The sequence below is a fragment of the Paraburkholderia eburnea genome (assembly GCF_002917095.1).
Classification (GTDB): Bacteria; Pseudomonadota; Gammaproteobacteria; order Burkholderiales; family Burkholderiaceae; genus Paraburkholderia; species Paraburkholderia eburnea.
Genome location: NZ_PQGA01000006.1, coordinates 57,093 through 172,435, shown reverse-complemented (window position 1 = coordinate 172,435; position 115,343 = coordinate 57,093). Strand labels below are relative to the sequence as shown.

The following is a 115,343-nucleotide window of genomic DNA, read 5'->3' as shown; positions in this document are numbered from 1 at the left end:
TCCACGCTGTGCAATCTGATCGGGTTGCTCGACGCGCCCACATCGGGCACGGTGCTCTTCGAAGGGATCGATGCGGCCACGCTCAGCGACGACGCGCGCAGCCGCGCGCGCAATCGCAAGATCGGCTTCGTCTTTCAGGGCTTCAACCTGCTGCCGGTACTCTCCGCGCTCGAAAACGTGATGTTGCCGCTGCAGGTCGGCCGGCGCGCTTCGCGCGCCTGCATCGATGCGGCCGAACGGCGTCTTGCCGACGTGGGGCTGTCGGGCTTCGCCACGCATCGCCCGTCGAAGCTCTCGGGCGGCCAGCAGCAGCGCGTGGCGATCGCGCGCGCGCTGATCGCCAATCCGCGCCTCGTGGTCGCCGACGAGCCGACGGCCAATCTCGACTCGGACAACGCGCGTCGCATCATCGACCTGATGCGCGATATCAGCGAGCGCGAGGGCACGACTTTCGTGTTCTCCACGCACGACGAACGCCTGCTGGAGCGTGTCGATCGCCGCATCATGATGCGCGACGGCGCGCTGATCGAAGACCGCGTTCACAGGCCGGTGGTCAACTACGCCATGGGGAGATACTGATGATGACCTGGTTCAAGCTCGCGCTCAGGAATCTGTGGCGCAACGGGCGTCGATCGCTCTTCACGATACTCGCGATCGGCATGGGATTTCTTGCCGTCAACACGCTCGGCGGCTTCACGCAGTACATCTTCCAGAGTCTCAAGGACAGTTATATCTACGCGGAGTCCAACGGCCATCTCACGGTATTCAAGCAGGGCTTTCTGTTGCACGGCAAGCTGGAGCCGACGCGATATCTGCTGTCCGAAAGCGACGTGAAGAAGATGCGGGCGATTCTGGCACGCCATCCGGAGGTGCTTGTCGTGACGCCGCAACTGCAAATATCCGGACTGCTGAGCAATGGAAAAGTCTCCACGATCTTCTTTGCGCCGGGCCGCGTGCCGGGCGATATCCAGGCCATCGCCAGCCACGCGGTCGGCGTGATGGGGCGCGCCAGGCTCTATGACGGCAAGCCGTTGTCAGACGGCCTGGACTATGGCATCGGCATCACTCACGGGCTTTCGCAACAACTGAACCTGAAACTGGGCACGGGCGCGGTGGCGATGTCGCCGACGATTTCCGGCCAGATCAATGCGCTCGATGCGCAGATCGTGCAGCTTATCGACGCGCCCGACGAGGCGCTGGAGAACTCCTTCGCCACGGTGCCGCTCAAGTTCGCGCAGAGTCTCTACGACACCACCGACGTGGATCGCCTCACGATTCTCCTGCGCGACGACACGCGCACGCTCGCCGTGCGGGACGAACTCGAACGCGAGTTTGGCGCTGCCGGCCTTGCCGTGGATGTGAAGACCTGGAACGAGCTTTCGCCGTTCTATACGAAGGTGAAGAAGATGTTCGACGTGATCTTCCTTATCACCTTCCTGATCGTTTTCACGATCGTCGTCATGAGCATCGTCAATACGGTGACGATGGCGATCATGGAGCGCACGCGCGAGATCGGCACGCTGCGCGCGCTGGGCGTGCGTCGGCGCGGCATCGTCGGACTATTCGCGCTGGAGAGCCTGATGCTCGGGGTTTTCGGCGCGTTGCTCGGGGCGGTGCTCAACCTCGGCGTGCTGTGGGCCGTCGCATGGTTTCAGCCCACCTGGGTGCCGCCGCAGATTAGCCGCGAGGTGCCGCTGCAGATTTACTTCGTGCCGGAGTACTGGATCTACAGCATCCTCGCGCTTCTGTGCCTGTCACTGGTGGCTTCGCTGATGCCGGCACGCAAGGCGGCGCGCATGGTGATCGTGAATGCGCTCGGCTACGCCTGAGCGCCGCGAAACCCGCTTGATTTTCGATGAGGAGGTGAATCATGAAGCGGACTATGAAGCTGGCTATAAAGCGCATCTTCGGTTTCGCCGGGCTGCTGGCCAGTCTCGCGATGGTGGCCGCGGCGCACGCGTCGCTCACGCCGCACGAAATCCTCAAGGCCGCCGACGAGGCGCGCGGGAACGTGGCGGGTGTGTCCTGGCAGGTGAGCGTCCAGTCCACGGAAAACAATGAAGTCCTCGACGATATGTCGTACGAGATCAAGGCGCGCGGTTTCGACGTGTCGGGGCTTTCGCTCGCGCCGCCCAAGTCTCGCGGCCAGAAGCTCCTCATGCTCAGCTCCAGCATGTGGTTCTACAAGCCTGGCCTGTCGAAGCCGGTGCCGATCTCGCAGCGCCAGAAGCTGCTGGGCGACGCCGCATATGGCGACATCGCCTCGACGAACTATGCCGAGGACTACGAAGCGAATCAGCTTCCCGACGAGACCGTGGACGGCGACGATTGCTATGTCTTCGACCTCAAGGCGAAAAGCGACAAGACAACGTACGACCGCATCAAGTACTGGGTATCGAAGAAGCGCCTGCTGGGCGTCATGGCCGAGTACTACACGGTATCGGGCAAGAAGTTCAAGTCATCGACGATGGATTACGGTAATCAGATTCGCGTGGATGGCCAGGTGCGCCCGTTCATTTCGCGCATCACGTTTCACAGCACGCTCATGAACAGCGATATCACCTACCTGAATCTGAGCAATCCGCAGATCTCGGCGCTGCCTGATTACGTGTTCGATCTGAATCTGTTCATGCGCTGAGCGCGCGATGCGCCGAAACTGAGCGTGGCGGCAGCTTGAACGCAGGGTCTCTTCAGGAGCCGTTCATGGACGAGTGCATGACGCGGCAAGTGCAGCAGATAGAGCATATGCAGCTCGCTGCCGAAGTCGAGCAATTGTGCGGCGCGCTCTTTGAGCGGTGGTGCGCCCGGCGCAGCGTCGTGGCGCTTGGCTGCCTGATGCGCCACTGGCCGATCGTTTCGCGGGCCGCACCGAATATCCATAGCCTTTCGTCTTCGCTGGAGCAACTCGCGGATTGCGAGCAGGACGCGCTCGATACCGACGAGCGGGAATTGATTCTGAAAATAATTGGTATTGCGAATCATATCTTCTGATTTGGCGCTGCGCTCCGAGCCTGATCGAGCGGGCCGCGACGCGCATGCAAGGTGCCTTCATGACTGAAACATCGCCCATTGTTTTCGTCGAACCCGTTGCGCGCGGCTTTCGCCTGGAGGTCATGGCGAGGTCGATCTCCGCCATTCGCGGGGCGTCGTGCCGCCCGGTGTTCGTTGCGACGCGTGCGGATTACGCCTGCGGCGAACTGGCGAGGCACGTCGCTTCGACCTGGACCGACGTTCATTTCGTGGCCTCGCCCATGGACCCGGATCGCAGGCATTCGGGCGTGCTCGATCGCGAGGCGGTCGATGCCCTGCTCGATGCCGTTGCGGACGTGGTCGCGCGGTCCGCACGCGCCGACCTCGTATTTCTGGGCGCCGACGACTACCTCGACGCGCTGGCGACACGATTGCCGGTCTATCGCAATCGGTTGGGCTCGGCGTGCCCGTTCGTGTTTCTCTACAACGCGGAAGATCGTGTCGGGCAGCCGTTCGGCGTTCACGCAACGGCGCAAGGAACGCTCGAATCGATCACGACACGCGGCGCGACGCTACTCGCATTCGATGAAACGTTACACGGTCGAACGCTTGTTGCGCGTACCGCGAAGGGCTTGCCCGATCCGTGGCACGGGCACTTTTCGCGACTGCAGCGCCAGCGCGTGCGCGGGGCCATCGGCCTCGCTCCCCATGCGGTGCTCGTCATGGCGAACCTGGATCGGCTGCTGGACGATGACGGGCCGTGGCGGCTTGCGGACGTGGAGCGGCTTGCCCAGATACCGTTCGTGCATTTCGTCCTGCACGGCAGTGTCTGGACCTTGCGCAGCCCCTGGTTCAGGCAGCTCGCAAAACGCTATGGACACCGATTGATCTACGCGGGATCGTCACGTAAGGTCCATGAGGACATTCGCCTGATCGCCGCGACGGACCTGCTGCTGGACGAGGATGCACGTCACGCGCGCACGATGGCATTGGGCGGCGGATTCGACCGTGAAGTGCGACACTTGCTGCTCGAAAACCTCGACGCGTTGCGCGAGTTTTCCCCCGCCAGCATGAAGCTGATGCGCGACGAACTCGATCGTCTCGCCGACGAAAGTCTCAATGGCGCTTTCGGCATGCAGTTGCGTTCGGCGATCCGGCTGTGAGCAGCGGGGCGCGCATCGTTTCACTGGATTGGACGACTACGACTGACCTAAAAGCTGGCGCGTGAAAGGGTATCGGCGGCGTGCTTCACGCTGGCTTGCACGCGCGCGCGCAGGCTTTCGTCGGCGGAAAAAGCGCTATTCGGGCCGGCGACGCTGAGCGCCGTGAGCACCTCGCCGCGCGCGTCGCACACGGCCGCCGCGCAGGAATCGATGCCCGCTTCTAGACCGGAAAAGCTCCACGCACAACCCTCCGCGCGCACGGCTTCGAGCGTGGCGGCCAGCGCCGCCCAGTCGGAGGGGCGCTCGCTTGCAGGCTGCTGCGCGTAGCGTGCGTGCAGCGCGTCGTCGGGCAGATGCGCGAGCATCGCGAGGCCCGGCGTCGCGCGATGCGCGGGCAGGCGGCTGCCCGTGCGGATACGTGTGACGAGCGGCGTGTCGGGCGTCTCGCAGAGCAGATAGACGATTTCCGCCCCTTCGAGCACCGCGAGAAACGCCGAAAGCCCGGTTTGCGCGACCAGCTCCGGCAGAACCTGGCGCGCGCGCGCCGTGAGATCCGAAGCGCCGAGCGCGCTCGCCGCGAGCGTGAGGAACGGCAACGCGAGCCGATGCGCGCCGCCGCCGGGTTGCGGCTCGATTAACTGCGCGGCTTCGAGCGAATCCAGCAGGCGCATCAACGTCACGCGGTTCACGCCGATCTGGCGCGCGACGTCGCTGAGGTTGGCGGTCGAGCCGCCTTCGGCCACGTAACGCAGCAGCCGGAACGCGCGCTCGACAGGCGAGGTGGCGTCGGAGGCTTTCGTTGCTGCTTGAGCAGATTGCGCGGCGGGCGCGGGGTTCGGAAGGTCGTCGATCATCGGTTCTCGTTTTCGGGCCGCGCCCGCTTCAGGCGAGCGGCACGGTCCACGCATCGTAGCCATAGACCCAGTCGGCGTTGCCGCCGCTCTTGAGCCAGTTGTTGCCGCGCGAGCCGATCTGGATGCGCGCCGTGCGCTCCTGACGCGCCCGCGCGTAGCGCGCGAGCGCAGCGTGCAGCGCCTCGGGCGCGGCGGCGTCCGGCGCGTCGGCGCCCACGTCGGCGAGCGCGCGGGCGAGCACGACCGCATCCTCGATCGCCATGCCCGCGCCCTGCGCCATGAACGGCATCATCGGGTGGCAGGCGTCGCCGAGCAGCGTCATGCGCGCGCCGCTCCATTGCGGCAGCGGATCGCGAATATACAACGCCGAGGCCAGCACCGTGTCGCAAGCGTCGAGCAGCGCGCGCGCTTCGGGGTGGAATCCGGCGTAGGCGCGGCGCAGCGCGTCGGGGTCGCCGGGCATTGTCCAGGACTCGTGGGTCCAGTCGCCTTGCGCCGTGGTCGCGAAGACGAACACGTCGCGGCCGCGATTGAGCGGGAAGGTGACGATCTGCAGATCGTCGCTCGGTCCCCACCATTTGACGAACGCGCCGGTGTCGCCGCCGCGCACGCGCTCGACCGGCACCACCGCGCGGTACGAGACGATGCCCGTGAACTGCGGATGCTCCGCGCCGAACAGATGACGCCGCACGCCCGAATGAATGCCGTCCGCGCCGATCAGCAGATCGAACGCGTGCGTGCTGCCGTCCGCGAGCGTGACGGTGGCGGCCTGCGCGTCCTGGGCGAACGATTCGGTGCGCTTGCCCAGTTGCAGCACGCCCGGCTCCAGGGCGGCTTCGAGCGCGCTCATGACGTCGGCGCGATGCATCGTCAGTTGCGGCGCGCCGTATTGGCGCTCGGCCTCGTCGGACATCGCGAGCCGCGACGTTTCCTCGCCGGTGTCCCACATGCGGCTCACGCGTGCGCTCGGGCGCGCCGCCGTCTCGCGCAGCTGCGCGCCGATGCCCAGCCCGTCGAGCGCGCGCACCGCGTTGGGCGTGAGGTTGATGTCGGCGCCTACGCGTCCGAACCGCTCCGCCTGCTCGAACACCGTCACTTCGTGGCCCACGCGGCGCAGCGCGATCGCCGCCGCCAGCCCGCCAATCCCTCCACCGATCACACCAATTTTCAGCATCGCTGTCTCGCCTCTCTTCGCCAAAGTTGCATCGCCGGTTCGTTCTATATGTTCAAATATGAACATATAGAACGAAAATGAACCGTGATTCTGAGGCCGGTTTATTTTGACGGCAAGGCCCAAGCGACCCGATCCGCATCGGTTGAAACCCGCATAGCCGATGCGCGAACGGTGTGAGCAGGCCGACGAAGCTGGGACGATCGGCGACTTCTTTGGATTTTGAGGCGGTTGTGCGGGCTGCCCGCCGTCGCCAAGAATGTGTCTCATCGACGGGCCGTGCCGCAGCCTGCGCACACCGTCGCGTTTCCAGACTGCGAGGACACACAACATGCTGAGCGAAGAAAAAAACCGGCTGCTGACCGAAGTTGGCCCCGGCACCCCGATGGGCGACTATCTGCGCCGCTACTGGCACCCGGTCGCGGGTGTCGCCGAATTCGACAATAAGGCGGTGCGGCCGATCCGCCTGTTCGGCGAGGATCTCGTGCTGTACAAGGATTTGAGCGGCAACTTCGGTCTCGTGCAGCGCCGTTGCCCGCATCGCAACGCCGATCTCGCGTTCGGTTTCGTCGAGCAATGCGGCCTGCGCTGCGCGTATCACGGCTGGCAATTCGACCAGAGCGGCCAATGCACGCATCAGCCCTTTGAAGAGATCGTCGATGTCGAGGCGCGACTGCGCCAGAAGACGAAGATCACGGCCTATCCGGTGCGCGCGAAGGCCGGCATGTTGTGGGCCTACATGGGACCCGCCCCCGCGCCGGAATTGCCCGACTGGGAACCGTTCAGTTATACGAACGGTTTTGCGCAGGTGGTGATGGCCGAGATTCCCTGCAACTGGTTCCAGTGCCAGGAGAACTCGATCGATCCGATCCACTTCGAATGGACCCACAACAACTGGACCGGGCGCCAGCAGGACAGCCACGCGGAACACGTGCCCACGCATCTGCGCACGCTCTACGAGGAGTTCGAATACGGCTTCGTCTACAAGCGCCTGCGCGCGCACGAAAGCGAAGCGAATCCGATGTGGACCACGGGCCGCGTGACGCTTTGGCCGAACGGCTTCTATCTGGGCCATCACTTCGAATGGCGCGTGCCTATCGACGATCACAACACGCTGAGCATCCTGTGGGTCCTGAACAAGGTGCCGAAGGAGCGCGAGCCTTATGTGCAGGAGCATATTCCGGCGTGGTATGGGCCGCTGCGCGACGAGCAGGGCAACTGGATCACAACCCACGTGGCCAACCAGGACTTCGCCGCATGGGTGGGGCAGGGCGCCATCACCGACCGCACGAAGGAGACGCTGGGCGCAAGCGATCGCGGCATCGTCATGATGCGCCGGCGCTTTTTCGAGGAACTCGAAGCGGTGGCCGCCGGCAAGACGCCGAAGGGCCTCATCACCGATGCCGAGGCCAATCGCAACGTATTCCTGCCGTCGGCGTGCCGCGACGAGATGATGCACGGCCTCACGCGCGATGCGCTGGCGGCGCATCCGCTGCTCGGCGCGTATCTGCGCGACTTCTTTGGCCAATACGGGCAGCCCGACGCCGTGCGCGAAGCGTACGAGGCGGCGATCGGGCAGAAGACCGAGGGCGCGCGCTTTTTCTCGGTGCACGGCGGGCGTCCCACGGGCGATGCCGGCGACGAAGCGGCGTGAGGCGCATATGAACGAGTCGATCAAGGAAGCGGGCGGCGGGGGCTTGAAACCCGGCTTGCAGGCGCGCGTGCGCACGCTGCGTCACGAGGCGCAGCGCATCGCGAGTATCGAGCTTGTGCCGCTGGACGGTGCGTCGTTTCCGGCGTTCACGCCGGGCGCGCATCTCGACGTGCATCTGCCCAACGGCCTCGTGCGCAGCTATTCGCTCGTCAATGCGCCCGAGGACGGCGCTCGCTATGTGATCGGCGTGCTGCACGATGCCCATAGCCGAGGCGGCTCGCGCTGGCTGCACGAGCAGTTGCGCTGCGGCGCTACGCTGACGATCGGCGCGCCGCGCAACAATTTCGCGCTCGACGAGACGGCGGCGACCACGCTGCTGGTGGCGGGCGGCATTGGCGTGACGCCGATGCTGTGCATGTATCGCCGCCTGCGTGAGCGCGGACGCGCTGTGCAGTTCGTGTACTGCGCGCGCAGCCGCGAGCAGGCCGCGTTTCTCGACGAGCTGAAGGCGCTGGGCGGCTATGTCGTGTTGCATTTCGATGATGAACATGGCGGGCGGCCCTTCGATCTCGCGGCCTGTCTTGCGCGTCAATCGCATGATGTGCACGCGTACTGTTGCGGGCCGGGCGCGATGCTGGCGGCGTTCGAGTCGGCGTGTGCGCACGCGGGCGTGCGTAACGTGCATATCGAGCGCTTCGCGCCAGCCGCACCCGTCGCGCCGCTCGAACATGCGGGCTACACCGTGGAGCTTGCGCGCAGCGGCCGCTTGCTGTTCGTGCCGGCCGGCAAGGCATTGCTCGACGCGCTCATCGAAGCGGACGTGGAGGTCGAATATAGCTGTCGCGAAGGCTTGTGCGGCGCGTGCCAGACACGCGTGCTGGGCGGTTGCGTGGAGCATCGCGACGCCGTGCTCACGCAGTCGGAGCGCGATGCCAACAACGCGATGATGATCTGCGTGTCGGGTGCGAAGAGCGGCACGCTGGTGCTCGATCTTGCCTGATCCGTCCGCGCGATAGCGCGAGCGCGCGCGGTTCGGCAACGCGTCGCGCAGTATAAATAAGCATAACGAAGTAATTCGGGCGAAACCCACGCCTTACCCCACAGCCTGTCTTTCGAGGACACCATGGAACTAACCCGCCTGGCGCAAGACTACGAGGCGAGCGGCGCTGCTCGCGCCGCCGACCTGCAGGAAGCCGCACGGATTTCGGCGCGTATCGAACGACTGCCGTTTACGCGCTGGCACGCGCGCGTGCTCGGCATCGTCGGCTTCGTGCACATGACCGATGCCTTCGACGCGCTCACGATCGCCTTCGTGATGCCGGTGCTGATCGGTCTCTGGCATCTCACGCCGACCGAAGCGGGGCTGCTGGTCTCGGGCGGCTACGTGGGGCAGACGCTCGGCGCATTGCTGTTCAGCGCGGCCGCCGAGCGCTTTGGCAGGCTGCGCGTGTTGCGCTGGCTGCTCGTGGTGCTCGCCGCAGGCAGCGTGGCGTCGGCGTATGCGAGCGGGTACGCGGTGTTCATCGCGCTGCGCTTCCTGCAAGGCATCGGCCTGGGCGGCGAGTCGCCGGTGTCGGCCACTTACATGAACGAAGTGTGCCCCGCGCGCATCCGCGGGCGCGTGATCTTCGTGCTGCAATCGACGTTCGCGCTCGGCAATCTGGTGGCGGCCGTCGCTGCGATGTGGCTGATTCCGCGCTTTGGCTGGCAGGCCATGTTTCTGCTCGGCGGCCTGCCGATCGTGCTGGCGGCGCTCCTGCCCCATGCCGCGCCCGAATCGCCGCGCTGGCTCGCGATCAACGGCCGTGCCGACGAAGCCCACGCGATCGTCGAGACGATGGAGCGCAGTGCAGGCGCGTCGCAGGCGGGCGAGGCGAAGGCGCCGGAACTCGCCGCTGAGGCTGCGCACGAGACACGCAAGGAATCGTTTCGCGCACTGTTTGCACGCGGTTTCGCGCTGCGCACGCTGGTTGTCTGGGTGATGGCCGCGTGCGGCAGTCTCACGACCTACGGCATTCTCGTGTGGCTGCCGTCGCTTTATCGCACGGTCTACCATCTGCCGCTCGAAACGGCGCTGCGCTACGGCACCGTGAGCATGATCGCGACGCTCATGGGCACTTTCGCGGGAACCTTCGCGATCGACTGGCTTGGCCGCCGCAAGACCTTTACGCTCGCCTTTCTCGGCGCGGCGCTGCCGATGCTCTGGCTGGCCGCAAGCGGCACGCGCGTGAGCGCGGAACACGTGCTGGTGCTCGCGTCGATCAGCGTGGCGATGATCGCGATCGTCCAGTGCGGCATCTACGTCTATGCGCCCGAGGTCTATCCCACGCGCATTCGCGCGACCGGCGCGGGCGCGGCCTCCGCGATCACGCGACTGGCCTCCGTGGTCGGGCCGGTTGTGATCGGCGCGTTGCTGACGTGGTGGCGCGTGGAGGCCGTATTCGCGTACTTCGCGATCGTCTCGCTGCTGGGCGCGGTCGTGATCGGCGCGTTCGCGCTGGAAACGCGCGGCCGTATGCTCGATGAGATCGCACGATAGAGATTAGGGGCCGCCAAGGGAAATATAGAAACGCTCTCCGTGAGGATTGCAGCCTGGAAACCCATGAGGCGCGTGGCGTAATGTTGCGGATGAGGGACATTCAAGGCATTGGGGAAACTTTTTAAATTGCGGCAGGGCGAATCCCATTAAAATTTTCCGGCACAGGGGCTGCGCGATGGTTTAAAGAGGATTGAAAGGCGGTATCAGTGGATAGAAGAACGACAAAAGAGGGCGTCGATCCGGCGAGGATCGACACAACCGTCTCACCCGTGAGGCGGCTACGCCCAATCGTCTTCGCGGCATCCCTCGTCAGCTGCCTGGAAATTTTCGACTTCTCCGTTTTCGCGCTTTTCGCTGGATGGATCGGCGGTCAATTCTTCCCGGCGGCGCAGCCGATGACGTCGCTTTTGATGGCCGTCGGCACCTTTGGGGTGGGCTTTTTGTTCCGCCCGCTCGGTGCGATTGTTATTGGCACGTACGCCGACCGCGTCGGACGCCGGGCGGCCATGACGCTTTCCATCTGGCTGATGGCGGCCGGCATGGTGATGATCGCCGCTTGTCCGCCTTATCGCGTGGCGGGCATTGCCGCGCCGATTGCGATCCTCGTCGGCCGGCTGTTGCAAGGCCTGGCCGCGGGCGGCGAGATCGGCGCCGCCGCGGCTTATGTCATGGAAGCCGCGCCCCATGCGCGGCGCGGCTACGTGGTGAGCTGGCAACTGGTCGGGGCCGCCGCGTCGCCGCTGATGGGGGCATTGCTGGGCTTGCTCCTGTCGAGCCGCTTGTCCGCCGCAAGCCTGGCCGCGTGGGGCTGGCGCATTCCCTTCCTGATCGGCTTGTTGATTCTGCCGCTCGGCTGGTACGTCCGGCAGCGGTTGCCCGAGGACCCCGTTCACCCTGCGGCGAGGAGCGGGGGGCGCGTTGCGCTCGTCGAGCTTTTCAGGAGTCACGGCAAGCTGCTCGCTTTGGCGACGCTCACGGTGGCGGGCCGCGCGGTGCCGGCCTATACCGTCAGCTATTTCATGCCGACCTACCTGACGCATGTAATGCATCTGCCGGCGATGGTTGGATTTCTTGCATCGGCGGTGTCCGCCATCGTGCTGATGCTGGCCGCGCCCTTATCCGGTCTTCTGGCCGATCGTCTGCAACGGCGCAAGCCGCTGTTGCTGGTGGCGTCCGGCGTCACGACCCTGCTGATCTACCCTGTGTTCCACTTCATTACCCGGACTCCCGACACGGCCACGGTGCTGGCGGGCGTGGCGCTGATCAGCGCGTTCGTGGCACCCTGCAGCAGCGTGGGCACCGTGCTGGTGCTGGAGGCATTGCCGGCCGAAGTGCGCGCCCGTGGCCTGGCGTTTTCGTTTGCGCTGGGTGTGGCGCTGTTCGGCGCGACGGCGCAACCGATCGTCACTTCGCTGATTCAATGGAGCGGCAATCCCATGGCGGCCGCCTGGTACGCCGCACCGGCATGCCTCGTCAGTTTTTGCGCGCTGCTGTTCTTTCCGGAGCGACGCAGGGAGCGTTGAGCATGCCCCAGAATTCCTGCGGTGATATGCCGAAGCTGCGGCGAAACGCATGGGTGAAATCGGAGGGCCTTTAAAGTCGAGACCGTGCCGGGGAGATCGCGCATTTCACCGGCATCAGCGACCCTTACGACGCGCAGCTGAATCCCGTGCTGCGGCTGGACACGGGCATTCGCCTGCTGGCCGACTGCGTGGCCGGGACGATGGCGTTGTTACTGCCCGAATCGACGCTTGACAAGCCGGGCGAGGCGGGCCGCGAGCGTTGGCCCTGTACCTCGGCCAGTGAACTTATTTCAAGGAAAACAGAGCGATGTTCATCGACGCCGCCTGGGAGGCCTGGCTGGCCACTAACGTGGAGCGTGGCTGCAGCGCGCAGTCCATGATCGACGTCATGGTGGAAGCGGGCTTCGATCGTGCCGAGGCCGGCGCCGCCGTCAGCAACGTCACTCGCGCCGAAGCCGGCACGAAGGCGAGTCCGGCGCGCGCCGCGCCCGGCGCGTACCAGTACGACCGCTGCCCGGTCGCGCAGGGCAACGTGATCCGCGCATTCGACCGCGACGTGAAGGTCACGATGCGCTGCGAGCGGCCGCAGATCGTCGTGTTCGACGACGTGCTGACGGCGGCGGAATGCGAGGAATTGATCGCACGCTCGATGCCTCGTCTCAGGCGCAGCACGACGGTCAATCCGCAAACGGGCCGCGAGGATGTGATCCAGAACCGCAGCAGCCAGGGCGCCTGGTACCCGCGCGGCGAGGACGCCTTCATCGAACGCATCGACCGGCGTTTCGCCAGCCTGATGAACTGGCCGGTGGAAAACGGCGAGGCATTGCAGGTGCTGCACTACGGCTCCGGCGCCGAGTATCGCCCGCACTTCGACTATTTCCCGCCGGAGCAGGCCGGCAGCGCCGTGCATACCGCGCGCGGCGGACAGCGCGTCGCGACCCTCATCGTCTATCTGAACGACGTGGCCGATGGCGGCGAGACCGTGTTTCCGGACGCGGGCATCGCGATAACCGGCAGGCGCGGCTCGGCGGTGTACTTCCGCTACATGAACGGCCAGCGCCAGCTCGATGCGCTGACCCTGCACGGCGGCGCGCCGGTGCGCCAGGGTGAAAAGTGGATCGCCACGCGCTGGATGCGCGAACAGGCTCATGGCTGAGACGCCGGGCCAGGCCGCATCGAGCGGGGACGAGCGGTCTATGACGCGCCGCGCTGAGCATCGGCAATCAATCGTCGCCCTCCCTGATTCCCCCTCCAGATTGCCTGCCACGCCGCTCCGCGCGGCCTCCACCTTTCGAAATCAATTCGAAAGCAAATCCACATCCCACTCAAGCGCCCCCACGCCTGCTGCACCCGAATGACATCGACGAGAACGTCATTAGCACCGGTATGGGCTTAGCCGAATCCCCTTGACATTCACCATCAGACGAATTAATTTTATTGAATGATTGAGAAGCATTCTCATTCAAAGTGCATGTGAGGTCATCCTCAACGACGCCAATCCGGCGCCAGTCGCGACGCGATCAACGTCGTCGAACATGCAGATTTGTCGATCGGAAACGGGTGGAGGACGGAAAACGTGAGCTGGGATGACGAGAACGCCGAGTTCGAGGTTGTGATCAATCAGGAAGAGCAGTACTCGATCTGGCCGAGCTACAAGCCCATTCCCGCGGGCTGGCACGCCGTGGGCAAGAAGGGGCCGAAGGCGGACGTGCTCGCGTATATCGAGGAGCACTGGACCGACATGCGCCCCGCGAGCCTGCGCAAGGCGATGGACGCAGAAGCCGCGGCGAATGGCGCCGCCGCGCCGGCCTGATGGCGTATTGCGCGCCGCGCAGTGCGGCGTCGGCAAATGAGTTGACGCTGTTCTGTTTGCCGTACGCGGGCGGCAGCGCCGCGGTGTATCGCGAGTGGCAGCAGCGCTTGCCCGCATGGATCAAGCTCGTGCCGCTGCATATGCCTGGACGCGGCGTGCGCCATGCGATGCGTGCGCTCCATGCGTGGCCCGCGTTGCTGGATCTGCTGCTCGCCGACGCCGCACCGTATCTCGGCGGGCCGTTTGCGATTTTCGGGCACAGCATGGGGGCGTTGATCGGCTTCGAGTTCGCGCACGCCATCCGCGAGCGTCATGGCGTCGATCCCGCGTGGCTCGGCGTGTCGGCATGCAAGGCGCCAGGCCGTCGCCAGCGCGAGCTGCACTGGCTGAACTGCCCGGAAAGCGAGTTTCTCGACGAAGTGCGCTCGCTCAACGGCATGCCGGAGGAACTGCTCGCGAACCGCGAATTCATGGATCTCGTGCTGCCGTTCCTGCGAGCCGATTTTCATCTATGCGGCAGCTATGCGTATCGGCAACGCCCGCCGCTCGATTGTCCGATGCTGGTGCTGGGCGGCACGCAGGACCGGGAAATCGCGCGTGAACCCGACAATCTCGCGGCGTGGTCGCGGGAAACGCGTGGTGCGTTTGAGCAACATGCCATCGACGCGGATCATTTTTTCATCAATACCCATCGCGATGCGGTCATCGGGCTGGTCATCAGCAGCCTCGCGAGGGCGTTTCAATTCAGCGGACAGTCGGGCAACGCGCTTGCGTGTTCGCGCGTCTGATATCCCGCATCTCACGTGGAGGTCTGTATGGCGGACAACTCGTCTGCGCTCTTCGATTTTTCGCCTTATGTCGCCCAGCGCGAGGAAATCCTCCCGTTGATTCGCGACTTTGCATCGCATCACGCGTTTCGCAGCGCCGCGGTCGAAGAGCTTGAACTCGATGAGGATTACTTTCGTCGCCCACTGCGCCCGGAAGACCTCGAATTCCTGCAATTCAAGAAGCCGGTGCCGGCCGATCGTGTGAGCCGTCTGCCTTCGCTGGCGACGCAGCGTTTGCTGATGTCGTTGAACGAAGTGGGCATCGCGCGCCCGCCGAAACCGAATGCCGCCGATGCAAACGTTGCCATCGGCGAATTCGCGCGTTTCGACGCGTTCTACGGCGAGCGCAATCAGGTGCTCGGCGCGCGTATCCGTCCGTTCCTGGAGCACTACGGCTTCACGTTCCTCGGCAGCGAGGGGCAACGCGGCGAAACCGCCGCGCGCTACGCGGAGCGCCTGCGCGCCGTTCTGGCGGCCGAACAGGCATTCTGGGCCGACATGTTTGCGCTGCTCGTGCGCAACGACTATCTGGTCGAAGGCCTGCGCTTCATCATGATCCAGCGCTACAGCCTGGCGCCCTCGCGCCGCACGGCGGTCGAGCGTGCGGTGGCAGCGGGCTATTTCGATTTTGTCGCGAGCGTTGATCGCCCGGAAACGAGCACGCCCGCGACGGATCCGATGCTGGCGCGCGTCGCCGGATTCGTCGGCGCGACGCAGCGCGAACACTCGTACTGGCAGTTCTATCTGCCGACGAGCATGGCGAAGGCCAATCTGCTCTATGCGCTCGGCACGCGTCCGGACCGCGCGTTCCCGCTGCTCGGCGCGACCTTCGCGGCCGAAGCGGAAGCGCTGGCGTTCTCGGCCGCGCTCGCGAAGGCCTGCCCGCATCTCGTGCAACCCGATGGTTCGGGAAGCGCGGGCGTCGATGCCGCGCACGCCACCGACGATCTCGTCGCTCGGTTCTCGCGGGCGCTCGCGCAAGTGGAGGGCGCTTACGGCGCGGAAGGCCTGTATCGCGTGGGCCAGGGTTTCGGCGCGGGCGAAAAGCTCGCGGAGCGCGGCCGCTGGGATCTGGGCGAGCAGCTCAAATGGCTCTCGGCAATCGACGACTACATCGAGTGGGCCGCGAAGATCGCCACGCGCATCGAAGCGGAATGTCCGGAGATCGATCGCGAAACCTTCATCGAACCGCGCGATCTGTGCTCGACAACGCATGTCCACAACGATCACCGCCTCGTGGTGATCCGCAGCGGCGGCGTGGGCACGCAGATGCTGTTCTGGGGCAATCTCGGCATGCGCCTGGAAATGGGCGAAGGCGACAAGGTGCTGATCCCCGATGGCCGCCTGCACGGCTCGACCGTGGTGTGTCCGGAATGCACCTACGATCAGCCGATCATTCCGGAGGAGTGGATCGCCGAACTGCTCGACGGTGCGCCCGCGTCTGATGCATCTCCCACAGCAACGGCGGTGGCCGCCTGAATCTCGATGTAAAAAACGACGCGAAGCACGCTATGAAGCACGTTATGAAGCGCGGCAGCTAACCAGGCCGCGTCCGGATGTTTTTTTGCCAGGCAAGTATTTTCCCAGCTCCGTTCTTTCGACGAACGATCCGGATGACTGATTGACCCGTCGGCTCGCCATGCGCGAACCGCGGGAGTGGTTGTCTTCGGCTGCGCGAGCCATTGGCCGCGCAGACAGCTAACCCGGACAGAAACCGTTTAGATGGAGAGGGTCATGCAGGCTGAAAATAAAAGCGCGGATGCGCTGCAGAGCCGCAAACGCGAGGTGAGCGACTGGCGAGCGCGCGTCATCCTCGAAGACGAGGTGGGTTTGACGGCGGTGCCTCACTGGCTCGACAGCTCCTATGAAACGCTGCGCTCGCAGGTGCTCGCGGATGGCTACCCGTGTTTCTTCGGCACCATCGCCGAGCGGCGCGGCGAGATGTTCTATTCGTATGTCAACGGCAGGGATCTCAGCACGCTGCCCGCGACGATGGCGACGTTCGCGCGTCTGGCGGATCAGGTCGAATTTCGTCGCTATAACATCGCGATCTTTTTCGAGCCAGACGAAGCGCCGCTTTCGCACAAGGAATATCACGATCACTTCTGGGGCGTGCTCCAGCATCTGCATAACGTGGACCAGGCTCCCGGCGCGGATTTCCAGCCCGATCCGTCCGATGAGGCGTGGGAGTTCTCGTTTGGCGGCGTGCAGATGTTTGTCGTGTGCGCATGTCCGTCGTTCACGAAACGCCATAGCCGCAATCTCGGGCCTGGCATGGTGCTGCTGTTCCAGCCGCGTGCCGTGTTCGTCGACACCATCACCAACAAAGTGATTGGACGCGAGGCGCGCAATCAGGTCCGCGAACGCTTGCGCACGTGGGACGAGGTCGAGCCGCATCCGGATCTCGGCTTTTATGGCGATCCTGGCAACCTCGAATGGAAGCAGTATTTCCTGGCCGACGACAGCGCGCGCGCGCAGGATCGCTGCCCGTTCCTGAGCCGCAAACGCAAGAACGTAAAGACGCAACCTGCCGAAGCCGGGAACGCAGAAGAAGCGGACATCGAATATTCGGTCGGAAAGTAAGTGCAAAGCCAACGCCCATTCAGGAACCCGAAGGAAACCAGCTCATGTCGATTGCCGAACCTACCTTGTTGCTGCCCGAGGGCTTTCGCGAACGCGTGATCGAAATGCACGGCACGCGCGTATTGAGCGTGGAATGCGACGGGCTGGACGCCCATGCACTCGTTGACGATCCGCAGGTTCGCGCCGCGCTGCTGCGCGAGCTGAGCCAGTTCGGCGGCGTGCTGATTCGCGGCGCGCTGCCGGTGGGCGCGGCGGGTTTCAACGCGCACGCGGCGCGCTTCGGCAAGCCTTTGTTGTCCTACGAGTTTGGATCGACGCCGCGTTCGCAGGTCGAAAAAGGCGTTTATTCATCGACCGAATATCCGGCGTCGCAATGGATCGACCAGCATAACGAGCAGTCGTATACGCTCAAGTGGCCGAGCTGGATCTGGTTCTATTGCGACATCGCCGCGCAGCAGGGCGGCGCCACGCCGGTCGCGGACAGCCGTGAAGTGTGGAAGCGCATCGACCCCGCGCTGCGCAGGCTGTTTGCCGACAAGCGCGTGATGTATGTGCGCAATTACGGCACCGGTCTCGATCTGCCGTGGCAGAAGGTCTTCAATACCGACCGGCGCGAGGTCGTCGAGGCATTTTGCGCCGATAACCAGATTCAGTACGAATGGGGCGACGACGGCGAAGCGCTGCGCACGAAGCAGGTGTGCCAGGCCGAACTCCAGCATCCGCAGACCGGCGAGAGGGTGTGGTTCAACCAGGCGCATCTGTTCCATGTGTCGAGCCTGCCTGACGATCTGCGCGAATCGTTGCTCGACGCCTTCCCGGAGGAGGAATTGCCGCGCCACGCGTTCTTTGGCGACGGCACGCCGATCGACGACGCGATGCTCGCCGAAATCCGCGATGTCTACGAGCGCACGATGCTTGCGTTCGACTGGCGCGCAGGCGATCTCATGATGCTCGATAATCTGCTGATGTCGCACGGCCGCGCGCCATTTTCCGGTGCGCGCCGCGTGCTGGTAGCCATGGCGTGACGCCGTGAGCACGTTGTTGCATACAGGACCCGGAAGACTTAAAAGGACTACAAGAAAATCATGTCGCTACTTTTGTACCTCATCCGCAACTCGCGAGGGACGCTCCTCATCGCCCTCGTCATGAGCATCGTGGGTGGGCTTGGCAACGCGGCGCTGGTCGCGTTGATCAACCAGGCGCTGAGCGCGTCGAGAGACGGGCTCGCGCGTCTGGGCGTCGAATTTCTCGCGATCTGCCTGGTCGTGCTCGTCACGCGCACGCTTTCGCAGACGATGTTCATGCAACTCGGCCAGCGCGCGAAGGCCACGCTGCGTATGCGCACGATTCGCCGCATCGGCGAGGCGTCATTTGCGGATCTGGAAAAACAGGGCTCGGCGCGCCCGCTCGGCGTGCTGACGCAGGATCTGGACAGCGTCGTCGTGTTCTTCGTCAATCTGCCGGTGCTCGCGACGCAAGGCGCGGTGATCGTCGGCTGTCTCGCCTATCTCGGCTATCTGTCGTGGCCCATTTTGCTGTGCGCGATCGCGACAATCGCACTGGGCATCGCGGGCTCGCACCTCATCAGCGCGAAGGCGCTGTTTCATCTGCGCAGCTCGCGCAAGCGCGAAGACGAACTGGTCAAGGATTTCCGCGCGCTGTTCGACGGCGCGAAGGAGTTGAAGCTGCACAAGGCGCGCAAGCAGGCCTTCATCGACGACATCATCGCGCCGAACGTGGAGGCGGTGCGGGTGCAGCGCAGCCGCGGCTACGTGCTGAATTCGGCGGCCGCTAGCTGGGGCAACATGATCCTGTTCGTGTTCATCGGCTGCACGCTGTTCATTCTCGCGCGGCTGTTCCCGGTGTCGCCGGCGGTGATGTCGGGTTACGCGATGACCTTCCTCTACATGATCATGCCGATCGAAGGGCTGCTTTCGGCGATCCCGACGGTGAGCATGGCGCGCGTCGCGCTCGAACGCATCGAGCAGGTCAACGCCGATCTCCCCGAGGAAAAGATGCATCCCGCCACGCACGCGAGCGGGTTCGACACCATCGCGCTCGAAGGCGCGACGCATCGTTATTTCCGCGAAAAGGAGAACGAAGTATTCACGCTTGGGCCGATCAACCTGACGTTCAAGCCGGGCGAGCTTGTATATCTGATCGGCGGCAACGGCAGCGGCAAGACCACGCTCGCGAAGATGCTGGTCGGGCTGTATCCGCCCGAAAGCGGCCGCATCCTGCTCAACGGCGCGCCGGTCGACGAGGCGCATCGCGAGATCTATCGCCAGCATTTTTCGGTGGTGTTCAGCGATTTCTTCCTGTTCGACAGTCTGCTCGGTATGCGTGTGAACGGGCTGGATGCGAAGGCGCGCACGCTGCTCGAAGAGCTTCAGCTCGATCACAAGGTCAACATCAGCGACGGCACGTTCTCCACCACCCAGCTTTCGCAGGGCCAGCGCAAGCGGCTTGCGCTGCTGGTGGCCTATCTGGAGGACCGGCCGTTCTATCTGTTCGATGAATGGGCCGCCGACCAGGACCCCGTATTCAAGGACGTTTTCTACAAGCATCTGCTCCCGCAACTCAAGGCGAAGGGCAAGACCGTGTTCGTCATCACGCACGACGACCGCTTCTTCCATCTCGCCGACCGCTATATCAAGCTCGATTACGGCCAGGTCGTGGCGACGGGCAAGGGCAGCGATCTGGTGGCGGACACGCATCAGGAAAACGCCCGCCCGCAGATGTCGGCATGACGGCGCGGCATAGTGAACAACCAGCAGGCAAAGGTTTTAAGGGTTTCAAGCATGAATGATCGGGCAGCGGCATCCGGCATGACGCCGGGCGACGACGTAGCGGCGCTGGAGCGCCATTCGGGCGGCAATCCTGGGGCGCACGGCTGCGCCACGCCGATGTACGAACTGGACGGCGCGTCGTTCGTCGTGGGCGAGCGCACCTTGCTCGCGCCCCTGACGCTGAATTTGCGGGCCGAACGCGTGTCGGGCCTGATCGGCCACAACGGCTCGGGCAAGTCCACGCTGCTCAAGCTGCTGGCGCGGCAGATGGCGGCGACGGCGGGTGCGGTGCGCTTCGGCGGCCGCGCGTTGCCGCAGTGGCGCAGCCGCGAATTCGCGCGCAAGGTCGCCTACCTGCCGCAGCAGCCGCCCGCCGCGGACGCCATGACGGTGCGCGAACTCGTCGCGTTGGGCCGCTATCCGTGGCACGGCGCGCTCGGCCGCTTTACCGACGCCGATCACGAGAAAGTCGACGAAGCGATCCGCCTCACCGATCTCACCGCCTTCGCGGATCGTGCCGTGGACAACCTTTCGGGCGGCGAGCGCCAGCGTGCCTGGCTCGCCATGCTGGTCGCGCAGGACAGCGAATGTCTGCTGCTCGACGAGCCGATCTCGGCGCTCGACATCGCGCATCAGCTCGAAGTGCTCGAACTCGTGCGCTCGCTGAGCCGCGAGCGCGGGCTTGGCGTGGTCGTCGTGCTGCACGACATCAACATGGCCGCGCGCTTTTGCGACGACCTCATTGCGCTCAAGGGCGGCCGTCTGCTCGCGAGCGGGCCGGTGGACGAGATCGTGCAGGCCGACAAGCTCGGCGAGATTTATGGCGTGCGGATGGGCACGATCGCGCATCCGCACGGCGGCTTGCCGATCTGCTTCCCGCACTGACGCAGTATCCCCGGAGACCCTGACCGACCGTGCCGCCTGCAGGACGCGCGCGGCGGGCAGGGTATCCGGCGACGGTCCTCATCGACCCGCACACGGCGCTCCCACGAGTGCGCCGGGCTTTCCCCCGCAGTGACTTCTATGACCCGTGCCCGCGATGCGGCGCATGGGGACTCACGGATCGTTTCCGGGCCGCTGCCTGCGCGCGCGCCCGTCAACGTGAAACGGCGGATATCAGGAGAGCAAGATGCCTTTGAGTAACCATTTTGGCAGCCGCGCCGACGCGAGCGCCGATGCCGTTTGTGCCCCCGCGCGCGATCTGGTGACCGCGCTGCAGGTGCATCTCGCGCAACGCCCGCAACAGACCGCCGTGCGTTTTCTGGCCGATGGCGAGAGCACCGTTCACGAACTCAGTTACGTGCAACTGGACGCCCGGGCCCGCTCGCTCGCGCAGACGCTGCGCGCCGCCGCGCCCGCCGGCGAGCGCGTGCTGATCCTGCTGCCGACGAGCCTTGACTACGTGATCGCTTTTCTCGCCTGCCAGTACGCCGGGCAGATCGCCGTGCCCGCCTATCCGCCCGAGGCGGGACAGGGCGCGCATGTGGCGCGTCTGCGCGCGATGGCCGCCGACTGCAACCCCGCCATCGCCATCGTGGAGGAAGCGGGCCGCGCGCTGATCGACGCGGCGGGCTTGCGCGACGCGCTCGCCAGTACGCGTCTGGTGGATCCGCGCGCGCTTCATGAAGGCGCCTTTTGTGTCGAGAAAGGCGATCCACAGGCGCTTGCTTTCCTGCAATACACCTCGGGTTCGACGTCCGCGCCCAAGGGCGTCATGGTCTCGCACGGCAATCTGTGCGCGAACATCGACGCGATTGCCGGGTCGATGGCCTATACCGCCGCCGACCGCATGCTGAGCTGGCTGCCGCTCTATCACGACATGGGTTTGATCGGCGGCTTGCTGTCGCCGCTCGTATGCGGCTTCCCGGTCACGCTGATGACGCCGCAGCATTTCCTCGAACGCCCCGCGCGCTGGCTCGCGGCGATCGCGCGCGAACGCGCGAGCGTGAGCGGCGGCCCCGATTTCGCGTACCGGCTGTGCCTCGACCGCGTGCGCGACGCGCAACTCGGCGCGCTCGATCTGCGTAGCTGGCGCGTCGCGTTCTGCGGCGCGGAGCCGATCCGCCAGGCGACGCTCGACGGCTTCGCCGCGCGTTTCGCGCCATGCGGCTTCGACGCCGCCGCGCTCTATCCGTGCTACGGCCTGGCCGAAGCGACGCTGCTCGTGACGGGCGTGCGCGCGGGCGGCGGTGCGCCGCCGCGCCGCTTTCTCGCGGCTGCGCTGGCGGAAGGTCAGGCACGCGCGGTCGAGCACGACCGCGAGCGCGACCACGATGACGCGGACCACCAGGCAATCGTCGACTGCGGCGTGACCGCGTCGCAACACGCGCTGGCGATTGTCGATCCGCGCACGCTCGAACTGCGCACAGACGGCGAAATCGGCGAAATCTGGGTGCAAGGCCCGAGCATCGCGCAAGGCTACTGGCGTAATCCGGAAGCGACCGACGCGGCCTTCGTCGCGCATCCGCTCGCGGGCGGGCGCTGGCTGCGCACGGGCGATCTCGGCTTTCTGGTCGAGGGACGTTTGCATGTGTGCGGGCGCGCGAAGGATCTGATCGTCATTCACGGGCAGAATCTCTATCCGCAGGATATCGAGGCGGCGGTTGGCGATGCGCTCGACTGGGTGCGGCGCGGCCGCGTGAGCGCGTTTCCGGTGGTGCGTCCCGACGGCGGCGAAGGCATCGGTCTGGCCGCCGAAGTCGCGCGCGGCAAGCGCCGCGAAGCCGGAGAACAGGCGCTGTTCGCGCAGCTTCAGCGGGCTGTCGGTGAGTGTTTCCAGCAGGACGTGGCGCTTGCGCTGCTGCTCGAACCGGGCGAATTGCCGCGCACGTCGAGCGGCAAGCTGCAGCGCAGCGCCTGTCTGCCGATGTGGAACGCGGGCACGCTGACGCCGTTTGCCGTTCTGGATGCGCGTTCGACCAATTCTGGCGAGCCGTCAAGCGATCAGGCATCCGAACAAAATGTCGAGATTCAGGCGCGTGTCGCGCAATGCTGGCGTGACGCGCTGCCCGCCATGGACGACGCCGAAATTCACTTCGACGCCGATACGGACTTCTTCGCGGCGGGCGGTCAGTCGATTGCGGCGGTGCGGCTGGCGGCGGCGCTGGGCGCGGCGTTCGGCGTGACGGTTCCGGTCGGCGCGTTGTTCGTGCGGCGCACCGTGCGCGCGCAGGCAGCGATGCTTGTGGACGAGTTCGGGGTGCTGGGCGTGAGCGGCGCCAGGCCTGTCATTGCCGATGAGGCGCCGCAGCCCGCCGACGCGCGCATCTCGGCGGGCCAGCGCGCCTTGTGGTTTCTGTGGCGCGTCGATCCGCGCGATCCCGCGTATCACGTGAGCGCGACGCTCGAACTGAGCGGCGCACTGCGCATCGACGCGCTGCGCCATGCGCTCGCGGTGACGCTCGCGCGCCACCCGGAACTGCGCGCGCGCTTCGACGAGCGCGATGGCGTGCCGGTGCGCAGCGTTGTCGAGGACGCCTCGTTCGAGTGGCAAGCATTCGATAACGTCGATAGCGCCGATGCTACGGACGTAAGCAACACGCTCGCGGAAGCCGCCGCGCGCCCCTTCGACCTCACGCACGGCCCACTGCTGCGCGCCACGCTGGCGCGCATCGATGCGCAGCGACATCGGCTCGGGCTGGTCACGCATCACATCGTTTGCGACGCGGCCTCGTGGCATGTCGTGTGCCGCGATCTGGTCGCGGCCTATGACGCCGCGTGCGCGGACGCCGCCGCGCTCGACGCGCCCATTGAATTCGCTGCGGATTGTGCGGCTTCGGCGGCGCGCGTCGATCTCGACGCACAACGCGCGTACTGGCGCGAACGGCTCGGCACCGCGCATCCGCGCACGGTGTTGCCCGAAGAAGCGGGCGACGCGCCGCTGCCGCAAAAGCAACCGGCGGCGTCACCCGCAGCACCCGCCGCCCACGGCCACGGCGCGCGTGTCGCCCGCAGCCTGAGCGCCGCGCTGACCGCGCAACTCGCGGCCTGGTCGCGCGCGCAAGGCGCGAGCGCCTTCGCGGGCCTTCTCACCGGGTTCGCGGCGCTGCTGTACCGCCTGAACGAGCAGGCGGACCTGCGTATCGGCATGCCGGTGAGCCTGCGCGATGCGGCCACCGAACGGCGCGTCGGCTATCTCGTCAACAGCGCCGTGGTGCGCGTGGAGGCCGAACCGCGCATGAGCGTCGATGCGCTGCTCGCGCAGGTCGGCGCGCGCGTGATCGAGGCGCTCGGCCATCGCGAACTGCCGTTCGCCGAAGTCGTCGATCTGCTCGCGCCCGCGCGTGATCCCGCCGCGACGCCGCTTTTCAACGTCATGTTCAACGAGCAGATCGTGCCCGCAGGCGTGTGGCGGGCGGGGACGCTGGCGGTCGAGACCGTCGAGGAGCCGTGGGGCAGCGCGCAGTTCGACTTGACGCTCAACGTGGTGCGCAGCGGCGAGTCGGTGCGCGTGGTCCTCGACTATCGCGCGCAGCGTCTCACTGCGCCCGCCGCGCAGCGCCTGCTCGATCAATATGTCACGGTGCTCGAAGCCATCGCCGCGACGCATGGGTCCGCCACGCTCACGCTCGCCGATCTGTTACCTGACGATGGCGCGCACACGAACTCCGACGCCGCATTGCGCGAGCCGCGCTTCGAGCCGATGCATCGACGCTTCGCGCGCATGGCGCGGCAAACGCCCGACGCGCGCGCCGTGACCTGTGACGGCGACGCGCTGAGCTACGCCGAACTTGCGCGCTGGTCGCGCCGCATCGCGCGCGGCCTGCAACGCGGCGGCGTGCGCGCCGACGAATGCGTGGGCGTGTGCGTGGGCCGCTCGGCTGCGCTGATCGCCTCGGGCGTCGGCGTGTTCGCGGCGGGCGCCGCGTATCTGCCGCTCGACCCCGACTATCCGGCGCAGCGCATCGGCGCGATGTTGCGCGATGCGCGCGTGCGCCACTGCATCGTCGATGCCGAGGGCGCTGCGCGGCTGCGCGAAATCGGCGCGGATCTGCATCTGCTCGACGCTGCCGCGCTGCGTGCCGAAGCCGGCAACGATAACGATAGCGATCCGTTCGAACATGACGCCATCGACCCGGCGCACACGGCCTATGTGATCTACACGTCCGGCTCGACGGGCACGCCCAAGGGTGTCGCGCTGCCGCACGGCGCGTTTGACGGCCTGATGCAGGCGATGCGCGAGGCGCTCGGCCTCACGCCCGCCGATGTCTGGCTCGCGGCCACCTCGGCGTCGTTCGATATTTCGTTGCTCGAACTGTTCTTGCCGCTGACGGTGGGCGCGTGCATCGAACTCGCCAGTCGCGAGACGCAGCGCGACGGCGAACGCCTCGCGGCGTTGCTCGATGCGAGCGGCGCGACGGTGTTCCAGGCGACGCCGTCGGGCTGGAAACTGCTGCTCGCGGGTGGCTGGCAGGGCGTCAGGCCGGGCGCATGCCTGCAAGGATTGAGCGGCGGCGAGGCGCTGGCGCCCGATCTCGCGGGCGCGCTGATCGAGCGCGGCGTCGACCTCTGGAATCTCTACGGCCCGACCGAAACGACGATCTATTCGCTCGGCGCGCGCGTGGCGGCAGATCGGCCCGTGACGATTGGCCGGGGCTTGCCGCGCAACCGGCTGCGCGTGCTCGGCCGCACGGGCGAGGCGGTGGCGGCGGGCGGCATCGGCGAGCTGTGCATCGGCGGGGACAATCTCGCGCGCGGCTACCTGGGACGCGCCGCGCAGACGGCGGAGCGCTTCGTGCCCGATCCCGCCGGCCACGGCGCGCGCCTCTATCGCACCGGCGACCTGTGCCGCGTGCACAGCGACGGACGCATTGCCTATCTGGGCCGGCTCGACCAGCAGATCAAGCTGCGCGGCCACCGGATCGAACCCGCGGAAATCGAAACGGTGCTGCGCCGCTGCGCGGGCGTGCGCGACGCCGTCGTGGTGCTGCGCGAAGACGGTGCGCCCGCGCGGCTCGTCGGCTATGTCGCCGGGGACGCCGAAATCGATGCTTCGGACCTGAACGCCGAACTCCAGCGCCGCCTGCCCGCGTACATGGTGCCCGCCGCGCTGGTCGTGCTGCCGGCGCTGCCGCTCACGCCTTCGGGCAAGATCGACCGCCGCGCGCTGCCCGCGCCCGACACCCAGACACACGCTGCCGCAGGGGGCGATCATGCTGCGTGTGCCGATATCGTGCCTGGCTCGGCGCTGGCGCGGCTGCTCGACATTTGGGCGAGTGTGCTGGGCCGCGCGTCGGTGTCGCCGACGGACGACTTTTTCCAGCTCGGCGGCGACTCGATCCTCACCTTGCAGATCGTGTCGCGTGCGCGCGAAGCCGGTTTGCGCGTGACGCCGCGCCAGGTCTTCGAGCACCCGACGCCGGCCACGCTCGCCGCCGTCGCGAGCGCGGCCGCCGCCATGCCGGGCGCGGGTGCGGTGGGCGGCGCGTTGCCGCTCACGCCGATCCAGCACGCCTTCTTCGAAACCTTCCCGCACGGCGAGCCGCACTGGAATCAGGCCGTGCTGCTCGAACCGGGCCGCGCGCTGACAGCCGCGCGCCTCGACACCGCGTTGCGAGCGCTGCGCGCGCGGCACGAAGCGCTGCGCCTGCGCTTTACCCGCCAGGCGGACGGCGCATGGCAGCAGCAAGTCGTGCCGGCCGCCGATCTCGATGCGCATGCCGTGCTGACGCATGTGCAGGTCGCGCACGCGCACGAATGGGACGCGCGTCTTGCCGAAGTCTGCGACGCCGTGCAGCGCGGCTTCGACCTCGGCAGCGCACGGCTGTTCGCCGCCGCGCTCGTCGAAGAGCCGCAGGGCGGGCGGCGTCGGCTGCTGCTCGCCGCGCATCACCTCGCTGTCGATGGCGTGTCGTGGCGCGTGATCGCCGCCGATCTGGAACGGCTGTGCGCATCCGATGCGGACGCTGCCGCGCACGCGGTTCAACTGCCGTGGAGCGCGTGGGTCCAGGCGCAGCAGCGCTACGCCGATGCGCTCGACCTCGCGCACGAAGCGACGCTGTGGCAGGACGTGGCAAGCGCGCTCGCCGACGCTCCGGTGCTGCCGCTCGCCCAGCCGCAGGGTGCGAATGAAGCGCCGCGCACGCTCGCCTGGTCGTGGGATGCGCACTCGACGCAGCGCCTGATCGACGCCGCGCCGCGCGCGCTGCGGTTGCGCGCCGACGAAGTCCTGCTCGCGGCGCTCGTGCGCACGCTGCACGGCTGGAGCGGCGCGCCGCGTCACGCGATCGAACTCGAAGGCCATGGCCGCGCGCCGCTCGACGCCGATCTCGATACGAGCGAGACCGTGGGCTGGTTCACGACGCGCTATCCCGTCGTGCTGAGCGCGCACGAGGATGCGCTCGCCACGCTGCGCGCCGTGAAGTCGAGCCTGCGCGCGGTCCACGAAGGCGGTCTGCACTACGGCATGTTGCGGCGCGCGCAAGCCAGCGGCGATCGACGCCCGCCCCATCCCGCCGTCGCGTTCAACTACCTGGGCCGCTTCGAGCGCGAAAGCGCTGCCGATCCCGCGCACCGCCTCGCCTTCACCAGCGAAACGCCCGGCGCGATGCGCGCGGCTGCGCCCGCGCACTACGCGCTCGACGTCAACGCGATGATCGTCAACGGCGTGCTGTCGCTGACGTGGGACTACGATCCCGCGCGCGTGCCGGACGCGACGGCGGCGGCCTTGCTCGACAGGTTCGGCGCGCAACTCGACGCGCTGGTGCGGCGCTGCGAAGGCGCGCAAGCGCTCGATGCCGAATGCGCATTCACGCCCGCCGATTTCCCCGATGCCGATCTCGACGCCGCCCAGCTTGCGCAACTCGCGCTCGATCCGGCGGCGACCGAGGACGTGTACGCCGCGACGGAGCTTCAGCAAGGCTTGTTGATCCACTCGCTGTCGCGTCGCGACGAAAGCCTCTATGTGAACCAGATGCGTCTCACGCTGGCGGGCGGCGTCGCGCAGCAAACGCTGCGCGACGCGTGGCTGGCGGCCGTCGCGCGTCATCCGGTGCTGCGCACGGGTTTCCGCTGGCTCGGCACCCATGCCGCGTTGCAGGTCGTGGCCCGCGCGGCGGCGCTGCCGTGGCAGGCGCACGACTGGTCCGCGCTCGACGCCGATGCCTACGAGGCCCGCCTCGCCGCATGGCGCGACGCCGACGAGCGCACGCCCTTCGACATGGCGCAGGCGCCGCTGATGCGCGTCGCGCTGTTCGCGCGGCCCGATGGCCGCCATGACCTCGTGTGGACGCATCATCACGCGATTCTCGACGGCTGGAGCGCCTCGACGCTGCTTGCCGAAGTGCTGCAGGCGTGCCGTGCCCAAACGGTCAACGAAAGCGCGCCCGACACGGCCTGGCGCGGCTATATCGCGTGGCTGCGCCGTCGCGGCGCGCAACCTTCCTCGCAACAGCACGCCGAGACCTGGTGGCGCACCCAACTGGCGCGCGCCGACGAACCCGCGCGTCTGGTCGAAAGCCTGGGCGCGCCGCTCGCGCCGTGCGACGGCATTGGCCGTCACACGCTTTCGCTCGACGCCGCTACGCACACGCGGGTTCTGGAAGGCGCGCAGCGCCAGCGCGTGACGCCGGGCACGCTCGCTCATGCGGCGTGGGCGTGCGTGCTGGCGCGCGCGGGCTACCGTCGCCAGGCCGTGTTCGGCACGGCGGTGGCGGGGCGTCCGGCGACGCTGCGCGGTGCGCAGCAGGCCGTCGGCCTCTTCATCAACAGTCTGCCGCTGTGGATCGACGTGCCGGGCCGCATGCGCGCCGCGCAGTGGCTCCAGGCGCTCCAGCAACAGGTCGCCGAGCTGCGCGAGCACGAAACGACGTCGCTTGCGCAGGTGCAGCGCTGGGCGGCGCAGGGCAACGAGGCGCTGTTCGACACGCTGCTCGCCGTCGAAAACTATCCCGTCGATGCCGCGTTGCGCGACGCCCATGCAGCGGCCCCGTGGGTCGCCGGGGTGGACGTGCGCGAGCGCCCGCATTTCCCGTTGACCGTGAGCTTCGTCATGGGCGCGGCCATCGAGATCCAGTGCACATGGGACGAACGCCTGTTCGACCGCGTGACGGTCGAGCGTCTGATCGGCGATTTCGCGGCGCTCACCGCGCGTCTGGCGCAGGCGCGCGACGAGCCGCTCGCGCAACTCGTGGCCGACGCCTCGCCGCAGGCGCATGAACTGGCCGCACCCGTCGTCCCGGCGACGCCGTTCGAATCCGTCACGCAGCGCATCGCCGCGCAGGCGCAGCGCCGCCCGCACGCCGAAGCCGTCGCCGACGCGCAGCGCCGCATCGACTACCGCACGCTCGCGGCCTGGTCCGACCGTATCGCGGCGCGGCTGGCGGCGCTCGGCATTGGCCGCGAGGATCGTGTGGGCGTGTGCATGGAGCGCTCGGTCGGACTCGTCGCGGCTTTGCTTGGCGTGCTCAAGGCGGGCGCGGCCTACGTGCCGCTCGACCCGGCGTACCCGCAGGAGCGCCTGCTCGATGTGGCCGCCGATGCGCGCCTCGCCGCGCTGGTCGGCGACGACGCCAGCCGCGCGCAACTGCCCGCCGTGTTCGAGGGCCGCGCGTGCGTGATGGCCGACGCCTGCGATCCGCAGCGCGCCGATCCCGGCGATGCGCAAGCGCCGTTCGCCGCGCCGCCCGTCCATCCCGAACAGCTCGCCTACGTGATCTACACGTCCGGCTCGACGGGGCGGCCGAAGGGCGTGGCGGTCACGCATCGCAACGTCGCGCGCCTGTTCGACGCCACGCGCCACTGGTACGCCTTCGACGAGCACGACGTCTGGCCGCTGTTCCACGCCTATGCGTTCGACGTGTCGGTATGGGAGCTGTTCGGCGCGCTCACGCACGGCGGGCGGCTCGTGGTCGTGCCCGCGCAGGTGGCGCGCGACGCTGCCGCATTCCACGCGCTCCTGTGCCGCGAGGGCGTGACGGTGCTGAACCAGACGCCGTCGGCGTTCATGCCGCTGATGCAGGTCGATGCCGACGCCAGCACGCCGTTCACCCGCGTGCGCGCCATCGTGTTCGCGGGCGAGAAGCTCGAACCGGGCGCGCTTGCGCGCTGGTACGTGGGCCGCGCGCGCGCCGGTCTGCCGCAGCCGCGCATCGTCAATATGTACGGCATCACCGAAACCACGGTGCACGTGACCTACCGCGTGCTGGGCGAAGCGGAAATCACCGCCGAGGTGCCGCGCAGCCTGATCGGCGAGCCGATGCGCGACCTCCAGTTGCGCCTGCTCGACCGCGACGTCAACGCCGCGCCGCTGGGCGGCGTGGGCTCGCTGTACGTGGGCGGGCCGGGCGTCGCGCGCGGCTATCTCGGGCGGCCCGGTCTCACCGCCGAGCGCTTCGTGCCGGACCCGCACGGCGCGCCCGGCAGCCGTCTCTACGCGTCGGGCGATCTGGCGCGCGGCCTGCCGACGGGCGAGCCCGAATACATCGGCCGCAGCGACTTCCAGGTGAAGATTCGCGGTTATCGGATCGAGCCCGGCGAAGTCCAGGCCGTGCTGTATGGCCATCCGGCGGTGCGCGAGGCGGCCGTGCTCGCGGTGCCGGACAACGCGGGCGTGGGCCTGCGCCTCGTCGCGTGGGTCGTGCCCGCCGATGCCGAAGTTCAAACCACCGCACTGAGCACCGCGCTGCGCGACTGGGTCGCGGCGCGCATGCCCGCGTACATGGTGCCGTCGGCGTTTGTCCTGCTCGACGTCCTGCCGCTCACGGTCAACGGCAAGCTCGATCGCCGCGCGCTGCCCCCGCCCGAATCGGTGGAGGCGGCGCAGACCACGGGCGCGGCGCCGCGCAGCGACACCGAGCGAACGATCTCGACCGTCTGGGCGGACGTGCTGCGCATCGACGCGCCGGGCGTCGGCGGCGACTTTTTCGCGCTCGGCGGCCATTCGCTGCTGGCGTTGCGCACGATGTCGCGCCTGCGCGACGCGTTTGGCCGCGAGGTGCCGCTCGAACTGCTGTTCAGCCATCCGGTGCTGGCCGATCTGGCCGCCGCGCTCGACGCGCATTGGCAAGACGGCGGCGCGCGCGATGACGCGTCACCCACGCTGGTGGCGCGATCGGTGCAATCGGCGCAATCGGTGCAATCCGCACCGCTTTCGCTCGCGCAGGAGCGCCTGTGGTTCCTCTGGCAACTCGATCCCGATAGCGCCGCCTACAACGTCTCGGGCGCGCTGCAATGCGAAGGTGCGCTGGACGCGCAAGCCGTGCGCGCGGCGTTTGACGCGCTGGTCGCGCGCCATGCGGTGCTGCGCACGCGCTTTTCGGGCCGCGAGGACACGCCGCGTCAGCACGCGCTGCCCGCAGCCGAGGCGCATGCCGCCTGGCAATGGGACACGCTCGACGCATCGGCGCTCGATGCCGATGCGTTGCGCGCGCAACTGATCCGCAATGCCCGCGCGCCGTTCGATCTCGAAAACGGACCGCTGCTGCGCGTCACGCTCGCGCGCCTGGCGCCCCAGCGTCATGTGCTGCATCTCGTGCTCCATCACATCGTCTCGGACGGCTGGTCGATCGAGGTGCTGCTGCGCGAATTCGCGGCGCTCTATCGCGCGGCGCGTGCGGGCACGCAGGCGGATCTGCCCGCGCTGCCGGTCCAGTATCTCGACTATGCAAGCTGGCAGCGCGACTGGGTCGAGCAGGGCGGAGCCGCCGTGCTCGAACGGCAGATGGGCTACTGGCGCGAGCGGCTCGCGGGCCTGCGCACGCTCATGGACCTGCCGGGCCTGCACGACCGCAGCCAGGCGTTCCGGCCCGACGGGGCGCGCCATCTGATCCGCGTGCCGCAGCGCGTGTGCGCGCAGGCCGAAGCGCTCGCGCTCGACGAAGGCGCCACGCTCTTCATGGTGCTGCTGGCCGCGTTCGACGTGCTGCTCTATCAGTACAGCGGCGCCGCTGACGTGCCGGTCGCGATTCCGGTGGCCGGTCGCAATCGTGTGGAGACCGAAGGATTGATCGGCTTCTTCGTCAACACGCTGGTGATGCGTGCGCGCATCTCGGGCGCGGACTCGTTCGTCGATCTGCTGCATCAGGTGCGCGCCGACAGCATCGGCGCGCAGGCGAACAGCGACGTGCCGTTCGACCGCCTGGTCGCCGAACTGCAGCCGCAGCGCCACACGGCGGGCAATCCGCTCACGCAGGTGAAGTTCCTCTATCAGGATGCCTTCGCCGCCGAGCAGGATCTGGACGGCGTGCGCTGCGAACTGCTCGATGCGGATCCCGGCGTCGTGCGCTTCGAGCTGGCGCTCGATGTGCTGCGCGATGCGCGCGGGCTGGAGTGCGTGTTTGCGTATGCGCTCGACGTCTACGACGCGGAATTCGTCGAACAACTGGCGCGCCATTACGTGTCGCTGCTGCGACGCATGGTGAGCGAGCCGACGCGCGCGATCGGCAGTTTCGAACCCGGCGATGAGTCCGACGACGAGTCCGGCTTCGACGCAACCGAAATCGCCACCGAGACCTGAAACCGCCAGGGCGCAGACATCCGCGCCCGCAACGTACCGGTGCCCGCACGGCTGGGCATCGTTTGAATTTTTCCGCGCCGATGTCGGAGCGACATCGGCAGTAGTGAACCGGACGAGGCAACATGGAATCGAACAAGCTGAAAACCGAAGCTCTTCTCATTCGCGTTCAGGAAGCGGTCCGCGCGACGCCGCAGGCAAGCGCCGTGGCCGATGCGCACGAAACGCTCGACTGGGCCACGCTGTGGGCGTGGTCGGGGCGTCTCGCCTCGGCGCTGCGCGAAGAGGGCGTGGGCGCGGGCACTCGGGTGGCGCTGGCGCTGCCGCGCGAGACCGCGCTGGTCGCGGGCATTCTCGCCATCTGGCGTTTGCGCGCGTGCTACGTGCCGCTCGATCCCGCTTTGCCCGCCGCGCGCCTGCGCTGGCAGGCCGAAGACTGCGGCGCGCGCGTGTTGCTGGCCGATACGCCGCCCGCCTGGCTGCCCGACGGCGTGCGCACGCTCGCGCCGCAAGCGTGGCGCGAAGGCGCGCAGAGCGACGAAGCCCTGGCCGATGCTGAGAATCTCGTTCAATGGCCCGCGTATGTGATCTACACGTCCGGCTCCACGGGGCGTCCGAAGGGCGTGGAAATCGGCCACGCCGCGCTCAGCGCGTACCTGGGCAGCGTGAGCGCGCGCGTGCCCGCCGACGTGCGCAGCGCGGCGTATCTGTCGACGCCCGCGGCCGACCTCGGCCACACCGCGCTGTTCGGCGCGCTGTGGAACGGCTGGACGCTGCACCTCGTCGATGCGCAGATCGCCGCCGACCCCGACGCCTTCGCCGCCTTCATGGAAACGCGTCAGGTCGATCTGCTCAAGATCGTGCCGAGCCACCTGGACGCGCTGATGCAGGCCGCGCGCCCCGAGGCCGTGCTGCCGCGCCGCTGCGTCGTCGTGGGCGGCGAGCCTGCGGCGACGCGGCTCGCCGCGCGCATTGCCGCGCTGCGCCCCGAATGCGTCGTGATGAATCACTACGGCCCGACCGAAACGACCGTCGGCGTGCTGACGCGCCATGGCGGCGAGAGCCGGAGCGCGACGCTGCCGCTTGGCACGCCGCTCGCGCATGTGCGCGCAGCGGTGCTCAACAAGGACGGCAATCCGGTGCCGCGCGGCGTCGCGGGCGAACTGTGCATCGGCGGCGACAGTCTCGCGAGCGGCTATCTGAACCGCGCCGCGCTCACCGCCGAACGCTTCGTGCCCGATCCGCGCGGCGGCGGCGCACGCCTCTACCGCACGGGCGACAAGGTCAAGCAATTGCCAGGCGGCGAATTCGCGTTTCTTGGCCGACTCGACGATCAGGTGAAGATTCGCGGCTACCGCGTCGAACCGGAGGAAGTGGCCGCGCGCCTGCGCCTGCTCGACGGCGTGCGCGACGCGGTCGTGGTCGCGCGCCGGGACGGTGAGGATCGAGGCGACGATCAAAACGAAGAAGCGGGCGCGCTGCGTCTGATCGGCTATGTGACCGCGCAAACGCCGCTCGACAGCGAGGCGCTGCGCGCCCAGCTCGCCGCCGAATTGCCCGACTACATGGTGCCGACGGCCATCGGCGTGCTGGCCGCGCTGCCGCTCACCGCGAACGGCAAGGTCGATCGCGCGGCGCTGCCCTGGCCGCTCGAACGTGCCGAAGACACGGGCCGCGCGGCGGCGCCTGCCATCGTGCAAGCGCGCAACGACAACGAGCGCACGCTGCTCGCGGTGTGGCGCGAGGTGTTGAAGCGCGAGACGATCGGCGTGACGGATAACTTCTTCGAAGTCGGCGGGGACTCGATCCTGAGCCTCCAGGTGATCGCGAAGGCCCGCCGTGCCGGTCTGCGCCTGACGCCACGCCAGATGTTCGACAACCCGACCGTGGAAGGCGCGGCGCGCGTGGCGCAGAGCGCGGCCCCCGCTGCGCCGCGCGCTGCGGCCGCCGTGGCGACGGTTGAGACGGCTGCGGCGAACACAACGAACGAGACGGCCACGCCCGATGCCTCGCTGCTCGCGCGCGCCGGTCTTGCCGCCGACGCGGCGCGGACGGTGGAGGCCATCTACCCGGCCACGCCGATGCAGCAAGGCCTGCTGTTCCACGGCATGCTGGAAGGCCAGCCGGGCCTTTACGTCGGGCAGATGCGTCTCACGCTCGTCGCGCGCGCGCCCGGCACGCTCGATGTCGCGGCGATGCGCGCCGCGTGGCAGCACGTGGCCGCGCGTCATGCCGTGCTGCGCACGCGCTTCGTCTGGCCCGCCGAGGGCGAGCCGCTGCAAATCGTCGAACGCACGGCGGATGTGCCGTTTGCGGTTCACACACTGGATGCGGCGAATGCCGATAGCGTCAACGCCGCGTGCCGCACGTTCGTCGAAACCGGCTTCGACGCCGCGCGCGCGCCGCTCATGCGCGTCGATCTGTTCGCGCGTCCCGATGGCGCGCACGAGCTGGTCTGGACGCATCACCACGCGCTCACCGACGGCTGGTCGAGCGCGCAGGTGCTGGCCGAAGTCGCGCGCGCCTATGAAGCGCTCTCGCGCGGCGAGACGCCCGCGCAGACCGCCGCCGCGCCGTACTCGCGCTATGTGCAATGGCTGGCCGGTCAGCGAGACACGCAGGCGTTCTGGACCCAGCGGCTCGCCACGCGCGACGATCCCGCGCGTCTGGCCGATGCGCTCGGTCCGGATCTGCGCGCAGCCGATGCGTCGTCGGTCCCGAGCGCCGGGCCGATGCTGATCGAATCGCTCGCGCCCGCACTCCAGGCGCACCTCGCACGCGCCGCGCAGGACGCGCGCGTGACGCTCAACACGGTGGTGCAAGCCGCATGGGCAATGGTGCTCGCGCGCTTCGCGGGACGTACGCAGGTGGTGTTCGGCGCAACGGTATCGGGCCGTCCCGCCGATCTCGCCGATGCCGAATCGATCGTCGGCCTTTTCATCAACAGCCTGCCGCTGTGGGTCGATGTCGAACCCGGTGCCGCGCCCGCCGCCTGGCTACGCACGATCCACGCGCAGACCGTGGCGCTGCAGGACGCCGCGCACACGCCGCTTGCGAAACTCCAGCAATGGGCGGGCGTCGCGGGCGAAGGGCTGTTCGACAGCCTGATCGTGTTCGAGAACTATCCGCTCGACGACGCGCTGCAAGCCGGTCAGAGCGCCTTCGACGTGCGCGCGGTCGAGACCGTGGACAGCACGCATTACCCGCTGACGCTGATCGTGACGCCGGGCCGCGCCGCTGGCGATGGCCTGGCGCTCAAATGGCGTCACGACGCGCGGCGCATGTCGCGCGCAACGGTCGAACGGCTCGCGCGCCAGTTCCACGCGATGCTCGAACAGCTCGCCGATGGCGTTGGCGCAACACAGGCGCAACCGCAGCCCCAGCCATTGCGTCTCGCCGATATCGCGCTGCGCACGGACACGCCGCCCACGCCGCCACACACGGCCTACGCATTCGAGCCGGTGAGCGCGCGCCTGGCCGCCATCACGCGCGCGCAGCCTGACGCGATCGCGCTGCTGTACCCCGCCGATAACGGCGACATGACGGCGCTCAGCTACGCAGCGCTCGATGCCTGGTCCGCGCGGATCGCCAACCTGTGCGTGCGCTCCTGCGCGGGCCGCACGCGCGAAGCGCGCATCGGCGTGGCGATGGGGCGCTCGCCCGCGCTGGTGGCGACGTTGCTCGGCGTGCTGCGCGCGGGTGCGGCCTACGTGCCGCTCGATCCCGCCTATCCCGACGAACGCCTGCGTTACATCGCCGACGATGCGGGCATCTCGCTCGTGCTCTGCGACGCCGCACAAACCGCGCGGTTCTCGACGATGTTGCCCAATGTCAGGCATCTGGCCGTGCCGTGCGTCGATGAAACGTTCGACGCCGCCGACGCTTCGTTCGATTCTCCTGCCGTCGATCCCCGGCAACTCGCCTACGTGATCTACACGTCCGGCTCGACCGGACAGCCGAAGGGTGTCGGCGTCACGCAGGAGAATCTGGCGCGCCTGTTCGACGCGACGGCACCGGATTTTGCTTTCTCCGCGCAGGACGTCTGGACGCTGTTCCATTCCTACGCGTTCGACTTTTCGGTATGGGAGTTGTTTGGCGCGCTGGTGCACGGCGGCAGGCTCGTGATCGTGCCGCAGGACGTGGCGCGCGACCCCGCGCGGCTGCATCGCCTGATGCGCGACACGCGCGTGACGGTGCTGAACCAGACGCCGTCGGCGTTCGACGCGCTGAGCGACTACGACGCGACGCAAATCGCCGGCGGCCGCGCGCTCGATGCGCTCGATTCGCTGCGCTACGTGATCTTCGGCGGCGAAAAGCTCGAACCGTCGGCGCTGGCGCGCTGGCTTTCGGCACGCGAGGCGCAGTCGCTGGACGCGCCCGCGCTCGTCAACATGTACGGCATCACCGAAACCACGGTCCACGTGACGCTGCGCAAGCTGCGGCGCGAGGACATCTTCGCGGGCGCGGCGCCGAGCGTGATCGGCGCGCCGCTCGCCGATCTCTCGCTGCAGGTGCTCGACGGCGCGGGGCGGCCGGTGCCTGCGGGTGCGGTCGGTGAACTCTATGTGGGCGGAGCGGGCCTGGCGCGCGGCTATCTGGGCCGCCCGGCGCTGACCGCCGAGCGCTTCGTGCCCGATCCCTATGGCGAGCCGGGCGCGCGCCGCTATCGCTCGGGCGACGTCGCACGGCGTCTGGCCGACGGCGACATCGACTATCTGGGCCGCAACGACAGCCAGTTGAAGGTGCGCGGCTTCCGCATCGAAGCGGGCGAAGTCGAGGCGGCGCTGCGCGCGCAGGCCGGCGTGCGCGCGGCGGTGGTGGAGGTGCGCGATCAGCAACTGGTCGCGTGGGTCGTGGCGGCGGCGGGCGCGCCGCTTACCGTCGAAGCGGTGCGCGCGTATGCGCGTGCTGCGCTGCCTGCACATATGGTGCCGTCGCGCCTGCTGGTGCTCGACAGCCTGCCGATGACGACCAACGGCAAGCTCGATCGCCGCGCATTGCCTGCTCCGACTGCGCCCACCGAAGCCGACGCCGCGCAAAGCGCTTTCGTCGAACCGCGTGACGCCGTCGAGCGCACGCTCGCGGCCATCTGGCAGCAGGTGCTGGAAGTGCCGCGCGTGGGCGCGGACGATGACTTCTTTGCGCTCGGCGGACATTCGCTGCTCGCGGTGCGCGTGCTCGCGGCCGTGCGCGCGAAATTCGGCGCGGCGCCCGATCTGCGCGCGTTGTTCGATTACCCGGTGCTCGGCGATTTCGCCGCAGCGGTGAAGGCTGCGAATGTGGCCGATATTGCCGATGTGACCGATATTGCCGATCTCCAGGACGGGAGCGAAGCAGACACGCTCCCGCTCAGCGCGGGTCAGCAGCGTCTGTGGTTCCTCTGGAAGCTCGACCCGCAAAGCGCGGCGTATCACGTCAACGGCGCGCTCGATCTGGAGGGCACGCTGGACCGCGCGGCGCTGCAGGCGGCGCTCGACGCGCTGGTGGCGCGTCATGCCGCGCTGCGTATGCGCTTCGCCGAAACGGGCGGCGTGCCGCATCTCACGATCCAAAGCGCGGCGCGCTGCGATCTGCATGACGTGGACGCCGCCGCGCACGACGGTCCGCTCGACGCGCTGCTCGACAAGTTGCTTGCGCAACCGTTCGATCTGCTGAACGCCGCGCCGCTGCGCGTCGCGCTGATCCGCGTGCGGGCGGACCTGCACGTCCTGCAGTTCGTGATGCACCACCTGATCGCCGATGACTGGTCGATCGGCGTGCTGCTCGCCGATTTCGTCAGCGCCTATCGCGCGCACGCCGAGGCGCCAACCACCGCGCTGGCCGACAGCAACGACGCGGCCTGGCACGCAGTCGTGCGCGCGCAGGCCGACAAGCTCGCGAACGGCGGCGCGCAGCGCCAGCTCGACTACTGGAAGACGCGCCTCGCGGGCGCGAGCGCGCCGCTCGCGCTGCCGGTGGACCGCGTGCGCACGGGAGCGCGCAACAGTGCGGGCGCGCGCGTGAGCGTGACGTTGGCGGCACCGGTGGTCGGCGCGCTGAAAACCCAGGCGCAGGCGCGCCGCGCGACACTCTTCATGACCGCGATCGCGGCCTTCAATGCGCTGCTGCATCGCCACACGGGCGAGGCCGATATCCGCATCGGCGTGCCGGTCGCGCATCGCGATCTGCCGGGTGCGATGCGTCTCGTCGGCTTCTTCGTCAATACGGTCGTGCTGCGCACCCAGGTCAGCGGCATGACGCGCGCGGCGGAACTCGTCGAGCAGGTGCGCGAACGCCTGCTCGAAGCGTACGCGCATCAGGATGTTGCGTTCGCCAATGTCGTCGATGCCTTGCAGCCCGAGCGCGATCTCTCGCAGACGCCGCTGTTCCAGGTCATGGTCAACCAGCAGCAATCGCATGTCTTCGACGCCGATCTCGGCCCCGATCTGCAACTGCGCGCGCGTGGCGAAGAGGGCGCGGAAGCGCAGTTCGATCTGGTGCTGAACCTGGTCGAGCAGGCCGATGGGGCGCTGCGCATGACGCTCACCTACGCGCGCGATGTGTTCGACGCGGCGACGGCCGGGCGCATGACGCAGCAGCTTGCCGCACTGCTCGAACAATGGAGCCGGGCCGAGGACACGCGTGTCGCGTCGTTCGTGTTCGACGACAGCGCGTCGGTGGCGGGGCCGCTGCCCGCGCATCGCTATGAAGCGGTGCATGCGCGCTTTGCGCGCGTCGCGCGGCAGCAGCCCGGCGCGCTCGCGCTCGTCTGCGACGGCGACGCGGTGCGCTACGGCGAACTCGCGGCGTGGGCCGCGCGCATCGGCACGTCGCTGCGACGCGCCGGGGTGGGCGCCGAAGCCCGCGTGGGCGTGTGCGTGGGCCGCTCGCCCGCCTTGCTCGCAGCCTGCCTTGGCGTGTTGCGTTCGGGGGCGGCGTTCGTGCCGCTCGATCCCGACTATCCGGCCGAACGCCTCGTGGCGATGCTCGACGACGCGAAGATCGACTACGTGATCGCCGATGATGACGGCCGCGCGACACTCGGCGGCGCGCTCGCGCAGCGCACGGTGCTGGACGCGAACGCGCTGCGCGCAGGCGCCGACGACGCCATCGAGTCCCTCGACACGATTGAGGAAACGCGCCTCGCCTATGTGATCTACACGTCCGGCTCGACCGGCAAGCCGAAGGGCGTGGCGATTACGCACGGCGCGTTCGACCGCCTACTCGCGGGCGTCGGCGACTTCGTCGGGCTGCGTGGCGATGACGTCTGGCTCGCGGCGACTTCGGCATCGTTCGATATTTCCCTGCTCGAACTGTATCTGCCGCTGACCGTCGGCGCGCGCGTCGAACTGGCGAGCCGCGAAACCCAGCGCGACGGCGTGCGCCTTGCCGCCTTGCTCGATCAGAGCGGCGCGACCGTGTTCCAAGCGACGCCGTCGGGCTGGAAGCTGCTGCTCGCGGGCGGCTGGCGTGGCCGCGCGCTCAAGGGCCTGTGCGGCGGCGAGGCGCTGCCGCCCGATCTGGCGGCGACGCTGCTCGACGCGGGCGTGGATCTGCGCAACATGTACGGCCCGACCGAAACGACCATCTGGTCCGCCGCCGATACCGTCACGCGCGCCGCGCCCGTGGCGCTTGGCCACGCGCTCGCCGACAACGCGCTGCGCGTCGTCGGCCGCGCGGGCGAGCCGGTTCCGGCTGGCGGTGTGGGCGAGCTGTGCATCGGCGGGGCGAATCTCGCGCGCGGCTATCTGGGCCGCGCGGCGCAGACCGCCGAGCGCTTCGTGCCGGACCCGACCGGCGTGGGCGCGCGCATGTATCGCACGGGCGATTTGTGCCGTGTCGGCAGCGACGCACGATTGAGCTATCTGGGCCGGCTCGACCAGCAGATCAAGCTGCGCGGCCATCGCATCGAGCCCGGCGAAATCGAAGCCGTGCTGCGCCGCTGCGCGGGCGTGCGCGACGCCGTCGTGGTGCTGAATGCGGATGGCGGCGCGGCCCGTCTTGTCGGTTATGTGACGGGCGAGGCTGGACTCGATTGCGCGCAGATCAACGCGTATCTGCTCAGCCAACTGCCCGAATACATGGTGCCCGCCGCGCTGGTCGTGCTGGACGCGCTGCCGCTCACGCCGTCGGGCAAGATCGACCGCCGCGCGCTGCCCGCGCCGACGGCGGGCGCGGCGGCGCACACGCATCGCGAACCGCAGACGCCCGCCGAAGCGGCGTTGCTCGCGATCTGGCGCACGGTGCTGCGCAGCGACGCGATTGGCGTGACGGACAACTTCTTCGTGGCGGGCGGCGACTCGATCCTCAGCCTGCAGATCGTCGCGAAGGCGGCCGAGGCCGGGTTGCGCATCACGCCGCGCCAACTCTTCGAAGCGCCGAGCGTCGAGCGTCTGGCCCGCGTCGCGGTGGCGCTTGAGGTCGCGCCGTCGGCGGCGCGGGATGCTGCGGGGCCGGTCGAGGCCGATTCCATGTCGCTGTGGCGCTCGCTCGGCCTCACGCCCGAGCATGTCGAGGACGTCTATGCGGCGACGCCTTTGCAGACGGGCCTGCTGTATCACGTGCTGGCGGAACCGGAGCGGCACGCGTATCTCAATCAGCTACGTCTGACGTTGCGCGGTCCACTCGACCGTGCGGCGCTGGCGGCGGCGTGGCAGGCCGCGCTCGCGCGTCATGCCGTGCTGCGCACGCGCTTCGAGTGGCGACAGGGCGGCACGGTGATGCAGATCGTCCAGCGCCGCGTCGAACTGCCGTATGTCGAACTCGACTTTTCGCATGAAGGCGATTACGAAGCCGCGCTGGCGGCGTGGCGCGAGCGCGATCTAGCGGCAGGCTGCGCGCCCGATGCCGCGCCGCTGATGCGCGTCGCGCTGGTCGCGCGCGAAGACGGTGTGGCCGATCTCGTGTGGACGTACCACCATCTGCTGCTCGACGGCTGGAGCACGGTGCGCCTGCTCGACGAGATCCTGCGCGACTATCGCGCGCGCAAGGACGGTGCGACGGCGACGCTCGCGCCCGCGCAACCGTACCGGCGCTACGTGGAATGGCTGGAGCGTCATGCCAGCGCCGATCAGGGCGAAGCATGGTGGCGCGCCCGCGCGCAGGCCGCGGGCGAACCCGCGACGCTGCTCGCGGCGCTGCCGCCGTGCGTGGGCGGCGAGCCGGGCACGCACGTTCGCCGCGTTGAACTGAGCGGCGATCTGGGCGCGCGGCTGAGCGACGCCGCGCGCGCGCACGGCGTCACGCTCAACACGCTGATGCAGGGCGCGTGGGCGCTGTTGATCGCGCGCCATGTGAACCATCGCAGCGTTGCGTTCGGCACCACGCTGGGCGGGCGGCCCGCGCAACTGCCGGGCGTCGCGGACATGCTGGGGCTGTTCGTCAACAGCCTGCCCGTGTGGGTCGAGGTGGCGCCGCAGGCGCGTGTCGCCGACTGGCTCGGTGACCTGCAGCGCCAGTTCGGCGAATTGCGTGAGCACGAGCACACGCCGCTTGCGCGCGTGCAGCAGTGGACGGGACGCAGCGCCGATGCGCTGTTCGACAGCCTGTTCGTGTTCGAAAACTATCCCGTCGATGAGATTGGCCGCGACGACGCGGCCGGAGCGGCGGCGCTCACGATCGAGCGCGCCGATTCGGTCGACCCGACGCACTATCCGCTGGCGGTTTCGGTGATTCCGCGCGGGCGGCTGGCGGTCGAATGGGCGTGGGATGGCGCGCGCATCGACCGGGCGACGGTCGATCGGCTTGCTGCGCAGTACGAGGCGTTGCTGGCTCGCATCATCGAGGATGGCGCGCAGCGGGTGGGTGAGTTGACGCTGCCGGAAGCGGCACGGGTGCAGGAGGCGCGGGTTTATGGGTTTGCTTCGCTGGCGGATTCGCTGGTGGCGCAGGCGCGGCGTTCACCCGATGCGGTGGCGCTGCGGTGCGAGCAGCAATCGCTGACGTACGCGGAACTGGAGCGCTGGTCTGGGGCGCTGGCTTCCCTGCTTGTTGCGCGTGGCGTGCGCGCGGAAACACGCGTTGGGCTGTGTGTCGAGCGTGGCGTCGGGATGATCGCAGCGCTAATCGGCGTGATCCGTTCGGGCGGCGCGTTTGTGCCGCTTGACCCGGAGTATCCGCAGGCACGGCTGGAGCAGATGATCGAAGACGCGGGCATCACGCGCGTGGTCGCCGATGCGCGCAGCGCCGCGCGTCTGGCTGACGTGCTGCACGGTTGCGAAGTGGTGGATGTGGATGCTGCGCGCGATGTTTCCGGTGATGCGCCTGCTGTGACGTTCCATCCCGAACAGCTTGCCTATGTGCTCTACACCTCCGGTTCGACGGGCCGCCCGAAGGGCGTCGCCGTGAGCCACGATTCGTTGTGGACGCACCTGGAAGATTTCCAGAGCACTTACCAGATCAGCGCGCAGGACACGGTGCTGCATTCGTCGACGATCAATTTCGACGTTGCGTTGCACGAAATCCTGCCCGCGCTGCGCGTCGGCGCGACGGTCGAAATGCGCGGCATCCAGCCGTGGGATCTGCAAAGCCTGAGCGAGCGTCTGAGCGAGCGCCGCGTGACCTTCGCGCGTATTCCGACTGCGCTGTGGCAGCAGTGGCAACGCCACGCACCGGCGCGCGGGTCGCTTTCGCTGCGTCAGGTGACGGTCGGCGGCGAGGCGCTGCCGGGCGATGCCCTGCGGCACTGGAAGGAAAGTGCGCTCGCGGATATCCGCCTGGACAACCTCTACGGCCCGACCGAAACCACAGTTGCGGCGCTGTACCGCGAAACGACCATCGACGACACGAAGCAGGTCACCGTGCCTATCGGCAAGCCGTATCCGGGGCGCAGCGCGCGCGTGATCGACGCATTCGGCGATGAAGCGCCCGCAGGCGGTCTCGGCGAATTGTGCATTGGCGGGCCGACGGTCTCGCGCGGCTATCTGGGTCGCGCGGCGCTGACCGCCGAGCGCTTCGTGCCCGATCCGTCCGGCGTGCCGGGATCGCGTCAATATCGCAGCGGCGATCTGTGCCGTATGCGCGCGGACGGCACGGTGGAATTCCTGGGCCGTCTCGACCAGCAGGTGAAGCTGCGCGGCCAGCGCATCGAACTCGGCGAAATCGAGGCGGTGCTGCGTCACTGCGCGGGCGTGCGCGAAGCGGCGGTCATCGTCCATGGCGCGGGCGAAAAGCAGCGCCTGGCGGGTTACGTGGCGGGCAAGGTCGATATCGCGACGCTGCAACGCGAACTCGAAAGCCGCCTGCCGGGTTACATGGTGCCGTCGAGCCTGACGGTGCTCGACAAACTGCCGGTGATGCCGAACGGCAAGCTCGACCGCAAGGCGCTGCCGCAGCCGCAGGAGCCGACGGGCGAGCGCATCGCGGCGACGAACGCCACCGAAGCGGCGCTGCTGTCGATCTGGCAAATGGTGCTGGGCCGCGACGACATTGGCGTCACGGACAACTTCTTCGAAGTGGGCGGGGATTCGATCCAGAGCTTGCAGATCATCGCGCGCGCGCGTGAAGCGGGCCTCGTGCTCACGCCGCGCCAGGTGTTCGAGCATCCGACGGTATCGGCGCTTGCCCAACGCGCCCAGCGCGTCGGCGACGAACAAACGGCAACGGTCGATCACGCCGAATCATTCGACCTCACGCCGATCCAGCGGCGCTTCTTCGAGCACTATCCGCACGGCGAAGCGCACTGGAACCAGTCGGTGCTGCTCGACGTGCATGGCCGTCTGAGCGTGGCCGCGCTTGAGCAGGCCGTCGCCGCGCTGCGCGAGCGTCATGACGCGCTGCGGCTGCGCTTCTCGCAGGAAGGCGGCCACTGGCGCCAACGCACGCTGAGCGCCGCCGATGCCCGCGCGCAGGAAACCGGCCTGATCCACCAGCAGACCCTGGCGTCGCCCGACGCGCTGAGCGCCGCAGGCGACGCGCTCCAGGCGAGCCTCGACCTTACGCGCGGCCCGATCTGGCGCGTCGGTTGTTTCGAGGCAGGCGAACAAAGCTGGCTCCTGATCGCGATCCATCACCTCGCGGTCGATGGCGTTTCGTGGCGCATCCTGCTCGAAGAACTGCAAAGCGCCTATGAGCAGGCCGAACGCGGCGAGACGATCGCGCTCGGTGCATCTTCGACCGCGTGGGGCGCGTGGGCGCACGCGCTGCATCGATACGGCGCCGCGCCCGCCATCCAGGCCGAAGCGGCGTGGTGGCGTGACGCGCTCGGCGCGCCCGAAGGCCCGGACGCCGCAACGCCCGAAGAGGCCGCGTTCGGCGTCCCGTCGGGCACGCGCATGGCCGACAGCGTCGTCGTCGAATGGAAGCTGGACCCGCAGCGCACGCGCGAACTCATCCAGCTTGCGCCGCGCGCCTGGCGCACGCGCGTCGATGAATTGCTGCTCGCCGCGCTCGCCCAGGCGGTCGGCGAGTGGAGCGGCGCACGCACGCTCGCGGTGGAACTCGAAGGTCACGGCCGCGAGGACCTGATCGACGGCATCGATCTGAGCCGCACGGTGGGCTGGTTCACGACGCGCTTCCCGGTGGTGCTGCCCGCGCACGCGGCCATGCCGGCCGACGCGCTCATCGGCGTCAAGGAGCGCATGCGCGCGGTGCCGCACAAGGGCTTCCACTGGGGGCTGCTGGAAGCGGAGCGCACGCGCCGCCGCCCGGCCGTGAGCTTCAACTATCTGGGCCGCTTCGATCAGGCGATCGACGCCGATTCGCGCTTTGGCTTCAGTACGCAAAGCGCGGGGCGCAATCTCAGCGACGACGCGCGCGTCGATTACGCGCTCGATCTGAACGGCCTGATCGCCGGGGAGAGCCTCGTGCTGCGCTGGCGTTTCGATCCCGCGCGCCTCGATCGCGCCACGGTCGATCGGCTGATCGAGGCTTTCGAGCGTCATGTGCATGCGCTGCTCGCGCATTGCGTCGCGGCGCCGCCGGGCGCGACGGCCGCCGATTTCCCGCTCTCGGGGCTGAACCAGGCGCAGTTGAGTGCGCTCGATCTCAAGCTCGGCAATGTCGCCGATATTTATCCGGCGACGCCATTGCAGCAAGGCTTGCTCTATCACAGCGAGCGTCAGCAGGGCCAGGGCGTGTATGTGAACCAGTTGCAGCTCACGTTGCGCGGCGAGCTGGATGCGGACAGGCTGCGCGCGGTCTGGCAGGCGGCGCTCGCGCGTCACGACGTGCTGCGCACGCGCTTCGAGTGGCGTCATGGCGGCACGGCGCTGCAAATCGTCGAGCGCGATGCGGTGCTGCCGTTCGCGGTCCACGACTGGCGCGATGTCGTCGATTACGACGCGCGCCTCGCGACCTGGCGCGCCGCCGATCTTGCCGAGGGTGTCGATCCGTCGCGTGCGCCGCTCATGCGCGTGAACGTATTCCGCCGTCCGGACGGCGCGTTCGATCTGGTGCGCACGCATCATCACGTGCTCACCGACGGCTGGAGCGGCGCTCGTCTGTTGTCCGAAGTGTTCGACGACTACGCGCGCGCCGATGTCGAGGTCAGGGCGCCGGCGCAACCGTATCGACGCTATATCGAATGGCTTGCGAAGCAGCCCGATGCGCGCGACTGGTGGCTCGAACGTCTGGCCGAAGGCGCCGACGCGGGCACGCTCACCGGCAGCCTGGCCGCGCCGCGCGAGGCGGGGGCGCTCGTGCCGCAAAAGATCGCGTACACACTGGACGTTGCGCTCGATGCGCGCCTGCGCCGCGCCGCGCAGCACTACCGCGTGACGCTCAATACGCTGATGCAGGGGGCGTGGGCCGTCGTGCTCGCGCGCCTGAGCGGCAAGCGCTCGGTCGCGTTCGGCGTGACGGTGTCGGGGCGTCCGGCCTCGCTGCCGGGCGCGGACAACATGATCGGCCTGTTCATCAACAGCCTGCCGGTCGTGACCGGCGTGCCGGGCGCGGCGCGCGTGGACGACTGGCTCGGCGGCTTGCAGGCTTACAACGTCGCGCTGCGCGACGTCGAGCACACGCCGCTCACGTCGCTGCAGCAATGGTCGGGCCGCAGCGGCGACGCGCTGTTCGACAGCCTGATCGTGTTCGAGAACTATCCGCTGGCGTCGGGTTCGGGCCGCGAACCGGCGGCGCTGCGCGTCGAGCGCATCGAAACGGTCGAGCGTACGCACTATCCGCTCACGCTGACCGTGTTGCCGACGAAGCAGATCGAGCTGCAATGGGGCTGGGACAGCCGCCGTCTCGAACGCGCGCAGGTGCAGGCGCTGCATGCGCAGTACCGCACGGTGCTCGAACAACTCGCCGATACCGCGCAGACGGCGCGCTACGTTGGCGAATTGAGCGTGCGCACGGCTGCGCCGCTGCCGGGACCGTCGCATGACGCCGGCTTCCAGCCCTTGTACGCGCGCTTCGAGCAGCAGGCCGCGCGCACCCCGGCGCGCGTCGCGCTGCGCCACAACGGCACGTCGATCGATTTCGCGACGCTTGCGCGCTGGAGCGCCGCCATCGACGCCAGATTGCGCGCGAGCGGCGTGGCGCGCGAGGAGCGCGTCGCCGTGTGCCTCACGCGTGCGCCCGCGCTGATCGCCAGCATGCTCGGCGTGATGCGCAGCGGCGCGGCCTATGTGCCGCTCGATCCCGAGTTCCCGGTCGAGCGTCTGCGCTACATGCTCGACGACGCGGGCATCACGCGCATCGTCACCGACGCGCAGGGCATCGCCCGGCTGGGCGGGGGCCTCGACGCGCGCACGGTGATCGACGCGGGTTCGCCCGACGACGTGCGCGCCGCCCCGGCGCTTGTAGAACCGCTTCCCGAAGCGCGGGCCGTCCATGACGTGCAGCTCGCCTACGTGATCTACACGTCCGGTTCGACCGGGCGGCCGAAGGGCGTGGCCGTTTCGCACGGCGCGCTCGACCGCTTCCTGTGCAGCGTGCGCGAGGCCCCCGGCATCGGCGCCGACGACGTGCTGCTGTCGGTCACGACGGCATCGTTCGATATCTCGCTGCTGGAGTTTTGCCTGCCGCTGATGACGGGCGCGACGCTCGAGCTTGCCGATGCGCGCGTCGCCGCCGATGGCGAGGCGCTCGCGCATCTGATCGACACGAGCGGCGCGACGCTGCTGCAGGCCACGCCCAGCGGCTGGCGTTTGCTGCTCGAAGCGGGCTGGCGCGGTGTCGCTGCGGGACGCCGACTCACCGGCATCGCGGGCGGCGAGGCGCTGCCGCCGGATCTGTGCGCGCAACTGCTGGGCTTGGGCGTCGATCTGTGGAATCTCTACGGCCCGACCGAAACGACGATCTGGTCGAGCCGCGCCCATATGACGGCGCAGGGCGCGCTCACCATCGGCCACGCGCTTCATGCGAACGCGCTGCGCGTGATCGATGCGAGCGGGCAATGGACGCCGACGGGCGGCATCGGCGAGCTGTGCATCGGCGGGGACAATCTCGCGCGCGGTTATCTGGGCCGGCCGGGTCTGAGCGCCGAGCGCTTCGTGCCCGATCCCGACGGCGCGCCGGGCGCCCGCATGTACCGAACCGGCGACCTCGCGCGCGAACGGGCCGATGGCGCGTTCGAGTGCCTGGGCCGGATCGACCAGCAGGTGAAACTGCGCGGCTACCGGATCGAGCTGGGCGAGATCGAGGAAGCGCTGCGTGCCTGCGAAGGCGTGCTCGACGCGGCGGTCGCGCTGCTGCCCGGCGCACCGGGCAGCGCCGATGCGCGGCTCGTGGGCTATGTGGTCGGCGAGATGCCGCCGGGCTGGCGTCAGGCGCTGGGCGCGCGGCTGCCCGCGTACATGATCCCGGCGTCGCTGCATGGCGTGGAAGCGCTGCCGCGCACCGCGAACGGCAAGCTCGACCGTCAGAAGCTGGCGCAGATCGAGGTCGGACAGGCACGGGAGAGCGCGTGGACCGAGCCGGCTGCGGGACTCGAAGCGACGATCGCGCAGGTGTTCGGCGAGGTGCTGGGCGTGGAGCGCGTCGGCGCGCACGACGACTTCTTCGCGCTGGGCGGTCACTCGCTGGTGGCGGTGCGCGTCAACACGCGTCTGGCGCAGCAGCTTGGCCGCAAGCTCGAACTCGCGCTGTTGTTCGAGTATGCGACGCCCTCGGCACTCGCGGCGGCGCTCGACGCGCCCACGCGCAATGACGTGACCGCAGCGAGCGCAACCGACAGCGATCTGCAGGCACTTGACGATCTTTTCAACGCGCTTGACTGAAGCGCGGCCGTCCGGATGCCTTGTGCTCCGGACGGCCGTTTTCACGCGATAGGCCGAATCTGGTTTCGAACGAAATATGCTGAATACGACTGAAGATCGCCCCATCCCCGCCACGGCGCAGCAGAGCGGCGTCGATGCGGCGCGCGCGATGGCGCTCAAATACGCGGCTTTGCCGCCCGAGCGCCGCAGCGTGTTGCGTGCGAAGGTGCGCGAGCAGGGCATCGACCCCACGCGCTTGCCGATCGTGCCGCTCACGCCTGAAGCGCAGGAACACGCCGACCGCTATCCGCTTTCGGCGGCGCAGGCGCGCCTGTGGTTTCTCTGGAAACTCGATCCGCTCAATCCGGCGTACAACCTTGCGCGCGCCGTGCGCTTGACGGGCCAACTCGACGTGAGCGCGTTGCGCGCGGCATTCGCCGCCTTGATCGCGCGGCACGGTGCGCTGCGCGCGCGCTTTGTCGAGGAACGCGGCGTGGCCGTGCAGCGGATCGCGCACGCTGTTCCGCATGGCCTGGACGACGGCTACGGCTGGCGCGAGCACACACTCGACGATCCTGCCGCGCTGCCGGAACTGCTGCGCCGCGCCGCGCGCGAGCCGTTCGATCTGGGCGCCGGACCGCTGCTGCGCGCGGACCTCGTGCGCCTGGCCGCCGACCGCTGGACGCTGTTGATCTCGACGCATCACATCGTCTCCGACGGCTGGTCGCAGGCGCTGATCGTGCGCGAACTCGTTGCGCTGTATCGCGCGGCGCTCGATGGCGGTGAAACCGCGCGCGCGTTGCCGCCGCTCGCGCTCCATTTCGGCGATGTGAGCGCGTGGCAGGCCGAATGGCAGGACGCGACGCAGGCTGCCGATCTCGCGTTCTGGCTCGACCGGCTCGGCACCGCGCAGCCGGAACTCGAATTGCCGCTCGACCGTCCGCGCACGCCCGCGCGCAGCATCGAGGGCGGACGCCGCCGCGTCGAGATCGGCGAAGCGCTGGCCGCGCGGCTGCGCCAACTCGCGCGCGCGCGCCGCACGACGCTGTTCACGGTGCTGCTGGGCGCGTGGGCGGCGCTGCTCCATCGCTACGGCGGGCAGACGGCGATCCGCATCGGCGTGCCGTCGGCGGGGCGCGGGCGGCGCGAGACGGAGGCGCTCGTCGGCTACTTCGTCAACACGCTCGTGATCGAAGCGGAAGTGGACGGCGCGATGCCGTTCGACCGGCTGCTCGCGGCGCTGCACGTGCGCGTGCTGGAGGCGCAGGCGCATCGGGACGTGCCGTTCGGCAAGATTCTCGACGCGCTGAAGATCGAGCGCGATCTGGGGCGCTCGCCGCTGTTTCAGGTGATGTTCAATCTGGAGCAGGGCAGCGGCGAAACGGCGGTGGCGCTGCCGGGACTCGTCGTGGAACCGGAGACGGGCAGCACGGAGACGGCGCGTTTTGACCTCGTGCTCAACGTTGTCGATGAAGGGCGCGCGCTCAAGCTGTCGTTCAATTTCGCGGCGGATGTGTTCGATGAGGCGACAGTTGCGAGGGTCGCCGCGCAGTATGAGGCGATCCTCGCGCAGCTTGCGGACGATGAGACGCGGCGGGTGGGCGAGCTGACGCTGCCGGAAGCGGCGCGGGTGCAGGAGGCGCGGGTTTATGGGTTTGCTTCGCTCGCGGATTCGCTGGTGGCGCAGGCGCGGCGTTCGCCCGATGCGGTGGCGCTGCGGTGCGAGCAGCAATCGCTGACGTATGCGGAGCTTGAACGTTGGTCTGGGGCGCTCGCCGCTCAACTTGTCGCGCGTGGCGTGCGCGCGGAAACACGCGTTGGGTTGTGTGTCGAGCGTGGCGTCGGGATGATCGCGGCGCTGATCGGCGTGATCCGCTCGGGTGGCGCGTTTGTGCCGCTTGACCCGGAGTATCCGCAGGCACGGCTGGAGCAGATGATCGAAGACGCGGGCATCACGCGCGTGGTCGCCGATGCTCGCAGCGCCGCGCGTCTGGCTGACGTGCTGCACGGTTGCGAAGTCGTGGATGTGGACGCGGCGCGCGATGTTTCCGGTGATGCGCCTACCGTGACGTTCCATCCCGAACAGCTTGCCTACGTGCTCTACACGTCCGGTTCCACGGGCCGACCGAAGGGCGTCGCCGTGAGCCACGATTCGTTGTGGACGCACCTGGAAGACTTCCAGAGCACTTACCAGATCAGCGCGCAGGACACGGTGCTGCATTCGTCGACGATCAACTTTGATGTCGCGTTGCACGAAATCCTGCCCGCGCTGCGCGTCGGCGCGACGGTCGAAATGCGCGGCATCCAGCCGTGGGATCTGCAAAGCCTGAGCGAGCGTGTGAGCGAACGTCGCGTGACCTTCGCGCGTATTCCGACTGCGCTCTGGCAGCAGTGGCAACGCCATGCACCGGCGCGCGAGTCGCTTTCTCTGCGTCAGGTGACGGTCGGCGGCGAGGCGCTGCCGGGCGATGCCCTGCGGCACTGGAAGGAAAGTGCGCTCGCGGATATCCGTCTGGACAACCTCTACGGCCCGACCGAAACCACAGTCGCGGCGCTGTACCGCGAAACGACCGTCGATGACACGAAGCCGGTCACGGTGCCCATCGGCAAGCCGTATCCGGGGCGCAGTGCGCGCGTGATCGACGCATTCGGCGATGAAGCGCCCGCAGGCGGTCTCGGCGAGTTGTGCATCGGCGGCCCGACGGTCTCGCGCGGGTATCTGGGCCGCGCGGCGCTGACCGCCGAGCGCTTCGTGCCCGATCCGTCCGGCGTGCCGGGATCGCGTCAATATCGCAGCGGCGATCTGTGCCGTATGCGCGCGGACGGCACGGTGGAATTCCTGGGCCGTCTCGACCAGCAGGTGAAACTGCGCGGCCAGCGCATCGAACTGGGTGAAATCGAGGCGGTGCTGCGTCACTGCGCGGGCGTGCGCGAAGCGGCGGTGATCGTACACGGCGCGGGCGAAAAGCAGCGCCTGGCGGGTTATGTCGCGGGCGAAGTCGATATCGCGACGCTGCAACGCGAACTCGAAAGCCGCCTGCCCGGCTACATGGTGCCGTCGAGCCTGACGGTGCTCGACAAACTGCCGGTGATGCCGAACGGCAAGCTCGACCGCAAGGCATTGCCGCAGCCGCAAGAGCCGACGGGCGAGCGCATCGCGGCGACGAACGCAACCGAAGCCACGCTGCTGTCGATCTGGCAAACGGTGCTGGGCCGCGACGACATTGGCGTCACGGACAACTTCTTCGAAGTGGGCGGCGATTCGATCCAGAGCTTGCAGATCATCGCGCGCGCGCGTGAAACGGGCCTTGTGCTCACGCCGCGTCAGGTGTTCGAGCATCCGACGGTGGCGCGCCTCGCCGCCTGCGCGACGACCGCGGATGACGCCGCCGATACAGGCGAACGAAATGGCCCGCTGCCGCTCACGCCGATCCAGCGCTGGTTCTTCGAGCGCTATCCGCACGGCGAATCGCACTGGAACCAGTCGGTTTTGCTGACGGTCGAGGGCGCACTCGATGTGGCCGCGCTCGAACGCGCGGTGCGGGCGCTGGCCGTGCGCCACGACGCGCTGCGACTGCGCTTCACGCGCTCGGCGCGGGGCTGGACGCAGCACGTAGCGGCGATGAATGAAACGGCCGGCGAGCCGGTGCTGCAACGCATAGCGGTCAAGTCGCTCGACGACATGGAAGCGGCGTGCGACGCCTTGCAGGCGAGTCTCGACTTGCAGGCGGGGCCGCTCTGGCGCGTCGGCGTGATCGAGGCAGGGGAGGCGCGGCGCGTGCTCATCGTGATTCACCATCTCGCGGTCGATGGCGTGTCGTGGCGCGTGCTGCTGGCCGATCTCCAGCTCGCCTACGAGCAGGCCGAAAGGGGCGAGACACCCGCGCTGGCGGTGCGCTCGACGCCGTGGAGCGCGTGGGCGGCCAGACTCGACGAGTATGCGAGCCGGCCCGAGCGGCTGGCCGAGTTGTCCTGGTGGCAAACCGCGCTTGACGTGCGCGCCGCAACGCCGCTTCGCAACCTGCGCGCCGAGCCCACGGAAACCACGTCGCGCGGCAAGCGCGTCTGGACGCTGGACGCCGCGCGCACGGCGGCGCTGCTCGAACACGCGCCGCGCGCCTGGCGTATGCGTGTTGACGAGGTGCTGCTCAGCGCGCTGTCTTCGGCGCACGGGCGCCTGACGAAGGCGCGCGAGATGCTCGTCGAACTCGAAGGTCACGGCCGCGAGGACGTGATCGACGGCGTGGATCTGAGCGCGACGCTCGGCTGGTTCACGACGCAGTATCCGGTCGTGCTGCCCGCAATCGATGATCCGGCGCAGGCGCTGCGAGCGGTGCGCGAGCGGTTGCGCGCAGTCCCGGCGAAAGGGCTGCACTTCGGCCTCCTGTCGCGCAACGCGGATGAGGCGAGCCGCGCCGCGCTCGCCGCACTGCCGCAGCCCGAAATCAGCTTCAACTATCTTGGCCGCTTCGATCAGACCTTCGGCGCGCACAGCCGTTTTGGCTTCGCGAAGGAATCGGCGGGCCGCTCGACGCGGGCGAGCGACAGCGATCCGGATCGCATCCTCGACATCAACGGCCTGATCGCGGGCGACCGGCTGACGCTCACATGGACATGGAGCGAGCGCCAGCTCGACAGCGCCATCGCGAGCCAACTGGTCGATGCCTTCGACCAGACGATGGCGGCGCTGATCGACCATCTGGTCAATGCGCAGCGCGATGACGCTCACGAGGACGGCGCACGCGACATCGCGCCGATCCGTGAGACCGCCGCTGTGCAGAGCGACGCCGGTGTGGTGGATACGTGGCGCGAACGCGCGACGCTCGAATTGGCCGTTGTCTCGGCTGCGCGATTGCCCGCTGCCGCGCCCGAGAGCGAGGACGAGATTCGCTTTGCCGCGCTGCCGCTCAATGCGCTCGGCGCGCCGCGCACCGTGTTCTGCTTTCATCCGGGACACGGGATGATCGGCGATTATCGGACGCTCGCGCAATCGCTCAATGGCACGGCTTCGCTCATTGCGATTCAGTCGCCATTCATTCAGCGCGCGGGAGTTGATGCCGACTGGAACGCCGATTCAATCGAATCGATGGCACTGAAATATGCAAGTTGCATTAAATCGATTCAGCCGCACGGACCGTATTCGCTATTGGGCTGGTCGTTTGGCGGCCGTGTCGCGGCGGCGGTGGCGCACGTGCTTGCGCAGGCTGGCGAACGCTGCGACTTCATCGGCGTGGTCGATACGGCCACGCACTGGCTTGCCGACGAAGCCAACGGCGCGCGGGAGGAGGCGAACGAGGTGGCGGACGTGCCATTCGACGCCTTGCCCGCAGACTCCGCGCAAGCGCTGCTGATCCGCGCCGCATTGCGCGCGGACACGCTGCATACGGCCTGGATGGCGCAACACACGATACCGGTGCTGGACACGCCGCTCCATGTCTGGCGCGCCACGCGTAACGATGCGGACCCGCTTCGCCGCATGGAGTGGGCGCGTCACACGAGCGCCGACGTGCACGAGTACGCCATCGACGCGACCCATGCGGGGATCGTTCATCACCCGTCGTTGCAGAAAGCGCTCGCGCAATGCTTTTCATGAAGGTGACAGCACCGGAGCCATGGAACTTTCATGCTCCCTACAACAGAAAATTCTCTTTGAATAGAAATGCGAGTCATTACCATTTAGAGTATCATTTGCTGCACTGCGAAGGCATATACAAAAAGCAAAGTTTGGCAGTTGGACATTCTGGAGAGTTGAATAAATGAAGGTAAAAGGCTACGGGAAGCGGGCAGTGGCGCGCGGGCGAGCAGGGGCGCCGCGTTTCCGTCAGGGTTACGTGATGATCATGATGGGCGTGATGGGGACAATCGCGCATGCGCAGCAGACGGCGCAAACCTCGGATGCGACCGCGCAGACGAAGGACGGCAGCACGCTGCCCGCCGTCCAGGTCAAGGGCGCCGCGATTCAGGATCCGCAAGGTCCGGGCGTGGGTTATGTCGCGACGCGTTCGAAGACGGGCTCGAAGACCGATTCGGCGGTGATCGACAATCCCCAGTCCATTTCGACCGTGACCCGTCAGCAGATGGACGATCAGGGCGTCCAGACCGTCGACCAGGCGCTGCGCTACACCACGGGCGTCTACACCCAGGACGGCACCGACGTGCGCTTCGACCAGTTGCGCGCGCGCGGTTTCGATATGGACTCCTATATGGACGGCCTCGCGCTGTTCCAGTCGCCGCGCTTCGCGACGCCGCGTATCGATACGTACCTGATGGACCGCATCGACGTGCTGTTCGGGCCGTCCTCGGTGCTATACGGCCAGGGCAGTCCCGGCGGCATGGTCAACTATGTGAGCAAGCTGCCGACCGAAACGCCGTACCACGAGATCGAAGCGCTCATCGGCAACCACGACAACTACCAGCTTGGCTTTGACTTCAGCGGCCCGCTCGACAAGGACGGCACGGTGCTGTATCGCATCACCGGCATCGGCCGCGACGCGCAAACCCAGGTCAGCGACATCAAGGATCAACGCATTGCGATTGCGCCGTCGATCACGATCAAGCCCGATCACAATACCAGCCTGACGCTGCAAGCCGGCTATCAGCGCGACCCGAACGGCGGCCTGTTCAATCCGATCACCGCGAGCGGCACGATCTGGAGCAATCCGAACGGCGAACTCGGTCCGGACAAGTACTTCGGCGATCCGAACACCGATGGCATGCACCGCACGCAGTACTGGTTCGGCTACCAGTTCCAGCACGCGTTCAACGATACGTGGAGCGTGTCGCAGAACCTGCGTTACCTGCATATCGACGAACGCTATTACCAGACTTCGGTGACGAGCAATCTCACCAATAACGACACGGCCTACATGTGGGGCAATGTCGATAACGAGCACTGGAGCCAGTTCCAGGTCGATACGCACGCGCAGGCCAAATTCGCGACTGGTCCGGTCGACCATACCGTGCTGTTCGGCGTCGATTATCGCCGTGTGCTGGGCGGCGACGACATGGGCAACGGCCTCGCGGGCACGCTCAATCTGTACAACCCGGACTATTCGTCGCTCACGACGATCCTGCCGACCGACCGCGTCGATTATTCGCTGAGCCAGATCGGCGTCTATGCGCAGGACGAGATGCGCTACAAGCGCTGGGTCTTCACGGTCGGCGTGCGCGAGGACTATGCCAGCACGAACCAGCAGGACGATGCGGCGGTCAGCCACGCCAACGACCACGCCTTCACCTGGCGAGCAGGTCTGGCCTATGAGTTTGACAACGGCATCGTGCCTTACGTCAGCTATGCCCGTTCGTTCGAGCCGGTGCTCGGTTCGACGGAAAGCGGCTCGCCGTTCGTGCCGACAACCGGCAAGCAGGTCGAAGTGGGCGTGCGTTATCAGCCCAAGGGCTATGCGGGCTACTTCCGCGTGTCGGCTTACGATCTGCGCCAGAGCAACGTGGCGACGACCAATCCGGACAATGCAAACTACCAGGTGCAGACCGGCCAGATCCGTTCGCGCGGCATCGAAACCGAAGCTCACGTGAACGTCACCGAAGATCTCAAGCTGATCGCCTCGTACACGTACCTGAACCAGATCGTGACCGAGGACACGAGCTTCGAGGGCAAGCGTCCGACCATCTCGCCGCGTCACAATGCGGCGTTGTGGGCCGACTATACGTTCCATCGCGGTCCGCTGCGTAACTTCGGCGTCGGTGGCGGTCTGCGTTACATGAGCAGTTCGGAAGGCAATAGCCCGAACACCTTCCAGGTGCCCGCTCGCACGCTGGTGGACCTCGCGTTCCACTACGACTGGCAGAACTGGAGACTGGGCCTGAACATCAACAACCTGTTCAACCACGAATACATCTCCTACTGCACGAACACGTTCCTCTGCTATTGGGGCGCGACGCGTTCCATCGTGGGTTCGGCACGTTATACCTGGTGAGCGTAGTCAGTGGTAAAGATCGCCGATACGCTTGTTGAGGCAATGCAGGCGCGCTCCGACGACATCGGGCGCGCCTGCGATAGCGGGCGCCGCCGTGCACTGGCCAGACTGGCCGCGTGCGTGGCGGCGCCCGCTTGCCTGTTGCCGCCGTCGCGTGCGGCGTTCGCCGACGACGTTGCGCGCGCAACTTTTGGTGCCGCGCGCCGTGTCGTCGTACTCGACTGGGACCTCACGGAAATCGTGCTGTCGCTTGGCCTCGTGCCGGTGGGCGTTGCGCGGCCGCTGTGGTACAGGAAGCTCAACAGCGTGCCGCCGCTGCCCGCACAGGTCGTGGACACGGGGCTGCTGTTTCAACCCAATTTCGAAGTCCTGCACGCGCTGCGACCGGACCTCATCATCGTCACCAACTGGCACGAAATGTTGCGCCCGCAACTGGAAAAAATCGCGCCGACGCTCAGCGTGACCCTTTACCAGTCCGGCGTGGATGTGTTCACGAGTGTGCGCGAACAGACGCTGCGCCTTGGCGTGGCGCTCGGCCGGAAGGCTCAGGCCGACGCGCTGCTCGCGCGTCTGGACGGCACGCTCGCGCATTGCGCGCGGCGGCTGGCCAATGCACCCGCAACACGCCGCGCGCCGGTTTTTCTGCTGCGGCCGCTCGATGGCCGCCACGTCACCGTGTACGGGGCGCGCAGCCTGTTCGGCAGCGTCGCGGGCAAGCTCGGCTTGCGCAATGCGTGGCGGGGCAGCACCGATATCCAGGGCATGGCGCAAACCGATCTCGCCGAACTCGCGAGCGCGCCGGACGCGCGCGCGATTCTCAATGGCGCGCCGCTGCCCGGTGTCGCGGGCGATCTCGCGGACAGTCCGCTATGGCGCGGCTTGCCGTTCGTCGCCGGAGGGAAGCTCGCAACGACCACGGCGATCGCGCCGACAGGCGGCCCCATGTCCGCGATGCGCTTTGCCGATGCGTTGACCGATGTTCTGATGGAGGCGCAATCGTGACTCGCGTGTCCGAACCGCGTTTCGATATGCCGGCGCAGGCGGCGGCCCGGCGGGCGCGCCACGCCGGCTGGCTGCCGTTTACGCTTGCCGTGCTGACCGCGCTCCTCGCCGTGCACACGCTATCGGCCTGGCTGCCGCCGGGCGAATGGTTTGCTGCTTCGCTTTCCTCTCACGCCGATACGACATTCCAGCTCAAGCGGCTGGTCGTCTGGTACGCGTGGCTGCCGCGGTTTGCGGTGTCCCTGCTCGCGGGCGCGGCGCTCGCCTACGCGGGCGTGCTGTTCCAGCAGGTGCTGCGCAATCCGCTTGCCGAGCCGCTGACGCTAGGCGTCGCTGCAGGCGGTCACCTCGCGTTGACGGCAGCGGCGATCTGGGTGCCCGCGTGGCTCGCGGGCATGCGCTTCACGGTGACACTGTGCGGCGCGGTCGGGGCGATGCTGGTGACGCTCGCGCTCACGCGCAAAAAGCGTTTCGCGCCCGTGGCCGTGATTCTCGCCGGGATGGTCGTGAACCTGTATTGTGGCGCCGTGGGCGTGATCCTGACGGTCGCCTATGAGCGCCAACTGATTTCGGTCTTCATCTGGGGCGGCGGGTCGCTGAGCCAGAACGGCTGGGGCAGCTTCGTGTGGCTGCTGCCGCGCGTCGTCGGCGCGGTGCTTGTGTCGGCGTTGCTGGTGCGCCCGCTGACGCTGCTCTCGCTCGGCGACGAAGGCGCGAGTCAGCTCGGCCTGCCGCTCGCGTGGACGCGCGGTGCGGCCTTGGGCGCCGCGGTGCTGCTCAGCGCGTTCGTCGTGAGTTCGGTTGGCGTGATCGGCTTCGTGGGGCTGGCCGGTCCCGCGCTGGTGCGCCTCGCGGGCGCGCGAACGTTGCGCTCGCAACTGATAGCAGGGCCGTTGACCGGTGCACTGTTGCTCGCGTTGACCGATCAGCTTGTGCAATGCCTGCCAGGCGTCGCCGGTGATCTGCTGCCGACGGGCGCGGCCACGGCGCTGCTCGGCGGCCCGCTGCTGCTGTTTCTGCTGCGCAAGATGCCGACGGACGGCACGCTGTCCGCGCGCGACGATGCCGCGCTCGTGCCGCGCCGCGATGCGCGCCGCGTGGCCGTGGCGTTGTTCGTCGCGCTCGTGCTGGCGGTGTTCGTTTCACTACATCTGTCGCAGAGCGTGCAGGGCTGGACCTGGAATACGGGCGCACAATGGAGCGAACTGGTTGGCTGGCGTTGGGCGCGTATGCTCGCGTCCGGCGCGGCGGGCGTGATGCTCGCGCTCGCGGGCGTGCTTTTGCAGCGCACCAGCGGCAATCCGATGGCGAGTCCGGAACTGCTCGGCGTAAGCGGCGGGGCGATGCTCGGCGTGATGGGCGTGGCGCTGTTTGCGGCTGCGCCTACGACCGCGCAACTGCTGGGCGCTTCGGGGCTTGGCGCACTGGCGGCGCTCGCGCTGATGCTCGTGCTCAGTCGCAAACGCGGCTTCGCCCCCGGCTATCTGCTGCTCGTGGGTGTCGCGATCAGCGGCTTTTCGCAGTCGGTGGTGGCGCTCGCGACCGCGAGCGGCGGTGCGTATTCGTTCCTGCTGCGCAGCGTGACGATGGGCTCGACTTATCTGATGACGCCTTCGATCGCGTTGACGGCCGCGCTCTGGGCCGTGGCCGGTTACGCCGCCGCGTCGCTCTGCGGACGCTGGCTCGATATCCTGCCGCTTGGCGGCGCGGTGACCGATGCGCTTGGCGTCGATAGCCGGCGTGCGCGGCTCGTGGTGCTGCTGCTTTCGGCCCTGCTGACTGCGGGCGCGACTGTCGTGATCGGGCCGCTTTCGTTCGTTGGCTTGATGGCGCCGCATCTCGCGCGCCTGCTCGGCTTTCCGCGCGCCCGTGCGCAGATGATCGTCGCGGCGCTGATTGGCGCGCTGGTGATGGTGATCGCCGACTGGTTCGGCCGCAACCTGATCTTTCCGCAGCAGATGCCCGCCGGAATTCTGGCGATGCTGATTGGCGGCCCGTATCTGTTGTGGCTGCTGCGCCGTTAAGCGAGCGTCTTTCGATCTTCATTCTTACCCAGTCTCCAGAACAGGAACCGATGACCCGAACCCTCCGATTCGCCATGCTGATCCCGGCAAGCGCGCTGCTGTTGGCCGCTTGCGCAACTCAACAGATCGCCGGCGCGGAGGACGAGGGGGCCGGCGCGCAGGATCATCGCGTGCAGATCGTTCGCACCGCGGAAGGCACGCCGCATATCCGCGCGTCGAACTGGCAGGATCTGGGCTTCGGCTACGGCTATGTGCAGGCCCAGGACGAGCTGTGCACGATGGGCGAGGCATTCGTTACCTACCGTGGCGAGCGCTCCAGGTATTTTGGCGCGGAAGGCCGCGCGGATGCCACCTCGTCGTTCGGCATGCCGCGCAATCTCGACGCCGACTTCTTCTTTCGCTTCATGCTGGACGACGCGGCGGTGGCACGCTATCGCGCGGCGCAGCCCGCGCATATGCAGAAGCTCGTGAGCGGATTCGCCGAAGGCTACGACCGCTATGTCGGCGAGCTGGCGCACGGCGAGCATGCGCTCGCGCAGGCGCAATGCCGTGGCAAGCCCTGGGTTACGCCGATTTCAGCCGACGATGTGTATCGGCGGCTGATGGCGGCGATGCTCGCGGGCGGCGCCACGCGCTTTATCGACGCTATCGTGCGGGCGCATCCGCCCGAGGACACGGTTCCGCCCGCAGCGGCAGCCGATACGCCGCGCCGTGACGATACGACCATCGCCGCGCAATCGCAATCGCAATCGTCCTCGCAATTCGAAGTCGGCGGCGGTCATGGCATCGGCAGCAACGCGCTGGCGTTCGGCGCGGGCAGGGCGCAAGACGGTCACAGTCTCCTGTTCGGCAACCCGCACTGGTTCTGGCGCGGACCCGATCGGTTCTACCAGGCACAACTGACGATTCCGGGTCAGCTCGATGTGGCGGGCGTGTCGTTTCTCGGCGTGCCGGTGATCGTGATCGGTTTCAATCGCAATGTCGCGTGGACGCATACGGTGTCCACGGCGCGACGCTTCGGCATCTTCGAATTGAAACTCGTGCCGGGCCACCCGACCGAATATCTCTACGACGGCCGCGTGCAGAAACTCGACGCCGTGCCCGTCACGGTGCAGGTGCGCAACGCGGACGGCACGCTTGCGCCGGTGACGCGCACGCTGTATCGCTCGCGCTTTGGTCCGCTGGTCGATCTGTCGTCGATGGCGAGGCCGCTGCAATGGAGCGACGCGCGCGCGTTCGCGCTGCGGGATGTGAACGCCGATAACACCGAAGCGTTCGAAAACTTCCTGGAGTGGGGCCGTGCCGATTCGCTCGACACGTTCATCGCGACGCAAAAGCGCTTTGCGGCGATGCCGTGGGTCAATACCGTGGCGATCGGCCGTAACGATCCGCGCGTCTGGTATGCCGATATCGGCGCGGTGCCCAACGTACCCGACACGCTGGCCGCGCGCTGCACGACGGCGCTGGGCCATGCGTTCGACGCGAAAGTGCCGGGCGTGCCGTTCTTCGACGGCAGCGATCCGGCCTGTGCATGGAGCGGCGCCAACGGCGCTTCGTCCGAACGGCTCCCGGTGCAGGCGATGCCGGGTCTGCTGCGCGACGATTATGTGGGCAATTTCAACGGCAGCTTCTGGCTCAGCAATCCGGCCGCGCCACTGACGGGCTACGCGCGCATCATGGGCGAAACCGGCACGCCGCAATCGCTGCGCACGCGGCTGGGCCATACGATTGCCGCGCAACTGCTCGCGCAGCCCGGCGGCGTGACGCGTGATGCGCTGGAGCGCCGCGTGCTCGACAGCGAGTCGATGTCCGCCACACTGATGCGCAAGCCCGTGCTAGACGCCTTGTGCGCGACGCAGCAGCGTGCGCCGCTGGTGCCGCTGATGTCACCGACGGATACGCCGGATAAGAAGGCGAACGTCGTCAACCTCACCGAGGCCTGCCAGGTGCTGCGCGCCTGGGACGGCAGCGGCAGTGCCGACTCACGCGGTGCGAATCTGTGGGACGCGTTCTGGCGCGAGGCAAGCAAGATTCCGGCGCAACAGTTGTACGCGACGCCGTTCGATCCCGTTCGACCGCTCGATACGCCCGCCGGACTCAAGGCCGACGATCCGGCGTTGGCGCAGGCGCTCGCAAAAGCGGTCGTGGCGATGTCGAAGGCCGGGCTCGCGCTCGATTCCACGCGCTCGCAGCAGCTTTACTCGCAACGCGGCGACGTGCGCTATCCGCTATATGGGGGCTGCGATTTCGCGGGCTACTTCACATCCGCCTGCCTCGACGGCATGATCGCGCGCAGTGCGGCCGCGCCCGACGGCGACTTGCATGGCAACAGCTATGTTCAGGTCGTTACTTTCGACGAGCATGGTCCGCAGGCGGATACGATGCTCGCGCCGTCCGAAGCCGATGACCCGGCCTCGCCTCATTACGCCGAAGGGACGGCGCGTTACGCGCATAAGATGTGGACGCGGTTTTTGTTCGATCAGGCGGCGGCCGAAGCGGCGCAGGGAAGTCATACCGAAGTGCTCGATAGCGGCCATTGAGGTGTGTGCCCGCGCGCAAGCCGCGGGCGGCCCACTACAGGATCTGCTCGTAACTGCGCCACCCGACCGCATCGATTGCGCGCAGCGGTTCATGGGTGGCAATGGCCGCGCAGATCTGCCCCGGCATCGGGACTTCGACGATGTGGGCGCGGCTTGCGTCGCAACCGGCCTCGGCCAGCAGCGCGGTATTGCCCATCAGCTTGAAATCGATTGCCGACGACGTGAAGGCGTCCGCGCCCGTGAGCGACATCATGCTGTCCCGACGCGATTGCTCGCGCGTCCTGCTCTGCATTGATTCGTTATCCGAATCGGTCGGGCGCACACCAGGCAGCGCGACACTCATGCCAAAATCCTGGCCGCTCATGCCGAGCAAAACCCAGATGCCGGCGTAGGCCATCCTGATGCACAATTTCTGATGCGGCGCAGGGGCAATGAGTTGCGGTTGCGCGTGCGCGTCGTCGTCGAGGGCGATTTGCGCGGGTGGGCAATCGAGCATGACCGACAGGATATTGCGCAGCACCGCGCGGGAAACGAGGTAGCGCTTCGCGATGGCCGAACTGGGGCTGCGTGCGGCGCGATTCTGTTCATCCCGCGAGATATGGAAGGGAAACGACGCCCGGGTGGCCGAACCCCACTCCGCGCGGAATCGCCAAAGCGTTAGCTCGTTGGGCGTGGGCAGGCACTGATGACGGAATTCGGTGTCGTCGAACTTCCAGGGGATGAAACGCAAATCGGGAGTGTGATGCACAGCGTAAATATCGGATTGCGCCATGGCGTCTCTTGATGGTTAGATCGGAATGCGTCCTCATTTGCATTCCTTACCAGATTGTGCTGATTGCCGCGACAACGTTTGCCGGTCAATGAACGAGAGTGGAAGAGCGCGCCGCGGCGCGCGGCGTTCGAATTAAATGGAAGAACTGCCCAGCCATTCGCGGACATGATTCGCGCGCGGCGGGCGAAACGCCGTGCGTTCCCGGGATTTCGGCGTGCCGATGAACAGGAAGCCGAGCAATTTGTCGCCGGGTTCGAAGTCCAGCGCGGTTTTGAGTTTTTCGTCATAGGTGTCGATGCCGGTGGCCCAGAAGCCGCCGTAACCCAGCGCGTGAATCGCATTGAGCATGTTCATCGTGGCCGCGCCCACGCTGAGCATTTGCTCGAGTTCGGGAATCGGGCCGCTGGGGGCGATCGAAGCGCCGAGAGCCACGATGACCGGTGCGGCGAAGGCTTTCTCGCGCCGATGTTCGTGCGAGGCGCGCGGCGTGCCCGGTTCGCGGGCGGCGGCGATATCGACGAGAATCTCGCCAAGTTCCGCGCGCGCCTCGCCGCGAATGAAGGCAAATCGCCAGGGACGCAGGCGTCCGTGGTCGGGCGCGCGTAGCGCCGCGTCGAAAATCAGTTCGAGTTCGGCGTCGCCCGGACCCGGTTCGACGAGTGGCCAGGACGACTGTCTCGCAAGCAACGTGTCGAAAAAGGCCTCACGAGCGGGCGATGCGAGGTTCGCGGCATGATTTTCCGTCGCTGGGGTAACGGGCATATCCATAGCTTGATCCGGTTGAAGAAACGAATCTTATGATGATCAAAAATCAACGTATTTGCAAATGATTCTCATTCAATTGCATTTTGCATAGGATTGATTTATGCTGGCGCGATGGCAGATCCATTCAGCGACGCAGCGCGAGAGCGGGGCATCGACGCATCGCGCGCGGTGCCGTTGATGGCGCGCGGACGCTGGCCGCAAGAGATCGACGTTTGGCATTTGCGCTTTGATTTCGCGGGCGCGCAGCCCGGGGAAGTGCCGTTCCTCAGCGCCGCCGAGCGAGCAAAGGCCGCGCGATTTCTCCAGTTGCCGGATCAGATTCGTTCTGCAGCGACGCGTTCGGTGTTACGTGAACTGCTGGGCCATTATTTGAAAATGAATCCGGCCGATGTCCCGCTGGTCGTCGCCAGTCGCGGCAAGCCGATGCTGGCCGATTCGCTCGACGTTGCGTTGTCGTTCAACGTGTCGCATTCGGGCGATCACGCGTTGATCGCCATTTCGCGGCGACATGCCGTGGGTATCGATATCGAGCGTATCGATACGACGATCGACTGGCGCGGACTCGCCAGGCTCGTTTGCACGCCGGTCGAAAAGCAGGCTATCGAAACCGCGCCACCGCAGCTTCAGGCTGCGCAATTCTTCCGCTGCTGGACGGCCAAAGAGGCGTTGCTGAAGGCGCTGGGCTTGGGCATCACGGATGGATTGCTGGCGCTGCGCGTGGACCCGCGCACAGAAGCGCCGCCGCAAGTGGCAGACGGCGCGTACGCGTTCGACGGCGCGCGCGCGATGAACTATCGATGGATAGAAGACATCGACGGCTATCTCGGCTGTCTCGCCTTCGATATCGCCTGATTGGCGAATATCGCGTCGGGCAAATTCAGGCAAATTTGCCGGAGCGAATCGAGCGGATAAATCGGCTCGCGAGCAACCAGACAGGATTTTCCTTCTGCATGAAGCCGAAGAGAAAGATCAGGCAGCCGATCAGCGCGGTCGCGCCTTTGTCGAACAAGGGCGCGCCGGCCAGCATACCCGTCACGCCGATTGCGGCAATGCACGATGAAATCGAATCCGCACAGGTATGCCGTGCGCTCGCGCGCAGGACGCCTGCATAGCTCGCGTGGCCGTGCTTTTCGGCCTGCGCGGCTGCCCACTTCAGATAGCCGTACAGACATGCCTTGACGAGGAAACTCGCCAGAGCGATCGCGAGCGAGTACAGCGTGACGTGACGATAGGCATCGTCGCCTTGAGTGGCCGGGGCAAAAAAACTGATTAGAAGAAACTCGGCGCCAATGGCCATCACCATGAGGCTGGCAAAGGCGGCAACGACGGGAAGCAGGTGTTTCCTGTGGCCGTCGGGATTGTTGTGCACCCAGAAAATCGCTGCCGCCACCAGTCCGTCGGTGACGACATCCATCAGGCTGTGCGCCCCGTCCGCCACCATCGCGTTGGATCCCGATGTCCAGCCGGCCCACACCTGGAAAATCATCAGCACGAGATTGATGAGCAGGGTGACGAGGGACGCTCTTTTGAGCGTTTTCATAGTGTGCACGCGCAACGAATATTCGTGGGGTCGCAAGAGCGAAGAGTCGCTAGCGTATCGAGGCCAGATTGCAGGCCGGTGACAACGCGCGCGTGATGGCTTCGCGCGGCCAGACGGTATCGGACAAGCCCGCACGCTTTACGACCCGGCAAAAGATGCAAGCGATAAATGATTCTGTGAGATAAACATATAAAAATAGAATAATTCACAGTGCCGGAGTTCGCCGCTAGTCTTGCCTCCATACCGCTCGCGAGGACTTATGGCAGGCTCCAATATCACATCGTTTCATCTGCGCAGGCGTCTGCTCGGTGCGTTGGCCGCAGCGCCTGCCGCTGTGTTTGGCTTGCCGGGCGTGGCGTTTGCGGCCGGCTCGCCCGATCTTTCCGGCGTCACGCTCGTGCTGGGCGACCAGGCGGGCGGTCTGCGCGCGCTCGCCGAAGCGTCGCGCGTGCTGGAAGGCGCGCCCTACGCGTACCGCTGGGCCAACTTCCAGGGCGCTGCGCCGCTGTTCGAGGCGCAACGCGCCAACGCCGTCGATATCGCGCCCGCGGGCGACCTGCCCGTGCTCGCCGCGGCCACGGGCGATCCGTCGCTGCGCATCGTCGCCACGCGGGTCGGTTCGCCAGCCCAGCTAGGCATACTCGTGCCTCAACACTCGACTATCGACAGCGTCGCGAAGCTCAAGGGACGTACGGTATTCGTGTCGTCGGCGCGCGGGAGTATTTCGGAGTACCAACTCGATGGCGCGCTCGCCGAAGCGGGCATCGCACGCTCCGATATCCAGATCCGCTACATCCTGCCGGTTGACGCGTTCGCCGCCTTTGCGTCGGGTTCCATCGAAGCGTGGGCCACGTTCGATCCCTACTACGGCATCGCGATTTCGCGCGGTGCGCGCGTGTTGCGCGATGGCACGGGCATCAATAGCGGACTCGGTTTCATTACCGCGTCGGGCGCGGCCCACGCCAATACGCTCAAGCGCGCGGCCATCGCCGACGTGCTGCTGCGCCTGCAACGCGCGGGCGACTGGGCACTGGCCCATCCGCAGGCTTACGCCCAGGTCTACGGCAAGCTCACGCGTACCACGCCCGACGCGGCGCTGACCATCACGCAGCGTTCGGCGCTCCGGCAACGCTTCGTCACGGCGGCGGATATCGCCACGCTGCAAAAAGTCGCCGATGCCGCCGTGCGAGACGGCATCCTGCCACGCGCGCTCGACGTGGCGGCGCTGGCCGATACGCACATCGGCGTCGCCTGATCGATCATTCGGAGTCCGTATTCATGTCAATTCAAGCAGAAGCGTCTGCCCAGGCGCTGCCAAACGTCGAGCGGCAAGCGCCGCCCAGTGGCGACGTCGCGCGCGGTCTGGTGAGCGGGCTGGCCGCGCTCGCCTGGCTGGGTGCAGCGGCGCTCACGCGCGGCTGGCCGAGTCTCGATGACTGGCCGCATGCCGATGCGTTGTTCGCGCTCGAACTCCTGCTCGCGGCCCTGGCGTTTTTCATCGCGCTTGCGTTGCGCGTGAAGCGGCCTGTAGCGGCGGAAGAGGGCGCGCAATCCGGAACTCCACGCGGCTGGCGCGCGGCGGGACCGTGGCTGCTCGCGCTCGCGTTGGGCGTGAGCGCGTGGGAGATCGCCACCGCCAAGCTCGAATGGCTGCCGCGCCCGTTTTTCGCGCCGCCTGAGGCGCTGATCGCGGTGTTCTTCGACGATTACGCGCGCCTGGCCTCCAGCGTCGCCCATTCGTTCGGCCTGCTGGCCTATGGCTATGCGATTGGCGCGGCGACGGGCTTCGTGGTGGGCGTGAGCATCGGCTGGTCGCGCGCGATCGGCTACTGGCTGCATCCGTTGCTGCGTCTCGTCGGCCCGCTGCCCGCTACCGCGTGGCTGCCGCTGGCGTTCTTCTTTTTCCCGTCGAGCTTCAGTGCGAGCGTCTTTCTGATCGCGCTGGCGTCGGCGTTTCCGGTGGCGGTGCTCACGTGGTCGGGCGTCGCGGGCGTGAATCCGGCGTTCTACGACGTCGCGCGCACGCTGGGCGCGCGTCCCGGCTTCCTGATCCTGCGCGTGGCGATTCCGGCCGCGCTGCCTTCGGTCTTCGTCGGGCTGTTCATGGGGCTGGGCGCGTCGTTCTCCGTGCTCATCGTCGCCGAGATGATGGGCGTGAAAGCGGGCCTCGGCTGGTATCTGCAATGGGCCCAGGGCTGGGCCGCCTATTCGAACATGTACGCGGGCCTGCTGGTGATGGCGCTGATGTGCTCGGGGCTGATTACGTTGCTGTTCCGCGTGCGCGATCGCGTGCTCGGCTGGCAAAAGGGGCTGCTCAAATGGTGATCGCACAGGCAACGCTGAATAAAGCGCCGAATCAAGTCTCGAAAGCCGCGCCACGCACCGGCGCGCGCGTCGATATCCGCCACGTGAGCCACGGCTTTGCGCTGCGTGGCGCCACGCTGCCCGTGCTGGAGGACGTGAGCCTCACCGTGCAGCCCGGCGAATTCGTCGCGCTGCTGGGGCCAAGCGGCTGCGGCAAATCCACCTTGCTGCGGCTCGTGGCCGGGCTGGAAACGCCGCGCACGGGCAGTGTCGAAGCCGACGGCAAGCCGGTCGCGGCGCCCGATCCGTCGCGCGTGCTGGTGTTCCAGGACCCGACGTTGTTCCCCTGGCGCACGGTGCGCGAGAACGTCGCGCTCGGACCGCAAGCGCAAGGTGCGCGGCGCGGCGCGCGTGCAGCCGACGTCGAGGCGCGCATCGATGCTGCGCTCGAACGCGTCGGCCTTACGCAGTTCGCTCAGGCGTGGCCGCATCAATTGTCCGGCGGCATGGCGCAACGCGCGGCGCTCGCGCGCGGCCTCGTCAACGATCCCGCGCTGCTGGCGCTCGACGAGCCGTTCGGCAAGCTCGATTCGCTTACCCGTATGCGTATGCAGGCCGAACTCGTGGCGCTCTGGCAACGCGAGCGCTTCTCCGTGCTGTTCGTCACGCACGACGTCGAGGAGGCGCTCGTGATGGCCAACCGCGTCGTGGTGTTCAGCGCACGGCCCGCGCGCATCGTCAGCGAGGTCCGCAACGACGCGCCGTATCCGCGCCATCGCGACGATCCCGCCCTGGTCGAGTCGCGCAAAGCGGTGCTCGCGCAGCTCGGACTCGAAGCCTAGACACGCCCCCTTTCTTCTCCAACGGAACCGCCACACCGATGACTGCATTCGACGCTAACGTACCGGCCGCGCCATCTTCCCCGCAACGCCGCGACTGGTTGCGCAAAGCCGCGCTCGCCACGGGCGCCGCCGCATTCGGCGGCCTTTCCTTCGGCCTGCCGGCGACCCGCGCCCTGGCCGACGAAGGCGCCAAAGCGCTCAAACTCTCATGGAATGCGGGGGCGATCTGCACGGCCCCGGTTCCGGTCGCGCTCACCCAGGGCTTCTTTCGCAAGCGTGGGCTGGACGTCGAACTCGTCAACTTCGCAGGCTCGACCGATCAGCTGCTGGAGGCCATCGCCACCGGCAAATCGGATGCGGGCGTCGGCATGGCGCTGCGCTGGATCAAGCCGCTGGAGCAGGGTTTCGACGTCAAGCTCACGGCGGGCATCCACGGCGGCTGCATGCGCCTGCTGGCCACGAAAAGCTCGGGCATCGTCGATCTGGCGGGACTCAAGGGCCGCACGGTGGGCGTGAGCGATATGGCCAGCCCGGCGAAGAACTTCTTCGCGATCACACTCAAAAAGCTCGGCATCGATCCGGATGCGGACGTGCGTTGGCGGCAATATCCGGCCAATCTGCTAGGCGAGGCGCTCAAGAAAGGCGAAGTGCAGGCGATTGCGGACGGCGACCCGACCATCTGGACGCTGCGCGAATCGGACCATCTCTACGAGGTGTCGAACAATCTGTGCGGCGATTACGCGAACCGCGTGTGCTGCGTGCTGGGCGTGCGCGGCACGCTGGTGCGCAAGGATCGCGCGACGGCGCAGGCGCTCACGGCCGCGCTGCTCGAAGCGACCGAATGGACCGCCGACCATCCGGACGCCGCCGCCAGGATTTTCTCGGCCTATGCCCCGAACGCGGACGTGGGCCAGCTCACGGCGATGCTCAAGAGCCACACGGATCGCCATCATCCGGTGGGCGATGCGTTCCGCAAGGAGATCGCCCTGTACGCCGACGATCTCAAGACGGTCGGCGTGGTCAACGCAAGCACCGACTCGAATCGCTTTGCGTCGCGCGTGTTCGCCGACGTGCTGGCCTGAGATGCTGCCGCGCCTTCACGGGCGCGGCAGTGCGCGTCACGCCTGAAACCTCGGGCGCAACCTCAAGCGGCCCGCCGCGCGGCCTCTTCTTTTGCGACGGCGGCGCGCACGAGCGGCAGCAGATCGCGGCCATAGGCGAGCGCATCTTCCAGCGGATCGAAGCCGCGAATCAGGAACGTCGAGACGCCAAGCTTGCGATATTCGAGCAGCGCATCGGCCACTTGTTGCGGCGTGCCGACGAGTGCCGTGGAATTGCCAGCCGCCCGCGTGAGCGCCGTGATGCCGGTCCACAGCCGCGTATCGACGACATTGCCTTTGGCGGCCTCCGCCAGCAGGCGCTGCGAGCCGATGTTCTGCGGCTCCTTCGGGCGGCGCGTGAAATTGGGCGAGCGCGCAACCACATCCTGCGCTTTGGCGAGAATGGACTCGGCGCGCGCCCACGCGGCATCTTCGCTGGCGGCGAGAATCGGCCGCAGCGACAGGCTGAAGCGGATGTGTTCCGCGCGTCCATGCAGGGCCGCGGCGGCACGCACGCGCGCGATGGTCTCGCGCACGGCGTCAAGCGACTCGCCCCACAGCGCGAACACATCGGCGTGCTTGGCCGCCACGGCGATGGCCGCCTCCGACGAGCCGCCGAAATACACCGGCAGATGCGGCTGCTGCAACGGCCTGACCTGCGAGCGATGACCGGCGACGCAATAGAACGCGCCTTCGTGATCGAACGGCGTATCGCTGGTCCAGGCACGCTTGACAATGTCGAGGTATTCATCGGTGCGGCGATAGCGTTCGTCGTGGCTGAGCCAGTCGCCGTCGCGCTGCTGCTCGATATCGTCGCCGCCGGAAATGATGTGCACGGCCGCGCGGCCCGCGCTGAAATGATCGAGCGTCGCCAGTTGACGTGCGGCCAGTGTCGGCGCGGTGAAGCCGGGCCGGTGCGCGAGCAGGATGCCCAGATTGCGCGTCTGCTGCGCGACGAACGAGGCGATCTGCAGGCCGTCGGGCGAGGCGCTCGAATGGGCGATCAGGACACGGTCGAAGCCGCCGTATTCGTGCGCCTGCGCGACGGCGGCGATCCACGGCGGATTGACCGCCGCGCCTTCGGGCAGATGGATTTCACTGGACTCCTGATGACTGACGTAGCCGATGAATTCGACGCTCATGGCGAGACTCCTTTATCGATCGCGGGAAGGGTTGTCGCTGGCGGTGACGAACGACGCAAAGGCCGCGCGCCCCAGGTTGCCGAGCACGATGTCGTTCTGCGGCGTATGGATGCGCGCGCACAGCACGTCGCGGTAGTGCCGCTCCAGTGCGTTGTCGCGGCTCAGGCCGGGATTGCTGCTGGCTTCAAGCGCGATTTCGACCGCGTCGATCGCGTGACGGCTGACCAGATACTTGAGCGTCTGCGCCTCGCCGGCCGCGACGCTGCCGCTTGCGCCCGCGTCGAGCAGCACGCGATTGGCGAGCAGCAGCGCGTCAATGCGGCCCACGGTCTGCTGAAAGCTGTCGAGGCTGGCAAGCGGCGCGTTCAGGCCCGAGGGCACGCGGTTCGCGGCCCATTGCACGAACCAGTCGCGCGCGGCGCGCGCCACGCCGTCGTAGATGGCGGGCAGCAGCACGTTCATCCAGACGGCGGTTTCCGGGTCCATGCCGTTGGCGGGGCCGGGCGCCTGCAGATCGACGGCCTGTTCGAAGGGAACTTCGACGTTCTCGAAGATCACCTCATGGCTGCCCGTCGCGCGCATGCCCAGATGATTCCAGGGCTTGCCGAAGCGGATGCCGGGCGAGTCGCGATGCACGAGCCAGGTGCCGACGCGCGGCTCGGCTTCATCGGTGCGGCCCCAGACCGCGAACCAGGTGAGTCCGGGACTGCCGGTCGAATAGAGCTTGCGGCCGTTGAGGATCCAGCGCGCGCCGTCCTGGCGGCCCACCGTCGCCGGCAGTCCGCCGCGCGAGGGCGAGCCGAGTTCCGGCTCGACGCGCAGGGAGTTGATGAGCGCGCCATGTTCGACGGCGTCGCGCGCCACGCGCTCCTTGAGCGCGGCGCTCCAGTGCGGATTGGCCTGCAGGCGCAGATGGTAGAGGCACTGCATGACGAAGATGAGCGCCGTGGACGGCTCGCCGCGTGCAATGGCTCGCACCACGCGCAGCGTTTGCGCGAGCGTGGCTTCGTGGCCGCCGAGTGCGCGCGGCACCGTCAGCGCGAGCAGCCCCGCGCGGCGCAAACGCGCGAGATTGTCGTGCGGAAAATGCGGGCCCGCGTCGAGTGCGGCGGCGCCGCGCGCGAAATCGGCGCTCAATTGTGCTAGCCATGCGTGAGCCGCGGGCGAGTCGAGATCGGCGAGTGCGTTTAAGGCTTCGGTATCGCGCTGCGCATCGGTTTGTGCGTCGGCGAGGACGTTATCGGGCAGTCGGTGTGTCATGGGCGTCGTTCGGAGCGATTCGGAAAGAGACGGAAACCTTTACGGCGCGGCGCTTGAGAACTGTTTGTCGAAGCTCGGCGCGACGTCCAGACGGGTGCGGATCACCTCCGCGCGGTGATAGAGATCGGCGGTGCGCTGCTGCTCGGCGATCACGCCGTCGTCGATCGGCACCGGATGCCACTGCCCGCGTTGATAAACGGTGGTGAGCACGTCGGCGGGCAGGCCCGTGACCTTCGACTGGATCGCCGCGACTTCGGCCGGATGGGAGAGCGCCCAACGCTGTGCGGCCGCGACGCGGCGCAGGAAGTCGGCCAGTTCGGCGTGCTTGTCGCGGATCGCGGTATCGGTGGCCGCCTCGAAGCTCAGCCCCGACGACAGGCCCACGCCGTTGGCGATGCTGCGCGTATGGTCGCGCGCCTCGGCGAGCGCAACGTAGGGGTCCCAGGTGGCCCACGCGTCGACGCTGCCCGAGGCGAGCGCGGCGCGGGCATCGGCGGGCTGCATGAAGGACCAGGTCACGTCGGTGAGCTTGAGGTTCGCGCGTTCCAGCGTGGCGACCGCGAGGTAATGGCCGATCGAGCCGCGCGTCGTGGCGATGCGGCGGCCCTTGAGATCGGCGGCGTTGTGGATCGGCGAGTTGCCCGGCACGACGATGGCGAGATCGACTGGCGTGTATCGCACCGCCGACACCGCGCGGATTTTCGCGCCCGCCGCGTAGGCGAAGATGAGCGGCGCGTCGCCCAGACCGCCTACGTCGATGGCGCCCGCATTGAGCGCTTCGCCCAGCGGCTGCGCCGCCGGGAAGTTGAACCACTGGATCTCGTAGGGCACGTCCTTGAGCTGCCCTGACGCTTCGAGAATGCCGCGCGTCTGCAATTGCTGATCGCCGACCTTGAGCGTGGCCGCGCTCACGCACAGCGGCAGCGCGGCGGCAAACGCGAGCAGCGCGCGCGACAGAGATTGCAGCCTGGGTTGCGGCCTGGTCGGACGTGAAGCAGTGCGGGCGGCGGGACGACGCATTGAAAGATCCTCAATCGAAGGCAAATGCACACGATACGGAGCGCGTCACCATAAGGCAAACGCATTGTTCTTCCATGCAAATATGCAAATGTGAAATAGCAAGGCTTGAACGCAGGACCGTAATGGCGCTAAGCTGGGCGACCGTTCGCGGTGCACGGCATGTCGCGACGATCGAATCCATCCCGGTTTGTAGCCAGAAAAACTCATGAAACTCGACGAAATCGAAGCCTTTGTCGCGGTCGTGCGCAGCGCGTCGCTGAGCCAGGCGGCTGCGGGGCTCGACCTCACGCAGCCCGCCGTCACGCGGCGCATCCAGAACTTCGAGGAAGCGCTGGGCGTCGAATTGCTCGACCGCAACACCAAGCCCCTGCGCACCACGCCGATGGGCCGCGCCGTATACGACCAGTGCCGCGCGATCCTCTCCGAAATGGAGGCGCTGCGCCAGCTCGTCAACGACGGCGCGCCGCTGGCGGGCGTGCTGCGCCTGGGCGTCGCGCAGACGGTCGCCGATATCGCCATGCTCGACGCGCTCCAGATGCTGCGCCAGGCGCATCCGGAACTCCAGGCGCGCGTGACGACGGGCTGGGGCGCGCCGCTGCTGCAGAAGGTGGAAGACGGCGAACTCGACGCCGCCGTTGCGCTGCTGCCCGCCAATCGCACGCTGCCGGAGGCGCTGGCGGGCGAATCGCTCGGCTCGCTCAAGCTGGCTATCGTGGCGAAGAAGGGGCTGCTCAAGCGGCGCGCGCATACGCTGGCGGAATGCCAGGCGCACGGCTGGGTGCTCAATCCCGATGGCTGCGGTTTTCGTGCGGGGCTTCAGCACGCGCTCGCCGCGCAGGGACATTCGCTCAAGCTCAACCTCGAAACGCTGGGCACCGAACTGCAACTGGGGCTGGTCGCCGATGGCGTGGGGCTGGGTCTCGTGCCGCAGCCGCTGGTGGCGGCGAGCGCCTGGGCCGACGCGCTCGATATCGTGCAGGTGAGCGATTTCAAGCCGGAAATCGCCGTGTGGGTCGTGCGCTCGCGCGCGATCGGCAAGATGGAATCGGCGCTCGCCGTGCTCGCGCAGAGCGTGGCGAGCAGCTTCAAGGCGGTGCGTGTCGCGCGCGCGGCTTAAGCGAACCGATGTTGGCCGATGTACCGCGCGCCCGACGCCGTGGCGTTCAGACCGTGAAGAAGCCGTGCGTGCCGTCGCGGCCGAGTTGCTCGACGAGGCCATATTCCCATTCGAGGTAGGCATTCATCGCTTCGCGTGCGTTGTCGGTGCCCTCGTAGGGACGGCGGTAGCGGTCGATGCGCGGCGAGGCGAGTCGCGCGTCGCCGCTCTCGACGGGCAAGCCCGCGCGCTGCCACGCCGCCGTGCCGCCTTCGAGCACTTCCACCGGCTTGCCGGTGAGCGCCGCGATCTCGGGTGCGGCGAACGGCGCGAGTGCGTTCGTCATGCAGACCGCCACGTAGCGCTTCGCGTCGGGCAGGGCGCGAAGATCGTCGAAACCTGGCGCCAGGTGCGAGCGCAAAGTCCACCACGCGCCGGGGATATGGGCCTTGACGTGATTCGCGCTCGACGTGAAATCGAGTATGACCGTGCCGTGGTCGGGTTGCGCGAGGCGTGCGGCGAGCGCTTCGGGCGTGATCGCCGCGTTGGTTTCAGGCGCGGGTTTGGGCGCGCGCCACGGGCCGGTTTCGCTTAGCGCGTCCGCGCTCGCTTCCTCCACGACATAAACCTCGACATTCATCTGCGCGAGCCACGAAGCCGTCATGTTGGCGCGCACGCCGTCATCGTCGAACAGCACCACGCGCGCGCCGCGCACCGGCGCGAACATCTCCGTTTCCTGCACGAGCTGGCCGCCAGGCGCCCCCTGGAAACCCGGCGCATGCGCGCGTTCGTATTCGGCGGGCGTGCGCACGTCGAAACGATAGGTCGTCCGTGCGGGATCGGCGGCCCAGCGCGCGGCTTCGTCGAGCGTCGTGCGGCGCACGCCCGCGCGATCGGCCAGCGCGCGCGCCGCCTCGCGCGACTGCGCGAGCGTGGCCGGATCGCGTCCGGCCTCGGCGTCGAACTGGCGCGCCGCGCCATGCTCCAGTGTCTGCCCCGCGAGCGTCCAGCCGATCGTGCCGTTGCGTAGCGCGGCGACCGGGTTCGGCAGCCCCGCATTGACGAGCGACTGCGTGCCGATGATGCTGCGCGTGCGGCCGGCGCAATTGACGATCACGCGCGTGGCCGGGTCCGGCGCAAGCGCGCGGGCACGCAATGCCAGCTCCGCGCCCGGCACGCTGATGCTGCCGGGAATGTTCATGGTCTGATACTCGTCGAAGCGGCGCGCGTCGAGCACGACGACGCCCGCACCGCCAGAATTTCCCGCGAGCAGCGCCTCGACCTCTTCGGCGGTGAGCGAAGGCGTGTGCCGCTCGGCCTCGACGAATTCGCCGAAGGCCTTGCTCGGCACGTTGACGTCGCGAAACACCTCGCCGCCCGCGAGAATCCAGCCTGCCAGGCCGCCTTCGAGCAGCGCGACATCGGTATAGCCCAGCGCGTCGAGCGTGGCCGCCGCGCGCGCGGCAAAGCCCTCGCCGTCGTCGAGCAGCACGATGGGCACGTCACGGCGAGGCAGCTTCGTCCACGCATCGAGTTCGAGTTTCGCGAGCGGCAGATTGGCGGCGAACAGCGGATGGCTTTGCGCGTGCGGATCTTCTTCGCGCACATCGAGCAGCGCGATTTCGCGGCGGGCGAGCAGGGCGTCGCGCACGTCCTGATACGAGCGCGTGGGGAATGACTTCATGAGGCGATGGATTCCTTGCTGAGATCCCAGAGGTTCGGGAGGACATCGTTCGAATAGCCGGAAATAAAGGGCTTTGGCGCGCCATCGGCGGGATAGGTCGAGCGCCGGATCGCGCCGATGTTGCCGCCATACACGTGGATGCTGATCGACACGCGGTCGTCGTAGGCGTTGCGCACGCGATGAATGTCGCCGAGCGTGGGCGACACCGCTTCCACCGCGCCGCGTTCGAGGCGCGTTTCGGGGCCGTGCGCGCGCAGCGTGCCATCGGCATGGCGCGCGTACGGCTGCGCGTATTCCGCACCGCGCAGCACGCCGATGAGGCCCCAGACCGTGTGATCGTGTACCGGCGTCTGCTGTCCCGGCCCCCAGACGAAGCTGACGACGCTAAAGCGCTGGCGCGCGTCGGCGTGCAACAGATATTGCTGATAGCGCTCGGGCGAGGGCACGGCGTAAGCGTCGGGTAGCCAGTCGTCTTCGCTCACGAGTTCGCGCAGCGCATCCAGACCTTGATCGATCAGTTCGGATTCCTGCGAAATCCCTTGCGCATGACGATCGGCCAGATCCGCGATCGAACCGACAAAGCGGCGTAATTTGTGGATCGCCATCAGTCGAGCAGCTCCGGCTCGCGTTCGACCAGCCCCGCATAGAGGCTTTCGAACGCGTGGCGCGCACCTGCGGGGCGGCCCACCTGGCCATGCGTGAGCGTGGCGATATCGTGGGCAATGGGCTGCGGCTGGCCTGCGGCTTCGGCCAGCAACTGGGCGTGGCACGCGTTGTCGAGCGCGATGTACCACCACGCCGCGGCTTCGACGCTCGGCCCAGCCGTGAGGATGCCGTGATTCTTCAGGATCACGGCCTTGCGCTTGCCGAGCGCCTGCGCGATGCGCGCGCCTTCGTCGGTGTCGAGCACCACGCCGCGAAAGTCGTCGAAGAGCGCATGGTCTTCGTAGAACGCGCACGAATCCTGCGTAAGCGGGTCGAGCGTGCGGCCCAGCGTGGACCACGCCTTGCCGTAAAGCGAGTGCGTATGCGCGGCGGCGATGATCTCGGGGTGCGCTTCGTGAATCGCCGCGTGGATCGCGAAAGCAGCCTGATTCACGGGGCCGTCGCCGACGACGATTTCGCCGTGCCGGTTCACCAGCAGCAGATCGGACACGCGAATGCGCCCGAAATGCAGGCCCAGCGGATTGACCCAGAAGTGATCGTACCATTCGGGGTCGCGCGCCGTTATGTGACCGGCGAGGCCCTGATCGAAGCCATAGCGCGCAAACAGCCGGAACGCACCGGCGAGGCGCGCCTGGCGATGACGCCGTTCCTCGGCCACGGTGCGCGCGGGTGCGCTTTCGTCGTCGAACCAGAACTTGCGCAGGGGGGCGTGCCGGAAGTCGGTATGCGGGGTATCGCGCGGGTTATCAGTGAGGATCGCGCTCATGTCGCTCCTTGTTTTCGTGGACGTTTCGTGGACGTTTCGTGGGCGTTGGCGGGTTCAGGCGGCGGCGCGCACGCGGCTGGTCAGTTCCCGCGTGGCCGGAATCAGCACGCGGCCATAGTCCGCGGCGTCTTCAAGCGGGTCGAAGCCGCGAATCAGGAAGGTCGAAACGCCGATCTCGTGGTACTCCGCGAGCGTCTGCGCGACCTGCTCGGGCGTGCCCACCAGCGCCGTGGAATTCGAACGCCCGCCGATTTCCTTCGCAACGGCCGTCCACAGGCGATCGTCGGCGCGCACGCCGTCACCGGCCGCGCCCAGCAGCCGCCGCGCGCCTTCGCTTTCGAGCGGGCCGCCCTTGTCCAGACCCTGGGCGGCGCGCAGGCGCCGCGTCTCGTCGAGGATATGTTCTGCGCGTTCCCACGCGGCTTTTTCCGTATCGGCGAGGATCGGCCGGAACGACACGGAAAAGCGCACGTTGCGGCCATGCTTCGCGGCTTCGGCGCGCACGCGGGCGATCAGGTCGGCGACGCCCTGTTTCGATTCGCCCCACAAGGCGTAGACGTCGGCGTGCTTGCCCGCAACGGTCAGCGCCGCCTCCGATGCGCCGCCGAAGTAGATCGGCACGTGTGGCTGCTGGCGCGGCTTGACCTCGGAAAACGCCTGTTCGAAGCGGTAATAGCGGCCCGTGTGATCGAATGGCTTGTCCTCGGTCCAGACGCGCTTGAGCACCTGGAGATATTCGTCGGTGCGCGCGTAGCGTTCGTCGTGGCTCAGGAAATCGCCGTCGCGGCGCTGGTCGGTGTCGCTGCCGCCCGAGATGAAGTGCACGGCGAGACGGCCGCCCGAAAAGTGATCGAGCGTGGCGATCTGGCGCGCGGCCAGCGTGGGCGCGACGAAGCCGGGACGATGCGCGAGCATGAAGTGCACGCGCGAGGTGACGCTCGCGGCATAGGCGATGGTCAGCGTGGCATCGGGGCTGGTCGAGCTATGCGGCACGAGAATGCGGTCGAAGCCGGCGCGCTCGTGCGCCTGGGCAAAGTCGCGGACGTAATCGACGTCGATGGCGGGGCCGCTGGCCTGGTGCGTTTCCGACACCTTGCGCTGCTGGATCATGCCGATGAATTCAACACTCATGCTGCCTCCCTGGTTTGCGGTTTCAGGAAGACTAGCATCGAGTCATGCGAAGTTTAAATATTGAATGCGTATAAATATTCCACATTGGCATCATGTGGGCTCGTGCCCGGCACGCCGTCGACGGTGCCGCCGATGGTACCGATGAAGGGGCGCTAATACGTTTTCGTGGCTTGGATATCAGGAGATATTGGAAGGACCGCGTGACGCGCGGCGTTAGCATGGATGCCCCGTTAACTTCGCCTTTCCACGCCTTCACGCAATGTCTCGTTCTTTTCCCCGTTTTGGCATCTGGGCGCTCGTGCACGGCAGCCGCGCGGCGCTGCAGGATCCCGCCGAACCCTACGATGCATCGTGGGCGCGCAACAAGGCGCTCGTGCTCGAAGCCGAGCGTCTGGGTTTCGATTCGGTGCTCGTCGCGCAGCATACGGTCAATCCGCACGATCCCACGCTCGATCAGCTGGAAGCGTGGACCGCCTCGGCGGCATTGGCGGCGCTCACCTCGCGCATCGAAATCATCGCCGCCATCAAGCCGTTTCTCTATCATCCGGTCGTGCTCGCGAAGATGGCGCAGCAGATCGAGCACATCAGCGGCGGACGCTTCGCGATCAACCTCGTGAATGCCTGGAATCGCGCGGAGCTGGAGCGCGCCGGTATTCCGTTTGCCGAGCACGACGATCGCTACGCCTACGGTCGCGAATGGATCACGGTCGTCGATGCGTTGCTGCGCGGTCAGCGCGTCAGCCATCACGGCGAGCGCTTTCATATCGATGACTATCAGTTGCTGCCCGCCGATCCGTTCCGCGCCCGCCCGCGCATCTATGTGGGCGGCGAGTCGGAGCCGGCGCGCGCGCTGGTGGCCGGGCACGGCGACGTCTGGTTCATCAACGGCCAGCCGCTCGACGATGTCGCGGGCCTGATCGCCGACGTGTCGGCGCGCGCGCGGCCCGCGGGGCAGGACGCCTTGCGCTTTGGTCTATCGGCGTTCGTGATTGCACGCGAGACCCAGGCGCAGGCCGAGGCGCATCTCGATCATCTGTTCGCGCTGGCGGAGCTGGACAAGCCGCTGCGCGAGCGGCAGCAGGTCAACATCGACCCGAACGTCGAGATGTTCAAGACCTTTGCCCGTTCCGCGCGCGTCGGCTCCAATGGAGGGACGGCGGCGGGACTCGTGGGCGATTACGATTCGGTCGCGCGGCGCATCGCCGATTTTTACCGCGCGGGAGTCGAACTCTTCATGCTCCAGTTCCAGCCTTTCGAGGATGACATGCGACGCTTCGCGCAGGAGATCGTGCCGCGCGTGCGCCGCGAACTGGCGGCCTGAATCAGAAGAACGCGCCCGTAGGCGGTAGCTGCCCGGTCAGCAGGTTCTGGCCGAGCAGCCGCTCTTTATAGAGACGCGGATTGTGCGAGGCGATCACCTTGATATTGCGCCAGTGCCGGTCCAGCGCGGCGACGCTCGACACGGCCGAGCCGGAGCCGAGGTCGATCAGCCAACTGGCGACTTGCGGCGCAAGATCGTCGATCACGACCTTGGCTTCCGAGGCGGCCAGCGTCGCGGCGAGGGTGCTCGCATATTCGTCGCTCGTGCCGTTCTTTTGCGCGGCATGTTCCAGCGCCTGCACGGCGCGCTGCGCAGTCGCTTCGATGCTCGTGGCGTAGGCGCGTATGCGTCCGAGCAACGCCTGCAAGGCCGGTTCGTCGGCGGGCTGCGCGGCTTCGCCGTGATAGAAGTTGCGCTGCCGCGTGCGCAGCACCGCCACCGCGTCCAGCACCACGCGCCGCACGATGCCGGCGATGCAGTTGGTGAGATAGACCTGATGAAAAGTGAAGCCCCATGGTGCGGCCTCAGGCGCTTTCGGCGGGTCGCACGCATAGACATGCGCGGCTTGCACCACGACGTCGCGAAACCGCGCTGTGCCCGAGCCGGTGAGGCGCTGGCCGAAGCCTTGCCAGTCGTCTTCCGTGGCGACGCCTTCGCCGCGCTCCAGCACGTATTGCACGGTGTCGTTCGCGCGGCTTTCGACTGCCACCCCGACGAAGGCGTCGTTGTAGAGATTGCCGGTCGCATAGACCTTGTCGCCCGAGCCCACGTAGACCTGCCTGCGCGCGTCCCATTCCAGCCGGCTCAGCACGCGGCTCGAGCGCGCGCCCGCCGCCGTCGCGTCGCTGTCGGCGAAGCTGAGCCCGACGCTCTTGCGCCGGCGCGCGAGATCGAGCACGTGAGCGTGGAAAGGATGGTCGCGGCGTTGCAGGGCGGCTTCCACTTGCCAGAAGTGATTGCGAAAGGCGTGGGCGATGTTCGAATCGGCCGCGGCGAGGTCGCGCGCGAGCGCGAAAAGCTCGCTCAACGACACGCCGTGGCCACCATCGTCGGCGCTCAGACGCAATGCGCCAAAGCCGAGTGATTTGAGCGTCGCGATCTCGGCATGCGGCAGGCGCTGCTCGCGCTCGCGCCGGGCTGCCGTCGCGGCGATCTCGCCGAAGGCTTCGGCGAACCCGAGCGACGCCGCTAACGGCGAGACGAGCGCGGGCGCGCCCGCGCCCAGTGATTGCGTGGGGATTTCAGACATACATATTCCCGTTCGCGCGCGTCACACCTTGACGCTGTAATCGGCGACCTTGATGGGCGCGTTAATGATCTTGCGTTGCGCGAGCCAATCCGCCGCGCGCTGGAACTGCGCCATGAAGGCGGCGTCGTCCGGCTCGTGGAACTGATTTACGCGCTTGAGGCTTGCGAGATAGTCGCGCACCTGATCCGGATATTTCGCCTCTCGCTGCACGAGTAGTTCCGATTCGGCCGGATGCTGCGACTGCCAGGCGCCTTCCACGTAATACGCGTCGAGCACGGCGCGCACCAGCTCGGAGTTTTCTTCCGTGAACTTGCGACGCGTCACGAGCGAGCTGTAGTCGATCAGGAAGTCGAGATCGCGGCCTTCGTTGAAAATGTCCTTCGCGTCGTTCGAATAGCGCGCGATATCGACGGCGGGCGACCACATCGACCACGCGTCAACCCGGCCTTGCGCAAAGGCCGGCGCGGCATCGGGCGGATTCAGATAGACGAACTCGACCTTGCTGCGATCGACATGATGCTTCTCCAGCGCCGCGATGAGCAGGAATTCGCCCAGCCCCGAGCGGTTCACCGCGACCTTGCGGCCCGCAAGATCGGCCACCGAATTGATACCGCTTGTCTTCTTCACGATGATGGCGGTGGAGCGCGGCGAATACACGTCGAAGCCGGTGAAGACGATGGGAGAGCCGGCCAGCATGGCGGCGAGCGCGGGTGTCGTCGATCCCCAGAAGCCGAAATCCGCGCTGCCGCCCACAACGGCCTGAATCGAGGGAGCATGGTTCGGAAACGGGCCGATCCATTCGACCTTGATGTTTTTCGCCGCGAGCGTTTTCTCGAACACCCCGCGTTGTTTGGCAATGTCGGGCAGCGCGCCATAGCCCCAGCCGATGCGGACCGTGTCGGTGTTGCGGGTGAGTTTGAGCGGTTGCGCAGATTGTGCCGCTTGTGCTGCCTGTGCGGGCAGGAGGCGTGCGGCGGCCGCGCCGGCCAGCAGTCCACCCGCCGCGCGCAGAAGCCGGCGGCGAGTCAGTGACGCGTCATTCATTCGTTGTCCTTTCTTGTTTTCAGGGGAGGCGGCTCAGTGGGACTGAACGCCGAGTTCCTGGAGTAGCGTGAGCCGCAAGGCCTGCGGCGTGTGGTCTTTGGGTTCGAACGAAGCGGCGATGCGCCCCGCGCGCATGACGAGAATCCGGTCGGCGAGCGCCAGCGCCTCATCGACGTCATGCGTCACGATGAGCACACCCGGCGAGTGACGGGCGACCAGCTCCTTGACGAGTCCGTGCATCTTGATGCGCGTGAGCGCGTCAAGCGCGGCAAACGGCTCGTCGAGCAACAACAGCGCGGGGTCGCGCACGAGCGCGCGCGCCAGAGCGACGCGTTGTGCCTGACCGCCGGAAAGATTGCGCGGCCAGTCCTGCTCGCGGCCCGCCAGGCCCACTTCGGCCAGCGCGCGGGATGCGCCCGCGCGGCCGATGCTCGATTCGTGGCCGAGCGCGACGTTCTCCCACAACGTCGCCCACGGCAGCAGGCGATGCTCCTGAAACACCACGGACGGCCGATCGGGCGCGCGAATCTGCCCGGCATCCGGCTTGTCCAGACCCGCGAGCGAGCGCAGCAGCGTGGTCTTGCCGCAGCCGCTTTCGCCCAGCAGCGCGACGAATTCGCCTTGGCGGATATCGAGGTCGAGTGCATCGATCACGACGCGTGTGCCATATCGGCGTTGAAGTCCGCGTACCGATACGGCCAGCGCCGACGCAGTGATTTCGGCTTCGTTTTCGGCTTCGCGGCGAGGCATGGCGTTCGCGCGGGGCGAGAGCGTGGCAGTGGCGCTCATTATTTCTCTCCCTTCGTGTAATTCGCGTGCCACGACAGGAAGCGCGCTTCGAGCGAGCGAACCAGGGCGTCGGCGATGACGCCGATGATCGCGTAAATAATCATGGTCAACAGAATCACGTTGGTCTGCAGGAATTCGCGTGCGTCCATCGCCAGGAAGCCGATGCCTTTTGTCGTCGCAAGCGTTTCGGCGATCACGAGCGCGAGCCATGCGTGCGCCAGTGCATAGCGCACGCCGGTGAGGATGGCGGGCATCGCGCCGGGCAGAATGATCCGCCGCACCACGGCCGGCCATTTCATCCCGATCACCTTGGCGAGTTCCATCAGCTTCGGATCGATCTGACGGATGCCGAGCATGGTGTTGATGTAAACCGGAAACAGCACGGCGAGCGCAACCAGAAAAATCTTCGCGCCTTCACCCACGCCGAACCACACGATGACGAGCGGCAGCATCGCGAGAAAAGGGATGGCGCGCACCATCTGGATCGACCGGTCGATCAGTGCCTGCGCGAGCTGCGAGAAGCCGACGAGAACGCCGAGCGCAAGCCCGATTGCGCCGCCGATCAGAAAACCGCATGCCGCACGCAGCAGCGACACGCCAAGGTGAACGAACAGGTCGCCGTTGCGGGCCAGATTCCATGCCGTGACGGCGACGCTGCTGGGCGCCGGCAGCACTTGCGGCTCGATCCAGCCCACGCGCGCGGCGAGTTCCCAGATCACGACGATCAACACGGGGATGGCCCATGAAAGCCAGTAGTAAACGCGGTCTTTCGAAAGCCGCAAGCCGCCTCGTGACGACGGGATGTAGTGATTTGAAGAAGAGGTGACGTCAGCCATGTCGGTTCCGGGATTGCGATGAACAGAGACAACCGTGGGTAAAAGCCTTCCATGCGGTTGGCTGCGTGGCCTGGCTCGCAGTGCGCGGTGCGGGCGCTTCATTGAAAAAATCCGCGTTTGCGCGGCAAGAAGCTGGTTATTAAAGACGGTATGGCGCTGCGGTGACAAACGGTTTTTTGTGCTTTGCTTTTCCGGATTGCTGCGCTGGAGTTAATGCTTGCGTCATGCGCATATCGCATGATTAAATGCGGAAAAGATGCGCGCCACGAATGATCGATCGGAGCGCTTAATGCCGATTTGAGCTATGCATATACGCAAACGCGATTACGCGAGGCGGCCCTGTATGCGTTAGCAGCGGCTTTATGACTCGATTGGATAAACGTATCGGATTTGCTTCGTTGTCAGCCTTTGTAAGCGCACGTAGATTGAGCCTTTTGGCACCGATAAGGCATCCCGCGTGACTACGACCGCTTCTTTGCCCGCGCATATCGCTCAAGACGCGCAACAGCATTTCGACATCCGTGCGCTCGATGCGCCGCTGGGCGCCGAGGTCATCGGCCTCGACCTCGCGAAGCCGCTTGGCGCACAGGATTTCGCGCGCCTGCATCGCGCTCACCTCGATCATCATGTGCTGGTCTTTCGCGACCAGCACATCACGCCCGAACAGCAGATCGCTTTTTCGCGGCGCTTCGGGCCGCTGCAGATTCACGTGCTGCATCAGTTCGCGCTGCCCGATCACCCGGAAGTGCTGATCGTTTCGAATATCGTCGAGAACGGCAAACCGGTGGGGCTCGGCGATGCCGGCCACTTCTGGCACTCGGACCTTTCGTACAAGGAAAAGCCCAGCCTCGGATCGATGTTGCACGCGCAGGAATTGCCCTCGGAGGGCGGCGATACGCTGTTCGCCAACATGCATCTCGCGTGGGACACGTTGCCCGAGCGTCTGCGCCGCGCGGTCGAGGGCCGGCGCGCCGAGCATACCTATCTCGCGCGCTACGCCGAACTCCAGGAGCGCAGCCCGTGGCGGCCGAATCTTTCCGCCGAGCAGATCGCGCAGGTGAAACCGGTCGTGCATCCGGTGGTCCGCACGCATCCCGAGACGGGGCGCAAGGCGCTCTTCGTCAGCGAGCACTTCACGACGCGCATCGTCGATCTACCCGACGACGAAAGCCGCGCGCTGCTGGACGAACTCTTTGCGCACAGCGTACGCGATGAGTTTTTGTATCGGCATGTCTGGCGCGAACACGACATGGTGTTCTGGGACAACCGCTCGCTGATGCATCTCGCGGCGGGCACGCCCGACCATCTGCGCCGCAGGCTCTATCGCACGACGATCGAAGGCGACGCGCCGTTTTGAGTCGCGCGGCGCCGCATTGAATTACGCATTTCCAATACGACAATCACGGGGTATTTCCATGCCGTTCCTGCTTCGCACCGCGTTCACGCGCGGCGCGCACACCTTGCGCCGCGCCGCTGCGCCCGCACTTTGCGCCGTGCTGGCCGTGACGGCGCTGGCGACCACGCAGCCGGCGCGCGCCGAAGGCACCATCCGTATCGCCGAGCAGTTCGGCGTGGTGTATCTGATGCTCAACGTGGCGCGCGATCAACACTACATCGAGCAGGAGGGCCGCAAGGCCGGGCTCGACATCAAGGTGGACTGGATCCGGCTATCGGGTGGCGCGGCCGTCAACGATGCGCTGCTGTCGGGCGCGGTGGATATCGCGGGCGCGGGCGTCGGGCCGCTGCTGACCGTCTGGGACCGCACACACGGGCGTCAGAACGTGAGAGGCGTCGCCTCGCTCGGCAACCTGCCGTATTACCTCGTGAGCACCGATCCGAACGTGAAGACGATCGCGGACTTCACGGCAAAGGACCGCATCGCGGTGCCGGCGGTGGGGGTGTCGGTGCAGTCGCGCGTGCTGCAATACGCAGCGGCGAAGCAGTGGGGCGACAAGCAGTTCGATCGCCTCGACAAATTCACCCAGGCCATTCCGCACCCCGACGCGGCGGCGGCGCTGATTGCGAACAGCAGCGTGATCACGGCGCATTTCGGCAATCCGCCGTTCCAGCAGCAGGAACTGGCCGCCAACCCGAAGGCTCACATCGTCCTTAACTCCTACGACGTGCTGGGCGGCCCGAGTTCCGCGACCGTGCTCTACGCGACGCAGAAGTTCCGCGACGACAACCCGAAGACGTATCGCGCCTTCGTTGCCGCGCTGGCTGATGCCGCGCATCTGATTTCCACCGACCCGGAAAAAGCGGCCGATATCTATATTCGCGTGAATGATTCGAAGATCGACCGCAACCTGCTGCTGAAGATCCTGCGCGACCCGCAGGTGCAGTTCAAGACGGCGCCGCAGAACACGCTGGGACTCGCACAGTCCATGTACCGCACGGGCGCGATCCGCAACGAGCCTAAGTCCTGGCGCGATTATTTCTTCGACGATCCCGCGACTGCGGGCGGTAGCTGATTTCGCGTGCTCGCGCTGTTGGAGCGGCGTAAATGCTGTTTATACGCCGCCGTCAAATGAATATGGCGATTCATTGGTTGGGATGCGCGAGGGCCGCCCGTATGTTGACGTTTTCTCTGCTGGATTTTCGATCGTGAATGCCCAACCGTCCCGACTTGGCGCCCACGCGCCGCTGACGCGCCGTGGCCTTGCTGCCGCAACGCAGGCGCCAGGCGATGCCCAGGCGCGCTTCGCACATCCGGCAGACGCCACGCTGCGCGACGAAGCGGCGCCTGATGGCCGTCTGCTTGCCATCGACGGCGTGAGCCTCGAATACCGCAATCGCGAACGCATCGTGCGGGCGACGCACGAGGTGAGCTTCGACGTCTACGGCGGCGACCGCTTCGTGCTGCTGGGGCCTTCGGGCTGCGGCAAATCCACCTTGCTCAAGGCGATTGCGGGTTTTATCGAGCCGGTCGCCGGGACGATCACGCTGGACGGCCAGACGGTGCGCGGCCCCGGTCCCGATCGTGTGGTCGTGTTCCAGGAGTTCGACCAGTTGCCGCCCTGGAAGACGGTCGTTGAGAACATCGCGTTTCCCTTGCGCGTCGCGCGCAAGCTTTCGCGCAGCGAGGCGAAGGCGCGGGCGTTGCACTACCTCGACAAGGTTGGCCTGGCGGCCTTTGCCGATGCCTACCCGCATACGCTTTCGGGCGGCATGAAACAGCGTGTGGCGATTGCGCGCGCGCTCGCCATGCAGCCGCGCGTGCTGCTGATGGACGAACCCTTCGCCGCGCTCGATGCGCTGACACGGCGCAAGATGCAGGAGGAGCTGCTGCGGCTGTGGGACGACGAGCGCTTCACGCTGCTGTTCGTCACCCATTCGATCGAAGAGGCGCTCGTGGTGGGCAATCGTATTCTGCTGCTCTCGCCGCATCCGGGGCGCGTGCGCGCGGAACTCAACAGCCACGCCTGGTCGCACGCGAGCACCGACGACGACGCCTTCCGCGCGAGCGCCGCCCGCATTCACCACCTCTTGTTCGAGACCGGCACGGACGTGGAGGCACGCGCATGAGCACGCCCCTGAATACATCCGCGATTACGCCAGAACGCACGCTGCCTCCCGTGCGCGCCGAGTACGAGCGCGTGCTGCAACCGGTGCCGCCTGGCGGCGATTCCGTGCCGCTGCCGCTGGTGCGCCGTCTTGCGGACGCAAGCTGGGTGCGGCGCACGCTGATCGCGCTGCTGTTGATCGGGGCGTGGGAAATCACCGCCCGTATCGTCAACAACGATCTGCTCGTGCCCACGTTCGGCGCGACGCTCGAAGCCTTCGTGCAGGGCATCCTGAGCGGAGAGCTACTCGAAAAGACCGCGATTTCCCTGTCCGTGCTGCTGCGCGGCTATGCGATCGGCGTGGTGCTGGCTTTCGCGCTCACTGCGCTGGCGGTGTCCACGCGCGTGGGCCGCGATCTGCTGTCCATGCTGACCGCGATGTTCAACCCGTTGCCGTCGATTGCGTTGTTGCCGATCGCGTTGCTGTGGTTCGGGCTAGGCACCGGCAGTCTCCTGTTCGTGCTCGTGCATGCCGTGCTGTGGCCGCTCGCGCTGAACATGTACACCGGGTTTCTCGGCGTGCCGGCCACGCTGCGGATGGCGGGGCGCAACTACGGGCTGACCGGCCTGCGCCACGTCGCGCTCATTCTGGTGCCGGCGGCGCTGCCGTCGATCATCGCAGGGCTGCGTGTGGGCTGGGCGTTTGCGTGGCGCACGCTGATCGCGGCGGAACTCGTGTTCGGGGCGAGTGCGGGACAAGGCGGACTCGGCTGGTACATCTTCCAGAACCGCAACGAGCTTTATACCGATCGTGTTTTTGCGGGGCTTGCCGCTGTGATCATCATCGGGTTGCTGGTCGAGCACCTGGTCTTCGACACGCTCGAACGCTTCACCGTGAGGCGTTGGGGTGTGCAGCAGTGAGGGTTGTGCGATGACGCGCTGAAAGCCGCCTGAGCGAGAGTCGCGCGCAACATTCCCGCCTTATCGATAAGGATTCTAGAACTCGTTCGTTGTGCCCAATGAAACCGCCTCGTATAACTGCACGCTGTTCTTGCGGTTATTCAGGGGATTATCTTGAGCACTCTCGATATCGATTCGGCTGCTTCAGCGTCTATTTCAGCGCCGGGTTCGGCGCCGATCCGCTCGGCCAGTGACGTTTCGCGATTAATCAACGCCAGCACCGCGCGCGCGAGCCACGCGCGCGTGATCGTGCTGCTCGCGCTCGGCGGCGTGTTTCTCGATGCCTACGATCTGACGACGCTTTCCTATGGCATCCAGGACGTCGTGCGCGAGTTCAACCTCACGCCCACACTCACCGGCATCGTCACGTCTTCGATCATGATCGGGACGATTCTGGGCAGCCTCGTCGGCGGCTGGTTTACCGATCGTATCGGCCGCTATCAGGTCTTCATGGCCGACATGCTGTTCTTCGTGGTCGCGGCAATCGCCGCTGGTCTCGCGCCCAACGTGTGGGTGCTGATTGCCGCGCGCTTTGTCATGGGACTTGGTGTCGGCATCGATTTGCCGGTGGCGATGGCGTTTCTCTCCGAGTTCTCGAAGTTTCAGGGCAGCGGCAACAAGGCGTCGCGCCTGGCCGCGTGGTGCCCGATGTGGTACGCCGCGTCGTCGGTCTGCTTTCTGATCGTGTTCGGGCTGTATTTCCTGCTGCCGCAGGAACACGCGGGCTGGTTGTGGCGCGCTTCGCTGATTTTCGGCGCGGTGCCCGCGCTCATCATCATCGCGGTGCGCAGCCGCTTCATGAACGAGTCGCCGTTGTGGGCCGCGAATCAAGGCAAGCTCGACGACGCCGTGCGCATCCTGCGCGAGTCGTACGGGATACACGCTCACAAGGCTGAAGTTGCGCCCGCATCGAACCATGCGGCAAGTGCGCCCGGCCAGCCGCCCGTGAGTTTTCGCGTGCTGTTCCAGCGTCCTTATCTTGCCCGCACGATCGTCGCGAGCGTGATGAATCTGTGCATCCCATTCGAATACACGGCCATCGCGTTCTTCCTGCCGTCGATTCTTTCGCAGTTCCTGGGCGCAGGCGTGTTCGAAACGATTTCAGCTTCGCTCGCGCTCAACCTTCTGTTTGCATTGACGGGCGGCTTGCTCGGCATGAGGCTCGCGCACACGCGGCCTTCGCGCCATGTCGCGCTGGCAGGCTTTGCGCTGCAATTCGTGGCGCTGGTCGCGCTGGCGCTGCTGGGCCACCCGCAGACGGCGCTGGGAATCGGCATCGCGCTCGCCGGTCTCGGCGCGTGGCTGTTCGCGGAAGGCTTTGGTCCGGGCGCGCAGATGATGATTTACCCGGCGCTCTCGTACCCGACCTCGATTCGCGGCACGGGACTCGGCTTTGGGCGCGCGCTCACGGGCATCGGCAGCGCGGTCGCGCTGTTCGTGCTGCCGATCCTCAACGCGCGGCTTGGCACCGATATGTTCTGGGTCGTGGCGCTGGCGGCGATCATTCCCATCGGTTTTCTCGCGCTCGTGAAGTACGAGCCGACCGAGCACGATATCGACGACGAGGACACGCACGCGCATGATGATGTGGAGCGCGCCGTTACGTGACTTCGGCCGAATTCGACAGCCATCATGCGCGGCCCGTGCTGGGCATCTGCGTGGCGATGGGCTTTACGACCTTGCTCGACCAGACGATTTTTGGCCTTGCGCTGCCGCGCTTGCGCGACAGCCTTCATGCGTCGCCCGATGAGCTTCAACTGATCGTTTCCGTCTACTCGATTGCGTTCGGTATCGCGCTCGTGCCGGCGGGGCGGCTAGGCGATCTCATCGGGCGGCGGCTGTTGTTTCTCATCGGCCTGTCGATGTTCAGCGGCTTCAGCCTGGTCGGCGGCCTGGCGGGCAGCGCGCAGGTGGTCATCGCCGCGCGCCTGTTGCAGGGCGTGGGCGCGGGCATGATCAACACGCAGGTGCTGGGCTTGATCCAGGATCTGTTTCGCGGCGACAGTCAGGCGCGGGCGCTCGGGCGTTATGCGTCCGCCGGCGGTCTGGCGGGGCTGGCCGGTCCCGTGCTGGGCGGCCTGATCCTCGCGCTGACACCGGCTGAAGTCGGCTGGCGCTTGATGTTTCTCGTCAACGTGCCGTTCGGCGTCGTCATTTTCTATCTGGCTTTACGGCATTTGCCGCACAGCGAGTCATCCGGTACGCGATTCTCCATCGATGGCGTGGGGCTGCTGTTGCTGAGCGCCGTGACGCTGTTCTCGATGCTCGCCACGCTGCAGAACGCCAACGCGCTGCTATCCGCGCGAACCTGTCTGGTGGGTGCAATCGGCGGGGCTGTGCTGTTCGTGCTGTGGGAGCGGCGCTATCAGCGCCGGGGCGGCTCGCCGATCCTGGGCGCGGGTTTGACCGGCTCGCCGGGCTATGTGCTGGGCACGCTCGTCGCGATGTTTCAGTTCGCGGGCGGCACCACTTTCGGCATGGTCACGACGCTGTTCTTTCTCGACGGTCTGAAGACCGGGCCGCTTTTGTACGCCTTGTTGTCGATCGCACCCGCCCTGGGGATGATGGTTTCCTCAGCGCGCAGCTGGCGCTTTGCCGCACGCTATGGCCGCATGGGCGTGGTCGCGGCTATCGCCGCGTATATAGCGGCGCTCGTGTTGCTCGGCGCGGGCGTGATGCTCTTGCCGGGAATCGGGATTCTGCTGCTGTATCCGCTGCTCGGCCTGCTGCTGGGGGCGTTCGGCGGCCTGATCCACGCGCCGAATCAGGCGATGGCGCTCGCGGAAGTCGGCGCGGGCGAGGGGCGCGGGACCGCTGCGGGCTTCTTCCAGTTGTCGCAACGGCTGGCTTCGTCAGTGGGCATGTCGTGGGGGATCGGACTGTTCCTGAACGGAGCGAAGGCGAATGGCGGGCTGCTCGCGTGGCGTCAGGCCTTCGGCGAGGCGCTGATCCTGATACTGGGGCTGCTGGGCGGCGCGCTGGCTGCCGCGCTGGGGGACTGGATGCGCAGGCGTCGTATGCGCGCCGTGCGCGTCGGCGTTCTGGGCAATGCTACGGGGCTGGACTGAGCGCTTCGGCCTTCGCTTCATTCTTCGCATCGGCGTGCGGCAGCAAGGCCACGAAATTCGCCACGATCGAATCGACGCCCGTATCGTTGCCTGCACTGTTGCCCGCGCTGTTGCCTGCACTGTTGTCCCTGGCGCGCCAGGTGAGGCCGACGTCCCAGCTTGCGTCGGCATCGTGGATCGGCAAGCACACCACCTTGTCGCCCGGCGAACGCAACGCCGATTCATGCATGATCGACACCCCCAGCCCCGCGCCAACCAGCGAGAGGATGGTGAGCGACTCGTTCGCATGTTGGACGAAACGCGGCTCGAAACGGCGCGACGCGCAGAAACGCACGATGTGATCGTGCAGGCCCGGTGCACGCGCGCGTTGCAGCATCAGAAACGGCAGCGTTTGCAACGTGGCTAGCGCTTCTGTATTGAAGCCCTCGATCGTGTCCGCGAGTGCGCGCGGCATGACGAGCGCGAGCCGGTCCGACAGGATACGCCGGTGCGCCAGCCCCGCCTGCACCGGCAGGCGCACGAATCCCGCCTGAAGGCTGCCTTCGAGCAGCCGCTCCATCTGTTCCGCCGACGACAGATCATGCAGCGCGACCTCGACTTCGGGAAAGCGCTCGCGAAAGCGCGGCAGCACGCGCGACACCGTCTCCACCGTCGAAAAGCTATAGCCGATCGCCAGCCGCCCGACTTCGCCGCGCGCGGCCCGTTTTCCCTGCGAGAAAACGCGCTCAGCCTGTTCGACGAGCGGCCTCGCTTCGTCCAGAAAATAGCGGCCCAGTTCGGTCAATTCCGTGCCATGGCGGTCGCGTCGAAAGAGCGGGGCACCGAGATCGTCTTCGAGCCGCTTGATCTGCTTGGTCAGCGCGGGTTGGGAGAGATTGAGCGTCTGCGAGGCGAAGCCGAAGTGCAGCGAGTCCGCCAGCGTGACAAATGACTTGAGTAAATGGAAGTTCATATCCGCGAGTTATCACCGCCTGGAAAACATGTCATTGGACCGCGCGGCGCGGCTATGTTGGAATTCGGGTTCGCGCAGTATAGCGGGCGCTTTACGTCGGAGTGCCATGTAATTCATATATGGAATGACGTGATTTCGTTATTCGAATAGCCGTATGCGGACGCATTTAAATACGTGTCAACGCAACGGTACCGTCGCTCGTTCAAGGGCGGATTGACTTGCAGGTAATACATGAAAAGATTGTCGGGGGGAACGCGCGGCGCTTTTGCACCGCGTGTCATGGCGCGCACACTCGCGCGTCCGGTGGGACTGGGTGTAGGTCTGGGTCTGGGTTTGAGCTTCATGGCGGTTCATTCGCTTGCGATGGCGCAGGAACAGGCCGCATCTTCAACGGCGGCGAGCGACGCCCAGGTGTTGCCAACCGTCACGGTCAACGGCACCAACGGCAACGGATGGCGTGCGCGCACGGCCTCGGTCGCCGGTTACGACAACGCTTCGCTGCACGATACGCCCGCTTCGATCACCGTCGTTACGCGCGCGCAGCTCGACGACCAGCAGGCCAAACGCCTGAGCGACGTGGTGCGCAACGACGCATCGGTGAACAACGACTACGCGCCGGTCGGCTACTACGAAGGTTTTTCGATTCGCGGGTTCGCGCTCGATCCGGCCAGCGCTTATCGCCTCGACGGTCTCACCCTCACGGGCGAGCAGAACGTCGCGCTGGAAAACAAGGAGCGCGTGGAGATTCTCAAGGGTCTCGCGGGTATCGATAGCGGCGTGATCGCGCCGGGCGGCGTGGTCAATTACGTGAGCAAGCGGCCCGAGAACGTGGCGAGCGTCACGGCGGGCGTCGATAGCCGCGGCTCGACATCGGCGGCGGTCGATCTGGGGCGGCGCTTCGGTCCCGACGACCAGTTCGGGCTGCGCGTGAATGCCGCGAAAGAAAACATGCACTCGTATATCGACGGCACCAACGGCCGCCGCAGTTTCGGCTCGATTGCGGCGGACTGGAATATCGATCCGCGCGCGAGTCTGCAACTGAACGCGGAATTCCAGCAGTGGATCCAGCGTTCGGCGTCGGGCTATCAATTGCTGGGGGGCACCGTGGTGCCTGCGGCGGTGTCGTCGTCGAAGCTGCTGGGCGCGCAATCGTGGGCCAAGCCCGTGACCACGGAAGCGCTCAACATCAACGGCCGCTTCGACTACGCGTTCAACGATAACTGGCGCGCGTATGTAGCGGCCGGGCGCAGCCGCACGATGATCGACGATAACGTCGCCTTCGTGTACGGCTGCTATTACGCGGCAAGCTGCAGCGCGGGCAATACCTCGCCGTACTTCTTCGGCGCGAATGGCGACTACGACGTCTACGACTATCGCAGCCCCGGCGAATACCGCCGCAACGACGAGATGCGCGCCGCCGTCGACGGCAAGTTCACGACCGGCGCGCTGCGTCATGACGTGCTGTTCGGCACGAGCGCGCTGCATCGCGTGGTGCATCTGTCCGATGCCGTCTACGACTACGTGGGCAGCGAAAACATCTATGGCCCCGACCTCGAATTCTCGCCGTCGCCCAATTCGCCGAGCGTGTCGTATCCGCAGCTCGACGCCTGGCAGTATTCGCTGTTCGCTACCGACCGCGTGAGTCTGGGCGAGCACTGGGAGGTGCTGGCGGGTGGCCGTGCGGTGTTCCTGCGCCAGAAGTCGTGGACGAGCCAGGAGGGTCCCGAAAGCGGCACCGACAAATCGGCGCTGCTGCCGCAGATCGCGCTCGTCTACAAGCCGGTCGCGCCGTTGTCGCTCTATGCCTCGTACAGCAAGGATCTTTCGCTGGGCGATCAGGCTCCGGTGCGGGCGAGCAATGCCTATTCGTTCCTGCCGCCCGTCGAGTCGCATCAGTACGAAATCGGCGCGAAGTACGACTGGGCCAACCGGCTGAGCCTCACGGCGGCCGTGTTCTCGATCACCAAGCCGTTCGAATATGCGCAGCCGGATGCGTCGGAGTCGGGCTATACCTTCGTGCAACACGGCACGGAGCGTCACGACGGCGTCGAGCTGTCGGCATCGGGGCGCGTGAGCGAACGCGTTTCGGTGACGGCCAGCGTCGCCGCCATCCGCGCGCGCGCCTACGATTCGGGCACGCCCGCTTACGAAGGCCATCAGGTCATCAACGTGCCGGCGCTGCATGCGGCGCTCAACGCGGACTGGTCGGTGCCGGGACTGGCGGGTTTCGATCTGCTGGGCGGCCTTGAATACAGTTCGAGCCGCAACGCCAACGAGGAGGGCACCGCGCGCGTGCCGGGCTGGATCGTGGTCAACGCGGGCGCGCGCTATACGACGAAGATCGGCGGCCACCGCACCGTCGTGCGGCTGTGGGTCGACAACCTCTTTAACCGCTACTACTGGCGCGATGCGGGCGAGCAGCAGGGCGACGCCTATCTGTTCCTTGGGGCGCCGCGCACGGCGCGCCTGTCCGTGACTTACGACTTCTGAGCGCGGCGGCGCCTGACCGTGGAGAGAAACTGCATGACCCGAATCACCCTGATGCTCGAATACTTTCATCCGTGGACCAATGCCGCGGGCTTCTACGTCGCGCGCGACGAAGGCTGGTTTGCGCAAGCGGGGCTCGACGTGGAGATCGTCGTGCCCGATCCGGCGCGCGGCGACGCGCTCGCGCATCTCGCCCGGCACGAGGTGGACTTTGGCGTGTTTCCCAGCAATCGCCTGTTCGTACAGCGCGAGGCTGGCCGGCCGCTCGTCGGCATTGCGGCGGTCAACCACCGCGCGCTGGAGACGATCCAGACCGTGGCCGCAACGGGTATCGAGCGTCCGCGCGACCTGGCGGGCCGCCGCCTCGCGCTGAACCCGACGCCGCGTGGTCTCGCGATGGTGCGTCACCTGGTAGCGCATGACGGCGGCGACCCGGACGCCGTCACGATCGTCGATAGCGGCGTGCGCGAACTGCCGCCGGAGAGCTTTGTCGATGGCGAGGCCGATGCTTCGTTCGGCAGTTACTGGGCGTGGGACACACTGCTGCAAACGGGTGTGCCCGATGCGCAGCGCCGTATCTGGCCGGTCGATGAAATCGGCGCGCCCGCCTATCATAGTTACCTGCTCGGCGCGCACGAGGACACGCTGGAGACGCGCGGCGAAATCGTGCGCGGTTTTCTGGCGGCGGCGCGACGCGGTTATCTCGCGGTTGTGCAGGAGCCTGCGTGCGCCTTGCCGTCGCTCGAACGTGTGATTCCCTATTTTCCGCGTGCGCTGCTGGCGCGCTCATTGCCGCTCATCGCCACGACATGGACGCACGCGGGGGAATGGGGCGTGCAGCGCGAAGCGCTCCTGCATCCGTACGCGCAATGGCTCAAGGATCATGGCGTGCTGCGCGACGCAGCGCAGAGCGCACACGCGTTCACCAATGCGTTTTTGCCCGACGATTCGGGCCGATAAATCGCGCGACCCGGTGGCAGCCTCAAAACAACAAGGCAACAAGGAAATCTTTTACCCATCATGTCTCCACTCGAAATCGTCGGCGTTATCGTCAGCGCACTTGCGATCTGGCTCACGGCGCGTCGCAAGATGCTGTGCTGGCCGATCGGGCTGGCCTCGGTCGCGCTCTATGGCTGGATCTTCTTCGACGCCAGGCTGTATTCCGACGCGCTCCTGCAGGGTGCCTTCGCCGTGCTCCAGCTCTACGGCTGGCAGCGCTGGTACGCGCAGCGCCACGTTGCGGGGCAGCAGCGCGAGGACGCGCGGCCCGTCGTGCCGGTGGGCGGCGTGCCGTTCGCGCGGCTCGTTCCGGACCTGCTCGCCGCCGTGGTCGTGAGCGTGCTGCTCGGCGCGGCGATGGCCCATTTCACCGACGCCGCGCTGCCGTGGGTGGATGCTTCGCTGACCGCCTTCAGCCTCGTCGCGCAATACTGGACCGGGCGGCGCTATATCGCGTCGTGGGCGCTCTGGATCGTCGTCGATGTGATCTACGTCGGCATGTTCGTCTTCAAGGGGCTGTACCTCACATCTGGGCTGTACGCGCTGTTTCTGGTGCTCGCGGCGCTCGGCTGGCGCGACTGGTCGAACGCGCTGCGTGCATCCCGCGTGGATGCGCCTCATGCTGCCTCCGAGAGCCGCGTCTGATGAACCACGATACGCCACACGCCGCGCCGCAATTCACGGTCGACGGCGAGAAAGCCGAACGCGACTGGCCGCTCATCACGCGCGAGGAAGTCGAGCGCCTGCTGGCGGACTACGCGGGCCTCGCGCCGCTCGCGAAAATCGCGTGGCACAGCCCGCGGCCGTTTTCGTCGGCGGTGCTCGCGCATACGCTCGACGGGCGCGCGTGGTTCGTGAAGCGCCATCACGCCCGCCTGCGCAGCGCAGCCGGACTGGGCGAGGAACATGCGTTCATCGCCCATTTGCGCAGCCGCGGCTTGCCGGTCGCCGACGTGCTGGCGGATCGCGCGGGCCGCACCGCGATCACGCGCGACGACTGGACCTGGGAAGTTCACGCGGCGGCGCCGGGCATGGATGCCTATCGCGGCGTGATGTCGTGGAAGCCGTTCTTTCACGCGAGCCACGCGTGGTCGGCGGGCCGCACGCTGGCGCGCCTGCATCTGGCGGCGGCGGATTACGACGCGCCCGCGCGCGCGTTGCAGCCGCTCCTGTCGAGCTTTCGCGTGCTCAATTCGCCGTCGCTCGAACCCGCGCTCGAGCAGTGGGTGCAGGCGCAGCCGGGTCTTGCCCGCTCGCTGGCGCCGCACGACTGGCGCGCCGATATCGCCGAGGTCATCGCGCCCGCTCACGCGCGCCTCGTGCCCTTGTTGCCCGAACTGCGTCCGCTCTGGACGCATGGCGACTGGCACGCCTCGAACCTGCTGTGGACCGACGCGACGCCGGGCGCCCAGGTGCGCGCCGTGCTCGATTTCGGCCTGGCCGATCGTACCTGCGCGGTCTACGACGTCGCACTCGCCATCGAGCGCAATGCCATCGACTGGCTGGCCGCCCCGGCGGCCTGCACGGTGCAGTACGAGCATATCGCCGCGCTGCTCGACGGTTACGAATCGCTCGCACCCTTGAACGACGCCGAACACGAAGCGCTGATCGCACTGCTGCCGATCGTGCATACGGAATTCGCGCTGCTCGAAGTCGAGTACTTCGACGACATTCTTGGCGACGAGGCGGGCGTCGCGGCCGCCTACGACGGCTATCTTCTGGGACATGCCCGCTGGTTCGCGCAGGACGACGGGCAACGGCTGCTCGAATGGTTGCGCGCGCGCCGCCGCAAAGAGGGCAAGACATGAGCGACGAACATGACGACGATGCGGCGCGCCGCGCCCGCATCCTGATCGAGGCGGCCGAGCTTGCCGCGCGCCTTGGCGAGCCGGAACTCGTCGTGCTGGATGCCCAGGTGGAACTGCCTTCGCCTAGATTCGACGGCGATTATCGGGTCGCGAGCGGCTACGACGGCTGGCTCGCGCAGCGTGTGCCGGGCGCGCGTCATGCCGATCTGAGCGCCGCGCTGAGCGCGCCGCACGAGGCGCTCTCATTTGTGCGGCCTGCGCCGGAGCGGCTCGCGCGCGGACTCGCGGCGCTTGGCGTCGGTCCGGCTTCGCGCGTGGTGATTTACGACCGTTCCGATGGTTTCTGGGCCGCGCGGCTCTGGTGGATGCTGCGCTGGATCGGCATCGAGGCCAGGGTGCTCGACGGCGGCTGGCGCGTGTGGCGCGAGGCCGGTCTGCCTGTCGAGAGCGGGCCTCCACGCGCCATGAGCCAAGGACGCGAGGAGAAGGGCGAGGGCATCGAGGTGCGCGAGCGCCCCGGCATGTGGGCCGATCGCGCCGACGTCGAAGCGATCGTCGCGGGTAATACGCGCGCCACGCTCGTTTGCGCGCTCTCGGCGGATATGTTCACGGGCAAGGCGGCAAGCCGCTACGCCCGGCGTGGGCATATTCCCGGCAGTCTGAACGTGCCTGCGCGCAATCTGTTCGACGCGACCGGGCGCTATGCGCCGACGCCCGCGCTGCGGGAAGCGCTCGATTCGCTGGCGTCGGGCGGGCCGCTCTGCGTCTACTGCGGCGGCGGCATCTCCGCTGCGGCGGACGCGCTCGCGCTCACGCTGACGGGGCGCGATGCGGTGTCGATCTACGACGGTTCCTTGCAGGAATGGGCCGCCGATCCGGCGTTGCCGCTCGTGGTCACGCGATGATGTGCCTGCTGGAAAAGGCAGGTCGATAGACCTGCCAGGCATCGTGGAAATGCTTGTTTGGCCGCTCCGCTGACTAGATTCCCACCTCCAGCCCTGAAGCCTTCACGATGCCGTGATCGCGATCGCCATCGAGAAGCAGCGGGGTTTCTCTTGCTGCCAGCCAATATTTCGAATATATTGGAAATATGGAAGAGAAAGACGTCATTCGCGCCCTTGCGGCGCTTGCCCACGAAGTGCGCCTGCGCGTGTTTCGCATGTTCGTCGTCGCCGGGCCAGCCGGACTGACGCCCGGCGCCATCGCCACGCAGCTGGATCTGCCCAATGCAACGCTCTCTTTTCACCTGAAGGAGTTGATGCACGCCGGGCTTGTCACGCAGGAACGCGACGGGCGCAGCCTGATCTATCGAGCCGCCTACGAGCAGATGAATGCCGTCATCGGCTTTCTGACCGAGAACTGCTGCCAGGGGCAATCGTGCCTCACACCGCGGGCGGATTCCTGCCAATGCTGACGAAGATCGACGAGATCCAGCAAAGCTGAACGACTTCATGAACATTCCGCACATCGCCGCCACGCACAAGAGCGCATCCAAACCGGCCATCAGCTTCTTCGAGCGATATCTGAGCGTCTGGGTCGCGCTGTGCATTGTCGTCGGCATCGTGCTCGGCCAGGCGCTGCCCGGCGTCTTTCAGGCGATCGGGCGCATGGAGTACGCCCAGGTCAATCTTCCGGTTGGCCTGCTCATTTGGGTAATGATTATCCCGATGCTCGTGAAGGTCGATTTCCGGGCGTTGCATGAAGTGCGTCAGCACATCAAGGGCATCGGCGTCACGCTCGTGGTCAACTGGTTGGTCAAGCCTTTCACGATGGCGTTGCTCGCGTGGCTCTTCGTCAAGCACCTGTTTGCGCCGATGCTGCCCGCCGCGCAGCTCGACAGCTATGTGGCCGGGCTGATCCTGCTGGCTGCCGCGCCTTGCACGGCGATGGTGTTCGTCTGGAGCCGCCTGACGGGAGGCGATCCGCTCTTTACGCTCTCGCAGGTCGCGCTCAACGACAGCATCATGGTGGTCGCGTTCGCACCGCTTGTCGGTCTGCTGCTTGGCATCTCGGCAATCACGGTGCCGTGGGCGACGTTACTCACGTCGGTCGTGCTCTACATCGTGATTCCGGTGATCCTCGCGCAGATTCTTCGCAAGATGCTGCGCTCACGTGGCGAGCCGGCATTCGAAGTGGCAATGGCGAAGATCGGCCCCTGGTCGATCGCGGCGCTGCTCGCCACGCTGGTGCTGCTGTTCGCCTTCCAGGGCGAGGCCATCCTCAAGCAGCCGCTCGTGATCGCGCTGCTCGCCGTGCCGATCCTGATCCAGGTGTTCTTCAACTCGGCGCTGGCGTACTGGCTCAATCGCGCAGTCGGCGAGAAGCACAATATCGCGTGTCCGTCGGCTCTGATCGGCGCGTCTAACTTCTTCGAGCTGGCCGTCGCCACGGCAATCGGCCTGTTCGGTTTCAACTCCGGCGCGGCGCTCGCGACGGTCGTAGGTGTGCTGATCGAGGTGCCGGTCATGCTGCTCGTGGTGCGTATCGTCAACAGTTCGAAGAACTGGTACGAGTGCGCCTGAACGTTACGGAAACAAGGCAATGAGCGAAGTCACCATCTATCACAACCCGGACTGCGGAACATCGCGCAACACCCTCGCGATGATCCGCAACGCAGGCATCGAACCGATCGTCATCGAATACCTGAAGGCCCCGCCGTCACGCGACAGACTGGTCGAGCTTATCGCTCGAGCGGGACTGACCGTGCGCGGCGTGCTGCGCCAGAAGGGGACGCCCTACGCCGAACTGCGGCTGGACAAACCGGCACTGACCGACGATCAGTTGCTCGACGCGATGATGGCGCATCCGGTTCTCATCAACCGGCCCTTCGTGGTGACGTCGAGGGGTGTACGCCTTTGCCGCCCGTCGGAAGTGGTGCTTGAGATCCTGCCCGAACCGCAACGCGGCGCATTCACGAAGGAGGACGGCGAAGTAGTCATCGATGCGGAGGGCAAGCATGTCCGATCCGGTAACTGACCTCACGACTGAGCTGCCGCAGGTTGATCCGGTGCTGTTCCATGTTCCCGATATCGACCGCCTTCAGGCCAGCAAAGCCTCGTCGCACCCGCCGCGCATCCTGTTGCTCTACGGATCGCTGCGCGAGCGCTCGTTCAGCCGCTTGCTGAGCGAAGAGGCAGCGCGCCTGCTCACGGCGATGGGCGCCGAGGTTCGCACGTTCAACCCAAGCGGCTTGCCGCTGCCGGATGACGCGCCGGACACGCACCCCAAGGTGGCCGAGTTGCGCGATCTGGTGTTGTGGTCCGAAGGCATGGTCTGGTGCTCGCCGGAACGTCACGGCGCGATGACCGGCATCATGAAGGCGCAGATCGACTGGATTCCGCTGTCGGTCGGGGCGGTGCGGCCGACGCAGGGCAAGACGCTCGCGGTAATGCAGGTCAGTGGCGGCTCGCAGTCGTTCAACGCGGTCAACCAGATGCGTGTGCTGGGACGCTGGATGCGCATGCTGACCATCCCGAACCAGTCGTCGGTGGCCAAGGCGTTCATGGAATTCGACGAAACCGGTCGCATGAAGCCTTCGGCCTACTTCGATCGCGTCGTGGACGTGATGGAAGAACTGGTGAAGTTCACCTTGCTGACACGCGATATCGGTCCGTACCTGGTCGATCGCTACAGCGAGCGCAAGGAAAGCGCCGAGGAACTGATGAAGCGCGTGAACCAGACCCGCATCTGACCCATATCTGACCTGGTCGTGCCCGGTCTGCCTTTGTGTGGCAATCCTGAACACGACCCGGGCCTTGTCAGGACGCAGCCTTAACCATGGCCACGATGGTTGGCGTTCCCTTGATGTTCTCGACGCGCACGCGGACTTTTTCGCCTGCGTGAACGCGCTTTGCCAGCATTGTGTCCTTTGTGCGGTACGCCATCGTCATCGCCGGCATACCGATGTTCGCGAGTTCCCCGTGTTTGAGCGTGACCATGCCCGTTGCGGCGTCGACGTCTACGACCTCCGCGCGGGTCAGTGCCGCGTCCGATCCCGTCTTTGACGACGGCGGCGGATTCATCGCCATGCTCATGGTGGACATGCTGTCGCCCGCGAGGGCATAGGAAGCATAGGCGCCGGTTGCGCAGGAAAGCGCTGCGAGCATGAGGAAGCGTTTCATTGTGTTTCTCCTGGGGTGATCGAAGGCACGTTCGTGCCGGATGGGACTGCATGGGATGGGCGTGCCTGGGCGAGCTTTCGCGCGCGGCGGCGCTGCAGCAGGTACCAGGCGGCGGGAATGACGAACATGGAAAGCAGGGGCGCGGTCACCATGCCGCCGACCATCGGCGCGGCGATGCGCTGCATGACCTCCGATCCCGAGCCGTGGCCGATCATGATGGGAATGAGGCCGGCCAGCACGACCGCAACGGTCATGGCCTTGGGCCGCACGCGCAGCACGGCGCCCTCGCGGATCGCCTCGACGAGCGTTGTCTCATCGAGTGGTGCGCCTTCAGCCAGGCGACGTTCGAGCGCGCCTTTCAGGTACAGCAGCATGACCACGCCGAATTCGGCGGCCACGCCCGCGAGCGCGATGAAACCCACCGAAGTCGCAACCGAAACCGCGTGACCGAGCGCCCAGATCAGCCAAAATCCGCCGACCAGCGCGAACGGCACCGTCGACATCAGCAAGGCTGCGTCGGCCGCCGAATCGAAGGTCAGGAAAAGCAGCACGAAGATCACCACGAGCGTGACCGGAATCACCATGCGCAGCTTCGCGGCGGCGCGTTCCAGGTATTCGAACTGCCCGGACCACGCAATCGAATAGCCGGGCGGCAGCGCCACCTTCTGCGCGACCACGCGTTGCATCGCCTTGACGGCCGACTCCAGATCCACGTCGCGGATATCGACGTACACGTAACCGGACAGGCGCGCGTTCTCGCTGCGGATCATCGGCGGCCCGTCGTCGATCTGGATGCGCGCGACGTCGCCCAAGACGATCTGCGCGCCACGGTCGGTCACGATCGGCAAGCGGCGGATGTTGTCCACCGAGTCGCGAATCTCGCGCGGATAGCGCACGTTGATCGGAAACCGCTCCCGGCCCGCAATGACTTCGCCAACATCGTCGCCGCCAATCGCCGACGACACGACCGACTGGATATCCGCGATGGACAGCCCATAGCGCGCCGCCGCGAGCCGGTCGATGTCCACGTCGATGTAGTGGCCGCCGTTCAGCCGCTCGGCCAGCGCCGAGGTGACGCCTGGCACGCTCTTGACCGCGGCCTCCACCTGGGTCGCAATGCGGTCGATGCCGTCGAGATCCGGGCCGGAGATCTTCACGCCCACCGGCGTCTTGATGCCCGTCGACAGCATGTCGAGCCGGTTGCGGATCGGCGGCACCCAGACGTTCGAAAGACCGGGGATCTTCACGCGCGCGTCAAGTTCGTCGATCAGCTTTTCCGGCGTCATGCCGGGACGCCACTGGCTGCGCGGCTTGAACTGGATCGTGGTCTCGAACATTTCGAGCGGCGCGGGGTCAGTGGCGCTGTCCGCGCGGCCTGACTTACCGAATACCGTTGCCACCTCCGGGACGGTCTTGATCAGCCGGTCGGTCTGCTGCAGGAGTTCGGACGCTTTCGCGGCGGAAATGCCGGGCAGCGCCGTCGGCATGTACAGCAGGTCGCCTTCGTCGATCGCCGGCATGAACTCCTCGCCGAGCCGCGATAGGGGAAACGCCGTGAGCGCCAGCGCGACGGCGGCGAGGCCAATCACAAACCAGGGCCGCCGCAACGTCGCTTCGAGCAGCGGGCGGTACGCGCGCACGAGCACCCGGTTGATCGGATTGGACGCTTCGTGCGGGATGCGCCCGCGAATCAGATAACCCATCAGGACCGGCACCAGCGTCACTGAAAGCCCTGCTGCTGCGGCGATGGTATAGGTCTTCGTGAACGCAAGCGGCGAGAACAGCTTGCCTTCCTGCCCTTCGAGCGAGAACACCGGAATGAACGAGAGCGTGATGATCAGCAGCGAAAAGAACAGGGCCGGGCCGACCTCCGCAGCGGACTGGGCGATCAGTTCCCAGCGCTGCGCCGGGGTGATCGGCGTGCCGGGATGGGCGTGCTCGAACGCCTCCAGATGCTTGTGCGCGTTCTCGATCATGACGATGGCCGCGTCGATCATCGCGCCTATGGCGATGGCAATGCCGCCGAGCGACATCAGGTTCGCATTCACGCCCTGATAGCGCATCACGATGAAGGCCGCGAGCACGCCGAGCGGCAGCGACAGGATCGCGACGAACGCGCTGCGCAGATGAAACAGGAACACCGCGCAGACGATCCCGACGACGATGAATTCCTCGATCAGCTTGTCCTTGAGATTGCCGACGGCGCGATCGATCAGTTGCGAGCGGTCGTAGGTCGTGACGATCTCGACGCCCGGCGGCAGCGAGCGCTTCAGATCCGCGAGTTTCGCCTTGACCGCATCGATTGTCGCCAGCGCGTTCTTGCCGGAGCGCATCACGATCACGCCGCCGGCGACTTCGCCCTGGCCGTTCAGTTCGGCGATGCCGCGACGCATTTGCGGGCCGATCTGGATGCGCGCGACATCGCCGAGCAAGACCGGGGTGCCCGCCGCGTTCGTGCGCAAAACGATGTGGCGGAAGTCGTCGAGCGTTTTCAGATAGCCGGACGAGCGCACCATGTATTCCGATTCGGCCATTTCGACCACGGAGCCGCCTGACTCCTGATTCGCATTCCTGATGGCCTGCGATACGGCATCCGGCGTGATGCCGTACGCACGCAGCCGGTCCGGATCGAGCACGACCTGGTATTGCCGCACCATGCCGCCGATGCTGGCGACTTCGGACACGTTGGGGACGGCCTTTAGCTCGAACTTCAGGAACCAGTCGTTGAGCGCACGCAGTTGCCCGAGATCGTGTTGCCCGGTCCTGTCGACGAGTGCGTATTCATAGACCCAGCCCACGCCGGTCGCGTCTGGACCCAGCGACACGGTTGCGCCTGGCGGCAGGCGGCTCTGCACCTGATTCAGGTATTCGAGCACGCGCGAGCGCGCCCAGTATTGATCCGTCCGGTCGTCGAAGAGCACGTAGACGAATGCGTCGCCGAACGAAGAGTACGCGCGGATGGTAGTGGCGCCTGGCACGCTGAGCAGTGTCGTGGTGAGCGGGTACGTGACCTGATCCTCGACGACCTGCGGCGCCTTGCCCGGATACGAGGCCTTGACGATTACCTGGGTATCCGAAAGATCGGGCAGTGCGTCGAGCGGCGTCTGCGTGACCGAATATACCCCCCATGCCGCGAGCAGCACGGTTGCAAGCAGCACGAGAAAGCGGTTGTGGATCGACCATCGGATGAGACGCGCGATCATGGCTGGCCTCCCACCGGTTCGACCTTCGTGAGCTGGTAGCCGTGGTCGGTTTGCTGGAACGCGAAGCGCACCGTCTCCCCCGCATGAATATCGGCGAACGCATCCGGGGCGGCCTTGCCGAATGCCATGGTCATCGGTCCCCAGTGGAGGGCGGGCACCGGCTGATGCGAGAGCGTGATGCTGGAGTCGGTGACTTTTTCGACCTTGCCGGTCGTCTCGTAAGCGGGTGCGGCAGTCGCGGAGGCGGGCGCAGCCATGGCGGCGCTATCGTTGCCGTCCAGGCGCGGCAGAGCCGACTTCAGGCTCGCTTCCGAATCGATCAGGAATTGCCCCGACGCGACGACCTGCTGGCCTTCGGCGAGTCCCTGCGTGATTACCGTGTCGCTGCCGATGTCGTGTCCGATAGTCACCTCGACGGGCTGCATCTCTCCATCGTCATTGCGCACGATGACGAGCGAGCGCTTACCCGTTGTGATGACGGCTTCCGATGGCACGACCAGTTGCTGCGAAGGCGCCGCCGAACTCACGCGCACGCGCATCAACATGCCTGGCGTGAGCTTGCCCTGCGTGTTGTCGATCTCCAGTCGCGCCTGCAGCGTGCGGCTATCCGTGCTGATGCCAGGCAGAATCTCGCGGATGCGGCCACTGAAATGCTGCGTGGCATCTGCGGCGACGCTCGCATCGACGTTCATGCCGGGCTTTGCCTGCAGGGCCAGCGATTCGGGAATCTCGACGATCAGCCAGAGTTTCGCCAGGCCCGTGATCTTCGCGATCGTCTGGCCGGGCGTCACCATCGCGCCCTCGCGTGCGTTCAGTTCGCTCACCACGCCGGTCTCGGCGGCGGTGAGCGTGAGATGGGTCTGAGCCTGGCCAGTGCGGTCGAGTGCGGCGGCGAAACCATCGGGAATCGAGAACGCCTTCATGCGCGCACGCGCCGCCGCGAGCAGCGAGCCGTCCATACCGGAGCGCCGCAGCGCGAGATATTCCTCCTGTGGCGCGAGCCAGTCGGGGACATAGAGCGACGCGATCGGCGCGCCTTTCTCAATGCGCTGCATCGGCGCGCTTGCGTACAGGCGGTCGATATAACCGGTCACGCGCGACTGCACGACATCGGCGGTCGATTCGTCGAATTGCGTCGTGCCGATTGCGTCGAAGCCGTCGGGCGCGTTCACGCGCCGCACGGTTGCATAGCGGATGCCGAGATTCTGCTGGAGCGCCGGATCGACCTTGACTCCGTTTGAGCCGCCTTCGTCGGCGTAGACGGGCTGAAGCTGCATGTCCATGAAGGGCGACTTGCCGGGCTTGTCGAAGTGCTGGTTCGGCACCATCGGGTCGTGCCAGTACAGCACCTTGCGGCCAGTGTTCGTATCGCTGCGATCGGGAGTGGCCGGTTGTGCGGACGACGCATGATGGGTGCCCGCCAGGTAGCCGGCGCCGAGTAGCGCCACGCCGGCTGCAAGCGCCGACACGGCGCGAACGAGTGGTTGATGGTTCATGGCTTTTCTCATTGATTGGCGGCGAGCGCGGGCGGCACGACCTGGTACTCGAGCTGCGCCCAGGTGAGCGCAACCTCGCGTTGCAGGTCGAGGATCTGAAGCTGAGCTTCGAGTTGCGCCCGCCTGGCGGCGAACGTGTCGGCAAGCGATCCCGTTCCCGCGCGATACGCGGCAACGGCGAGGTTCACGCGAGCATCGGCGGCGGGAAGCAACGCGGTCTGCAGTCCCGCAAGGCGTTCGCGGCCGCTGGCCAGCGTGGCGGAGAGGGTCTGGATATCGGCTTCGACCTGGCGCTGCGTGTCCTCGTAGGCAAGACGCGCTTTCGTGGCGAGATCGGCCTTTCCCGATACGTCGCGGTCCTCGACACTCGAACGGTGGATCGGCAACGGAATGCTCACGCCCACGGAAACGAAGCGCGAGTTGCCACCGCCTTGCAGATACGAGACGTTCCAGGTCCAGTTGGGGCTGCGGCGGCTTTCGGCGACGGCCGCATCCGCATCTGCGACGTGAATGTTGGCGCTCGCAGCGATCAGCGCTGGTTCGACGCTGCGCAACTGGTCGGCGGGCAGCGTCGGGACGGCCGATTCAGGGACCGGCGGTTCGCCCGTGACATCGGCCACGGGCGCGGCCGTCCAGCGCGACAGTCCGATAAGCGCGGTCTGAAAGACCTGCCGCGCCTTGAGCCGATCGTCGACGGCCTGGGCGCGCATCAGCCGCGCCTGCGTGACGTCGGCCGCCGTCGCTTTTGCGCCGCGGTAAGAGGCTTCGGTGGCCGACAGTTCGTGAGTCATATGGTCGACCAGCGCCTCGCGCAGCGCGACGGCCTGCTTCGCGTACAAGGCGTCGAGCCACGCGATGGCCGTGCGCTCGCGCACTTCGGCAAGCTGGGCAAGATAGCCGGACTGCTCGCGCTCGACCATCCTGCCGGCAAGTTCGCTTTGGAGCGCGCGCTTGTGCGAGGACACCCATTCCTGTTCGACGCCGATACGGCGCATCGTCAGGATGTTCTGGCCAATCGTATAGGCCTGGTCGCCGTTGATGGGCAGCGTATCAATGCCTGCCCTCAGCTTCGGGTTGGGCAACTGGCCCGCGCCGACGACGGACTGCGAACTGGCATCGACGGACGCCTGGGCGGCCTGGATGGCGGTGTTGCGCGTGGCGGCGCTCTCTAGCGCGGCCTCCAGCGTATAGACGGCGTAGCTAGAGGTCTGCGCATGGGCGGCCAGGCCATGCGCAAGCGACAGCGCGAGCACGAGCGCGCGCAGCCGCAGCCCGCCTCGCCGACAGGTCGGCGCGGCACTGACTGGATGCATGTTGAACTCCGTTAGGTCGAGCCCGTGCCTGCCGCCATGTGGCCGATGTGGCCAATGGAAGCAAATGAACCGGCAAGCGGGCTCACGCCCCGCGAAGGGGCGACATCACCGCGAAGTCGCGGTGTACCGGATGGGCGGAGTCAGAGCGCGCGCGGCGGCCGCCACAACCCGTCGGGGCTGCGGGCGGGGCAAGCCTGCGCGTAGTGGAAGCGCAATGCGCTGACGCGTCCGGCGGGACGCGAGAGAACGGGGAGGGAAACAGGGTGGTAGAGGCTGCCCGACATGCATTGGGCCGTCATCTTGCAGAGCGTGCCGCCGGGTTTGCCGTGACCGGCTGCCGGGGATTTCATCCCCTCGCAGCCCGGCATGGCTTGCATACTGGTATCGGCGGACGTGGCGATCGCGGTCTGCATCGGACACGGCCCGGCCAACCCGCTGGCTGCCAGCCCGGAGAGGGGCAGCATCGCGCACAGCAGCAAAACGAGCAGAGTCCGGATGAATCTCATGGGCGACGAGTATAGCTCAGGTTCCGCGACCTTTTGTGTGCATTGGTTGATACTCGCGATGGCGCGCGGCGCCTGCGTTGCGTCGAAAGATTGCGGCGCTGCGCATACGATGAAATTGCCGCCATCGAACAGTGTGCGATTGCTGCGAAGCATGAATCGCTGCTTTGATAGCGATGTTGTTCGATATAGCGATGCCTTCGCCGCAGCGTCTGCTGCGTTCCCGCCCATGCATGCCCCTATTACCGATTCGCGCATAAGCTTCGGATTTTTCGTCGCTTGGATTCGTCCGTTCATCGCCTTTAGACTTGATTAATCAAGTTGAACATCGGAATTCGCCGGGCTTGCAAAAATCCCGCGAAAGCTCACATGGGCGATTATCTTTATGGCGGAATATTTCGACGACGATCATCGGCGATGGGTGATCGATTTGCGCTCCAGTTTCACGGCTCGATCCGAGTGGCCGACATGGCTGCTGATTGCCGTGATCTACAGCGCCTGGTTTGGCACACTCGGACTGTTGCACTGCAAGACGATTGGCCTGGTCGCGGCGGCGCCGTTGTTGATTCTTTGCGGTGCGTGGTACATGTCGCTTCAGCACGAACTGCTGCACGGGCATCCGACGCGCCACGTATGGCTGAACAAGCTGCTTGGTTACGCGCCGATTGCCGTCTGGTATCCGTACACGCTGTATCGCGATAGTCACCTCACACACCATCGCGACGAAGAGCTTACGATGCCCGGCGTCGACCCGGAGAGCAACTACGTGCGCGCCGAGGCGTGGGCGTCGATGTCGCCCGCGGTTCGTCTGCTCTGGAACCTGCGCAAAACGTTTTCTGGCCGCTTGGTGATCGGACCGCCGATGGCCGTCGCGGCTGTCGTGCTGGACACGGCGCGCGACTGGCGGCGCGGCGACTGGCGCTATCTGCGCATGTGGGGCACGCATCTCGCCGTGTTAGCGGCCATGCTGTTCTGGTTGCATCGCTGGGCGGGCGTGCCGGCCTGGTATTACCTGTTCGTGGTGGGTTGGCCTGCGCTGTCCATTGCAATGATCCGATCGTTTTACGAGCATCGCGCGGTGCCTTCGGCAAAGGCGCGCATCACGCTAAACGAAGCAGGCTGGTTCATGCGACTGCTGTTTCTGAACAACAACTACCATCTGGTGCACCACGATATCCCCGCGCTGCCGTGGTATTTGCTGCCCGCCGTCTATCGGGAGCGCCTTGAGCAATATCGCGAGAAATGCGGCGGCTTTCGTATCGCTGGCGGTTATTTCGAATTGCTGCGCCGCTACGCGTTCACACGCACCGATGCTCCTGTCCATCCATTCGACGAGCACGCCTGACGCGTGGCTCAGCGATAAGCGGCTCGACCGGAAAATTCGAAGCGCGCAGCCGGATGCCAGAAATGAACGACCGAGGCGATCTGCCCGTCGATCCATGCGCGTTGCCAGTGCACGAGGCAGGGCTCGCCGGGTTCCATCATCAACCGGCGGCGCATGGGCGCATTGGGCAATTGCGCGGAAATGCGGTATTCGATTTGTTGAAAAGGCGCGATATGCAGCATATAGCTGCCTGGCGTTTGTTGCGTGAAATTCTGCGAGAGGTACTGAGGAAAGTGCTGCGGATTGACGTATCGATCCTCGTATTGAATCGGTACGTCGTCCTCGCAATGCACGATGCGCGAATGATAGACGAAACCGGACGCGCGCTGCAGCGCGGTCAAGGCGGACTGATCCGTGGACGAGTCGAGACTCAGCACCTTGGCCGTGTAACGTCGGCCGCGTTGCGTGACGTCTTCGTCGATGCTGCGGATTTCGGCGATCGTCGATTCGTGACGCGGCGTCGAAACGAATGTCCCGGTGCCTTGCACGCGCGTGAGAACGCCCGCATTCGCGAGATCGCGAAACGCACGCGCCACCGTCATGCGCGCGACGCCGAACTGCCGGGCCAGTGCATGCTCCGACGAGATCAGGTCACCGGGCTTCCACTCGCCCGTTTTGATGCACTGGCGGACATAGGCCTTGAGTTGTTCGTGAATCGGCACGGCGCCGTTTTTTGCTTCGGCTTCTTCGCCTTGCGCCGATGCGGCCGGCTGCCGGGATTCCTTCATTCGGGTGACCATGGAGTGGATGCTGTTCCTTAAGTGAGCGATCGGTGCGAAATCGAATGGGCTTAAATCGCCGGAAATGCGCCCGGCGCCTTCGATTACGCAAAACTCAATGCGTCGCCGCAAGAAAGGTTAGTAGAAAAAGTTGATTTTTGCCAGACCGGGGCATTGCTATGATCGAGCATGATTAATCAAGTCAGTCATGCCCCACTGTACCACGTCAACCCGACGTCCTGATCCTCATCGCGTGTCCATCATGAGCCACCCTTTGCAGTCATTCGACGTGTTTATCGAGCCTTCCGCGCGCCGCGTGCGCGTGCGGTTTGCCGGTCAAATCGTCGCCGATACCCGCGCTGCGTTGCGCTTTCATGAGCGCGGACACGTGCCGGTTTACTACATTCCCGTCCAGGACGTGCGCGAAGACCTGCTTCATGCTTCGGATCTCACCACGCATTCGGCAGGAAAAGGGCAGGCACGCTATTGGGATTTGCGCTTTGGCGAATACTGGTCCGAAAACGCCGTCTGGCGCTATGGGGAATCGGACACGCCGCTCGGTCAGCGTATTCGACATTACTACGCGTTCGACTGGCGTGCCGTCGATGTCTGGTACGAAGAGCAGGAAGAACTCTACGCGCACTCGCACGTGCGCGATCCGTTCAAGCGGATCGACATTCTGCCGACCAGCCGTCACATACGTGTGATTGCGGGCAGCGAAGTGGTCGCCGATAGCCGTCACGCAGTTGCAGCATTCGAAACCGGCGTGCCGGTTCTCTATTACCTGCCGCTGCAGGACGTGCGCACCGATCTGCTGGAACCCACCGCTACCGTGTCGAATTGCCCGTACAAAGGCACCGCGCGTTACTGGACGATTCAAGCCGGCGGGCGCAGTTACGTGGACGCCGTGTGGTCGTATTCCGCGCCGTTTAGCGAGATGGGGAAGGTGGCGGGAATGCTCGCTTTCTATCCGGAGCGCGTCGATCGTTTTGAAGTGGATGGCAACGCGCTGGGCGAGGAGGAATGGAATCTCTCCGTGCTGGATTTTCTCGCGAAGGGAAATTTCTACGCGGGGCCGCGATAAGCGCGCATTTTCGCCACGCCGCCGTTTTCAAATAACGCGGCCGCTTCAATTTCGATCGATTACATAGACCATTGCGCTACGGGCCGTGCGATTCGCACGGAGCTGACTATTTAGTATAACGAAAAGAGGAAAATCGTGCGGATAACGGCAGGCAAACTCAAACCGCTCACGCTCGGGGTGATGGCGGCGCTGGCAACGCTTTCGTCGATGCAGGCTCATGCACAGGCTTCCGCTGCTAATGCCGGCCCGGATGCAGCGGCGACGGCGCAAACCGGGGCTACCCCGGCGAGCGACAACAGCAACGAGCAAGGCACAGATCAAGGTCAAAAGACGCTGGTGCAGCTTCCCGTCGTCAACGTAACCGCGAAAACGCAGCCCGGCGATCTGCCGCCGGCCTACGCGGGCGGTCAGGTGGCGAAGGGCGCACGCCTGGGCTTGTTCGGCGAAACCGATATCCACGATATTCCGTTCAATGTCACGAGCTACACCTCGAAGACCTTGCAGGATCAGCAGGCGCACTCGCTCGCGGACGTCGTGCAGAACAATCCTTCGGTCCGCATGGACGATCCGGCCGGCAGTATTTCTGACGATTTCACGATTCGCGGTTTCATCGTGCCGAGCAACGACGTCGCGCTCAACGGTGTGTACGGGATCGTTCCCAAGTGGCGCGTGCCTGCGGAAATCCTCGAACGGGTCGAAGTCATCACGGGGCCGACCGCGATGCTCACGGGCGCATCGCCGAACGGAAGCGTAGGCGGCGGAATCAACGTGGTGACGAAGCGCGCAACCGATACGCCGATCACGAGCATCACCGAGAGTTACCAGTCGGATACGCAGTTTGAAACGCATGTCGATATCGGTCGCCGTTTTGGCGACAACGATCAGTTCGGGATCCGCGTGAACGGTCTGTACAGCGACGGCAAGACCGCGGTGAACAGTCAGTCAGATCGACTGGGCGCGGGCTCGCTCGCGCTTGACTATCGAGGCAGCAAGCTGCGCGCGTCGATCGACTACATTCGCCAGGTCGACGATCTGCGCGCGCCGAATCGCTGGATGGAGTTTGCGACGTCCGTGATTCCCTCCGCGCCATCTGGCAAGACCAACTTTTCCCCCGACGGCTATGCGCTCGAACGCGACAGCTCGCTGCTCGGCCACATCGAATACGACATCGCCGATCACACCACGGTCTATGCGAGCGTAGGTGGCCAGCGACGTTCGGGCGACGAACTCGTCGCCGATCCGTACGGCGCGACACCAAACGGTGATTACACGTCGTCGTACTACTATCGCAAGGCGTCGACATCGGTGGACACCGCAGAAGTTGGCGTGCGCTCCACATTCGACACCGGCCCCGTCAATCACAATCTCGCGGTCACGGCCTCGGCGTTCCGCGAGAAGGATTGGCTCGGCGTGTCGAGCGGCGATTCGGTGACCTCGAATCTCTACGACGTCGTTTCGCCGCCGTATCCGGCGACGCAGGTTGGCGATCCCGGGTTGTTGTCGAGGATAACGCTGGAGAGCGTTGGTGCAGCCGACACGCTCGGCCTGTTTGAAAAACGCCTGCTCGTGACTGTCGGCGCGCGTTATCAGCGCGTCGGCGTCACCAATTACGACAACGCGTCCACGGGCAATACCGCAAGCAATACTAACGAAGGCGCACTCACGCCGATGGCCGCGGTGCTTTACAAGCTCACGCCCGCGTTGTCGGTCTATGCGAACTACGTCGAGGGTCTCAATCTCGGCACGGTCGCCCCGGATGGCAGCGCCAACGCAGGCCAGGCGTTCGGGCCGGCCAAGGCGCGTCAATACGAAGTGGGCGCGAAGTGGGATCTCGGCCGCTTCACGACCACGCTTGCGCTCTACCAGATCACGGAGCCAGGCGGCACGCTGGATCCGGCCACGGACGTCTACAGCATCGCAGGCGACGAACGCCATCGCGGCGTCGAATGGAGCGCCTTCGGCGAAGTCGCGCACGGCGTGCGCGTGCTGGGCGGCGCCTCGTATACGCAGGGCATCTTGACAAGCACGGCGGGCGGCGTCAACGAAGGCAACGAAGCGCCGGGCGTGCCGCGCTTTCTTGCCAATCTGGGCGCGGAGTGGGATTTGCCGTGGCTGCCGGGCGTAACGCTCACCGGGCGCGCCATTTTCACAGGGCCGCAGTACGTCGATTCCGCGAATACACAAAAGCTCGCCAGCTCGACCATTTTCGATCTTGGCGCCCGTTATCGCACGACGATTGCCCATCGCGCGGTCACGGTGCGGGCGAGCGTCGACAACCTCTTCAATCGCAATTATTGGGCCGGCGTGTATAGCGGTGGCGGCGATGTCTATTTGAGTTCGCCGCGCACCGTGCGCGTATCGGCGACCGTGGAATTTTGAGCGTGTCTTCGCAGTGTTCTAGCGATGCCCGGTTACTCATCTACTGGAAGAGTCTGACGTGAAGAAATATTTCGATTCGCAGTCTCGCGCGTCGTCGCGCGTACCGACACAGGCGCAACCGGACGAGCGCCGAATGACGCGGCGCACTCTGCTGCGGCTCGGCGCGGCGGCTGCCACCGGCATGTTGAGCGGCGGGGCGGGGCTGATGCTTTCGACGGCCGCGCGCGCAGCGACAACGCCGAAGCCCGGCGCTCATATTCGAGTCGCTTCGCTCGTTCCCGCGGCTGCTGTCGATCCGGTTCGGCTCACCGATTCCGCGAGCATTTTGCTCGTGAATCAGACGGGCGAATATCTGCTCAACGACGATCCCCACCGTGGACTCGTGCCGGTACTTGCCGAATCGTGGCGGCACAATGCTGACGCAAGCGTCTGGGAATTCACGATTCGTCGCAACGTCAAATTCCACGACGGGCAGATACTGGGCGCGCGAGACGTGGTCGCGACGTTCGAGCGTCTCGTGGACCCGGCTTCGGCTTCGGCGGCGCTCTCGGCGTTCAGAGGCGTGCTCTCGAAAGGCAACATCAAGGCACTCGACGATCATACGGTGCAATTCCGTCTCGATGCGCCCAACGGCAATTTCCCCTATTACGTTTCTTCCGATACCTATAACGGCGTGATCCTGCCCGCGAATTACAGCGGACACTACGAAAAGACGTTTATCGGCACCGGACCGTTTCGACTCGATCAATACACGAGCGGCGGCGCGCGTTTCGTGCGCAATACTGCGTACTGGGGTCCGCAGGCGCTACCGGAGCGTGTCGAATTTTCGTTCTTCGCCGACGAAGCCGCGATTGGTCTCGCCTTGCTTGGCCAGCAGACCGATCTGGTCGTCGGCATCAGTGCGCAGCAGAGCCGTTTGCTCGCCTCGAATCCCGCGATTACGATCACGCGTTTGCCGTCCACGCAGCATGACCAGGTGCATATGCGCACCGATCAGGGACCGTTCAAGGACAAGCGCGTGCGCCAAGCGCTCGCGCTGACACTCGACCGGCCCAAACTCGTCGAAGGCTTGCTGCACGGCTACGGGCAGGTCGGTAACGATCATCCGTTCGCCGCTGTTTATCCCTCCGCCGATCGTGCGGTCGCGCAGCGCACGCAGGATCTGAAGACGGCGCGTGCGCTGCTCGCGCAAGCGGGTTTTGCGAATGGTTTCAGCACCACGCTCGTGACCGAAAAGCTCGGCGATATCCCGCAATTCGCGGTGGTGCTGCAGAATGCGGCGCGCGCGGTCGGCATCGATATTCGGTTGAAAGTGGAAGACCAGTCGCTCTATTACGGCGACGCACAATTCGGCCATTCCGACTGGCTCGATTCGACGCTCGGCATCACCGATTACGGCCATCGCGGCACGCCGAATCTGGTGCTTAGCGCGCCGCTGCTATCTGGCGGCGCGTGGAATGCCGCGCATTTCCGCAATCCGGCCTACGATGCGCTGGTGAAGCAATACGTTTCGACCGTGGACCTCAACGCGCAACGCACCACGGCAGGCAAGATCGAGCAGTTGTTACTCGACGAAACGCCGCTCATCATTTCCGCGTATCGCGATGCGATCACGGCCTGCGCCGCGAATCTCTCCGGCGTGCAAGCTGCGGCGATTCCGCAGCTCCAGCTCGCCAATGCCTGGTTTTCCTGATCGATCCATTCTGCCGCGTGATACAGCGGCGCTACGAGGAGAAGCACAATGACGTCCCCGTTGCAATCTTTCGACCTGTATATCGAGCCGAGTCCGCGCCAGGTGCGCGTGCGCGTCGGCGAAACGTTCATCGCCACGACACGCTCCGCGCTGCTGGTCCACGAGCGCGAACGGCTGCCAGTTTATTATTTCCCGCTGGAAAGCGTCGAGTCGAGCTGGCTCGAACCGTCTACGCACAAGAGCGAATGCGCACGTAAAGGCGTGGCGAGCTACTGGCATCTCGTCGTCGGCGACCGTCGCGTGGAGAACGCGGTGTGGCGTTACTCGGAACCCACGACCGACGCTGGCCGCGCGCTTGAACATTACTATGCCTTCGAATGGAAAGC

Annotated in this window: 74 protein-coding genes (2 of these 74 cut by a window edge); 51 read left to right on the top strand and 23 right to left on the bottom strand. The window is 66.4% G+C overall.

Annotated elements, in window-relative coordinates; translation table 11 throughout:
* From B0G62_RS14240 to B0G62_RS14220, 5 genes are all read left to right on the top strand, one after another.
* On the top strand, positions 1-579 hold the 3' portion of the coding sequence (locus tag B0G62_RS14240; RefSeq protein ID WP_103704843.1) for an ABC transporter ATP-binding protein. 168 nt of this gene lie to the left of the window's left edge; the window shows 579 of its 747 coding nt (coding positions 169-747); its start codon lies off the left edge, out of view; its stop codon occupies positions 577-579.
* The gene (locus B0G62_RS14235) at positions 579-1,829 is read left to right on the top strand and encodes an ABC transporter permease (RefSeq protein ID WP_103704842.1); all 1,251 of its coding nucleotides are present in this window, start codon (positions 579-581) and stop codon (positions 1,827-1,829) included. Before B0G62_RS14240 ends, B0G62_RS14235 begins: the two co-directional genes overlap by 1 nt.
* A gap of 41 nt (positions 1,830-1,870) precedes the next feature.
* A complete protein-coding gene (locus B0G62_RS14230; protein WP_103704841.1) occupies positions 1,871-2,638 on the top strand; it encodes an outer membrane lipoprotein-sorting protein in 768 nt (255 codons plus the stop codon).
* A gap of 65 nt (positions 2,639-2,703) precedes the next feature.
* Positions 2,704-2,991 carry a hypothetical protein gene (locus B0G62_RS14225; protein ID WP_103704840.1) on the top strand — a complete coding sequence of 96 codons (288 nt, stop codon included), beginning with the start codon at positions 2,704-2,706 and terminating at the stop codon, positions 2,989-2,991.
* Between the two features lie 59 nt (positions 2,992-3,050).
* The gene (locus B0G62_RS14220; protein ID WP_146055276.1) at positions 3,051-4,133 is read left to right on the top strand and encodes a hypothetical protein; all 1,083 of its coding nucleotides are present in this window, start codon (positions 3,051-3,053) and stop codon (positions 4,131-4,133) included.
* A gap of 47 nt (positions 4,134-4,180) precedes the next feature.
* On the opposite strand, the gene B0G62_RS14215 is transcribed toward B0G62_RS14220, so the two are convergent.
* On the bottom strand, positions 4,181-4,987 hold the full coding sequence (locus B0G62_RS14215; RefSeq protein WP_103704838.1) for an IclR family transcriptional regulator: 807 nt from the start codon (positions 4,985-4,987) through the stop codon (positions 4,181-4,183).
* Positions 4,988-5,015: 28 nt separating this feature from the next.
* On the bottom strand, positions 5,016-6,161 hold the full coding sequence (locus B0G62_RS14210) for an FAD-dependent monooxygenase (protein ID WP_103704837.1): 1,146 nt from the start codon (positions 6,159-6,161) through the stop codon (positions 5,016-5,018).
* A 328-nt stretch (positions 6,162-6,489) separates the two neighbouring features.
* Here B0G62_RS14210 and B0G62_RS14205 point away from each other — a divergent pair, with 328 nt between their 5' ends.
* From B0G62_RS14205 to B0G62_RS14115, 19 genes are all read left to right on the top strand, one after another.
* A complete protein-coding gene (locus tag B0G62_RS14205; protein ID WP_103704836.1) occupies positions 6,490-7,812 on the top strand; it encodes an aromatic ring-hydroxylating oxygenase subunit alpha in 1,323 nt (440 codons plus the stop codon).
* 7 nt (positions 7,813-7,819) lie between these two features.
* Complete coding sequence (locus tag B0G62_RS14200) at positions 7,820-8,812, top strand: PDR/VanB family oxidoreductase (protein ID WP_103704968.1); 993 nt, start codon at positions 7,820-7,822, stop codon at positions 8,810-8,812.
* Between the two features lie 123 nt (positions 8,813-8,935).
* On the top strand, positions 8,936-10,351 hold the full coding sequence (locus tag B0G62_RS14195) for an MFS transporter (RefSeq protein WP_103704835.1): 1,416 nt from the start codon (positions 8,936-8,938) through the stop codon (positions 10,349-10,351).
* A gap of 269 nt (positions 10,352-10,620) precedes the next feature.
* On the top strand, positions 10,621-11,874 hold the full coding sequence (locus B0G62_RS14190) for an MFS transporter (protein ID WP_244193254.1): 1,254 nt from the start codon (positions 10,621-10,623) through the stop codon (positions 11,872-11,874).
* A 307-nt stretch (positions 11,875-12,181) separates the two neighbouring features.
* Positions 12,182-13,030, top strand: coding sequence for a 2OG-Fe(II) oxygenase (locus B0G62_RS14185; protein WP_103704834.1), 849 nt, complete (start codon positions 12,182-12,184; stop codon positions 13,028-13,030).
* Positions 13,031-13,450: 420 nt separating this feature from the next.
* Positions 13,451-13,687 (top strand): MbtH family protein, encoded by a 237-nt coding sequence (locus tag B0G62_RS14180; RefSeq protein WP_103704833.1) that lies wholly within the window; start codon positions 13,451-13,453, stop codon positions 13,685-13,687.
* A gap of 41 nt (positions 13,688-13,728) precedes the next feature.
* Positions 13,729-14,475: a thioesterase II family protein gene (locus tag B0G62_RS14175; protein ID WP_167401248.1), complete on the top strand. Its 747-nt coding sequence runs from the start codon at positions 13,729-13,731 to the stop codon at positions 14,473-14,475.
* A 27-nt stretch (positions 14,476-14,502) separates the two neighbouring features.
* The gene (locus tag B0G62_RS14170) at positions 14,503-15,993 is read left to right on the top strand and encodes a cupin domain-containing protein (protein WP_103704831.1); all 1,491 of its coding nucleotides are present in this window, start codon (positions 14,503-14,505) and stop codon (positions 15,991-15,993) included.
* A 255-nt stretch (positions 15,994-16,248) separates the two neighbouring features.
* On the top strand, positions 16,249-17,097 hold the full coding sequence (locus B0G62_RS14165; protein WP_103704830.1) for a YqcI/YcgG family protein: 849 nt from the start codon (positions 16,249-16,251) through the stop codon (positions 17,095-17,097).
* 44 nt (positions 17,098-17,141) lie between these two features.
* Positions 17,142-18,122, top strand: a complete 981-nt coding sequence (locus tag B0G62_RS14160; RefSeq protein ID WP_103704829.1) for a TauD/TfdA family dioxygenase — start codon at positions 17,142-17,144, stop codon at positions 18,120-18,122.
* A gap of 60 nt (positions 18,123-18,182) precedes the next feature.
* Positions 18,183-19,847, top strand: a complete 1,665-nt coding sequence (locus B0G62_RS14155) for a cyclic peptide export ABC transporter (protein WP_103704828.1) — start codon at positions 18,183-18,185, stop codon at positions 19,845-19,847.
* Between the two features lie 156 nt (positions 19,848-20,003).
* A complete protein-coding gene (locus B0G62_RS14150; protein ID WP_227473190.1) occupies positions 20,004-20,771 on the top strand; it encodes an ATP-binding cassette domain-containing protein in 768 nt (255 codons plus the stop codon).
* 244 nt (positions 20,772-21,015) lie between these two features.
* Positions 21,016-32,340 carry a non-ribosomal peptide synthetase gene (locus B0G62_RS14145; RefSeq protein ID WP_103704826.1) on the top strand — a complete coding sequence of 3,775 codons (11,325 nt, stop codon included), beginning with the start codon at positions 21,016-21,018 and terminating at the stop codon, positions 32,338-32,340.
* Between the two features lie 122 nt (positions 32,341-32,462).
* Positions 32,463-48,476 carry a non-ribosomal peptide synthetase gene (locus B0G62_RS14140; RefSeq protein ID WP_103704825.1) on the top strand — a complete coding sequence of 5,338 codons (16,014 nt, stop codon included), beginning with the start codon at positions 32,463-32,465 and terminating at the stop codon, positions 48,474-48,476.
* A 76-nt stretch (positions 48,477-48,552) separates the two neighbouring features.
* Positions 48,553-54,048, top strand: coding sequence for a non-ribosomal peptide synthetase (locus B0G62_RS14135; protein ID WP_103704824.1), 5,496 nt, complete (start codon positions 48,553-48,555; stop codon positions 54,046-54,048).
* A 163-nt stretch (positions 54,049-54,211) separates the two neighbouring features.
* The gene (locus B0G62_RS14130; RefSeq protein ID WP_103704823.1) at positions 54,212-56,392 is read left to right on the top strand and encodes a TonB-dependent siderophore receptor; all 2,181 of its coding nucleotides are present in this window, start codon (positions 54,212-54,214) and stop codon (positions 56,390-56,392) included.
* Positions 56,393-56,401: 9 nt separating this feature from the next.
* Positions 56,402-57,394 carry an iron-siderophore ABC transporter substrate-binding protein gene (locus B0G62_RS14125; protein ID WP_146055275.1) on the top strand — a complete coding sequence of 331 codons (993 nt, stop codon included), beginning with the start codon at positions 56,402-56,404 and terminating at the stop codon, positions 57,392-57,394.
* Complete coding sequence (gene fhuB / locus B0G62_RS14120) at positions 57,391-59,418, top strand: Fe(3+)-hydroxamate ABC transporter permease FhuB (protein WP_244193241.1); 2,028 nt, start codon at positions 57,391-57,393, stop codon at positions 59,416-59,418. Before B0G62_RS14125 ends, fhuB begins: the two co-directional genes overlap by 4 nt.
* Positions 59,419-59,468: 50 nt before the next feature.
* Positions 59,469-61,958, top strand: a complete 2,490-nt coding sequence (locus tag B0G62_RS14115; RefSeq protein ID WP_103704821.1) for a penicillin acylase family protein — start codon at positions 59,469-59,471, stop codon at positions 61,956-61,958.
* A gap of 34 nt (positions 61,959-61,992) precedes the next feature.
* Here B0G62_RS14115 and B0G62_RS14110 read toward each other — a convergent pair whose 3' ends face one another.
* Positions 61,993-62,730, bottom strand: a complete 738-nt coding sequence (locus B0G62_RS14110) for a 4'-phosphopantetheinyl transferase family protein (protein ID WP_103704820.1) — start codon at positions 62,728-62,730, stop codon at positions 61,993-61,995.
* A gap of 132 nt (positions 62,731-62,862) precedes the next feature.
* On the bottom strand, positions 62,863-63,492 hold the full coding sequence (locus tag B0G62_RS14105) for a nitroreductase family protein (protein WP_103704965.1): 630 nt from the start codon (positions 63,490-63,492) through the stop codon (positions 62,863-62,865).
* A 114-nt stretch (positions 63,493-63,606) separates the two neighbouring features.
* On the opposite strand from B0G62_RS14105, the gene B0G62_RS14100 reads away from it, so the two are divergent.
* Complete coding sequence (locus tag B0G62_RS14100) at positions 63,607-64,347, top strand: 4'-phosphopantetheinyl transferase family protein (RefSeq protein ID WP_146055274.1); 741 nt, start codon at positions 63,607-63,609, stop codon at positions 64,345-64,347.
* A gap of 25 nt (positions 64,348-64,372) precedes the next feature.
* Here B0G62_RS14100 and B0G62_RS14095 read toward each other — a convergent pair whose 3' ends face one another.
* A complete protein-coding gene (locus tag B0G62_RS14095) occupies positions 64,373-65,035 on the bottom strand; it encodes a cation diffusion facilitator family transporter (protein WP_103704818.1) in 663 nt (220 codons plus the stop codon).
* Between the two features lie 259 nt (positions 65,036-65,294).
* Between B0G62_RS14095 and B0G62_RS14090 the strand changes: the two genes are divergently transcribed.
* The 4 genes from B0G62_RS14090 to B0G62_RS14075 are packed head-to-tail and all read left to right on the top strand — an operon-like array spanning position 65,295 to position 69,263.
* Positions 65,295-66,290: an ABC transporter substrate-binding protein gene (locus B0G62_RS14090; RefSeq protein WP_103704817.1), complete on the top strand. Its 996-nt coding sequence runs from the start codon at positions 65,295-65,297 to the stop codon at positions 66,288-66,290.
* A 23-nt stretch (positions 66,291-66,313) separates the two neighbouring features.
* Positions 66,314-67,360: an ABC transporter permease gene (locus tag B0G62_RS14085; RefSeq protein WP_103704816.1), complete on the top strand. Its 1,047-nt coding sequence runs from the start codon at positions 66,314-66,316 to the stop codon at positions 67,358-67,360.
* Positions 67,354-68,181, top strand: coding sequence for an ABC transporter ATP-binding protein (locus B0G62_RS14080; protein ID WP_103704815.1), 828 nt, complete (start codon positions 67,354-67,356; stop codon positions 68,179-68,181). The genes B0G62_RS14085 and B0G62_RS14080 overlap by 7 nt, the downstream gene beginning before the upstream one ends.
* Before the next feature lie 38 nt (positions 68,182-68,219).
* A complete protein-coding gene (locus B0G62_RS14075; protein ID WP_103704814.1) occupies positions 68,220-69,263 on the top strand; it encodes an ABC transporter substrate-binding protein in 1,044 nt (347 codons plus the stop codon).
* Positions 69,264-69,325: 62 nt separating this feature from the next.
* Here the strand turns inward: B0G62_RS14075 and B0G62_RS14070 are convergent, their stop codons facing one another.
* From B0G62_RS14070 to B0G62_RS14060, 3 genes are read right to left on the bottom strand one after another with little or no spacing between them, the layout of a single operon-like run.
* Positions 69,326-70,423, bottom strand: coding sequence for an LLM class flavin-dependent oxidoreductase (locus B0G62_RS14070; protein WP_103704813.1), 1,098 nt, complete (start codon positions 70,421-70,423; stop codon positions 69,326-69,328).
* 12 nt (positions 70,424-70,435) lie between these two features.
* On the bottom strand, positions 70,436-71,683 hold the full coding sequence (locus B0G62_RS14065) for an acyl-CoA dehydrogenase family protein (protein ID WP_103704812.1): 1,248 nt from the start codon (positions 71,681-71,683) through the stop codon (positions 70,436-70,438).
* 39 nt (positions 71,684-71,722) lie between these two features.
* The gene (locus B0G62_RS14060; RefSeq protein WP_103704811.1) at positions 71,723-72,703 is read right to left on the bottom strand and encodes an ABC transporter substrate-binding protein; all 981 of its coding nucleotides are present in this window, start codon (positions 72,701-72,703) and stop codon (positions 71,723-71,725) included.
* Between the two features lie 205 nt (positions 72,704-72,908).
* Here B0G62_RS14060 and B0G62_RS14055 point away from each other — a divergent pair, with 205 nt between their 5' ends.
* Complete coding sequence (locus B0G62_RS14055) at positions 72,909-73,820, top strand: LysR family transcriptional regulator (RefSeq protein WP_103704810.1); 912 nt, start codon at positions 72,909-72,911, stop codon at positions 73,818-73,820.
* Between the two features lie 46 nt (positions 73,821-73,866).
* Here the strand turns inward: B0G62_RS14055 and B0G62_RS14050 are convergent, their stop codons facing one another.
* From B0G62_RS14050 to B0G62_RS14035, 4 genes are read right to left on the bottom strand one after another with little or no spacing between them, the layout of a single operon-like run.
* Positions 73,867-75,483, bottom strand: a complete 1,617-nt coding sequence (locus B0G62_RS14050) for a rhodanese homology domain-containing protein (RefSeq protein ID WP_103704809.1) — start codon at positions 75,481-75,483, stop codon at positions 73,867-73,869.
* Positions 75,480-76,088: a cysteine dioxygenase family protein gene (locus B0G62_RS14045; protein WP_103704808.1), complete on the bottom strand. Its 609-nt coding sequence runs from the start codon at positions 76,086-76,088 to the stop codon at positions 75,480-75,482. Before B0G62_RS14045 ends, B0G62_RS14050 begins: the two co-directional genes overlap by 4 nt.
* Positions 76,088-76,915 (bottom strand): class II aldolase/adducin family protein, encoded by an 828-nt coding sequence (locus B0G62_RS14040; RefSeq protein WP_103704807.1) that lies wholly within the window; start codon positions 76,913-76,915, stop codon positions 76,088-76,090. The genes B0G62_RS14045 and B0G62_RS14040 overlap by 1 nt, the downstream gene beginning before the upstream one ends.
* A 54-nt stretch (positions 76,916-76,969) precedes the next feature.
* Complete coding sequence (locus B0G62_RS14035; protein WP_103704806.1) at positions 76,970-78,046, bottom strand: LLM class flavin-dependent oxidoreductase; 1,077 nt, start codon at positions 78,044-78,046, stop codon at positions 76,970-76,972.
* A 259-nt stretch (positions 78,047-78,305) separates the two neighbouring features.
* Between B0G62_RS14035 and B0G62_RS14030 the strand changes: the two genes are divergently transcribed.
* A complete protein-coding gene (locus B0G62_RS14030; RefSeq protein WP_103704805.1) occupies positions 78,306-79,367 on the top strand; it encodes an LLM class flavin-dependent oxidoreductase in 1,062 nt (353 codons plus the stop codon).
* A 1-nt stretch (position 79,368) separates the two neighbouring features.
* On the opposite strand, the gene B0G62_RS14025 is transcribed toward B0G62_RS14030, so the two are convergent.
* From B0G62_RS14025 to B0G62_RS14010, 4 genes are read right to left on the bottom strand one after another with little or no spacing between them, the layout of a single operon-like run.
* A complete protein-coding gene (locus B0G62_RS14025) occupies positions 79,369-80,616 on the bottom strand; it encodes an acyl-CoA dehydrogenase family protein (RefSeq protein WP_103704804.1) in 1,248 nt (415 codons plus the stop codon).
* 21 nt (positions 80,617-80,637) lie between these two features.
* On the bottom strand, positions 80,638-81,660 hold the full coding sequence (locus B0G62_RS14020; RefSeq protein ID WP_103704803.1) for an NrtA/SsuA/CpmA family ABC transporter substrate-binding protein: 1,023 nt from the start codon (positions 81,658-81,660) through the stop codon (positions 80,638-80,640).
* A 33-nt stretch (positions 81,661-81,693) separates the two neighbouring features.
* Positions 81,694-82,410: an ABC transporter ATP-binding protein gene (locus B0G62_RS14015; protein WP_244193253.1), complete on the bottom strand. Its 717-nt coding sequence runs from the start codon at positions 82,408-82,410 to the stop codon at positions 81,694-81,696.
* A gap of 38 nt (positions 82,411-82,448) precedes the next feature.
* Complete coding sequence (locus B0G62_RS14010) at positions 82,449-83,285, bottom strand: ABC transporter permease subunit (RefSeq protein ID WP_103704801.1); 837 nt, start codon at positions 83,283-83,285, stop codon at positions 82,449-82,451.
* Between the two features lie 457 nt (positions 83,286-83,742).
* On the opposite strand from B0G62_RS14010, the gene B0G62_RS14005 reads away from it, so the two are divergent.
* The 6 genes from B0G62_RS14005 to B0G62_RS13980 all read left to right on the top strand — a co-directional run bounded on the left by B0G62_RS14005 (position 83,743) and on the right by B0G62_RS13980 (position 90,816).
* On the top strand, positions 83,743-84,642 hold the full coding sequence (locus tag B0G62_RS14005; RefSeq protein ID WP_181315583.1) for a TauD/TfdA dioxygenase family protein: 900 nt from the start codon (positions 83,743-83,745) through the stop codon (positions 84,640-84,642).
* A gap of 58 nt (positions 84,643-84,700) precedes the next feature.
* Positions 84,701-85,756, top strand: coding sequence for an ABC transporter substrate-binding protein (locus B0G62_RS14000; protein ID WP_103704800.1), 1,056 nt, complete (start codon positions 84,701-84,703; stop codon positions 85,754-85,756).
* A gap of 73 nt (positions 85,757-85,829) precedes the next feature.
* Positions 85,830-86,810, top strand: coding sequence for an ABC transporter ATP-binding protein (locus B0G62_RS13995; RefSeq protein WP_244193239.1), 981 nt, complete (start codon positions 85,830-85,832; stop codon positions 86,808-86,810).
* Positions 86,807-87,709, top strand: coding sequence for an ABC transporter permease (locus tag B0G62_RS13990; protein ID WP_103704799.1), 903 nt, complete (start codon positions 86,807-86,809; stop codon positions 87,707-87,709). The genes B0G62_RS13995 and B0G62_RS13990 overlap by 4 nt, the downstream gene beginning before the upstream one ends.
* Positions 87,710-87,862: 153 nt before the next feature.
* A complete protein-coding gene (locus B0G62_RS13985; RefSeq protein ID WP_103704798.1) occupies positions 87,863-89,356 on the top strand; it encodes an MFS transporter in 1,494 nt (497 codons plus the stop codon).
* Positions 89,353-90,816, top strand: coding sequence for an MFS transporter (locus B0G62_RS13980; protein WP_244193238.1), 1,464 nt, complete (start codon positions 89,353-89,355; stop codon positions 90,814-90,816). The genes B0G62_RS13985 and B0G62_RS13980 overlap by 4 nt, the downstream gene beginning before the upstream one ends.
* On the opposite strand, the gene B0G62_RS13975 is transcribed toward B0G62_RS13980, so the two are convergent.
* A complete protein-coding gene (locus B0G62_RS13975) occupies positions 90,800-91,768 on the bottom strand; it encodes a LysR family transcriptional regulator (RefSeq protein WP_103704797.1) in 969 nt (322 codons plus the stop codon). The genes B0G62_RS13980 and B0G62_RS13975 overlap by 17 nt on opposite strands.
* 363 nt (positions 91,769-92,131) lie before the next feature.
* Here B0G62_RS13975 and B0G62_RS13970 point away from each other — a divergent pair, with 363 nt between their 5' ends.
* The 9 genes from B0G62_RS13970 (at position 92,132) to arsH (ending at position 100,753) form a co-directional block, all read left to right on the top strand.
* Positions 92,132-94,258 carry a TonB-dependent siderophore receptor gene (locus B0G62_RS13970; RefSeq protein ID WP_407671165.1) on the top strand — a complete coding sequence of 709 codons (2,127 nt, stop codon included), beginning with the start codon at positions 92,132-92,134 and terminating at the stop codon, positions 94,256-94,258.
* 33 nt (positions 94,259-94,291) lie between these two features.
* Positions 94,292-95,215, top strand: coding sequence for an ABC transporter substrate-binding protein (locus B0G62_RS13965; protein WP_103704795.1), 924 nt, complete (start codon positions 94,292-94,294; stop codon positions 95,213-95,215).
* Positions 95,216-95,275: 60 nt separating this feature from the next.
* A complete protein-coding gene (gene pnuC, locus B0G62_RS13960) occupies positions 95,276-95,899 on the top strand; it encodes a nicotinamide riboside transporter PnuC (RefSeq protein WP_103704794.1) in 624 nt (207 codons plus the stop codon).
* Complete coding sequence (locus B0G62_RS13955; RefSeq protein WP_103704793.1) at positions 95,899-97,062, top strand: phosphotransferase enzyme family protein; 1,164 nt, start codon at positions 95,899-95,901, stop codon at positions 97,060-97,062. The genes pnuC and B0G62_RS13955 overlap by 1 nt, the downstream gene beginning before the upstream one ends.
* Positions 97,059-97,967, top strand: coding sequence for a sulfurtransferase (locus B0G62_RS13950; protein WP_103704792.1), 909 nt, complete (start codon positions 97,059-97,061; stop codon positions 97,965-97,967). Before B0G62_RS13955 ends, B0G62_RS13950 begins: the two co-directional genes overlap by 4 nt.
* Before the next feature lie 185 nt (positions 97,968-98,152).
* Positions 98,153-98,476: an ArsR/SmtB family transcription factor gene (locus B0G62_RS13945; protein WP_103704791.1), complete on the top strand. Its 324-nt coding sequence runs from the start codon at positions 98,153-98,155 to the stop codon at positions 98,474-98,476.
* Between the two features lie 37 nt (positions 98,477-98,513).
* The gene (gene arsB / locus B0G62_RS13940) at positions 98,514-99,584 is read left to right on the top strand and encodes an ACR3 family arsenite efflux transporter (RefSeq protein WP_103704790.1); all 1,071 of its coding nucleotides are present in this window, start codon (positions 98,514-98,516) and stop codon (positions 99,582-99,584) included.
* Positions 99,585-99,603: 19 nt separating this feature from the next.
* Entirely contained in the window at positions 99,604-100,038 is a 435-nt protein-coding gene (gene arsC / locus B0G62_RS13935; protein ID WP_103704789.1) for an arsenate reductase (glutaredoxin), read from the top strand.
* A complete protein-coding gene (arsH, locus tag B0G62_RS13930; protein ID WP_103704788.1) occupies positions 100,004-100,753 on the top strand; it encodes an arsenical resistance protein ArsH in 750 nt (249 codons plus the stop codon). The genes arsC and arsH overlap by 35 nt, the downstream gene beginning before the upstream one ends.
* A gap of 67 nt (positions 100,754-100,820) precedes the next feature.
* Here arsH and B0G62_RS13925 read toward each other — a convergent pair whose 3' ends face one another.
* The 5 genes from B0G62_RS13925 to B0G62_RS13905 form a co-directional block, all read right to left on the bottom strand.
* Entirely contained in the window at positions 100,821-101,183 is a 363-nt protein-coding gene (locus B0G62_RS13925; protein WP_103704787.1) for a copper-binding protein, read from the bottom strand.
* Positions 101,180-104,386, bottom strand: a complete 3,207-nt coding sequence (locus B0G62_RS13920; protein ID WP_103704786.1) for an efflux RND transporter permease subunit — start codon at positions 104,384-104,386, stop codon at positions 101,180-101,182. The genes B0G62_RS13925 and B0G62_RS13920 overlap by 4 nt, the downstream gene beginning before the upstream one ends.
* Positions 104,383-105,882, bottom strand: a complete 1,500-nt coding sequence (locus tag B0G62_RS13915; protein WP_103704785.1) for an efflux RND transporter periplasmic adaptor subunit — start codon at positions 105,880-105,882, stop codon at positions 104,383-104,385. Before B0G62_RS13915 ends, B0G62_RS13920 begins: the two co-directional genes overlap by 4 nt.
* An 8-nt stretch (positions 105,883-105,890) precedes the next feature.
* Entirely contained in the window at positions 105,891-107,195 is a 1,305-nt protein-coding gene (locus B0G62_RS13910) for a TolC family protein (protein ID WP_103704784.1), read from the bottom strand.
* Between the two features lie 140 nt (positions 107,196-107,335).
* Positions 107,336-107,701: a hypothetical protein gene (locus B0G62_RS13905; protein WP_103704961.1), complete on the bottom strand. Its 366-nt coding sequence runs from the start codon at positions 107,699-107,701 to the stop codon at positions 107,336-107,338.
* A gap of 382 nt (positions 107,702-108,083) precedes the next feature.
* On the opposite strand from B0G62_RS13905, the gene B0G62_RS13900 reads away from it, so the two are divergent.
* On the top strand, positions 108,084-109,043 hold the full coding sequence (locus tag B0G62_RS13900; protein ID WP_103704783.1) for a fatty acid desaturase: 960 nt from the start codon (positions 108,084-108,086) through the stop codon (positions 109,041-109,043).
* Positions 109,044-109,051: 8 nt separating this feature from the next.
* On the opposite strand, the gene B0G62_RS13895 is transcribed toward B0G62_RS13900, so the two are convergent.
* Positions 109,052-109,810 carry a UTRA domain-containing protein gene (locus tag B0G62_RS13895; RefSeq protein ID WP_244193237.1) on the bottom strand — a complete coding sequence of 253 codons (759 nt, stop codon included), beginning with the start codon at positions 109,808-109,810 and terminating at the stop codon, positions 109,052-109,054.
* 253 nt (positions 109,811-110,063) lie between these two features.
* Between B0G62_RS13895 and B0G62_RS13890 the strand changes: the two genes are divergently transcribed.
* From B0G62_RS13890 to B0G62_RS13875, 4 genes are all read left to right on the top strand, one after another.
* Positions 110,064-110,885 carry a DUF427 domain-containing protein gene (locus B0G62_RS13890; RefSeq protein ID WP_167401247.1) on the top strand — a complete coding sequence of 274 codons (822 nt, stop codon included), beginning with the start codon at positions 110,064-110,066 and terminating at the stop codon, positions 110,883-110,885.
* Positions 110,886-111,020: 135 nt separating this feature from the next.
* On the top strand, positions 111,021-113,264 hold the full coding sequence (locus tag B0G62_RS13885) for a TonB-dependent receptor (protein WP_146055273.1): 2,244 nt from the start codon (positions 111,021-111,023) through the stop codon (positions 113,262-113,264).
* Positions 113,265-113,397: 133 nt separating this feature from the next.
* The gene (locus B0G62_RS13880) at positions 113,398-114,957 is read left to right on the top strand and encodes an ABC transporter substrate-binding protein (RefSeq protein WP_103704779.1); all 1,560 of its coding nucleotides are present in this window, start codon (positions 113,398-113,400) and stop codon (positions 114,955-114,957) included.
* A 48-nt stretch (positions 114,958-115,005) separates the two neighbouring features.
* On the top strand, positions 115,006-115,343 hold the start of the coding sequence (locus B0G62_RS13875; protein WP_103704778.1) for a DUF427 domain-containing protein. Its footprint extends 481 nt past the window's final position; 338 of the gene's 819 nt are visible here — the first part of the coding sequence; its start codon is at positions 115,006-115,008; its stop codon lies beyond the right edge, outside the window.

What these genes read in the sequence shown, in the direction of transcription:
- B0G62_RS14130 (WP_103704823.1), top strand. Translation starts at nt 54,212, where the DNA reads ATGAAGGTAAAAGGCTACGGGAAGCGGGCAGTGGCGCGCGGGCGAGCA.
- B0G62_RS14165 (WP_103704830.1), top strand. Translation starts at nt 16,249, where the DNA reads ATGCAGGCTGAAAATAAAAGCGCGGATGCGCTGCAGAGCCGCAAACGC.
- B0G62_RS14145 (WP_103704826.1), top strand. Translation starts at nt 21,016, where the DNA reads ATGCCTTTGAGTAACCATTTTGGCAGCCGCGCCGACGCGAGCGCCGAT.
- B0G62_RS13905 (WP_103704961.1), bottom strand. Translation starts at nt 107,701, where the DNA reads ATGAGATTCATCCGGACTCTGCTCGTTTTGCTGCTGTGCGCGATGCTG.
- B0G62_RS13895 (WP_244193237.1), bottom strand. Translation starts at nt 109,810, where the DNA reads ATGAAGGAATCCCGGCAGCCGGCCGCATCGGCGCAAGGCGAAGAAGCC.
- B0G62_RS14065 (WP_103704812.1), bottom strand. Translation starts at nt 71,683, where the DNA reads ATGACACACCGACTGCCCGATAACGTCCTCGCCGACGCACAAACCGAT.
- B0G62_RS14195 (WP_103704835.1), top strand. Translation starts at nt 8,936, where the DNA reads ATGGAACTAACCCGCCTGGCGCAAGACTACGAGGCGAGCGGCGCTGCT.
- B0G62_RS14085 (WP_103704816.1), top strand. Translation starts at nt 66,314, where the DNA reads ATGTCAATTCAAGCAGAAGCGTCTGCCCAGGCGCTGCCAAACGTCGAG.
- B0G62_RS14045 (WP_103704808.1), bottom strand. Translation starts at nt 76,088, where the DNA reads ATGGCGATCCACAAATTACGCCGCTTTGTCGGTTCGATCGCGGATCTG.
- B0G62_RS14155 (WP_103704828.1), top strand. Translation starts at nt 18,183, where the DNA reads ATGTCGCTACTTTTGTACCTCATCCGCAACTCGCGAGGGACGCTCCTC.
- B0G62_RS14200 (WP_103704968.1), top strand. Translation starts at nt 7,820, where the DNA reads ATGAACGAGTCGATCAAGGAAGCGGGCGGCGGGGGCTTGAAACCCGGC.
- B0G62_RS14040 (WP_103704807.1), bottom strand. Translation starts at nt 76,915, where the DNA reads ATGAGCGCGATCCTCACTGATAACCCGCGCGATACCCCGCATACCGAC.
- arsH (WP_103704788.1), top strand. Translation starts at nt 100,004, where the DNA reads ATGCGGAGGGCAAGCATGTCCGATCCGGTAACTGACCTCACGACTGAG.
- B0G62_RS14235 (WP_103704842.1), top strand. Translation starts at nt 579, where the DNA reads ATGATGACCTGGTTCAAGCTCGCGCTCAGGAATCTGTGGCGCAACGGG.
- B0G62_RS14210 (WP_103704837.1), bottom strand. Translation starts at nt 6,161, where the DNA reads ATGCTGAAAATTGGTGTGATCGGTGGAGGGATTGGCGGGCTGGCGGCG.
- B0G62_RS13990 (WP_103704799.1), top strand. Translation starts at nt 86,807, where the DNA reads ATGAGCACGCCCCTGAATACATCCGCGATTACGCCAGAACGCACGCTG.
- B0G62_RS14055 (WP_103704810.1), top strand. Translation starts at nt 72,909, where the DNA reads ATGAAACTCGACGAAATCGAAGCCTTTGTCGCGGTCGTGCGCAGCGCG.
- B0G62_RS13975 (WP_103704797.1), bottom strand. Translation starts at nt 91,768, where the DNA reads ATGAACTTCCATTTACTCAAGTCATTTGTCACGCTGGCGGACTCGCTG.
- B0G62_RS13965 (WP_103704795.1), top strand. Translation starts at nt 94,292, where the DNA reads ATGACCCGAATCACCCTGATGCTCGAATACTTTCATCCGTGGACCAAT.
- B0G62_RS14035 (WP_103704806.1), bottom strand. Translation starts at nt 78,046, where the DNA reads ATGAGTGTTGAATTCATCGGCATGATCCAGCAGCGCAAGGTGTCGGAA.
- B0G62_RS14225 (WP_103704840.1), top strand. Translation starts at nt 2,704, where the DNA reads ATGGACGAGTGCATGACGCGGCAAGTGCAGCAGATAGAGCATATGCAG.
- B0G62_RS13880 (WP_103704779.1), top strand. Translation starts at nt 113,398, where the DNA reads ATGACGCGGCGCACTCTGCTGCGGCTCGGCGCGGCGGCTGCCACCGGC.
- B0G62_RS14185 (WP_103704834.1), top strand. Translation starts at nt 12,182, where the DNA reads ATGTTCATCGACGCCGCCTGGGAGGCCTGGCTGGCCACTAACGTGGAG.
- B0G62_RS13970 (WP_407671165.1), top strand. Translation starts at nt 92,132, where the DNA reads ATGGCGCAGGAACAGGCCGCATCTTCAACGGCGGCGAGCGACGCCCAG.
- B0G62_RS14220 (WP_146055276.1), top strand. Translation starts at nt 3,051, where the DNA reads ATGACTGAAACATCGCCCATTGTTTTCGTCGAACCCGTTGCGCGCGGC.
- B0G62_RS14020 (WP_103704803.1), bottom strand. Translation starts at nt 81,660, where the DNA reads ATGAATGACGCGTCACTGACTCGCCGCCGGCTTCTGCGCGCGGCGGGT.
- B0G62_RS13910 (WP_103704784.1), bottom strand. Translation starts at nt 107,195, where the DNA reads ATGCATCCAGTCAGTGCCGCGCCGACCTGTCGGCGAGGCGGGCTGCGG.
- B0G62_RS13920 (WP_103704786.1), bottom strand. Translation starts at nt 104,386, where the DNA reads ATGATCGCGCGTCTCATCCGATGGTCGATCCACAACCGCTTTCTCGTG.
- B0G62_RS14100 (WP_146055274.1), top strand. Translation starts at nt 63,607, where the DNA reads ATGGCAGATCCATTCAGCGACGCAGCGCGAGAGCGGGGCATCGACGCA.
- B0G62_RS13915 (WP_103704785.1), bottom strand. Translation starts at nt 105,882, where the DNA reads ATGAACCATCAACCACTCGTTCGCGCCGTGTCGGCGCTTGCAGCCGGC.
- B0G62_RS14105 (WP_103704965.1), bottom strand. Translation starts at nt 63,492, where the DNA reads ATGCCCGTTACCCCAGCGACGGAAAATCATGCCGCGAACCTCGCATCG.
- B0G62_RS14070 (WP_103704813.1), bottom strand. Translation starts at nt 70,423, where the DNA reads ATGAGCGTCGAATTCATCGGCTACGTCAGTCATCAGGAGTCCAGTGAA.
- B0G62_RS14115 (WP_103704821.1), top strand. Translation starts at nt 59,469, where the DNA reads ATGACCCGAACCCTCCGATTCGCCATGCTGATCCCGGCAAGCGCGCTG.
- pnuC (WP_103704794.1), top strand. Translation starts at nt 95,276, where the DNA reads ATGTCTCCACTCGAAATCGTCGGCGTTATCGTCAGCGCACTTGCGATC.
- B0G62_RS14025 (WP_103704804.1), bottom strand. Translation starts at nt 80,616, where the DNA reads ATGTCTGAAATCCCCACGCAATCACTGGGCGCGGGCGCGCCCGCGCTC.
- B0G62_RS14060 (WP_103704811.1), bottom strand. Translation starts at nt 72,703, where the DNA reads ATGCGTCGTCCCGCCGCCCGCACTGCTTCACGTCCGACCAGGCCGCAA.
- B0G62_RS14000 (WP_103704800.1), top strand. Translation starts at nt 84,701, where the DNA reads ATGCCGTTCCTGCTTCGCACCGCGTTCACGCGCGGCGCGCACACCTTG.
- B0G62_RS13900 (WP_103704783.1), top strand. Translation starts at nt 108,084, where the DNA reads ATGGCGGAATATTTCGACGACGATCATCGGCGATGGGTGATCGATTTG.
- arsC (WP_103704789.1), top strand. Translation starts at nt 99,604, where the DNA reads ATGAGCGAAGTCACCATCTATCACAACCCGGACTGCGGAACATCGCGC.
- B0G62_RS14080 (WP_103704815.1), top strand. Translation starts at nt 67,354, where the DNA reads ATGGTGATCGCACAGGCAACGCTGAATAAAGCGCCGAATCAAGTCTCG.
- B0G62_RS13925 (WP_103704787.1), bottom strand. Translation starts at nt 101,183, where the DNA reads ATGAAACGCTTCCTCATGCTCGCAGCGCTTTCCTGCGCAACCGGCGCC.
- B0G62_RS14050 (WP_103704809.1), bottom strand. Translation starts at nt 75,483, where the DNA reads ATGAAGTCATTCCCCACGCGCTCGTATCAGGACGTGCGCGACGCCCTG.
- B0G62_RS14030 (WP_103704805.1), top strand. Translation starts at nt 78,306, where the DNA reads ATGTCTCGTTCTTTTCCCCGTTTTGGCATCTGGGCGCTCGTGCACGGC.
- B0G62_RS14205 (WP_103704836.1), top strand. Translation starts at nt 6,490, where the DNA reads ATGCTGAGCGAAGAAAAAAACCGGCTGCTGACCGAAGTTGGCCCCGGC.
- B0G62_RS14150 (WP_227473190.1), top strand. Translation starts at nt 20,004, where the DNA reads ATGTACGAACTGGACGGCGCGTCGTTCGTCGTGGGCGAGCGCACCTTG.
- B0G62_RS14215 (WP_103704838.1), bottom strand. Translation starts at nt 4,987, where the DNA reads ATGATCGACGACCTTCCGAACCCCGCGCCCGCCGCGCAATCTGCTCAA.
- B0G62_RS13945 (WP_103704791.1), top strand. Translation starts at nt 98,153, where the DNA reads ATGGAAGAGAAAGACGTCATTCGCGCCCTTGCGGCGCTTGCCCACGAA.
- B0G62_RS14090 (WP_103704817.1), top strand. Translation starts at nt 65,295, where the DNA reads ATGGCAGGCTCCAATATCACATCGTTTCATCTGCGCAGGCGTCTGCTC.
- B0G62_RS14010 (WP_103704801.1), bottom strand. Translation starts at nt 83,285, where the DNA reads ATGGCTGACGTCACCTCTTCTTCAAATCACTACATCCCGTCGTCACGA.
- B0G62_RS14075 (WP_103704814.1), top strand. Translation starts at nt 68,220, where the DNA reads ATGACTGCATTCGACGCTAACGTACCGGCCGCGCCATCTTCCCCGCAA.
- B0G62_RS14110 (WP_103704820.1), bottom strand. Translation starts at nt 62,730, where the DNA reads ATGGCGCAATCCGATATTTACGCTGTGCATCACACTCCCGATTTGCGT.
- B0G62_RS14015 (WP_244193253.1), bottom strand. Translation starts at nt 82,410, where the DNA reads ATGCCTCGCCGCGAAGCCGAAAACGAAGCCGAAATCACTGCGTCGGCG.
- B0G62_RS14135 (WP_103704824.1), top strand. Translation starts at nt 48,553, where the DNA reads ATGCTGAATACGACTGAAGATCGCCCCATCCCCGCCACGGCGCAGCAG.
- B0G62_RS14230 (WP_103704841.1), top strand. Translation starts at nt 1,871, where the DNA reads ATGAAGCGGACTATGAAGCTGGCTATAAAGCGCATCTTCGGTTTCGCC.
- B0G62_RS14095 (WP_103704818.1), bottom strand. Translation starts at nt 65,035, where the DNA reads ATGAAAACGCTCAAAAGAGCGTCCCTCGTCACCCTGCTCATCAATCTC.
- B0G62_RS13950 (WP_103704792.1), top strand. Translation starts at nt 97,059, where the DNA reads ATGAGCGACGAACATGACGACGATGCGGCGCGCCGCGCCCGCATCCTG.
- B0G62_RS14160 (WP_103704829.1), top strand. Translation starts at nt 17,142, where the DNA reads ATGTCGATTGCCGAACCTACCTTGTTGCTGCCCGAGGGCTTTCGCGAA.
- arsB (WP_103704790.1), top strand. Translation starts at nt 98,514, where the DNA reads ATGAACATTCCGCACATCGCCGCCACGCACAAGAGCGCATCCAAACCG.
- B0G62_RS13955 (WP_103704793.1), top strand. Translation starts at nt 95,899, where the DNA reads ATGAACCACGATACGCCACACGCCGCGCCGCAATTCACGGTCGACGGC.
- B0G62_RS14140 (WP_103704825.1), top strand. Translation starts at nt 32,463, where the DNA reads ATGGAATCGAACAAGCTGAAAACCGAAGCTCTTCTCATTCGCGTTCAG.
- B0G62_RS13890 (WP_167401247.1), top strand. Translation starts at nt 110,064, where the DNA reads ATGAGCCACCCTTTGCAGTCATTCGACGTGTTTATCGAGCCTTCCGCG.
- B0G62_RS14170 (WP_103704831.1), top strand. Translation starts at nt 14,503, where the DNA reads ATGGCGGACAACTCGTCTGCGCTCTTCGATTTTTCGCCTTATGTCGCC.